At 25.9% G+C, this 105346-nt stretch carries 105 protein-coding genes, 1 tRNA gene, 7 pseudogenes and 1 riboswitch; of the genes and pseudogenes, 22 read left to right on the top strand and 91 right to left on the bottom strand.

The annotated features are described in order from the left end of the window. Positions 1–122 precede the first annotated feature (122 nt). From BN7997_RS15795 to BN7997_RS09560, 6 genes and pseudogenes are all read right to left on the bottom strand, one after another. A pseudogene (locus BN7997_RS15795) lies at positions 123–455 on the bottom strand (transposase); the annotation flags it as partial. Further along, positions 410–607, bottom strand: a pseudogene (locus BN7997_RS09540) (adenylosuccinate synthetase); the annotation flags it as partial. The pseudogenes BN7997_RS09540 and BN7997_RS15795, both read right to left, overlap by 46 nt. Before the next feature lie 383 nt (positions 608–990). Next, the gene (locus BN7997_RS09545; protein WP_071119372.1) at positions 991–2454 is read right to left on the bottom strand and encodes an IS1182 family transposase; all 1464 of its coding nucleotides are present in this window, start codon (positions 2452–2454) and stop codon (positions 991–993) included. Positions 2455–2551: 97 nt separating this feature from the next. Then, a complete protein-coding gene (locus BN7997_RS09550; protein ID WP_071120567.1) occupies positions 2552–3277 on the bottom strand; it encodes a YwaF family protein in 726 nt (241 codons plus the stop codon). Positions 3278–3543: 266 nt separating this feature from the next. Then, positions 3544–4071, bottom strand: coding sequence for a GNAT family N-acetyltransferase (locus tag BN7997_RS09555; protein ID WP_071121404.1), 528 nt, complete (start codon positions 4069–4071; stop codon positions 3544–3546). Between the two features lie 25 nt (positions 4072–4096). Next, on the bottom strand, positions 4097–5434 hold the full coding sequence (locus tag BN7997_RS09560; protein ID WP_071120568.1) for an MATE family efflux transporter: 1338 nt from the start codon (positions 5432–5434) through the stop codon (positions 4097–4099). 82 nt (positions 5435–5516) lie between these two features. Between BN7997_RS09560 and BN7997_RS09565 the strand changes: the two genes are divergently transcribed. Both BN7997_RS09565 and BN7997_RS09570 read left to right on the top strand, forming a co-directional pair. Beyond that, a complete protein-coding gene (locus BN7997_RS09565) occupies positions 5517–6287 on the top strand; it encodes a MerR family DNA-binding transcriptional regulator (protein WP_071120569.1) in 771 nt (256 codons plus the stop codon). A gap of 61 nt (positions 6288–6348) precedes the next feature. Further along, positions 6349–6690, top strand: a complete 342-nt coding sequence (locus tag BN7997_RS09570; protein ID WP_071120570.1) for a hypothetical protein — start codon at positions 6349–6351, stop codon at positions 6688–6690. A gap of 151 nt (positions 6691–6841) precedes the next feature. On the opposite strand, the gene BN7997_RS09575 is transcribed toward BN7997_RS09570, so the two are convergent. The 8 genes from BN7997_RS09575 to BN7997_RS15800 form a co-directional block, all read right to left on the bottom strand. Next, the gene (locus BN7997_RS09575; protein WP_071120571.1) at positions 6842–8782 is read right to left on the bottom strand and encodes a sensor histidine kinase; all 1941 of its coding nucleotides are present in this window, start codon (positions 8780–8782) and stop codon (positions 6842–6844) included. After that, complete coding sequence (locus BN7997_RS09580; RefSeq protein ID WP_071120572.1) at positions 8757–9455, bottom strand: response regulator transcription factor; 699 nt, start codon at positions 9453–9455, stop codon at positions 8757–8759. Before BN7997_RS09580 ends, BN7997_RS09575 begins: the two co-directional genes overlap by 26 nt. 276 nt (positions 9456–9731) lie before the next feature. After that, a complete protein-coding gene (locus BN7997_RS09585; protein ID WP_071120573.1) occupies positions 9732–10208 on the bottom strand; it encodes a glutathione peroxidase in 477 nt (158 codons plus the stop codon). 124 nt (positions 10209–10332) lie between these two features. Beyond that, a complete protein-coding gene (locus tag BN7997_RS09590; RefSeq protein ID WP_071120574.1) occupies positions 10333–10764 on the bottom strand; it encodes a MarR family winged helix-turn-helix transcriptional regulator in 432 nt (143 codons plus the stop codon). Positions 10765–11189: 425 nt separating this feature from the next. Continuing rightward, positions 11190–12059 carry an Rpn family recombination-promoting nuclease/putative transposase gene (locus BN7997_RS09595; RefSeq protein ID WP_071120575.1) on the bottom strand — a complete coding sequence of 290 codons (870 nt, stop codon included), beginning with the start codon at positions 12057–12059 and terminating at the stop codon, positions 11190–11192. Positions 12060–12471: 412 nt separating this feature from the next. Next, on the bottom strand, positions 12472–13668 hold the full coding sequence (locus tag BN7997_RS09600) for a DUF4179 domain-containing protein (RefSeq protein WP_071120576.1): 1197 nt from the start codon (positions 13666–13668) through the stop codon (positions 12472–12474). Positions 13669–13680: 12 nt separating this feature from the next. Then, entirely contained in the window at positions 13681–14202 is a 522-nt protein-coding gene (locus tag BN7997_RS09605; RefSeq protein ID WP_083335077.1) for a sigma-70 family RNA polymerase sigma factor, read from the bottom strand. A gap of 281 nt (positions 14203–14483) precedes the next feature. After that, entirely contained in the window at positions 14484–14951 is a 468-nt protein-coding gene (locus tag BN7997_RS15800; protein ID WP_071120577.1) for a hypothetical protein, read from the bottom strand. A 524-nt stretch (positions 14952–15475) separates the two neighbouring features. Here BN7997_RS15800 and BN7997_RS09615 point away from each other — a divergent pair. Then, complete coding sequence (locus tag BN7997_RS09615) at positions 15476–15787, top strand: hypothetical protein (RefSeq protein ID WP_083335078.1); 312 nt, start codon at positions 15476–15478, stop codon at positions 15785–15787. 240 nt (positions 15788–16027) lie between these two features. Here the strand turns inward: BN7997_RS09615 and BN7997_RS09620 are convergent, their stop codons facing one another. The 3 genes from BN7997_RS09620 to BN7997_RS09630 all read right to left on the bottom strand — a co-directional run bounded on the left by BN7997_RS09620 (position 16028) and on the right by BN7997_RS09630 (position 17879). Then, on the bottom strand, positions 16028–16822 hold the full coding sequence (locus BN7997_RS09620) for a permease prefix domain 1-containing protein (RefSeq protein WP_071120579.1): 795 nt from the start codon (positions 16820–16822) through the stop codon (positions 16028–16030). A 3-nt stretch (positions 16823–16825) separates the two neighbouring features. After that, on the bottom strand, positions 16826–17155 hold the full coding sequence (locus tag BN7997_RS09625) for a PadR family transcriptional regulator (protein ID WP_071120580.1): 330 nt from the start codon (positions 17153–17155) through the stop codon (positions 16826–16828). Between the two features lie 421 nt (positions 17156–17576). Continuing rightward, positions 17577–17879 (bottom strand): hypothetical protein, encoded by a 303-nt coding sequence (locus tag BN7997_RS09630; RefSeq protein ID WP_071120581.1) that lies wholly within the window; start codon positions 17877–17879, stop codon positions 17577–17579. 427 nt (positions 17880–18306) lie between these two features. Here BN7997_RS09630 and BN7997_RS09635 point away from each other — a divergent pair, with 427 nt between their 5' ends. Both BN7997_RS09635 and BN7997_RS09640 read left to right on the top strand, forming a co-directional pair. Continuing rightward, complete coding sequence (locus BN7997_RS09635) at positions 18307–19113, top strand: 3'-5' exonuclease (RefSeq protein ID WP_071120582.1); 807 nt, start codon at positions 18307–18309, stop codon at positions 19111–19113. A gap of 169 nt (positions 19114–19282) precedes the next feature. Beyond that, positions 19283–19561, top strand: a complete 279-nt coding sequence (locus BN7997_RS09640) for a hypothetical protein (protein ID WP_071120583.1) — start codon at positions 19283–19285, stop codon at positions 19559–19561. A 121-nt stretch (positions 19562–19682) separates the two neighbouring features. Here the strand turns inward: BN7997_RS09640 and BN7997_RS09645 are convergent, their stop codons facing one another. From BN7997_RS09645 to BN7997_RS09665, 5 genes and pseudogenes are all read right to left on the bottom strand, one after another. After that, positions 19683–19982 (bottom strand): aspartyl protease family protein, encoded by a 300-nt coding sequence (locus tag BN7997_RS09645; protein WP_071120584.1) that lies wholly within the window; start codon positions 19980–19982, stop codon positions 19683–19685. Then, the gene (locus BN7997_RS09650; protein ID WP_071120585.1) at positions 19913–20233 is read right to left on the bottom strand and encodes an Rpn family recombination-promoting nuclease/putative transposase; all 321 of its coding nucleotides are present in this window, start codon (positions 20231–20233) and stop codon (positions 19913–19915) included. Before BN7997_RS09650 ends, BN7997_RS09645 begins: the two co-directional genes overlap by 70 nt. Before the next feature lie 542 nt (positions 20234–20775). Continuing rightward, positions 20776–20910: pseudogene (locus BN7997_RS16040) on the bottom strand (IS256 family transposase); the annotation flags it as partial. A 339-nt stretch (positions 20911–21249) separates the two neighbouring features. Further along, on the bottom strand, positions 21250–21615 hold the full coding sequence (locus BN7997_RS09660; RefSeq protein WP_071120587.1) for a DUF3796 domain-containing protein: 366 nt from the start codon (positions 21613–21615) through the stop codon (positions 21250–21252). Positions 21616–21965: 350 nt separating this feature from the next. Next, the gene (locus BN7997_RS09665) at positions 21966–22223 is read right to left on the bottom strand and encodes a hypothetical protein (protein ID WP_071120588.1); all 258 of its coding nucleotides are present in this window, start codon (positions 22221–22223) and stop codon (positions 21966–21968) included. Between the two features lie 403 nt (positions 22224–22626). On the opposite strand from BN7997_RS09665, the gene BN7997_RS09670 reads away from it, so the two are divergent. Then, positions 22627–22992, top strand: coding sequence for a zinc ribbon domain-containing protein (locus BN7997_RS09670; protein WP_071120589.1), 366 nt, complete (start codon positions 22627–22629; stop codon positions 22990–22992). A gap of 404 nt (positions 22993–23396) precedes the next feature. Here the strand turns inward: BN7997_RS09670 and BN7997_RS15275 are convergent. Continuing rightward, positions 23397–23912: pseudogene (locus tag BN7997_RS15275) on the bottom strand (transposase); the annotation flags it as partial. A 60-nt stretch (positions 23913–23972) separates the two neighbouring features. Further along, a complete protein-coding gene (locus tag BN7997_RS09680) occupies positions 23973–24794 on the bottom strand; it encodes a nitroreductase family protein (protein WP_071120591.1) in 822 nt (273 codons plus the stop codon). 345 nt (positions 24795–25139) lie between these two features. Here BN7997_RS09680 and BN7997_RS15280 point away from each other — a divergent pair. Continuing rightward, positions 25140–26464, top strand: a protein-coding gene (locus tag BN7997_RS15280) for an IS3 family transposase (protein ID WP_242873446.1) whose coding sequence is annotated in 2 segments (ribosomal slippage) — positions 25140–25527 and positions 25527–26464 — 1326 coding nt in all. Because the reading frame shifts where the segments join, the coding sequence is not laid out codon by codon here. Between the two features lie 297 nt (positions 26465–26761). Here the strand turns inward: BN7997_RS15280 and BN7997_RS09695 are convergent. The 7 genes and pseudogenes from BN7997_RS09695 to BN7997_RS09730 form a co-directional block, all read right to left on the bottom strand. Then, complete coding sequence (locus BN7997_RS09695; protein ID WP_071120593.1) at positions 26762–27139, bottom strand: hypothetical protein; 378 nt, start codon at positions 27137–27139, stop codon at positions 26762–26764. A 150-nt stretch (positions 27140–27289) separates the two neighbouring features. Beyond that, positions 27290–28668: pseudogene (locus tag BN7997_RS09700) on the bottom strand (IS1182 family transposase). A gap of 38 nt (positions 28669–28706) precedes the next feature. After that, a pseudogene (locus BN7997_RS16045) lies at positions 28707–29176 on the bottom strand (transposase). Then, positions 29173–30342 (bottom strand): annotated as a pseudogene (locus BN7997_RS09710) (IS1182 family transposase); the annotation flags it as partial. The pseudogenes BN7997_RS09710 and BN7997_RS16045, both read right to left, overlap by 4 nt. An 863-nt stretch (positions 30343–31205) precedes the next feature. After that, positions 31206–31802, bottom strand: coding sequence for a hypothetical protein (locus BN7997_RS09720; protein WP_071120597.1), 597 nt, complete (start codon positions 31800–31802; stop codon positions 31206–31208). 141 nt (positions 31803–31943) lie between these two features. After that, positions 31944–32990 carry an NHL repeat-containing protein gene (locus BN7997_RS09725; protein WP_071120598.1) on the bottom strand — a complete coding sequence of 349 codons (1047 nt, stop codon included), beginning with the start codon at positions 32988–32990 and terminating at the stop codon, positions 31944–31946. Between the two features lie 24 nt (positions 32991–33014). Beyond that, positions 33015–33770: a hypothetical protein gene (locus tag BN7997_RS09730; protein WP_071120599.1), complete on the bottom strand. Its 756-nt coding sequence runs from the start codon at positions 33768–33770 to the stop codon at positions 33015–33017. Positions 33771–34200: 430 nt separating this feature from the next. Here BN7997_RS09730 and BN7997_RS09735 point away from each other — a divergent pair, with 430 nt between their 5' ends. Continuing rightward, positions 34201–35082 carry a LysR family transcriptional regulator gene (locus BN7997_RS09735; RefSeq protein WP_071120600.1) on the top strand — a complete coding sequence of 294 codons (882 nt, stop codon included), beginning with the start codon at positions 34201–34203 and terminating at the stop codon, positions 35080–35082. 181 nt (positions 35083–35263) lie between these two features. On the opposite strand, the gene BN7997_RS09740 is transcribed toward BN7997_RS09735, so the two are convergent. The 6 genes from BN7997_RS09740 to BN7997_RS09760 all read right to left on the bottom strand — a co-directional run bounded on the left by BN7997_RS09740 (position 35264) and on the right by BN7997_RS09760 (position 41009). Beyond that, on the bottom strand, positions 35264–35530 hold the full coding sequence (locus BN7997_RS09740; RefSeq protein WP_071120601.1) for a Mor transcription activator family protein: 267 nt from the start codon (positions 35528–35530) through the stop codon (positions 35264–35266). A 291-nt stretch (positions 35531–35821) separates the two neighbouring features. Continuing rightward, entirely contained in the window at positions 35822–37420 is a 1599-nt protein-coding gene (locus BN7997_RS09745; protein ID WP_242873407.1) for a virulence-associated E family protein, read from the bottom strand. Positions 37421–37450: 30 nt separating this feature from the next. Beyond that, positions 37451–38239: a hypothetical protein gene (locus tag BN7997_RS16050; protein ID WP_242873408.1), complete on the bottom strand. Its 789-nt coding sequence runs from the start codon at positions 38237–38239 to the stop codon at positions 37451–37453. 19 nt (positions 38240–38258) lie between these two features. Beyond that, positions 38259–40268, bottom strand: a complete 2010-nt coding sequence (locus BN7997_RS09750; RefSeq protein ID WP_071120602.1) for a DNA polymerase — start codon at positions 40266–40268, stop codon at positions 38259–38261. Further along, complete coding sequence (locus BN7997_RS09755; RefSeq protein ID WP_071120603.1) at positions 40268–40798, bottom strand: DUF2815 family protein; 531 nt, start codon at positions 40796–40798, stop codon at positions 40268–40270. Before BN7997_RS09755 ends, BN7997_RS09750 begins: the two co-directional genes overlap by 1 nt. Positions 40799–40817: 19 nt before the next feature. Continuing rightward, positions 40818–41009 carry a helix-turn-helix transcriptional regulator gene (locus tag BN7997_RS09760; RefSeq protein ID WP_071120604.1) on the bottom strand — a complete coding sequence of 64 codons (192 nt, stop codon included), beginning with the start codon at positions 41007–41009 and terminating at the stop codon, positions 40818–40820. Between the two features lie 193 nt (positions 41010–41202). Here BN7997_RS09760 and BN7997_RS09765 point away from each other — a divergent pair, with 193 nt between their 5' ends. Both BN7997_RS09765 and BN7997_RS09770 read left to right on the top strand, forming a co-directional pair. Further along, positions 41203–41526, top strand: a complete 324-nt coding sequence (locus BN7997_RS09765; protein ID WP_071120605.1) for a helix-turn-helix domain-containing protein — start codon at positions 41203–41205, stop codon at positions 41524–41526. A 23-nt stretch (positions 41527–41549) separates the two neighbouring features. Beyond that, complete coding sequence (locus tag BN7997_RS09770; protein ID WP_071120606.1) at positions 41550–42017, top strand: hypothetical protein; 468 nt, start codon at positions 41550–41552, stop codon at positions 42015–42017. A gap of 85 nt (positions 42018–42102) precedes the next feature. On the opposite strand, the gene BN7997_RS09775 is transcribed toward BN7997_RS09770, so the two are convergent. The 11 genes from BN7997_RS09775 to BN7997_RS09825 all read right to left on the bottom strand — a co-directional run bounded on the left by BN7997_RS09775 (position 42103) and on the right by BN7997_RS09825 (position 56343). Beyond that, the gene (locus BN7997_RS09775; RefSeq protein WP_071120607.1) at positions 42103–42660 is read right to left on the bottom strand and encodes an NAD(P)H-dependent oxidoreductase; all 558 of its coding nucleotides are present in this window, start codon (positions 42658–42660) and stop codon (positions 42103–42105) included. A 360-nt stretch (positions 42661–43020) separates the two neighbouring features. After that, positions 43021–43563 (bottom strand): DUF6512 family protein, encoded by a 543-nt coding sequence (locus BN7997_RS09780; protein ID WP_071120608.1) that lies wholly within the window; start codon positions 43561–43563, stop codon positions 43021–43023. 181 nt (positions 43564–43744) lie between these two features. Beyond that, positions 43745–44626: an Rpn family recombination-promoting nuclease/putative transposase gene (locus tag BN7997_RS09785; RefSeq protein ID WP_071120609.1), complete on the bottom strand. Its 882-nt coding sequence runs from the start codon at positions 44624–44626 to the stop codon at positions 43745–43747. 238 nt (positions 44627–44864) lie between these two features. Continuing rightward, the gene (locus BN7997_RS09790) at positions 44865–46187 is read right to left on the bottom strand and encodes a hypothetical protein (RefSeq protein ID WP_071120610.1); all 1323 of its coding nucleotides are present in this window, start codon (positions 46185–46187) and stop codon (positions 44865–44867) included. Between the two features lie 341 nt (positions 46188–46528). Further along, a complete protein-coding gene (locus BN7997_RS09795) occupies positions 46529–48268 on the bottom strand; it encodes a hypothetical protein (protein ID WP_071120611.1) in 1740 nt (579 codons plus the stop codon). Positions 48269–48366: 98 nt separating this feature from the next. Continuing rightward, positions 48367–49599, bottom strand: a complete 1233-nt coding sequence (locus tag BN7997_RS09800; RefSeq protein WP_071120612.1) for a restriction endonuclease subunit S — start codon at positions 49597–49599, stop codon at positions 48367–48369. A 15-nt stretch (positions 49600–49614) separates the two neighbouring features. Next, positions 49615–51156, bottom strand: a complete 1542-nt coding sequence (locus tag BN7997_RS09805) for a type I restriction-modification system subunit M (protein WP_071120613.1) — start codon at positions 51154–51156, stop codon at positions 49615–49617. 48 nt (positions 51157–51204) lie between these two features. Beyond that, positions 51205–51795, bottom strand: a complete 591-nt coding sequence (locus tag BN7997_RS09810; protein ID WP_071120614.1) for a retron system putative HNH endonuclease — start codon at positions 51793–51795, stop codon at positions 51205–51207. Then, a complete protein-coding gene (locus BN7997_RS09815) occupies positions 51779–53002 on the bottom strand; it encodes an AAA family ATPase (protein ID WP_071120615.1) in 1224 nt (407 codons plus the stop codon). The genes BN7997_RS09810 and BN7997_RS09815 overlap by 17 nt, the downstream gene beginning before the upstream one ends. A gap of 89 nt (positions 53003–53091) precedes the next feature. Continuing rightward, positions 53092–55854: a type I restriction endonuclease subunit R gene (locus BN7997_RS09820; RefSeq protein ID WP_071120616.1), complete on the bottom strand. Its 2763-nt coding sequence runs from the start codon at positions 55852–55854 to the stop codon at positions 53092–53094. 234 nt (positions 55855–56088) lie between these two features. Further along, positions 56089–56343 carry a Mor transcription activator family protein gene (locus BN7997_RS09825; protein WP_071120617.1) on the bottom strand — a complete coding sequence of 85 codons (255 nt, stop codon included), beginning with the start codon at positions 56341–56343 and terminating at the stop codon, positions 56089–56091. 145 nt (positions 56344–56488) lie between these two features. Here BN7997_RS09825 and BN7997_RS09830 point away from each other — a divergent pair, with 145 nt between their 5' ends. After that, positions 56489–57145 (top strand): N-acetylmuramoyl-L-alanine amidase, encoded by a 657-nt coding sequence (locus BN7997_RS09830; RefSeq protein WP_071120618.1) that lies wholly within the window; start codon positions 56489–56491, stop codon positions 57143–57145. A 371-nt stretch (positions 57146–57516) separates the two neighbouring features. On the opposite strand, the gene BN7997_RS09835 is transcribed toward BN7997_RS09830, so the two are convergent. Continuing rightward, complete coding sequence (locus BN7997_RS09835) at positions 57517–57711, bottom strand: hypothetical protein (RefSeq protein WP_071120619.1); 195 nt, start codon at positions 57709–57711, stop codon at positions 57517–57519. Between the two features lie 165 nt (positions 57712–57876). Here BN7997_RS09835 and BN7997_RS09840 point away from each other — a divergent pair, with 165 nt between their 5' ends. Then, positions 57877–58173: a hypothetical protein gene (locus tag BN7997_RS09840; protein WP_071120620.1), complete on the top strand. Its 297-nt coding sequence runs from the start codon at positions 57877–57879 to the stop codon at positions 58171–58173. A 335-nt stretch (positions 58174–58508) separates the two neighbouring features. On the opposite strand, the gene BN7997_RS09845 is transcribed toward BN7997_RS09840, so the two are convergent. After that, positions 58509–59783: an urease accessory protein UreH domain-containing protein gene (locus tag BN7997_RS09845; protein WP_071120621.1), complete on the bottom strand. Its 1275-nt coding sequence runs from the start codon at positions 59781–59783 to the stop codon at positions 58509–58511. A gap of 148 nt (positions 59784–59931) precedes the next feature. On the opposite strand from BN7997_RS09845, the gene BN7997_RS09850 reads away from it, so the two are divergent. Together BN7997_RS09850 and BN7997_RS09855 are read left to right on the top strand one after the other, a co-directional pair. Next, complete coding sequence (locus BN7997_RS09850; protein WP_071120622.1) at positions 59932–60606, top strand: response regulator transcription factor; 675 nt, start codon at positions 59932–59934, stop codon at positions 60604–60606. Then, on the top strand, positions 60596–61999 hold the full coding sequence (locus tag BN7997_RS09855) for a sensor histidine kinase (RefSeq protein ID WP_071120623.1): 1404 nt from the start codon (positions 60596–60598) through the stop codon (positions 61997–61999). The genes BN7997_RS09850 and BN7997_RS09855 overlap by 11 nt, the downstream gene beginning before the upstream one ends. Positions 62000–62033: 34 nt before the next feature. Here BN7997_RS09855 and BN7997_RS09860 read toward each other — a convergent pair whose 3' ends face one another. After that, complete coding sequence (locus BN7997_RS09860) at positions 62034–62354, bottom strand: hypothetical protein (RefSeq protein ID WP_071120624.1); 321 nt, start codon at positions 62352–62354, stop codon at positions 62034–62036. Positions 62355–62573: 219 nt separating this feature from the next. Here BN7997_RS09860 and BN7997_RS09865 point away from each other — a divergent pair, with 219 nt between their 5' ends. The 3 genes from BN7997_RS09865 (at position 62574) to BN7997_RS09875 (ending at position 63261) form a co-directional block, all read left to right on the top strand. Then, positions 62574–62786: a DUF1659 domain-containing protein gene (locus BN7997_RS09865; RefSeq protein WP_071120625.1), complete on the top strand. Its 213-nt coding sequence runs from the start codon at positions 62574–62576 to the stop codon at positions 62784–62786. Positions 62787–62810: 24 nt separating this feature from the next. Continuing rightward, positions 62811–63038, top strand: coding sequence for a DUF2922 domain-containing protein (locus BN7997_RS09870; RefSeq protein ID WP_071120626.1), 228 nt, complete (start codon positions 62811–62813; stop codon positions 63036–63038). A gap of 76 nt (positions 63039–63114) precedes the next feature. Continuing rightward, positions 63115–63261, top strand: a complete 147-nt coding sequence (locus BN7997_RS09875) for a YvrJ family protein (protein ID WP_071120627.1) — start codon at positions 63115–63117, stop codon at positions 63259–63261. A gap of 46 nt (positions 63262–63307) precedes the next feature. Here the strand turns inward: BN7997_RS09875 and BN7997_RS09880 are convergent, their stop codons facing one another. The 21 genes from BN7997_RS09880 to BN7997_RS09975 form a co-directional block, all read right to left on the bottom strand. Continuing rightward, positions 63308–63721, bottom strand: a complete 414-nt coding sequence (locus BN7997_RS09880) for a hypothetical protein (RefSeq protein WP_071120628.1) — start codon at positions 63719–63721, stop codon at positions 63308–63310. 74 nt (positions 63722–63795) lie between these two features. Further along, on the bottom strand, positions 63796–65361 hold the full coding sequence (locus BN7997_RS09885) for a YfcC family protein (RefSeq protein WP_071120629.1): 1566 nt from the start codon (positions 65359–65361) through the stop codon (positions 63796–63798). A 92-nt stretch (positions 65362–65453) separates the two neighbouring features. Next, positions 65454–66410: a carbamate kinase gene (gene arcC / locus BN7997_RS09890; RefSeq protein WP_071120630.1), complete on the bottom strand. Its 957-nt coding sequence runs from the start codon at positions 66408–66410 to the stop codon at positions 65454–65456. A gap of 131 nt (positions 66411–66541) precedes the next feature. Next, positions 66542–67537, bottom strand: a complete 996-nt coding sequence (gene argF, locus BN7997_RS09895; protein ID WP_071120631.1) for an ornithine carbamoyltransferase — start codon at positions 67535–67537, stop codon at positions 66542–66544. A 53-nt stretch (positions 67538–67590) separates the two neighbouring features. Next, positions 67591–68814, bottom strand: coding sequence for an arginine deiminase (arcA, locus tag BN7997_RS09900; protein WP_071120632.1), 1224 nt, complete (start codon positions 68812–68814; stop codon positions 67591–67593). A 149-nt stretch (positions 68815–68963) separates the two neighbouring features. Further along, on the bottom strand, positions 68964–70148 hold the full coding sequence (locus BN7997_RS09905) for a MerR family transcriptional regulator (RefSeq protein WP_083335082.1): 1185 nt from the start codon (positions 70146–70148) through the stop codon (positions 68964–68966). A gap of 701 nt (positions 70149–70849) precedes the next feature. Then, entirely contained in the window at positions 70850–71857 is a 1008-nt protein-coding gene (locus tag BN7997_RS09910; RefSeq protein ID WP_071120634.1) for a hypothetical protein, read from the bottom strand. A 279-nt stretch (positions 71858–72136) separates the two neighbouring features. After that, a complete protein-coding gene (locus BN7997_RS09915; protein ID WP_083335083.1) occupies positions 72137–72526 on the bottom strand; it encodes a nucleotidyltransferase substrate binding protein in 390 nt (129 codons plus the stop codon). Beyond that, positions 72519–72812: a nucleotidyltransferase domain-containing protein gene (locus BN7997_RS09920; RefSeq protein ID WP_071120636.1), complete on the bottom strand. Its 294-nt coding sequence runs from the start codon at positions 72810–72812 to the stop codon at positions 72519–72521. The genes BN7997_RS09915 and BN7997_RS09920 overlap by 8 nt, the downstream gene beginning before the upstream one ends. 287 nt (positions 72813–73099) lie before the next feature. Next, positions 73100–73450 (bottom strand): hypothetical protein, encoded by a 351-nt coding sequence (locus tag BN7997_RS09925; protein WP_071120637.1) that lies wholly within the window; start codon positions 73448–73450, stop codon positions 73100–73102. Positions 73451–73862: 412 nt separating this feature from the next. Then, positions 73863–74210, bottom strand: a complete 348-nt coding sequence (locus tag BN7997_RS09930; protein WP_071120638.1) for a hypothetical protein — start codon at positions 74208–74210, stop codon at positions 73863–73865. 177 nt (positions 74211–74387) lie between these two features. Next, positions 74388–75392: an RpnC/YadD family protein gene (locus BN7997_RS09935; protein ID WP_071120639.1), complete on the bottom strand. Its 1005-nt coding sequence runs from the start codon at positions 75390–75392 to the stop codon at positions 74388–74390. A gap of 220 nt (positions 75393–75612) precedes the next feature. Then, positions 75613–76302, bottom strand: a complete 690-nt coding sequence (locus tag BN7997_RS09940) for a radical SAM protein (protein WP_071120640.1) — start codon at positions 76300–76302, stop codon at positions 75613–75615. Between the two features lie 9 nt (positions 76303–76311). Continuing rightward, positions 76312–76875, bottom strand: coding sequence for an ECF transporter S component (locus BN7997_RS09945; RefSeq protein ID WP_071120641.1), 564 nt, complete (start codon positions 76873–76875; stop codon positions 76312–76314). 2 nt (positions 76876–76877) lie between these two features. After that, positions 76878–77843 carry a nucleoside hydrolase gene (locus tag BN7997_RS09950; RefSeq protein ID WP_071120642.1) on the bottom strand — a complete coding sequence of 322 codons (966 nt, stop codon included), beginning with the start codon at positions 77841–77843 and terminating at the stop codon, positions 76878–76880. A 97-nt stretch (positions 77844–77940) separates the two neighbouring features. After that, positions 77941–77985: riboswitch (PreQ1 riboswitch) on the bottom strand. Between the two features lie 475 nt (positions 77986–78460). Continuing rightward, positions 78461–79738, bottom strand: a complete 1278-nt coding sequence (locus BN7997_RS09955) for a sensor histidine kinase (RefSeq protein ID WP_083335084.1) — start codon at positions 79736–79738, stop codon at positions 78461–78463. Positions 79739–79744: 6 nt separating this feature from the next. Further along, positions 79745–79873: a hypothetical protein gene (locus BN7997_RS16235; RefSeq protein ID WP_278335252.1), complete on the bottom strand. Its 129-nt coding sequence runs from the start codon at positions 79871–79873 to the stop codon at positions 79745–79747. 2 nt (positions 79874–79875) lie between these two features. Further along, complete coding sequence (locus tag BN7997_RS09960) at positions 79876–80322, bottom strand: accessory gene regulator B family protein (protein ID WP_330385897.1); 447 nt, start codon at positions 80320–80322, stop codon at positions 79876–79878. Between the two features lie 729 nt (positions 80323–81051). Further along, positions 81052–81624 carry a manganese catalase family protein gene (locus BN7997_RS09965; protein ID WP_071120643.1) on the bottom strand — a complete coding sequence of 191 codons (573 nt, stop codon included), beginning with the start codon at positions 81622–81624 and terminating at the stop codon, positions 81052–81054. A 42-nt stretch (positions 81625–81666) separates the two neighbouring features. Further along, positions 81667–81930, bottom strand: coding sequence for a spore coat protein CotJB (locus BN7997_RS09970; protein WP_071120644.1), 264 nt, complete (start codon positions 81928–81930; stop codon positions 81667–81669). A gap of 20 nt (positions 81931–81950) precedes the next feature. After that, positions 81951–82148 carry a spore coat associated protein CotJA gene (locus tag BN7997_RS09975; RefSeq protein ID WP_071120645.1) on the bottom strand — a complete coding sequence of 66 codons (198 nt, stop codon included), beginning with the start codon at positions 82146–82148 and terminating at the stop codon, positions 81951–81953. A 404-nt stretch (positions 82149–82552) separates the two neighbouring features. On the opposite strand from BN7997_RS09975, the gene BN7997_RS09980 reads away from it, so the two are divergent. Both BN7997_RS09980 and BN7997_RS09985 read left to right on the top strand, forming a co-directional pair. Then, on the top strand, positions 82553–84151 hold the full coding sequence (locus BN7997_RS09980; RefSeq protein WP_071120646.1) for a peptide chain release factor 3: 1599 nt from the start codon (positions 82553–82555) through the stop codon (positions 84149–84151). Positions 84152–84526: 375 nt separating this feature from the next. After that, positions 84527–84775 (top strand): (2Fe-2S)-binding protein, encoded by a 249-nt coding sequence (locus tag BN7997_RS09985; RefSeq protein WP_207645586.1) that lies wholly within the window; start codon positions 84527–84529, stop codon positions 84773–84775. Between the two features lie 337 nt (positions 84776–85112). Here the strand turns inward: BN7997_RS09985 and BN7997_RS09990 are convergent, their stop codons facing one another. The 6 genes from BN7997_RS09990 to BN7997_RS10010 all read right to left on the bottom strand — a co-directional run bounded on the left by BN7997_RS09990 (position 85113) and on the right by BN7997_RS10010 (position 91505). Beyond that, positions 85113–86360: an SH3 domain-containing protein gene (locus tag BN7997_RS09990; protein ID WP_071120648.1), complete on the bottom strand. Its 1248-nt coding sequence runs from the start codon at positions 86358–86360 to the stop codon at positions 85113–85115. 423 nt (positions 86361–86783) lie between these two features. Then, on the bottom strand, positions 86784–87146 hold the full coding sequence (locus BN7997_RS16385; protein WP_334292256.1) for a manganese catalase family protein: 363 nt from the start codon (positions 87144–87146) through the stop codon (positions 86784–86786). A 208-nt stretch (positions 87147–87354) separates the two neighbouring features. Beyond that, the gene (locus BN7997_RS09995) at positions 87355–88248 is read right to left on the bottom strand and encodes an MYG1 family protein (protein ID WP_071120649.1); all 894 of its coding nucleotides are present in this window, start codon (positions 88246–88248) and stop codon (positions 87355–87357) included. Positions 88249–89278: 1030 nt separating this feature from the next. Then, positions 89279–89878, bottom strand: a complete 600-nt coding sequence (locus tag BN7997_RS10000) for a VanZ family protein (RefSeq protein WP_071120650.1) — start codon at positions 89876–89878, stop codon at positions 89279–89281. 18 nt (positions 89879–89896) lie between these two features. Continuing rightward, on the bottom strand, positions 89897–90946 hold the full coding sequence (locus BN7997_RS10005) for a DUF4179 domain-containing protein (RefSeq protein WP_071120651.1): 1050 nt from the start codon (positions 90944–90946) through the stop codon (positions 89897–89899). Then, positions 90939–91505: a sigma-70 family RNA polymerase sigma factor gene (locus BN7997_RS10010; RefSeq protein ID WP_071120652.1), complete on the bottom strand. Its 567-nt coding sequence runs from the start codon at positions 91503–91505 to the stop codon at positions 90939–90941. The genes BN7997_RS10005 and BN7997_RS10010 overlap by 8 nt, the downstream gene beginning before the upstream one ends. 289 nt (positions 91506–91794) lie before the next feature. Here BN7997_RS10010 and BN7997_RS10015 point away from each other — a divergent pair. Further along, positions 91795–91870 (top strand) — tRNA-Asn (locus tag BN7997_RS10015). Positions 91871–92035: 165 nt separating this feature from the next. On the opposite strand, the gene BN7997_RS10020 is transcribed toward BN7997_RS10015, so the two are convergent. The 9 genes from BN7997_RS10020 to BN7997_RS10060 all read right to left on the bottom strand — a co-directional run bounded on the left by BN7997_RS10020 (position 92036) and on the right by BN7997_RS10060 (position 100468). Next, positions 92036–92443 (bottom strand): hypothetical protein, encoded by a 408-nt coding sequence (locus BN7997_RS10020; protein WP_071120653.1) that lies wholly within the window; start codon positions 92441–92443, stop codon positions 92036–92038. 66 nt (positions 92444–92509) lie between these two features. After that, positions 92510–93568, bottom strand: coding sequence for an IS1595 family transposase (locus tag BN7997_RS10025; protein WP_071120654.1), 1059 nt, complete (start codon positions 93566–93568; stop codon positions 92510–92512). A gap of 140 nt (positions 93569–93708) precedes the next feature. Next, the gene (locus BN7997_RS10030) at positions 93709–97356 is read right to left on the bottom strand and encodes an efflux RND transporter permease subunit (protein WP_071120655.1); all 3648 of its coding nucleotides are present in this window, start codon (positions 97354–97356) and stop codon (positions 93709–93711) included. Positions 97357–97707: 351 nt separating this feature from the next. After that, the gene (locus BN7997_RS10035) at positions 97708–98091 is read right to left on the bottom strand and encodes a VOC family protein (RefSeq protein ID WP_071120656.1); all 384 of its coding nucleotides are present in this window, start codon (positions 98089–98091) and stop codon (positions 97708–97710) included. 80 nt (positions 98092–98171) lie between these two features. Continuing rightward, a complete protein-coding gene (locus BN7997_RS10040; RefSeq protein WP_071120657.1) occupies positions 98172–98393 on the bottom strand; it encodes an alpha/beta-type small acid-soluble spore protein in 222 nt (73 codons plus the stop codon). Positions 98394–98681: 288 nt separating this feature from the next. Further along, positions 98682–98894 carry a hypothetical protein gene (locus BN7997_RS10045; RefSeq protein WP_071120658.1) on the bottom strand — a complete coding sequence of 71 codons (213 nt, stop codon included), beginning with the start codon at positions 98892–98894 and terminating at the stop codon, positions 98682–98684. 28 nt (positions 98895–98922) lie between these two features. Then, a complete protein-coding gene (locus tag BN7997_RS10050) occupies positions 98923–99150 on the bottom strand; it encodes a hypothetical protein (RefSeq protein ID WP_071120659.1) in 228 nt (75 codons plus the stop codon). Positions 99151–99335: 185 nt separating this feature from the next. Continuing rightward, entirely contained in the window at positions 99336–99857 is a 522-nt protein-coding gene (locus BN7997_RS10055) for a hypothetical protein (RefSeq protein WP_071120660.1), read from the bottom strand. Then, entirely contained in the window at positions 99830–100468 is a 639-nt protein-coding gene (locus tag BN7997_RS10060) for a TetR family transcriptional regulator (protein ID WP_071120661.1), read from the bottom strand. Before BN7997_RS10060 ends, BN7997_RS10055 begins: the two co-directional genes overlap by 28 nt. A gap of 372 nt (positions 100469–100840) precedes the next feature. Between BN7997_RS10060 and BN7997_RS10065 the strand changes: the two genes are divergently transcribed. Further along, positions 100841–102544, top strand: a complete 1704-nt coding sequence (locus BN7997_RS10065) for an ABC transporter ATP-binding protein (RefSeq protein ID WP_071120662.1) — start codon at positions 100841–100843, stop codon at positions 102542–102544. Positions 102545–102687: 143 nt separating this feature from the next. Here the strand turns inward: BN7997_RS10065 and BN7997_RS10070 are convergent, their stop codons facing one another. The 4 genes from BN7997_RS10070 to BN7997_RS10085 all read right to left on the bottom strand — a co-directional run bounded on the left by BN7997_RS10070 (position 102688) and on the right by BN7997_RS10085 (position 104913). Continuing rightward, entirely contained in the window at positions 102688–103155 is a 468-nt protein-coding gene (locus BN7997_RS10070) for a globin domain-containing protein (protein ID WP_071120663.1), read from the bottom strand. Between the two features lie 402 nt (positions 103156–103557). Continuing rightward, complete coding sequence (locus tag BN7997_RS10075) at positions 103558–103869, bottom strand: DUF3784 domain-containing protein (RefSeq protein WP_071120664.1); 312 nt, start codon at positions 103867–103869, stop codon at positions 103558–103560. Between the two features lie 173 nt (positions 103870–104042). Next, the gene (locus BN7997_RS10080) at positions 104043–104465 is read right to left on the bottom strand and encodes a DUF3021 family protein (protein ID WP_071120665.1); all 423 of its coding nucleotides are present in this window, start codon (positions 104463–104465) and stop codon (positions 104043–104045) included. A gap of 13 nt (positions 104466–104478) precedes the next feature. Beyond that, a complete protein-coding gene (locus tag BN7997_RS10085; protein WP_071120666.1) occupies positions 104479–104913 on the bottom strand; it encodes a LytTR family DNA-binding domain-containing protein in 435 nt (144 codons plus the stop codon). Positions 104914–105116: 203 nt separating this feature from the next. Between BN7997_RS10085 and BN7997_RS10090 the strand changes: the two genes are divergently transcribed. Continuing rightward, positions 105117–105346 (top strand): transposase (locus BN7997_RS10090; RefSeq protein ID WP_195906815.1); only part of this gene is annotated, 230 nt, incomplete at its 3' end.

The raw sequence follows: 105346 nt of genomic DNA on the forward strand, positions 1-105346 counted from the left end.
CTTCAGATTGTAGACAAAATAGCCATTTTTAACTTATATAAAATGGCTATTTTCTTTTTTATAAAGATTTTTAGTGATAATATACTAAAAATAGGCGTGAGCCTTAGATTATTGGATGTATCTTTCCACATCCAATTAGCTAATTTTTTTAGATTCATGCATGAGAAAATAAGACTCACCTCCATCTCAATTTTCGACAAGCCTCTTAATTTTGTATATCTCATACCATGTTTCTCTTTTGCATCTGCAAAAACTCGTTCAATTGTTTCTTTACGTTTACTGTAAACTTTTTTTACATATGGCTTATGTCTAAGATGATCAGCTTCTTCTAAATAATTTTGCCATATATGCCTTGTAACTAACTTTTGTTTATTTTTACTATTAGTGCAAATATTTAAGTGTTCACAAGATTTGCAATCACTTGGATTTGATTTATACTCTCTATAGCCATCTCTATTANTTTCTTTCCATCAACAACTAATGTATGTCCAGCATTATTTCCACCTTGACCTCTAATTACTACATCAGCTTGTGTAGCAAGGTAATCTATAACTTTACCTTTTCCTTCATCTCCCCATTGAGAGCCTACAACTGCAACTGTCTTCATTATAATTCACCTCTATTTTTCGATTTTCGAACACTTTACTTATACATTTTATCAAATATACGTATTATTTTCAAACTTTTTTAATGTTATATAGTTTTTAATATGTGCTTTTCTGTCATATTTAAATTTTTATCTTTAATTTGTATAATTTTTATATTATCTAAACTATTTTTCCCATTATAGTTTATAAGATGTATAACTTATTCTGTAATTATATTTAATACATAAACTTTGTATATATTCTGTTCTTCAATACAGTACTAAACTATTTTTAAATAAATTGACTTTATTGCTTATCTATATAATTTTTGGATATATATATTAAATTTGCATCCTTCTATGAAATTAATTTTTATAAATAAAAAGCAAGCTATAAGCTTGCTTCAGATTGTAGACAAAATAGCCATTTTTAACTTATATAAAATGGCTATTTTCTTTTTTATAAAGATTTTTAGTGATAATATACTAAAAATAGGCGTGAGCCTTAGATTATTGGATGTATCTTTCCACATCCAATTAGCTAATTTTTTTAGATTCATGCATGAGAAAATAAGACTCACCTCCATCTCAATTTTCGACAAGCCTCTTAATTTTGTATATCTCATACCATGTTTCTCTTTTGCATCTGCAAAAACTCGTTCAATTGTTTCTTTACGTTTACTGTAAACTTTTTTTACATATGGCTTATGTCTAAGATGATCAGCTTCTTCTAAATAATTTTGCCATATATGCCTTGTAACTAACTTTTGTTTATTTTTACTATTAGTGCAAATATTTAAGTGTTCACAAGATTTGCAATCACTTGGATTAGATTTATATTCTCTATACCCATCTCTATTGGTAGTTGAATATTTTAAAATTTTATTATTAGGACAAATATAACAGTCATAATACTCATCATATACATATTCATATTTCTTAAAAAATCCTTTTTTAGTCATAGGTCTTTTATATGGAATAGCAGGAATTATACCATCATCTAAAATAGTTTTACAAATATAAGGAGTTATATATCCAGCATCTATAGCTATCGCTGTTGTATGTTGTTTACTATTATTTTTTATCTTTTGATATAAATCGGAAAAAGCTACGCTATCATGTATGTTACCAGATGTAATATGAAAATCTAATATGAAATTATTGTTATCACAAGCTGTATGCGCTAGATATGCGAAGCATTTTTCTTTTTCATTTTTGAAGAACATGCCACTATCCTTATCTGTATTACTCTCTATTTTTTCCTTTTTTTTTACCTCTTCATTTTTCACTTCACATAATGGACTTTTTCCATGTTTTAATCTATCTTCATTTATCTCTTTTTCTAGTTTTTCTTGATAATGCTTAGCTTGAATATCTACCTCTACTTTAGTATATTTTTTCTTATTAGCACTAGCTTTTATATGTGTTGAATCTATATAGATATTAGAAGAATCTACAAATCCACATTTTGTAGCTCTCGCTAAAATTTCTTTAAATATTGATTCAAATAAATCTGTATTTTTAAATCGTCTTTCATAGTTTTTATTAAAAGTTGAGAAATGAGGAATTTTTTCAGTTAATGAGTAACCTAAAAACCATCTATACGCTACATTTACTTCTATTTCTCTAATTGTTTGCCTCATTGAAGGTATGCCAAATAAATATTGAATTAAAACTATTTTTATTAAAACAACAGGATCTATACTTGGAGCTCCTAACGGAGAGTATAAATCTTTTACTTTATCATAAATAAAACTAAAATCTATTGCATTTTCTATTTTTCTTACTAAATGGTTTTCAGGAACCAATCCATCTAATATAACATTTATTTCATCATCTCTAAAATTTTCTTTTCTTATAGTTAACATATTTATCACCTCATAAAGAGTATTGACAAAAATAAAAGAGCGTAGACTTTGTCTACGCTCTGACTAGAAGAATAATATCTTCTAGTTTTTGCCTTATTTATGCGTAAAGTTTCATTAAGTTTGTGTTGTTCTTTTGTTGTCTATTCATTAATGAATTCATAAAAACTATTAATGCATTAAATATAGCTATAATTATAAGCCCATATACTACCGGATGTAAATCATTCCCTATACCAATAGGCGATACTCTCATATATCCATAATTAGAGCCTATAATATGATTAAATATAAACATTGATATATGATATATGTTAGTGAAGTATATAATTATTTTAAGGTCTTTTTTACTAAGTTTAATGCATTCAACAAATATACAGTAAACAGAACTCCAAAGAAGGAATAGATGACCTATAAAGAAAGAAATTTGAGTTATATGAGGAAATACAAATGGGTCTAGCACTGGATATACTAATGCAGATACTGCCCCTATTAACCCCCATATAGAACCTATTTTTTTACAAATGCTTTTATTAAAAAATAAACCAATACCAGTCAATATTATTGCTATTCTACAATGATATAATGGTAGACCTTCTGTTAATAACTTATATCCAGATCGTAAATACCATGTATATAAGATAATTTGTTGTGCTAATAACACTATACCTAAAATTCGCTCAAATTTCCTACTTACATTCATTCTCTTTAGTATAAATACGATACCTAAAATTCCTATAAATAATATGGTTATATGTGCCAATCCGAATATATTAAAATCACTGTATTCGGTTGCGTTTCTAAATAAATATTTCAAAAAATCCACTGTTTTAAACTCCTGTTGCTATTCATTAAAATAGTTTTGCTATGTAGCAAAAACTATTTTTATTTAATTTATGTTGTTATGTTAAACTATTTGGTTGTTATTATAAACTATAAAAATAACTTATGTATATCACTAGTAATTTTTATAATTAGTTTGTAATATTAATAAGTTCATTATTTTATATAATCAGTATAAAGTATACCCCTATGGTATAGTCAAGGATATTTTATGAATTCTATTAAAAATAGGAGCATATGCTCCTATTTTTATCTCATTATTTTTTCAAATCTAAAGAAGTCTTCTCCACCTGGTAATCCTTCTTCATCTGGATTATGATACTTTTCACTTAAATACTCTACTATTTTAAATCCACACTTATTAACATAAAAATGAATATTACGTTTTTCAAAGAATGGTGTATGAGTTTCCCAAACTTTAGTTTCTGGATACTTTTCTTCAATAGCTTTCCAAGTTTTATATCCAATACCTTTACCACCTTTACCTTTAGCTATAAATAAAAAGTCTAAAGAGTTGTGTTGTGTTTCTTCATTTATAGAAACTACTACTCCACCCACTTTACTACCATTTGATAGTATATGATATATAACTGCTCCAGGAGCGTTAAAACTTTTTTCTATCTCTTCATCATATGGAATAGGTCCAGCATCTACAGAGCCAAACTCTTCTATTACTGCTACTGAAAATGATTCTTGTAAGTCTTTTTTAAATTTATATAGTTCATCTTCTTTTACAAGTTCTAATGTGACTATATTTTCTATATTATTATCTTTCATACTTCTCTCCTTAAATAAGTTTAAATTAATTATTTTCAAATTCTTCTTTAACACATTTTCTCCAAAGTATAAATGCTATAGCTACTGAAATTATTCCACCTATACTTGGTGCGATAAATATTCCATAAACTCCTATAGCCTTAGTTAAGACTACAATCAGTATTAAAGGAAGTATAACTGATTCTACCAACATTACTACTATAGATTCAGTTGCTTTTTCAAGTCCAGTTAAAAAGCTACCTACAGTCATAGTAAACCATTTAAATAAATATGATGGCGCACTTAATAGTAATGCTATTTTACCCATATATATAATATCAACATCTGATTTTGAAGAGAATAATCCAACTAAGAAATCAGGGAATATAAATATTATAATCATAGTTAAAATTGAAATAGTAAATCCAACTATACAAGTTATTTTGAAAAACTGAGTTATACGTTTATAATCTTTAGCACCATAATTATAGCTAATAACTGGAAGTATTGAATCTATCATACCAAATAATATTGGTGATATTAATGCATCTATATACATAACAATTGAAAATGCCGCTACACCTACTGGACCACCATAATAAAGAAGAAATCCATTAGTTATAATTGCCATAATAGAGTTTGATATATTGCTTAAAAACTCAGAACTTCCATTATATATAATGTATAAAATCTCTTTTACATCTACTTTAGGTTTTGTAAATCTTAATGTAACCTTTTTCATAATAAAGGGATATAAGAAAATTAAAGTTCCTATAAACATACTTAAAGCACTACAAAGTGCAGCATATTCTATTCCTAATTTAAAGTATCCAATTAAAATTGCATCTAATATAATGTTAAGTATTGATACAGCTATATTTATCCACATACTCATATTTGCCTTACCACATAATCTTAAATAATTATCTAGTGCAAAAAATGGTGCTATAATAGGTAGTGCTAAAATAAATACATATGCAAATCTATATGATAAAGTAGCAAGTTCTTTATCTTTAATTAAAATAAATATAATATCTTTAGCAAAAACTAAGCTTAATATCATAAAAATACTATCTATAATAAACATAAGTAAAAGAGCAATTGAAAAAATATTACTTGCCTCTTCTTCCTTTTTTTCACCTAGTTTAATTCCTATTTTTACAGATGCTCCTGCTGCTATCATATCTGAAACTGCAAATACTATCATTATAATTGGAAAAACAAGGTTTATAGCTGCTAAACCTTTACTTCCTATTACTTTTCCAACAAACATTCCATCAGCCATCATATAAATAGATGAAAATAACATGCTGACTAAACTTGGAATTGCTAGTTTAACAAATAATTTTTTTGGTGGAGTTATTCCAAAAAGTTCTTGATTCATCATTCTCCTCCTTTGACATTAACACAATAAAACTCTATAATAACTATAAAGTATACCCTTATGGTAGAGTCAAGGAGATTTTATGAAAAGTAAATTATTAACTATAGGAGAGCTTTCAAAAAGAACTGGATGTAGTATAAAGTCACTTAGATATTACGACTTAATTGGACTATTAAAACCTGTATATGTTGATCCTAATAGTAATTATAGATACTATAACTTTGAACAAACAAGAATGGTTGAGTTAATACAAATATGTATTAATTTATCTATACCTTTAAAAGAAGTAAAGGATTTGGTATTTAAAGATAATAATAAAATTGATTATATACAATTAATAGAATATGGAAAGAGAATTACAGAAGAAAAAATATCTAGTCTTAATGATGATTTACAATTTTTAAATTTTTTACAAGATGATATAGAAAGAATAAATAGTTATAGTGATTATGAGTCAAAAGAGTTTAATTTTGATGAAAAGTATTACTATACAATTCCTTTGTATGAAGATGAAATGAATGATAATTTTTATAAGCTTCTAGATGTTATGTTTAATGAGTGTTTTAGTAAAAAATTATATATTAAACCTGATTACGGTGTAATTATCAATATAAAAGATGATGTAGTTACTAAGTTTGTTGCATGTGAAGTTTATAAAATAGATTCTAATATTGAAAATATAATTAAAGTTAAAGAAGGCACTTTTTTATGTAAAAAAACTAGTTCATTTAATTTTGATGATATTTGTGATATGTTTTCTGATGTAGGTTGTAGGGATAAGACTATTATTATAAGTCCTGGATATAATTATGATTTTTCAAGTCCATATTTTGAAGTAAAATGTACTGTATAAACATAATTAACTTTGTAATATATAGTTTGCGAGGAGATATTATTTTAGGGGGGAGAATTATATGGAGCAAAATATAGGTATATTGTTTGTAGTTATTGGTTCTTTATCAGCAAGTATAATGATATTAGAAAAAAACTATATGTTTGGAATAGATCGTTCTGTAGATAAATTTAATAAAAAATATAACGTAAATATAGATAACGCTACATATTGTAGGTTTGAAGGTATTCAACGACTTAAGACTACAAAGAGATTATTGATATTAGAAGTAGTATATTTTTTATTTGAAATAAAAGATTTGAAAATGATAATAATAATGATGGTTACATATTTGATTATTGACTTAATTTTATACAATGTAAGGAGAAAGAAGTTTATAAAGGAACTTAAAGCTCATATATAAAACATACCCAAATATTAAAAATAGTCTAAGGAGTTAACCTCAGACTATTTTTTATTATATCTACGTAAATATTAAGCTTAGTGACTAATGTAATCATCTAAAATATCTAATAAGCTTCTTGAACTTTATAGTTAATAATATACAAAATATACTACATATTAAAATCTATATTAACAATAAATAAATCCCCAATAATATCTACTTTTAATTCTCCACCTTGTGCTTGTACAAGCCCTTTTGCTATAGCAAGTCCAAGTCCAGAACCTTCTGTATTTCTTGATAAATCGCCTCTTGTAAACCTTTCAGTTATTTCATCTGGGTCGAAATTAAGTTGATGCTTAGATATATTCTTAAAACTTATATGTACTTTTTTATCACTTTCTACTAAGTCAATATATACTCTAGTTTTCTCTAAAGAGTATTTTAATATATTAGAAATTATATTTTCAAAAACTCTAAAAGTCTTTTTTCCATCAGCTAATATATACACTTCCTTATTAGGTGTATTCACTATAAAATCTAATTTAGATTCATTTATATAGTCTTCCATTTCTACTAATGTTTGAGTAAGTAGCTGATTTATATCATTTTCTTCTAAATTTAATTCTATGTTATTACTTCCAATTTTAGATGCTTCAAATAAGTCTTCTATTAATATCTTAAGCCTTTGAGACCTTTTATCTAAAACTTGTACATAATCTTTTAAATGTTTTGGTTGAATATCTTCTTTTTTCATTAAACTTATATAGTTAATAATAGCTGTAAGAGGTGTTTTTAAATCGTGAGATACATTAGTTATAAGTTCATTTTTCATTCTCTCACTTTTTAATCTTTCTTCTACTGCTATATTTATAGTTTTTCCTATTTCATTTATATCCTTTACTATATCATCAAACAATAAATCTTTCTTTATTTCTATTTTGTGTTCTATATTTCCATTTTTTATTTTGTCTATTCCATTTCTTATTTGTTCAATTTTATTTACTTTATCTTTTATAATAAAAATTGATATTACACTTAAAGCTATACTTAATAATGGAGCAGTATAAACTGAAAGTTCAAATAAATCATAATTAGAATGAAAAGTAAATACTATAATAACTTGTATTATTACTAATGGTATAAATATCCATACATATTTAATTATAGTATAAATTTTTTTATTATTCATTTTTAAACTAGTCAGTTTAACCATTAGATTATGTGCATAATCTTTAGGATGTATATTATTTTTCCTATTTTCCTCTAATATTTTAAAACCAAAATAATATATTAAGTACAGTAAACCTGTATTAATAAAATAATACCATATACTCCATCCATAAATTTTAGATTGTAGTAAAGATATTAAAAAAGCAAGTGATATAAGTAATATATTTTTTAAAATATTATTTAAACTATCTTTTTTACTTAATTTTTTATTATCTAGTATAAGCATAGCTAAATAAGGTATTATAAATGTTATTAATGCTATTATTTTAGAGCCTATGAAAAAGATTGCATCTTCAATATTTTTAACAAATTCCTTATATTTTACATATAGAGGTTCATTATTATTAATATCTTTCATCCTTGCTATGTCTGAAGTAAAAGGAATTGCTATATATGTAGTAACATCTTCTTTTCTTGTTTGAGCTAGATTACCAAAATTGTTTGTTGATACCCTAACTTTATCATTATTATCATTTAGTAAGTACATAGTTTTATCTTTAAAGTTAATTTCATATACATTATGATAAGACTTTGTAACTGTTTTTAAATACTTATCAATATCAGAAATATTATTATAGTATACTTCTTTACTATCATTGTTTATTACAAATACATTTGCTGTTGTATAATTAGAAATCATATTCTTACTTTCAGTTTTATAATTAAGCATTTTTTCACTTGCATTATCTCCTACTACTGTATATACAGATTGTGTTGCTATTTCATATAAAACTTGTTCTAATTCATAACTTTTATAAAAGTCTGCATTAATATAGTTCATATAAAAATCTTTCATATCTATATTAGCACTAATTATAGTTATACAAAAACATATAACTAAAGCCACTAAGTTTTTATTTTTTATCAATTTTATATCCAACTCCCCACACCACCTTTATATATTTTGGATCTTTAGGATTTATCTCTATTTTCTCTCTTATTCTTCTTATATGTACTGCTACTGTTCTGTCACAGTTGTATCCTGGCTCTTGCCAAATACTTTCATATATTTGCCTTGATGAAAATACCCTTCCTTGATTTTTTAGTAGCATTTCTAAAATCTTATATTCTATAGGGGTTAACTTTACTACTTCCCCATCTACGCTAACTTCTTTGCTAGCATTATCTAGAACTAATGCTTCATATTTTAAGACTTCTAAACTTTCTTGTTTAAAGTTTCCAAGTGAAATATAGCGTCTTAAGTTAGACTTTACTCTTGCTACTAGTTCTAATGGGTTGAATGGTTTTGTTATATAATCATCTGCACCCATGTTAAGCCCTATTATTTTATCGCTATCTTCTGTTTTTGCTGATACTAGTATAATTGGTATATTTTTTTCTTCTCTGATTTTTAATGTTGCACTTAGTCCATCCATTCTTGGCATCATAATATCCATTAAAATTAAGTGAATTTCTTTTTCAAGTAAAATTTCTAGAGCTTCTATTCCATCATAAGCCTTATATACTTTTAGTCCTTCATTTTTTAAATGTATTTCCATAGACTCAACTATGTCTTTATCATCATCAACTAATAATACATTCCCTTTTATCATTAATCTCACCTCGCTTTTTATTTTACCATTTTTATACATATATTGTTTATATTTAGTAGTATAGATGTTATTTTTTAATATAAAGTGTATGATTTATTAAGATTTTATTAAGATTTATGATAAATTTTTGTAAACTAGATATTTTGTTATAAATAAATTTACAATAAAAACAACCATACCTTAGTATTTTCAATAATATAAGGTATGGTTATTTATCTAATTTTATATAATTTGTTAGTTTCTTTTATAATATTGTGCTAAATTTACTTACTATGCTTATGGTAATAATTTTTCTATATCTTTTCTTATCTTTTTAGGATTTGTAGTCGGTGCAAATCTATCAACAACATTACCTTCAGAGTCAATAAGGAATTTAGTAAAGTTCCATTTTATTTCATTGTTTAAAATTCCTTTTGCATTATTTTTTAAATATTTATATATTGGATGTGCAGACTCTCCATTAACATCTATTTTTTCAAACATTGTAAATGTAACTCCATAATTTATAAGACAAAAGTCACTTATTTCTTTGTTTGAACCTGGGTCTTGATTGGCAAATTGATTACAAGGGAATCCAAGTATTTCAAAACCTTTATCTTTATAGTCCTTATACATTTGCTCAAGTTCTGCTAATTGTGGTGTAAATCCACATTTACTAGCTGTATTAACAACCAATAACACCTTTCCTTTGTATTCGTCCATTTTAACTTCTATACCATTCATTTTTTTTGCAGTAAAATCATAAAATTTCATAATATATCCTCCAATATTTTAATTTATTAAAATTTAATTTAATTCAATTAATTAGTGTATAAAATAGGTTATCTATATAATCAAAGATGCAATTCACTTTAAAAAGTGAATTTATCATCTTTTATTATACAAAACTTTTTAGTATTTTATCTAAATAATATTTAAACTGAACAGCATCTTCTTCAGATATTTTAAATTGGCAAAATACTCTTTCTGGAACTGTGATGGCTTCATCTTTAAGTTTTCTTCCAGTCTCAGTAAGTTCAACAATTACTACTCTATCATCTTCTTTACTTCTATACTTTATTATAAGTCCCATAGACTCAAGTTTTTTAAGTACAGGAGTAAGAGTTCCTGAATCTAAATGAAGTTTTTTTCCAAGTTCTTTAAATACTATTTTTTCTTCTTCCCACATTACAAGCATTGCAATATACTGAGTATACGTAAGATTAAGCTGATCAAGATAAGGTTTATATAATTTTATTACTTCTCTTGATATTGCATATAATGGAAAACACATCTGATTTTCTAATTTTAAAATATCGTATTTGCTCATAGCAACCTCTTTCTTGTGATTATTTCAATCAATCAAAATTTAATTTAATTCAATTGATTTGTCTTTATTATAATTAATCTTTTTTTAACTGTCAATACATAAAATTAATATATTGCTAGTTAATTATTCTATAAATTATTAATCATTTTTTCTAATTCAGAAATTTTCTTATTCGTTGATTTATTTTTTTATTACAAATATTATAAGAACTAATATTGAAATTACAGTAATTAAGCTTGGTATAAATCTATCTCTTAATTAATAATTAAATAATTTCATACTTTATATGTTCAATAAAACAGATATTTTTAAATACACACAGAATTCAATTTGTAATATATAACAATTGTGAATGTATCTATATTATATTATTTATTTAGTAGTATATTTAAATATTAAAAATAGTCTGAGGAGTTAACCTAAGACTACTTTTTTAATGTTTCTGTTCTTAATTTTTTTATTATATCTACATCGATATTGAGCTTAGTAGCTATTGTATCATCATCTAAAATATCTAAAAAGCTTCTTGCACTTTCTAATTTACCTTCAAATAATCCTTGTTTTAATCCTTCTTTTAGTCCTTTTTCTTTGGCATTTGCTAATGCACTTATTTCATCTCTTAAAGACTTTTCTCTTAGATAGTAAAGTTCTCTTTCTTTTGAGTTTCTGCTAAGTCTATATAATTCATCTTTAGCTTCTCTAATTTCTTTATTACTCATTTCTAATTTTCTAATTACTTCACTTTCTGGATCTCTTAAAAACTCTACCCAACCCTCTAGTAAATCAACTATTTCTTCAGTGCTTTCAAATCTTTTTAGCTTAGGTATTTCTATAAAGTGAATTTCTTGTAAATCTGTTAATTCTTCATTTGTTTCTATTTCCTTTAACCTATATCCATTGTGGAATCTGTCATTTTTTAAATATTTAAAATCTAGTATATTTATACAAACTGTTCTACTCAATTTATCATATCTATCGCCTTCTGATAATTGTTCTTCGTAAAGCTTACTCCAATAATATAAGCTTCTTTGTATCATATTGTATTCATTTTTTAATTGTATTTCTATATTTATGATTTCTTTATTGCTTGTCAATGCTTTTACATCTAATCTAGAAAATTTATCTTCTATATACTCTTTTTCTAAGTCTGAGTTTTTTATTTCAACTGATACAATAGGCTTTTTTGGTTTAAGTACTGCATTTAAAAATGATATTAAAATTTCTGGGTGTTCTTCTGATCCAAAAATTTTTTTAAATACAAAATCTATTTTAGGGTTTAATAAAGTTCTTCTCATTTTTTCACTTCCTATATTTTATATTACAATAATTATACATTATATTTTTATAGTAAACAAACTAAAATCATAAACTATCATATTCAGTATGTAATAATTGTAAATTTATCTATAATCGGTATATTTTCTAATACCTTAGTATACAATAAAAAACCTTCAGATTTGTTGAATATTATTCAAAATTTAATATCTTTTTTATAATATTAATAAATACTGATTTTATATATCAAAAACTATCTACTGTTACCAGAAGCATTACTGTAAATTTTTTGCTAACATCTAATAAAAAAAGCGTTACCGTAGAATTTTCTCTGGTAACGCTAAAATTTTCTTAAAAAAGCCATTTGAGTTCCATAATACTTTTTTTATATAATTTGTTCGTAGTATATTAATATTGTTTATAACTTATTTTTTATTTATTAATTTCTATTTCTATAGATTTGTCCTCAAATACCAGTGTCTTTCCTTTTTGATAATGAATAATAGTAGGAACTAATTTAATATATTTTGTATCTTTATACGAATTTATCAGTTTCATCTCAAAGTTAGCTTTATCAATTTTACCAATATATGAATCTGATTGAATAGATACCCATCTATACTCTTCTCCTTTATCATTAAATACTTTGAACTCTATACTATATCCATCTTCATTTATATATGAATAATCTAATCCTAAATAGATAGGAGATATACTAATATTATCTACTGATACATTTATTTTTCTATCATCTAACTCTAGATCTATATCTTTATTTATTTCATAATTAGTTGATGCATTTATTAAGTCTTCTCCTTTTATACTTACATCTACACTCCAATCTCCTTCTACTACTGCACCATAACTACCTTCACCTGTTTTTGATTCTTCGTCTGTATACTCTGATTCAACTATATGTAACTTATTAATTTTTATTTTAAAGTTATACATCTTATTTATATCAATATTATTTGGAAATTGATTTTCATTTACTTTTTCTAAATAATGCTCGTCTTTATCACTTTCTATAGCCTCTATGGATTGTTCTATTAACACATCTGTAGTTTTATCATCGTTTTTATCATTTGAGTTTGGAGCTGAATTATTAAAATATGTTCGTTTAACTCCATCCACATAAATTTCTGTGCTATCTGCACCTAATGATACTCTAGTTTCTTTATTTCCCCATTTATCAACAGACCAATCTTTTTGTTGTTTTTGTGTAAGATCTTCAAAAGGATTAAATTTAGTGTCATCAATATTTGCATCTATTATAAGTTTTCCATCATCAAGCATAATACTTTTAAATAAAATTTTAATATTTTTATCTTCTACTGTTTTATCTATGTTATAGGTATAGTCTTTAACTTCCTCTTTTTTCAAGCTAAAAACTTCATCTATTGTATACCATATAGATTGAACATGTGCCCATACATTTTCATTTAATATAACACTACTACCTAATATTACAGCTGATGCAACTGCTATTGCATTTCTATAAGAAGGCTTTCTATTTCTTAACTTTTTCTTCATCCTCTGTTTAATATTATCATTATTATCAAACTTTACTTCTTCATATTCATCTATATTTACTTTAACATCATTTAATATTCTATATTTATCCTTCATAATTAAACCTCCCTATTTACACATATTTTCTCTAATTCTTTTTCTACCTCTAGATAGTCGGTTATATAAATTAGATACTTTTGTATTACTCTTTAATGCTATAGTCTCTAAATCTATATCCTCTAAATAATGCTTTACAAATAACTCTCGGTCTTTTTCATTTAAATGACTTAATATTTCTTCTACTTCTTCTTTTGTTTCTTGCTTTACTAAATCTTTGTCTATATAATAGATTTCATCTGTCATGTCTAATGTTTCTACTTTAGCTAGATACTTTCTTTTATAGTCAATGGCCTTGTATTTTGCTATAGCACATATCCAATTTTTAAATTGGTTTTTGTTTTTATCAAAGCTTTTAATGTTGTCCCATATTGATAAAAGTACATCATCTATACATTCTTCTTCATAATTTATTAACACTCCTAGATGCTTTCTAACTACAGATGTAAGTATTCCTCTGTAATTATCTATAAGAAGTTCCATTCCTACTTCTTTTTTCTTTTTTATGTATTTAATTATTAACTCATCTTGCAAGTTTGCTTCCTCCTTCTGTAAAAGCTTTTACAATTACTAATACGATAAATTATATAAATTTCTATCAATTTATTTTAATTTTTTATTTTTTTAACAAAAAATAGGAGCATAAGCTCCTACTTTAATTCATAATTTATAAAAATTTTGAATGTATCTATATTGTAACATTTATTTAGTATGTTTTTGTTACTTTGTAATCAAAAAATAGAGGCATATAATTCTCTCTCTTTATTTAGTAATATATTTAAATATTAAAAATAGTCTGATGAGTTAACCTCAGACTACTTTTTTAATGTTTCTGTTCTTAATTTTTTTATTATATCTACATCGATATTGAGCTTAGTAGCTATTGTATCATCATCTAAAATATCTAAAAAGCTTCTTGCACTTTCTAATTTACCTTCAAATAATCCTTGTTTTAATCCTTCTTTTAGTCCTTTTTCTTTGGCATTTGCTAATGCACTTATTTCATCTCTTAAAGACTTTTCTCTTAGATAGGAAAGTTCTCTTTCTTTTGAGTTTCTGCTAAGTCTATATGGTTCATCTTTAGCTTCTCTTTGTATATAATTATTTATTATTTCTATTTCTTCATTAGTCGGTTCATCTTCTTGTATATTTTTCCATAGAGTATCTTTTTGTCTTTTCTTTTTTTCTTTTAAATATTCATAAAAATCTAGTACTTCTGCTAAAATTATATCATCATCTTCATTTTCTAAAGCTTGTATTATCATTTTTTCTAGTGGAGACATATTTATCAACACCTTTCGTTCTATTATTTATTATTTAATTATATATTTTTGTATTTACTTTATCTACTAATTTTATATTATATTTCTTAACTTTTTAGCAGTTTTCTCTTCATTATCAAAATTAATACCTACCGTTACCAAAGAACCAAAACCATAAACTTATTTAAAATTAGAGGTAAATATATCTTATTTTCCTCTAATCTCACACCTATTAAGACTTTTCCTAAACTACGATAACACCCTTAAAAATCATTGAAATATACACATTTACCCCGTTGCCAGAAGCGTTACTGTAAATTTTCTGGTAACATCTAATAAAAAAAACGTTACCGTAGAATTTTCTCTGGTAACGCTAAAATTTTCTTAAAAAAGCCATTTGAGTTCTATAATACTTTTTGGCTGTGTTAGCTAACTTCGTGATTAATCATGTATAATATAATTAAGTTCGTAATTGTTATATAATTCGAACTAACATATTATATAGAATCTAAGTTATATGAATATTTTTATTTGGAGGGGATAGTGTGAAAAAAAATAAAATTGGAATAGGTTCACTTTCTTTATTATTATTTATCGTTGGCTGTTTATTCAGTTTTACATTTAATGATATCTGTATAGGAGATAACATCTTGACTTATATTGGTCTAAAAGCATGGTCTAATGGAAATAGTGGAAATCATTATACAATATTTTATTCTCTATTATTTTTTATTCCATCACTAATTTTTGGTTATAAATTTAAAGATAACTTTGGCTCAAAAGTTGGGAAAATACTATCTACTATTATGGTAATAATGATAATAGTAAATTCGTTATTTTTCACTACCATTTTATAAATCATAATTTTAATATAATACGAACTACTTATAACAAATTAAACAACTATACCTTAGAACTTGAAATTTCTAAGGTATAGTTGTTTTTTTATCCTAATTATCACGAAGTAAGCTAACAGAGCCTACTTTTTTTATATAATTTGTTCGTAGTATATTAATATTGTTAGTTAAATACATTCATCAAAATTAATTTTATCAATAGGTCAATTTACTTATTATTTTTTGTACTTAATTGCAATATCAAATTAAATTATTTTTTGTTAAAGAAGTTTTAAACTTTAATATAAAATAACTTACAAGAGAAAGTACTCCCGTTATAAGTGAGACTTGAATTAATGCTTTTGATTCAAAGTAAAAGAAGTATTCTGAAAAAATATTTGGATTTATTATATTTCCGCTCTTATCTAAAAAATCTTTTCCATCATATCCCAAATATTGGGTATATGCCTTTGTGCTGTTATAATCTAATTCTTTTTCATACACAGTTTTTGCATTTACTCCTGATGAACTTAAACTAGTGTTTCCATCCTCCATATCTGCTACATGTAATCTAAAAGCTTTAATTTTCCTATACTTATCTTCATTAAGTAAACTTTCAAGTTCTTGCCTATATTCATCAACCTTTGTCATATCATATTTTTGAGCTAATATTCTTATTTCTTCATCAAATGATTTACCTAACTCATTTCTATTTTTTTGTAGGCTATCACTGTAATAGTACATTAATCCAAAAGTTAAAAATGCAAATATACTTATAAAACATACTATCTTTCTAATTCCTTTTATTATAGATTTATGATTATCTAGCGATAAAGAAAGTTCTTTTATTATACTATGTAATTCCTGTTTCATTTCTATACCATCATCAAATTTTTCAATTGCTTTTTTACACGCTTCCTCATCATTCAATCCCTGCAACTTTAAATCATTCACTGATTCTATAAGATGATCTCTCATTTCCTGTTTTAACTCTAAAGTACTTTTATTATTATCTTTTTTATATAGTGTGTCTAAATATTCATCGATTAGTTTCATTGATTATTCTACCTCCCCTAAAAATTGATTCATGACACTTTTAATGAATCTCCACTCTTGTTTCTTTAACTCTAAAAATTCTTTCCCCTCATCGGTTAAATTATAATATTTTCTTTTACCACCTGAACTCTGTTCATTACTCCAGTAAGATTTAATTATATTCTTAGACTCCATTCTTTTAAGTGCAAGATACATAGTTCCTTCTTTTAATTCAAATTCACTTTTTTCTCTTACTTGTTTTGCAATTTCATATCCATAACAATCTTTTTCATTTAATATGGACACAATCAAAGTATCAATATGTCCCTTTAATACTTCTTTACTTAATTCCATCACACCACCACCTTGTATTATAGAGTACTTATGTATATTATCATATACTACTCTATAATGCAAGGTAGTTGTTAAAATTAAGTAATACAAATATCCGTATATTAGTTTTTAATCAATAAATACTAATATACAGATATTTAATTAAATAATATTGAATACATCCTTAGTTCGTATGATATAACAATTGTGAATGTATCTATATTGTAACATTTATTTAGTAGTATATTTAAATATTAAAAATAGTCTGATTAGTTAACCTCAGACTACTTTTTTAATGTTTTATTCTTAATTTTTGGCTATGTTAGCTTTCTTTGTGATAAATATGATATAAAAATAACCACACCTTAGATTTTCAATAGATTGAATTCTAAAATGTGGTTACTTTTATAACTTACTATAAATAATTCGTAATATATTAATATTATGCATTTTCTACTATATCATATTTAAAACATGTGTCTTTTATTGCTAATAAAAAACCTAAAACTAAGCCTTCTTCAAAAGAGTTAATATTTAATACTATCTTTAGCACAACAGTTATCAATATTGCCAAAATAAAACCTAAAAAACTCAAAATACTCCTAGTTTTATTAGTTAATTTATTTAAGTCTTTTCGTATTACATTAAATACACTCCACATATTGTTATTTAATATATTCAATAAAAAGCTACAAATTAAATTTGATAATGCTACTCCTATTATTGTTGATACTACTCCATCCATTCGTCCCTTCACCCCATTTTACATTATATTACAATTACCAACTTGATTATATTATACAAAATATTTAATTATTTTCCAATTATAAAATAGTTTCATTAATTTGAAGTAAAGCTGCTTATTATATAAAAAACTACTATAAGTAATGAAAAATATAATACCTATAAAAATAGATAAGAATAAAAGAATTGCGTAAACTACCCCTACCATAATCTACTATAGATGCTCTAGATAAAAATTAAACCTCAATATAATCTTAAATTAAAATACTAGAGACTATTTAACATACACAGTTTTAAAATACAATTATATAATAATATTATAGTTTTTATTTTAAGGAGGAGAAAATTAACGTGAGTAATTGTAACTTTAATAATTATATAACTTTAATAAATAAAAAGTATCTCCTAATGATGATGAGCTTTTTGATTTGCTTGCTGAAATCACTATTAAAGAAGATTACTTAATCGCTTTATATAAGGTTCAAGTTTGTGTAGATATGCTTAATGACTCAAGAAATTTATCAACTTTTATGTTTAATCATTATCTTACTGAGCTAAAAGACATTTACTTACCTAAGCTAAAAGAAAGTGAACAAAGAAATTTAAATATTTGCAGAACACCTTTATATGAAATTGATCAATATGTAAAAGAAAAATTAGTACAATATGAAAGAAGATTAAAAAGAGAAGAAAAAGAATATAGGGATAAAAGAAACTATGTGGTTTTTGACTTAGAAACTACAGGGCTTTCCCCTATTAATAATGAAATTACAGAAATAGGTGCTGTAAAAGTAATTGATGGTAAAATATCAGATACCTTTGAGATGTTAGTAAAACCTAACCAAAAAATATCTCAAAAGATAACTGATATAACAGGCATTACAAATGAAATGGTAAAAGATAAGCCTCCTATTGAAGAAGTTTTACCTAAATTTATAGAATTTATAGGAGGACTTCCTTTAGTTGCTCATAATATTGAATTTGATTATGGATTTTTATGCGAAAATTATAATCGTGTTTATAAAAAAGAATTTAAGCGTAAAAAATCTTGTACTATGAAAATGTATAGAAAATGGTATAAAGAGCAATATGATGAGAATGCTCCTTGTTCTAAGTTAGGTGATGTAGTACTAGAGTTATTAGGTAATGAAGAATATCTTTCTTATCTTTCTAATTCTCATAGAGGTTTAAATGATGCAGAATTTACTCAAAAAGTTTACGAAAATTTAATATAGGGCTATATTTTAACATAAGGTTAAAATTAGTAAATTTTAAATAATGGCTATGTTTTAAATGAGTGTTGAAAATGATACAATATAATTAACTTAGCAATTGTTATAAATTGTGAACATAGTATAAAGTAGATATACTGTTCAATTGAATTAAATGGGAAGGGGGATTATATTGAAAAGTCTATTGATATATATTGGGTTAATATTGGGAAATATATTAGTTTACATCTACTTAGGAGAAAATGTTTTACTTGTTACAGTTATTATTTCGTTGGTATTAGCTATTTTAAATCATATAAATAATCATGAATATATTTGTAATAATTGTAAATCTAAATTTAGAATAAAGTTTTACCAAATTATATCTTTTCATGCAGGAAACTATCGTAAGTTAAAGTGTCCTGTGTGTGGAGTAGTAGGTTTGGCACAAGAAGTTAAAGATATAAAGTGATTATTGGATTATGCTAACATTACAATATTAATATAATACGAACTAAATTAAGAGTTGTATGAATAAATACAACTCTTGATTTATTTTCCATTATATTAAATTTTAGAATTTAACTTAATATTTATAACTTTAGTTTTAAATTTTTTAAATCTATAGACACACCAAGCTCTAATAATACGTCTAAACCTATTAAACCATTTATATTTCCATTTTCATCTATAACTCCAAAATCTATTTCTATATCTTTTAAATCCATTCCACATATTGAAATAGAATCTATTTTCTTTCTATATGCATAGTGCTCTCCACCAATTCCGTACATAGTTATAAATTTATCTAATGGGGAAGCACTTATTCCAATACTAGAAACAATATCTGGAGAAATAATANATAGTATAAACTTCTTTGTATCATATTGTATTCATTTTTTAATTGAATTTCTATATTTATAATTTCATTTTTACTTGTTACTGCCTTTACATCCAATCTTGAAAACTTATCCTCTATGTACGACTTATCTATATCTGTATTTTTTATTTCAACATCTGTTATATTATTTTTAGGTTTTAGTACTGCATTTAAAAATGATATTAACACCCCTGGATGTTTCTCTGAGCCAAATATCTTCTTAAATACAAAATCTATTTTAGGATTTAATAATCTTCTTTCCATATTAATATCTCCTTTTTATTTTTGATTTTATTATATCATATCTGTATTTTATTAGTATTATTATTTGGCTCTGTTAGACAATTGTGTGATTAATTATATAGAGATGGTTTATAATGCTGTGAATTAATGATAAGATGTAAAAAGTACACAATTGTTATATAATGCGAATAGGGGGGGTAGAAAAAAGAAGTGAAAATTATGGTGGGTGTATTGACGAAGCTACATATGACTTCTTATAGTTTTTCTGTTACAAGATATTTTTGATAAAAATATTTAAAATTTTTATATGTACAAATATGATTTTGGATTCTACATTAGAAATGTATAATCAGGATAATAATCATTATATACTCAGATGTAAATTTGAGAATGTCTATAGATTTGTGTAAATAAGATTTTTTATAATTTATATTACTGGAAATTTCAAATTCCAGTAATATTTTTTTATTTTTGAGAAATACTAATACTGGAATTCTTTACACAATTATTATGTGTTTAATTTAGTTATTTATACACTAAATTTTCCATAATTTCAAAAAAATTTATATTGTGTAAGAGTTAGGTATCCTTTCTCCAAACATAATTGTAAGCTGTCCTAAAGTAGACGCCCAATTTTGGTTTGGAGAGGTCCATTTCTCCATAATTTTCATGGTAGATAAATATAGTGATTTTCTTAGCTGTCTGTACGATTGGATATATTTTATCAAGTTCTCTANCATACATAAATCTTCTTTAGATGTATGATATACAAATCTATCACCTTTACATCTTACTAGCAAATCACTAGCTTCTTTATCATTATCTATTACATCAATTAGTGCTACTTCATCAATATATTTATAATTTCCATCAATATGTTCTTTTAATTTTTCTAATAATACAAATTTATTTGGGTGAAGTGTCCTTACTTCTGACCATTTCATCTTATCACAACCTTTAATTTTTTATAGATACCTTTATTATACACATTAATTTTCTTAATTTAAATATTATTACAGAATATATTTCGCATTATATTAATATTGTTCCTCAAATCTACAAGTTAAAAATGCCCATAAATTAGTTGCTATTGCAAAAGTAACTGATATTAATATTATCTGTATTTTAAAGCTTGATTCTACACTTATAGTTGATAATTTTACTAATATACTTAATACAAATGCTATAACAAAGCATATTCTATATGAAATTACACAAGCTCTGGATTTATTTTTCTTTAAAGATTCATTATCAATTTGTCCTAATTTAGCCCACCAAAAATATGAGAAATATCCTGCAAAACTAAACCAGAGTAAATTATAGGGATTACCATTTAAACCACTAAAACCAAAAAAACTTAGAAAACCCAAAAAACATAAAGTATACTTTCTTTCTTTAATCATAACAAATTCTCCTTTATCAATATAGATAAGTGATATTTTTATCTCTTTATATTACATATATATCACATTAACTTCTAACTTATGACAAATATACATAATAATACTAATCATCTAATCAACAAATTTCTATGAATCTATATGATATCAAATGTATCTTTATTTCGTATTATATAACAATTGTGAATGTATCTATATTGTAACATTTATTTAGTAATATATTTAGGCTATGTTAGCTTTCTTTGTGATAAGTATGAGATAAAAATACCCACACCTTAGATTTTTCAATAGATTAAATTCTAAGATGTGGTTACTTCTATAACTTACTATAAATAATTTATAATATATTAAATTTACGTACAAATACTAAATATATTTTTTATAAATATTAATGTAATCATAAAAAATATAGATAAGTCTATTATAAAATATACTTTGAGTTTTTTTGTATTCCTATATTCTTTAAAATGTACTGATATTCTTTGAGCAATTTGTATATATGCACCTATAAATATATATATAATATTATCTTTAAATAAACCTATTAGTATGATTATTAAACTTAATAAATCTAATATATTAAATTTATCTTTACTAAAAAAATTTCTCATGTTCCCCCCTATTTTTATCGTAATGTATAACAATTGCTAACTTAATTATATTATATAAAATATTTAATTATTTTCCAATTATAGAATAATTTCATTAATTTGAAGTAAAACTTCAATTGCTAAACATTTTATTTTAGCTCCTTTAAGTTGTATTATTAAAACTTATTATTTATTAAGTTAATATCATTAATACCATTTTCTATACTAATAAGTTTATTACTATCCAAACTCTTAATAAATTCAATATATTTACAAAAAAAGTTACATAATACACTAAATACAATGTAAGTATTGATTTAATGTTATAATATAGAAAAGTTATATAAAAGCAAAGGGTCAAATAAAAAAACTCATGATATATAATGATAATTGTGGATGAAATTACAATAAGGAGGTGAATTAATTGTTTTTTATAATGGGAGTAAGTCAAAATCAAAAGAAGCTAGACTTTAAACAATTAAACGTATGTAAATGTTGTGGAAAGTACTCTAATATAGAAGTATATATGACTTATTGGTATTTTATGTTTTTCTTCATACCAATAATAAAATGGAATAAGGAATATTACATAAAAACAAGTTGCTGTGAAAAAGTATCTAAAATAGCTCCTGAAATAGGAAGAAGAATTGAAAAAGGTGAAGAAGTAAATCTTAATATAGATGAAATAGATTTTGGACAAATAGAGGATAATGTAAAGATTTGTACAAACTGTGGATATACAACTGAAGAAGATTTTATATATTGTCCAAAGTGTTCAAATAAATTATAATAAATAGTTTATTAAAACATTAAAGCATTACACATTTGTAATGCTTTAATGTTTTATTTAATAGATAAATCTAGTTAGCACAAGGGAGAATGTCTATAGATTTGTTTAAATAAGATTTTTTATAATTTATATTACTGGAAATTTCAAATTCCAGTAATATTTTTTTATTTTTGAGAAATACTAATACTGGAATTCTTTACACAATTATTATGTGTTTAATTTAGTTATTTATACACTAAATTTTCCATAATTTCAAAAAAATTTATATTGTGTAAGAGTTAGGTATCCTTTCTCCAAACATAATTGTAAGCTGTCCTAAAGTAGACGCCCAATTTTGGTTTGGAGAGGTCCATTTCTCCATAATTTTCATGGTAGATAAATATAGTGATTTTCTTAGCTGTCTGTACGATTGGATATATTTTATCAAGTTCTCTACTTTGCCATTCGGCGGCAGCCTCTACAACCTTATCTGTTATCTTAGATATCATTGCAGGAGACACATCAATGCCATATAGTTCTTCCATTTCAGATTGGATATCTCTTACACTCATACCACAGGCATAAAGACCTATTATTTTTTTATCTAGTTCATTACATACAGTTTCATACTTTTTAACAACCTTCGGTTCAAATTGTGCTTTTCTATCTCTTGGTATATCTAAGCCAACTTCACCAAAACTACTTTCAATAGTTTTAGAACTATATCCATTCCTATAGTTTGGATTAATTTCATTATTTCTTTCATGTCTTTCTCTTCCAAGATGTTCTTACATTTCTACTTCTAATAATTGCTGTATAACATCTTTAAACAGCTTTTGCATTAATCCATTTTTACCAACTACATCTTCCATTGTTTTACATTTTCTTACTTCAGCTCGGTAGTCTAAATCTGGAATAATTATTTCTCTTTGATCTTTCATTTATTTACCTCAAAAAGTTTAATATGAATATTATTCCAAACTTACCAATTTTACATTCTCTTACATCCAGTTTATAACAGCATCTTTTCTTGGAACTGTTCTTTTGTATTTAACATCAGGATATCCTATTACTAAACATGATAATAATTCATCAGAACTATTTACACCAAGGAAATCTAAGATATGTTTATTGTCTTTAGCAGCAACTATTGAAAAACCACTGAAGAAAGTACCAAGACCTAAGGCGTTAGTTATAAGTTCCATATTTGAAGAAGCTAAACCAGCATTTACATTGTTTGGAGAAGCTACAAATATGGCAACTGGAGCATTGAAGAATATTTTATCGTTTTTAATTGGGTCTTGTTTATACATTTCATATGAATGAACCCACATTTTTGCATATCTTTCTAAATAAGAAGTTTCAGGTGTTAAATTAGCTAAAATTGCCTCACCTTTTACTTTTAAACTTTCATAAACTAAATCTCTAAGTTCAGCAAGTTTTTCACTAACTACTATATAAGAAACATCTTGACTGTTTGTTGAAGTTTGAGTAAATCTTCCTGCTTCAATTATTTTTTCTATTTTTTCTTTTTCAACTTCTTTATCTTTGAATCTTCTTACACTTCTTCTGAATTTTATGAAGTTAAGTAAGTTGTCAGCTTCCACTGAGAAGCTCTCTTTATCATAAGGAATAACTTCTTCCATATTATAATCATCAGTTGATACAGCTTCTACTGGACAAATAGCTATACAGTGACCACATTTGAAACATCTTTCGTTGTTTATTTCAGCCTTGTTATCTACTAAAGAAATAGCAGAAACTGGACAATCTTTTACACATTGTGAACAACCAATACATTTTTCTTTATTTACATTAAACATTACATTTCTCCTTTTTAATATATATAAGTAATTTGACATTTATATATATAAAATTTATAATTTTTTTTGTTATTAAAAATATTGAATAATATAACAATGAGATTATAACACTACTGAATGAATAATGTCTAATTGAAAATATTCATAAATATATAACTAAAAGTTATTGATTTTGGCTCTGTTAGACAATTGTGTGATTAGTTATATAGATGGCTTGAAATACTATGAATCAATGATAGAATATAAGAAAGTACACAATTGTTATAGAATACGAACATCATAAAAGCACTTATATTTCGAAGTGCTTTTTTCTAACCGAGAAACCAAAATCCATAAAGTTTACTTATTAAAAAAGCACCTACTAATNAAATAATAATATTAAAACAAAACAAATACATTAAGAAAGTAAGTTCGAAAGGTATTACCTATACCGATGAATTTAAAAAAATATTTATAAATGAAAGTATCAATGGTAAACTTCCTAGAATAATATTTGAAGAGTGTGGCTTCAATATCGATATTATAGGCATGCAAAGGATTAAATCTTCTGCTAGCAGATGGCGTACGGCCTTTAAAAATGGCGGAGCTATAAAACTTACAGATACTCGCAAATACAATACTGGAAGACCTATTGAGAAAGATCTTTCAATAGAAGAAAAATACAAAAAACTAGAAGCTAAAATGAAGTTACTTCAAGCTGAAAATGAATTACTAAAAAAGTTAGATATGATAGAAAGGAGAGTGTTAAAGAAGAAGTAAGTTTATTTTCTTGTGAAAAATATGAGATTATTAAGTCTACAATAAAAAAATATAAACTTAAAAATATGATAAGTTATTTATGTAAAGTTGCAGGTGTATCACGTTCTGGGTATTATAAATACTTCTCATCAGAAAGCAAGGATTTAAGAAAATCAAGAGAAGATAAAGATATTTTATCAAAAGAAAATGTATTAAAAGCTTTTAACTTTAAAGGACGTAAAAAAGGTGCAAGACAAATAAAAATGGTTTTAAAAGATAGATTTAATATAATATATAATTTAAAGCGTATTAGGAGAATAATGAAAAAATATGGAATAGTTTGCCCGTATAGAAAAGCGAATCCTTACAGACGTATGATGAAAGCAAGTAAAGAGCATACTATTGTTTCTAATTTCATAAACAGAGAATTTAAGCAAGATATACCATATAAAGTGCTATTAACAGATATTACATATTTAAGTTATAAAAATGGAAAAAAAGCATACTTGTCTACAATAAAAGACTCCTCTACAAATGAAATATTAGCTCATTATGTCTCAGATAACCTACGGTTAGATATTGTTTTAAATACACTAGAAAAACTTAAGTCAAATGTGAATTTAAAACTCCATAGCGAAGCTATTTTACACTCAGATCAAGGTGTTCATTACACGAGTCCTAAATTTCAAAAGCAAGTACAGCAATTAGGTTTAAAACAATCTATGTCAAGGAGAGGCAATTGCTGGGACAATGCTCCACAAGAATCATTCTTTGGGCATTTTAAAGATGAAGTTATTCTTAGCAAATGTAGTACATTAGAAGAAGTGATAAAAGAAATAGATGATTATATGGATTACTATAATAATTATAGATATCAATGGAATTTAAGCAAGATGACTCCTGTTCAGTACAGAAATCATCTTGTTTCTTAGAAATACCTTTTTTTAAATTGTCCTTGACAAAGGGTACACTTTATACAGTAAGTACTTTTTTATAATTTTTTGCTATTGGAAAATGTTGATTTTAATCTTCTGCTGATTCTTTATTTAAAAAATTATTTACTTTATGTACAATTAAACATCTTACTTCATCTAAATCATCTTCTATAGGTTTATTATAAGTACTTTTACAATTTGGACATTGTAATTTAGGTGTACCATAGTAAATATTATCTATTCTAGATTTAGTTAGTAAATCACATTTGCATTTACAAATCGGCTTTAAATCCTCTATTTCATATCCATCTTTATATAATGCCTTATTATATTTCCAAGTAAAAAACCAATCTTTATATCCATATTTCTAAAATCATAATACCAATCAGGATGTTCTCTTTTAGATGTTTTTCTACTAAATCTTTTATCTATCACAAATAAAATAATAACAAATACTGTTATACACACTAAAATACTTCCAATAGAAACTTTATAATCGAGTATTTTAATAGTTTTTTCCTTTATATAATTGAATATAATTATTATACATTCAAAAAAAGACATATCATTTTTAATTGAGGTAAATAAAAATGATGCTAAACCCAATATTATTGGACTTCCTATTGCTATTATCCATTGATTATAAAAAAAATTTTTTATTTTTTCTTTCATTATTTCCTCCTTATATAATATCCCTATATAATATATACGACAAGAAATAATACCACAATACTCTAAATTCAGTTTATAGTATAATAAAAAAATAAGGCTTAATTTAAGCCTTATTTCAGATTGTAGACAAAATAGCCATTTTTACTTATATTAAATGGCTATTTTCTTTTTTATAAAAATTTTTAATGATAATATACTAAAAATAGGCGTAAGCCTTAGATTACTGGACGTATCCTTCCACATCCAATTGGCTAATTTTTTTAGATTCATACATGAGAAAATAAGGCTTACCTCCATCTCAATTTTCGACAAACCTCTTAATTTTGTATATCTCATACCATGTTTCTCTTTTGCATCTGCAAAAACTCGTTCAATTGTTTCTTTACGTTTACTGTAAACTTTTTTACATATGGTTTATGTCTAAGATGATTTGCTTCTTCTAAATAATTTTGCCATATATGCCTTGTAACTAACTTTTGTTTATTTCTACTATTTGTACAAATATTTAAATGCTCACAAGATTTACAATCATTTGGATTTGATTTATACTCTCTATAGCCATCTCTATTAGTAGTTGAATATTTTAAAATCTTATTATTAGGACAAATATAACAATCATAATACTCATCATATACATATTCATATTTCTTAAAAAATCCTTTTTTAGTCATAGGTCTTTTATATGGAATAGCAGGAATTATACCATCATCTAAAATAGTTTTACAAATATAAGGAGTTATATATCCAGCATCTATAGCTATCGCTGTTGTATGTTGTTTACTATTATTTTTTATCTTTTGATATAAATCGGAAAAAGCTACGCTATCATGTATGTTACCAGATGTAATATGAAAATCTAATATGAAATTATTGTTATCACAAGCTGTATGCGCTAGATATGCGAAGCATTTTTCTTTTTCATTTTTGAAGAACATGCCACTATCCTTATCTGTATTACTCTCTATTTTTTCCTTTTTTTTTACCTCTTCATTTTTCACTTCACATAATGGACTTTTTCCATGTTTTAATCTATCTTCATTTATCTCTTTTTCTAGTTTTTCTTGATAATGCTTAGCTTGAATATCTACCTCTACTTTAGTATATTTTTTCTTATTAGCACTAGCTTTTATATGTGTTGAATCTATATAGATATTAGAAGAATCTACAAATCCACATTTTGTAGCTCTCGCTAAAATTTCTTTAAATATTGATTCAAATAAATCTGTATTTTTAAATCGTCTTTCATAGTTTTTATTAAAAGTTGAGAAATGAGGAATTTTTTCAGTTAATGAGTAACCTAAAAACCATCTATACGCTACATTTACTTCTATTTCTCTAATTGTTTGCCTCATTGAAGGTATGCCAAATAAATATTGAATTAAAACTATTTTTATTAAAACAACAGGATCTATACTTGGAGCTCCTAACGGAGAGTATAAATCTTTTACTTTATCATAAATAAAACTAAAATCTATTGCATTTTCTATTTTTCTTACTAAATGGTTTTCAGGAACCAATCCATCTAATATAANTCAGATTGTAGACAAAATAGCCATTTTTACTTATATTAAATGGCTATTTTCTTTTTTATAAAAATTTTTAATGATAATATACTAAAAATAGGCGTAAGCCTTAGATTACTGGACGTATCCTTCCACATCCAATTGGCTAATTTTTTTAGATTCATACATGAGAAAATAAGGCTTACCTCCATCTCAATTTTCGACAAACCTCTTAATTTTGTATATCTCATACCATGTTTCTCTTTTGCATCTGCAAAAACTCGTTCAATTGTTTCTTTACGTTTACTGTAAACTTTTTTACATATGGTTTATGTCTAAGATGATTTGCTTCTTCTAAATAATTTTGCCATATATGCCTTGTAACTAACTTTTGTTTATTTCTACTATTTGTACAAATATTTAAATGCTCACAAGATTTACAATCATTTGGATTTGATTTATACTCTCTATAGCCATCTCTATTAGTAGTTGAATATTTTAAAATCTTATTATTAGGACAAATATAACAANATATGGCTTATGTCTAAGATGATCAGCTTCTTCTAAATAATTTTGCCATATATGCCTTGTAACTAACTTTTGTTTATTTTTACTATTAGTGCAAATATTTAAGTGTTCACAAGATTTGCAATCACTTGGATTAGATTTATATTCTCTATACCCATCTCTATTGGTAGTTGAATATTTTAAAATTTTATTATTAGGACAAATATAACAGTCATAATACTCATCATATACATATTCATATTTCTTAAAAAATCCTTTTTTAGTCATAGGTCTTTTATATGGAATAGCAGGAATTATACCATCATCTAAAATAGTTTTACAAATATAAGGAGTTATATATCCAGCATCTATAGCTATCGCTGTTGTATGTTGTTTACTATTATTTTTTATCTTTTGATATAAATCGGAAAAAGCTACGCTATCATGTATGTTACCAGATGTAATATGAAAATCTAATATGAAATTATTGTTATCACAAGCTGTATGCGCTAGATATGCGAAGCATTTTTCTTTTTCATTTTTGAAGAACATGCCACTATCCTTATCTGTATTACTCTCTATTTTTTCCTTTTTTTTTACCTCTTCATTTTTCACTTCACATAATGGACTTTTTCCATGTTTTAATCTATCTTCATTTATCTCTTTTTCTAGTTTTTCTTGATAATGCTTAGCTTGAATATCTACCTCTACTTTAGTATATTTTTTCTTATTAGCACTAGCTTTTATATGTGTTGAATCTATATAGATATTAGAAGAATCTACAAATCCACATTTTGTAGCTCTCGCTAAAATTTCTTTAAATATTGATTCAAATAAATCTGTATTTTTAAATCGTCTTTCATAGTTTTTATTAAAAGTTGAGAAATGAGGAATTTTTTCAGTTAATGAGTAACCTAAAAACCATCTATACGCTACATTTACTTCTATTTCTCTAATTGTTTGCCTCATTGAAGGTATGCCAAATAAATATTGAATTAAAACTATTTTTATTAAAACAACAGGATCTATACTTGGAGCTCCTAACGGAGAGTATAAATCTTTTACTTTATCATAAATAAAACTAAAATCTATTGCATTTTCTATTTTTCTTACTAAATGGTTTTCAGGAACCAATCCATCTAATATAACATTTATTTCATCATCTCTAAAATTTTCTTTTCTTATAGTTAACATATTTATCACCTCATAAAGAGTATTGACAAAAATAAAAGAGCGTAGACTTTGTCTACGCTCTGAAATAAGGCTTAATTTAAGCCTTATTTTTAATTATTTTGGATCACGTAATTTATAGTTTTTATATTTTGTAATAAATTAATAACGCTCTATTTTATTTCCTTCTGAATCTAAATATATAAACTCAAACTCAAATGCTGTATTTTGAATTGATTCATCATTGTAATAAATTAAAATAGGTTTGCTTTTTTTAATTTTATTTATATATACAGAAATAATCTTTTTACAAATATTTTTATACTAGTCTTCTGTAATTATTTTATCAGAATTATATTTATGAATAAATATCAATAATATTGGTGTTTATTCATAAATATAATGTGCATAATACTCACTTATTATAATAATTATTATATAGGGAATAAATAAAAAAAGGAGGTTAGTATTTAAATGGAATATACATTACTTGTAATTTCTGCGATTATAATCCCATTGATTTTTTTTACATATAGTCTCGTATCATTTAAAAAGAAATTTATTATTTGCACTATAAAAAATAATAATATAAAGGTTATTAAAGATTCTTATTATAGTTTACAGTTATTATTTTGCATAATTACTTGTGTTTTACTAGTTTTTGAAAGTGTAATTGCTATTAATAACATTCTTTTTTTTACATGTTACTATATAGCTACATTTTTATTCATAAATTATTTATTAAAATTCATTTCAATAAAAATGAATTTTATAAGTATAAATGGTGAATAATTCGTATCTCACCATATTGCTCCTCAGTTTTAAAAACATTTTAATATACAAATTTAAAAGGCTATGGTCTACTATCAACCATAGCCTTTTTCTATTTATTTAGCGCTTTTAACGCAACTATGTACTGTTGTATTTCCTCTTTTAACTGTAACGTATAAAGCATCTCCTGTTTGAATTTTTCCAGCTGTAGGTCCAACCTTCCCACTAGGAGTATATGTTCCATTATTTAGCAATCCTAGCTGAATAGATTCATCATATAAAGTTCCAGTATATTGTTTTCCACTTCTAGTAAACTTATTTTGTATTAAAAATCTTGTAAATCCTAACTTATAGTCATTAAGTCCGCTTATCTTAACTGACCAGCTTGTATTTCTTGGTGTCCAGTTATAACTACAGCTTATAGATCTTGAGCTATTCTCTGTACTTATAGCTTGAACTTCTTCTCCAGCTTTTATCTTATCTATATTTTCATCTGTAACTTCAAGTTTATAAGTTTCTTCACAATCGTCTTTTGCACCTTCCCCAAATGCCTCGTACTCTTCAGCCGTAACAGGTGTTTCTAATACTTCATTTCCTTCAATATTAGTAACAATTTCCTTATCAGTCTCTATTTCTTTAGCATAATTTGTAACAGGTACAGCCATTGATAGAGAAAGTCCTAATAGCCCTAAAGCCATAATTCTTTTATTCATATTAAATCCCCCTATTATCTTTCGTGTTTTCTTTCAGTCTTATTATACATTAAATTATAATCTCTCTTAATTCATCAAATAATGACACATGTAAATTTTCTTTTTTTTGAAAATCAATAACTAACTTTAGAATATCTATATTTATTTTTTAAATATAGATACAAAAACCTTATTATCATAAGATTTTGCATCAAATTCTTTCTCAAGTTTAAAATCATTTAAATTATGTACATATACCTTTTTACCATCAGATAAAATAAATTTATTATCTGCTATTATACTTGAAAGGATGTTTCCCTCAACATTAAAAGATTTTATTTCTCCAGTTTTTATATCTAATTTAGCAACATTATTACAAATTTCTTCTCTGTGTACATCAGACTCTACAATATAAATATCATCATTATTTATATGAATTTTTGATAAATTCTTAAATGGTAAGTTGAACTCTTTTATAGATCCATCTTTCAAACTAATCCTTCTAACCTTATTTGTTTTGTTATCTAAACCATCATTAGTGACTAGAATGTATATGTAATTACTTATTTTTGCCATATCACAAGTAAAACTTATATCTTCAACAACTATTTTATTTAGAACTTTAAAACTAGACTTATCAATTGTATATAAATTTCCACTTGTTGATTTTCCTGAGTCATTGTGATTTATACTTAAAATATAAAGTTGATTTCCATCTTCAATCATATTGATGCCTTGACCCTCTAATTCATTTGTACCTATTACTTTATTTTTTTCTATGTCGGTCTTAATTATTTGAGAATTATTTAATGAAGAAATCCCACTAAAAGTGTATTTCCCATCGGAAGAAAAAAATGTTGGAGTAACTCCTGTACTTTTAATTTTGCTTACAGATAATTTATCTTTATCCATCTCTACAACAAAATCTTGTTGATTACTTCCAGCTAATGGAGCAGCATAATATAGTTTATCTTTTACTTCTATTCCGTTTTTCATAAAACTTCCAAATGTTATCCCTGATACGTTTAAATTTTTTTCCCCTAAATTTTCACCTTGTTTGTCATAAAGAGATACAACTGAACCGCTATTTGAAGTATATAATAAGCCATATTCATAGTCTTCAATATAACTTTTATTCCTTGAACAGCCTATTAAAAAAGCAAAACTTATAATTATGATTAAAAAAATTTTCTGTTTAGATAACTTCATTCTATACCTCTTTCTATTTAACTATTATTTCGACCACACAATATATGTATTACTAGAATTAACTAAATCCATAGGATAAACTATACCACCATTATGATTTATGTTAACACCATTCATTACTTTAAATGCTTTATAAACTAATTGAGAACAGTAAAATTTCGCACCATTTTCTGTATCAGTAAATGTCCAATTATAAGGCTTTCTTTCTTGGAATCTTCTATATGAATAATCTGCTGCATCGTTATCTTGAGCTTGACTAGTTCCCCTTACATTAACCCCATATCCACTGCTATATCTTGTATTCCAATCATTCGGATATGAATAAACTCCATCTTGACCTTTAGGCGAAAAAATTTTCGGGAATGATTCTATTGATGTATTAGAATTATATACAATTCCAGCATGCCCTGTTAATGATGTAACTCCAAAAGCTTTGGTTACAAGTATCGTACCCTTTCTAGTTGGATAACCTCCTTTTGTTGTTATACCTTTTTCTTTAAGATCTTGATCTGTTGGCATCAAATCTTTGTCCCCTGCCTTAACTCTTTCTTCTAATTCTTTCCATTCCTTCTCTTGTTCCTCAATAGACTTTAATTTGTCCTCTACTGGTGCTGAATTTTTTAAATTTACTTTATTATCGTCTATTTCTTGGATTGATAGTTTAGAAACACCTATTGAATCTTGATTATTTGAATTGTTGTTCATTGCAAATGCTGAACTTGTTGAAGTTAAAACGATTCCTGCTACTAGCATGCTAGTAATGTACTTTTTTAGTTTCATATTTTATATATTTCTCCCTATTTAATATATAAATAATTTGATGAAATTCATCAAATTATTTCTTTTTTATTTATTCTGTAACTATAGGCTTAATCCCTTTTTTTATTTAAGTATTCTTACATTTTTTTTAATATCATAATAGCATACACTAAATTTAAAATACACCAGCTTATTATAATTTTTAAAATATTTATTATATATTGTTTCTTATGACAAATCAATCAACCTCTACCAAACTAGTCTTTAAATTGCATTCTAGGTATAATTGAAATTTTAGTTATAAATTTTACAATATTAATATATTGCGAAGTAATTTACATAAAAATAGCTAGACACTTTGGAATTTCCAATATGTCTAGCTATTTTTATTACTTGCTTATCACACAATTGTCTAACAGAGCCTTGATTTTTAATGTAAAAGGAGATAAAAATGAACTTACAACAACTGGAGTATTTTAAAATAATAGCAGAAACAAAGAATTTCACAACAGCATCTGATATATTATCAGTTACTCAACCAGCACTAAGCAAAGCCATATCCAAGTTAGAAGAAGAGCTAGATGTTAAACTTTTTCAAAGGGAAGGAAGAAATATCAAGATTACGGAGTTTGGAGATGTTTTTTTGAAATATGCCAAAGGAGCTTTGAGTGAAGTTGAAAAAGGTAAACTTAAATTAAAAGAGATGAAAAATAATAGTGATATGATTATATCAATATCTTCAACTGCTTGTATTGGGGCAACTTTTATACCTTTTTTAATAAGTAGCTTTTTTAATGATAATTCGAAGGTGAAGTTTAATATTGATAATCAAAGCACAGATGAAATTTTAAAAGGAATAAAAAACAACCATGTTGATTTTGGATTTATAAGTGATATAAAGGATTTAGACAAATATAATAATTTGGAAGCTATTTTAGTTAAAAAGGAAGAATATGTTTTAATTGTTCCTAAAAACCATCCTTTAGCCAATAAGGAAGAAGTATATCTTAGTGATTTGAAAAATGAGTATTTTATAGCATACAATAATAAGTCTTCTGATGTGGAGAAATCTTATTCTGATTTAATAGGATATACACCGAAAATTTATGCAGAACCTAGTGAATCAAGTATACTTTCAGGTCTTGTGGCAGCAGGGGCAGGTATTGCCATAATTTTAAACACACCATTGATTAATACTAATAAGATTTCAGTTATAAAAATAAAGGATAAAATTGATGATAAAAGTATTTATATGGTGTGGAATAAAAATATTATTCACAATAAAAATAAAATGGAATTTAAAAATTATGCTTTAAATATGAGCAAAAGATGAAGGGACTGTAGGTAGTTTTGTGTAAATACAAACTTACCTACAGTCCCAAAAACCATATTACATAAAACACTTTTACTATCATAGCTAAAACATTCCATACAATTGAATAGTAATTACTATTAACTATTCCAATTGACATTATACTATATTTAAATTATTTATATATTTTGTAGATACACCATTACCTACCTACAATCTGTCTAACAGCCACCTCACTAATACCAAACCTATTAGCAATCTCCCTATAATTACCTCCATCAAACTCCTCTCTCATAATCCTATTTCTAGCCTTTTTAACAATAGCACCCTTACTAGGAATATAAACATTACTCCCACCACAATACTCAACCAAACTAATAAAAGTATCCATTCCAAAAATCTCAACTAAATCCTTACATCCCTGTGGAACATCATCCACCCTAATAAACTCTAAAATCTTTTCTTCCATAAAATCACCCCTATAATTTATTACCGTTACCAAAGAACTTAAAGTATAAACTTTTTTCTAATTAGAGGTAATTTTTCTTTAATTTCCTCTATTTAGGCAAACTCTAAGGTTTTTTCGTCTCTTTGGTAACACTAGCAATATTCGTTGAAATTTAAACGTTTTACCCGTTACCAAAGGCGTTACCAGAGGTGTTACCGTAAATTTTTCGGTAACACCTTCTTTAAATAACCGTTACCAAAGTCAATTCTTTGGTAACGCCTTCGGTAACGCTAAAATAGGTCTTTGGTAACGCTAATTTTTTCTTAAAAAAGCCCTTTGAGTTCCATAAAACTTTCCAAACCTAAGTTTACCTTGTCCCTCTTTTAAACTTTCCCAGCCATCTATCCTTCTTAAAATTTCATTAATCTCCATTGCATTGCCTCTATGAAAATTCTTTATATCCCCTCCAAATAGCTCAACCCAAACTTCAACACTACAAACTTTTTCTCTTAATATACAATCATTATCTACTCTTAAAAATTCACTTTCACTTATATATCTTCTTCTTTCATATATGTCCATATTGTACCAGTTTTTAGGAAGTTTAATATCTAAGTACTCCTTTATCATACCTTCCTTGCTATTACCTTCTAAGTGTTTTTCTTGTTGCATGGTTGCTTGTTTTTGAATATCTCCTTCTAATATTAGCTTTTCACCATTTTTATAAAAATGCATAGCTTCTGCCCAAATCATATCTATTTCATGTTTATTTAAATCTTTAAATAAATTCTTTTTAGGTTTATTTACTCCAACCATAAGTGGCCAATATCTTCTATTACCTGTTCTATCTTTTAAAAATTCAATTTCATTGGTAGTTCCAAAAAATACACATTGCCTTTTAAAAGTTTCAACCCTTCTTCCATAGGCTTGCCTATAACTATCTTCTGTTTTTGATATAAAGTGCTTTACTGATTCTGCCTCTGCTTTTTTAGTTGCCGATAGTTCTGCCATTTCTAGTATCCAAGCGTTTTGTAATTGCTCATAGGCTTCTTTTCCTTGCACTGTATTTATAGAATCCGAATACCAATGTTTACCCAACAAGCTTATTATATGGCTTTTACCTAATCCCTGCTTACCAACTAAAACCATCATATAATCAAATTTAGTACCAGGTTTAAATATTCTAGTAACTGCTGCAACTAACATTTTTCTAGTTATAGCTTTTGTATATTCACTATTTTCTGCTCCTAGATAGTCTATCATTAAATTGTCTAATCTACTTACATTATCCCAGTCAAGAGAGTTTAAATAATCCCTTACTGGATGAAATTCATTTCTTTTTTCTATTATAGATATACCGTCATATATTTTGTGTGGAGATACTATTTTATAAACTACATCTAAATACATTCTAAGATTTGAATCATCACTATCTTGCCACACATCACCGTTTTCTTTATCAACTACCTTTTTCCATGGTAAATCACCTTTTATAATTGTTCTATTTGAAAATAAGTTGTAAGCTATTTTATCCTTTAAATTTTCATCATTTTCAAGTATTGTTACTATATTCTTAATACTAGATTTATAAAGTCCATTTTTATCTACCTCTAGCTTTAATGTCCAACTATCATTTATATTATCCTCTTCACATACAGATGAAAAATCATTTATAGCATTTTTTAATTTGTTTTGACCAAATTCAAGCATTACTTTTTCATCTTTACTTATAAACTCTATCATCTTTGTATATGATGGTAGCTTGTTTATAGGAAGTTCTTTAGATACATTTTTATCTAAATGTGAAAACTTATGAAGTCTTACTAAGTCAAAAGAATTACAAAGTTTATCACAACATACATCAGTACTATGATGAGAATATGCAAAATTACCATTTTCATATATAACCACACCATTAGAAGTGCTTCCATTTATATATGTTTATCTATCTTTAGTATCACCTTTTTTATATACATCATATAAAAACTTATCAATTACATCATATACATTGTAAGCTCTACAAAATGCACCTATTATATTATCTTTTAACATTGGGTTTTCTTTATTTATATTATGTAAACTATTAAGTTTAGGATTTGATTTACTTAAGTTATCCAACAAACTTTCATCTTTACAAGCATTATACTTATTTAATATATCTAAAGGATCTAGAAAGTCTTTATCTATTAACTTAAAAACATACTCTCCATCTTTAGATGTAGATGGAAAGTACATAAGCCTTGACGGTGAGTAGGTAGTATCATCAAAATAATCTATACCTATATCAAAAGCTATTTTTCTTGATATAGCTTCATATTGAATTGGATCTACTTCATTTTTTAATGGAATTATTATTCTAAACCTTGGACTTTTTTTAGTATGCTTATGTGTAGTATATATACACATACCAAAATCAATATTTTTCTCAAGGTCTTCAATCATACCTTCATATCCAAAGTCTACATCTAGTGTTATTAAACTTCTATTTATTATAGTATCTTTTCTTCTTTTTCCATCTTTTAAAATTCCACCTACAAATCCACCAACATCTTTTATATTGTCTTGTATATCTTTAGGAAAGTTTATATACTCATTATAGGTTTCATTTGTATATTTTGTGTTTTTGATATATTTATCTATAAACTCTGAATAAGGCAACTTTAAGTTTACATAATTTAATTCTTTTCTACTTTTTCCTATAGCTACATTTATAATTTTGTCATGTTTCATAATATCCCCCATTTATAACCTACTTTTTATAATAATTACTTTCAAAGCCATCAGCTCTTAAATTTAATCCCTTTAAGTATCTGTTTTCCTTACACATTATTTCAACAACTTTTTCAACACTAGATACTCCATTTTCAACTTCTAAAACAATTTCATCATGTACATGCATTACAATATTAAATCCCTTGTTTCTTAGATTCATCATAGCCTCTCCTAATACATCACGAGCTATGGCTTGTACAATATTTTCTACTAACTTTCCACCATATGTAGTAAGTCTAGTATTCTTTTTAGTTGTAGAGTCTACTCCTTCATAGGTTATAACACTTTTGTTAAAAGCATTGTTATAATCTATTTTTGGTCTTATATATGAAAATCTTCTACCAGATGGTAGTTTAATAAATAGTATATTTCCTTCATATATAAAACTAATATTTTTGTCTATATGGACAATACTTTTATTATTAACAGCTTCTATAAAGGCTTTTTCAACAGTATTCCATAGCTTAACTATATTTGTATTAGAACTTCTAAAAGCCCTTACAATTTCTATAAGCTCACTTTCACATAAATTCATATTATAAGCACCCATACTAACAAGTGCACCAACTCCACCTTGATAGCCTAGTGCTAGTTCTGCAATCTTTCCTTTTTGTCTTAACTCACTTTCTTTAGTTATTTCATTAATATCTACTTTAAACATTTTAGATGCACTAGCTTCATAAATTTTCCCATGAGTATTAAATACATCTATTCTCCATTTTTCATCTGATAAATAAGCTATTATTCTTGCTTCTATTGCACTAAAGTCAGCTATTATAAACCTATGATTTTTCTTTGGTATAAAAGTTGTTCTTATTAGTTGTGATAATATATCTGATAGGTTTTCTTGGTTGTATAAGTATGAATTTATATTGAAATTATAGTTAAAATTCTTTTTCCTACTAGGAAAATTTGTATTAATTCCATTCCTTATTTTTTCTCGAACTTCTTCTAAATTATCCATCTTATTTTGTGGAAGGTTTTGAACTTGTACAAGTCTTCCTGCCCATCTACCAGTTCTATTTGCTCCATAAAACTGAAACAACCCTCTTATTCTTTCATCATCACACATACACCTTTTCATAGCTTCATACTTTTTAGTTGAAGTTTTATTTAACATTGCTCTAAGGTCTAGCACTTCTTTTATTTTTTCATAATGAGGATTTTTTTTAACTTCACCACTATTTAATAAATCGCCTACACTTTCTTTACTAAGTGAATTTACCTCTACCCCTAAACTTTTTAAATAATCTTTCATTTGATTGTTGCTTTTAGGATTATTTATATTAGTTATAGTTTTAAGTTTTTCTATTAAATTACTTTTAAAAATATTATCATAATAAATAGCATTTTTTAGCATTGTACTATCTACCAAAACACCTCTATCATTTATTTCTTGATCTAGTTCCCATAGCTTTTGCTCACTTTCTGGTAACTTAACTTTTTCTAAAACCTTTCTTATACTTCGCTCAACCCTTACATCATTTATACAATACTTTTTAAACTCTTCATATTTTTTAATTGCTTCAGTTTTTTTAACACTTTCTTTACTTGAAGTTAATAAATCAAGGTTTTCCTTTTTCATAAAAAACCTTATTAAACTTTTGCCTTCCTCAAGTTTTTGCTCTTTTAACCTTAAACTTTTAGCCACATTATCAAGTCCATGTGGTAGCCCTAAATATAGTGCGTGAACTTGTGTGCATCTAAACATCTTAGGACTTAAGTAGGTGTTAAAGTATTTTGATAAGCATACTCTTTCAAAGTTAGCGTTAAAGGCTGTTTTTATTACATTTTCATCTAGTATATCTTTTTTTAATTGTGGTGGTATTTTTTCATTGTTTTTTAAATCTATAATTTTTATTTCTTCATCATCATAAGCATAGGCAATAAGCAGTATTTCAAAGTCATTTTGGGTATATTTATAGACCCCACTTTTTGTAAGGTCTATACTTGAATAAGTTTCTATATCAATAGATAAAGTTTTCATTATATTAATATCCCATCATCTACTACACTAAAGTCATCTACTGCACTTGCTCTATTTACAATTTTCTCACCATCTTTTAGCTTTTGAAGATTTAATAATTCACAAGATATACCACAGTTACCGCTATCTTTGTGATTGTATGGATAAAAGCTTATACTAACTCTACCTAAACAACCATTATATAATTCATCAGGACTTAATATTTTTAAGTCTTTATCTACGACCTGTGGTCTATATTTTGAAGTTGCATTTATATAAAAGCTATCTTCATATTCTTTTCTTCCTGTTGCGCCCCCGTCTTTTAAGCAACTTATTAAATTATCTGGAACTTTCCCACCCCATATATCAAGTCCATTTTTAGTAGCATTGTATATTCCTTCATAGATTTTATCCATAGTATTACTTTCTTTATGTATTATAATTGTTATGCTGTATTTAGGCTCTGAAGATAATGCGTTACTTCTTGCCTCTTTTATATTTACATAGTTTAATTTTACGCTCCCAGTTACTACTTTAGTGTTAAGTTTCATTTATTTTCCCCCTTAAATTTTATTGTTTTTCAAAGATATCATCATATTGGTAGTTTAAAGCCTTTTTTATGCTTACAGCTACTTTTAGTGATGGATTTCTTCTTCCGTTTTCTATCATTGAATAATAGGTTCTATGTATGTTTACCATATTTGATAGACTTTCTTGAGTAAGATTTTGTTCTTTTCTTAAACTTTTAAGTTTACCCCTCATATCTAACCCCCTTTTTATGTGACTTTTATTTACCTTTTAGTTGCTTTTAGTAACTTTTATATTTTAATTATAATGACTGTTGTTATTATTAGCAACATATTTTTTAATTTTTTTCCAAAATTTATCTATTTTGTAGACTATTTGTCACATTTAGTGCTACTATATAATTGTTAAATAAATTAGGAGGTAAATTATGATATTCGGTGATAGATTAAAACAACTTAGATTAAAACACAATGTTACTCAACAACAACTTGCTGATTATTTGGGCGTAAACAGAACATCAATAGCAGGATATGAAACAAAGGGAAAACATCCTGATTTTGATAAATTAAGATTATTAGCAGATTACTTTAATGTTACTTGTGATTATTTAATCGGACAAGATAATAAAGAATCTAGAGATTTAACAATAGCAACTCATAGAACTATGTATGATGAAAACTTATCAGAGGAAGCTCAAAAGGAATTAGATGAATTTGTTAATTATTTAAAGTTTAAATACAAAAACAAGTAAAAAATTTATATTTAGGGGACATTATGAATAAGTTAGACAAATTATATAAATTGTGTGAGGATGAAAATATTCAAATTGAATGGGTAAGTTTCAATCCTTGTATATTAGGGTTATATATTAATGATAAGGATATTCCTCCTACTATTGCTTTAAACAAAAGTATTTTTAATGATCGGTTAAAAACTATGGAAATTTTAGCTGAAGAGGTTGGTCACCATTTTACAACTAATGGAAACTTTGCTAATAGATTACTTCACTACAGTGATAGAATTAGGCTTAGTAAAGAAGAACAAAAAGCTGCTAGATGGGCTTGTAATTATTTAATTAGTGATGATGAGCTTTTTGATTGTGTTAAAAAGTGTACAAGTGAGGAGGAACTTATAGAAATGTTGGATGTTTCTTTTGGGATTTTGTATGACAAGCTTAGGTTTTGTAGTGTTGAAAATAGGGAGCTTTTATATAATATTTGTAATTATTTAAAGAGTGTGTAGATAGTTTTGTGTATTGTATAAAGAAAAATAATTATTTATTTTAAAATACGGGGTCGTGAAATCCGACCCCGTCTTTTATCTACTTTTATTCTCCAAAATATTTTTCAATAAGATCATATTTATCTTTATTTTCTACGTTCATATTTATATATTCTACATTTTCAATACCACAAATTCCTAATGTACCTTTCACTACAACAGTTTCTATAGGGTTATTTAATCCTTCTATTAAATATTCACTATTAGATTCTGATGTACTAATAACTAATCCTGACTTAATATTGTTTAAAAGACCTTTAGGTTTATTGTTTTCTTCTGTAAAAGCAAACTCTTTTAAAAATACTTTATCAAAGAAACCTTTAAGTATTGCTGGTACATTGTTAAACCATAGTGGGAATACTAATATTATTTCATCACTTTCTTTTAAGTGTTTTTGGTATTTTTTTACTAGTTCATCATCTGTTTCGCCTTTACTATAAAGTTGTTCTTGTTTTGCTGTCATTACTGGATTGAAATTGTCTTTGTATAGGTCAATTACTTCATATTGTACTTTATTTTGAGTAAGTATATCTATTAATTTATTTACTATTTCTTTTGAAAAAGATTTTTCATTGTTACTAGCAAGTATTATTGTAGATTTCATAATTATACCTCTTTTATTATTTGTATTTATTACACTATATTTTATCCATTGAGGTATATATTATTATATATTTTTATCAATTTTTATTTTATGTATAATTTATTATCTTTTCAACTTTACTTTCTGTTATGCAAGTTCCTTTTGCAATTTGTTCTGTATTTATGTCTAGTGATTTTAGTCTTAATACTGTTTCTATTTTTTCACGTTGTATGCCTTCTTGTATTCCTTTTTCTTATGCATTTTAAAGTGCACTTATTTCATCTTTAATGGACTTTTCTCTAAGGAAGTATATTAAAAATACACTGTCGAGTTTTTTGACAGTGTATTTTTTTATTTATTACAAATTTTAAATTGTTACCTTTATCGTCTATGATATATTCCATAAGTACCAGTATCATAATCCTTGAATATAGGAATATGAGGTGGGTTAAAAGTAAATATAACAAATGATAAAACTACAAGTATTAAAACTATTACACATAAGTTAAAATATACTTTCTTCCCACTATAATGATTATAAATATGAAGTGCTAATAACTGTCCCATAGTTACAGTACATAATAGGTTTAGTATATCGACTATAAGTAAATGTACTCCAAGTCCGTATCTATAAGTATAGTATAAAAATGGCATTAAAAAGGTACTAACTAAAAGTGAAACTGTAAATGCTACAAAGTATCTTTTAAAGTCTAGTTTTAGTTTGTCTTTAAATAATAAGTAGGTTAAGCCCCACCATATTATTGTAGGTAGTACTCCCATTTTCATATGTTCCCATATGCTTGAGTTAATTGGAGCTACAAGTCCTAATAGTGTTATGCTACACCAGTCATATGCAAAGTGAGTTATTGATCCAAGTATGAATATAGGAATGATTCCAGATAGGATTAATTTTTTTGAATTCATTTATTTATCTCCTTGATAATTATTTTTATAGTATATAGTATTTACAAAAATAATTAAGATTACTACTTCTTCATAGGCTGATTTAGGCTTGTATAAACGATTTTGATCCCTTCTTTTATAATTTGAAATCTATAATTTTTGATATATTTATACGGGGTCGTAAAACACGACCCCGTATATACTAATTAATATTCTCTTTTATTATCTTTTCAACTTCAGTCTCTGTAATACAAGTTCCTTTTGCAATTTGTTCTATATTTAGACCTAATGAATGTAGCCTTAATACAGTTTCTATTTTTTCACGTTGTATACCTTGCTTTATTCCTTGTTCTATTCCAATTTGAATTCCTTTTTCTTCTGCATTTGCAAGTGCACTTATTTCATCTTTGATAGACTTTTCTCTAAGGAAATATAGTTCTCTTTCTTTTTCATCCATACTTAATTTATATAACTTATCTTTTGCTTCTCTTATTTCTGAGTTACTCATTTCTAGCTTTCTTACAACTTCACTTTCAGGATCTCTTAAAAACTCAACCCACGCTTCTAACATATCAACTACTTCTTCTTCACTGTTTAATTTCTTTAACTTTGGTATTTCTATAAAATGAATTTCTTCTATATCTGTTAATTCTTCATTAGTTTCTATTTCTTTTAATCTATATCCATTGTGGAATCTATCATTTTTTAAATATTTAAAATCTAATATATTTATACATACAGTTCGACATAATTTATCGTATCTATCTCCATCGCCTAATTGTTCTTCGTATAATTTACTCCAATAATATAGGCTTCTTTGTATCATATTGTATTCATTTTTTAGCTGTATCTCTATATTTATTATTTCTTGATTGCTAGTTTTTGCTTTTACATCTAGTCTTGAAAATTTATCTTCTACATGTACTTTTTCTATATCTGTATTTTTTATTTCAACTTCTACTATTGGAATAATTGGCTTTAATACAGCATTTAAAAATCCTATTAGTATTTTTGGATTTTCTTCTGAGCCAAATATTTTTTTAAATACGAAGTCTATTTTAGGATTTAACAGTCTTCTTTGCATATGTATTTTCCTTTCATATTTTATCTATAACTTATTATCTATAATAGTCTATTTATATAAAAAAATAAAGTATAAAGGTCATTAATATTACTTTCAAATATTTTAATATACCCTTAGTATATTAAAAATACACTGCCTATTTTATCTACAGTGTATTTTTATAATAGTTTATGAATTATTTTAAATCTTTTACTGCTTGAATTATTCATATAAAATAAAAGAGGTCGATTGATTTATTTTATGATATTTTTCCTAAATTTTCATTTTCTAATATTGATTCAAAGTTAAAGTCTCCATTATAAAAATTCTTATAAACAGCTATGTTTTTAGAATCTGAACATATATCTAATATTAAATCTTTATCATCATATTTATTTATACATGTTTTAGTTAATACTATAAGATGTTCTCCTAAATCTATTTTTTCTCCAAATAACTCAAATTTGTCGTTAGAAATAAAATGAAATAATAATTTTGAATCTGTCGGTATATTACATTTTGATTTAATTTCTTTACCTTTAATAGACATTGAAGATATATTTATATTACTAATACCAGTATCAAGTATATTTTTTAGAGAATTTATCTCTTCTGCATAGTTTACTATTAATTCAGGTGAAATTTTAAATTTAATATCTAATCTATTCTCAATATAAAGTAGTTTTTGAATAAGTTTCTTTTCAACACTTAAATCTATAGATTCATTAAAATCAAATTTACCTTCAAACAAAAATATATTTCCATCAACTAATCTAGCTGTTAAAGATTTACTGTTATTTATCTTTATCATAGTATTAATCCAATACATTATACTTAATGCACTAGAAGGATTAACTATCTCAAAATTAGCATTATTTGAAATTATATTTTCATCTGTATCTAATGAAACTTTAAAAGTTACATAGACTTGAGCATTTTGTTGCTGTTTGTTAGACATAATTGTAGTGGATATATTATTTACAGTTGAAATATCATCAATTCTTAGGTTTATATTATCTAATATCGTTTCAAAATCTTCATTTTCTAATCTAATCTTCTTATCAAAACAAGCCATAGGAGGAATTATTTTAAGTTCACTTAATTGCCCGTTCTGAAGTGAGTTATTAGCAAAGTATCCTATTGCCAAATCAATTTCTCCTTCACTAACAAATTCTAGTGCAACCAACTCTGATTGATCTTTATTTTCATATTTAAATTCTTGAATTATATTACCATCTATTAGTAATTTAAATTCAACTGGCTCTAACACAATCGTCTTTTGAGTTCTATATGAATACTCTAAAACTTCTGATAAATTATTGAACTTACTAAGAAATTCATTGTATTTAACTAAAAATACACCTTTAACATCATGATTAGTAGAATTAATTTTAATATTAGATTCTTCCCTAAAATTGATATTATTATATTTTAGTTTATTTTTTAATTTATCATCTAACAAGTTAGAGTTTTTCTTATTCATGTCCTCTTTTAAGGCATTAAGCATTTCAATAATCTCTTTGCTTTGATTCATAAGTGCATTATGATTGTTATCACAATTTCTATTTATCGTATTTATCATAAACTTATCTTTAATATCTAGTTGCTTATATATTAAATTATTTATATCTGAAAATAATTCTGTAAAATANGTCTATTTTAGGATTTAACAGTCTTCTTTGCATATGTATTTTCCTTTCATATTTTATCTATAACTTATTATCTATAATAGTCTATTTATATAAAAAAATAAAGTATAAAGGTCATTAATATTACTTTCAAATATTTTAATATACCCTTAGTATATTAAAAATACACTGCCTATTTTATCTACAGTGTATTTTTATAATAGTTTATGAATTATTTTAAATCTTTTACTGCTTGAATTATTCATATAAAATAAAAGAGGTCGATTGATTTATTTTATGATATTTTTCCTAAATTTTCATTTTCTAATATTGATTCAAAGTTAAAGTCTCCATTATAAAAATTCTTATAAACAGCTATGTTTTTAGAATCTGAACATATATCTAATATTAAATCTTTATCATCATATTTATTTATACATGTTTTAGTTAATACTATAAGATGTTCTCCTAAATCTATTTTTTCTCCAAATAACTCAAATTTGTCGTTAGAAATAAAATGAAATAATAATTTTGAATCTGTCGGTATATTACATTTTGATTTAATTTCTTTACCTTTAATAGACATTGAAGATATATTTATATTACTAATACCAGTATCAAGTATATTTTTTAGAGAATTTATCTCTTCTGCATAGTTTACTATTAATTCAGGTGAAATTTTAAATTTAATATCTAATCTATTCTCAATATAAAGTAGTTTTTGAATAAGTTTCTTTTCAACACTTAAATCTATAGATTCATTAAAATCAAATTTACCTTCAAACAAAAATATATTTCCATCAACTAATCTAGCTGTTAAAGATTTACTGTTATTTATCTTTATCATAGTATTAATCCAATACATTATACTTAATGCACTAGAAGGATTAACTATCTCAAAATTAGCATTATTTGAAATTATATTTTCATCTGTATCTAATGAAACTTTAAAAGTTACATAGACTTGAGCATTTTGTTGCTGTTTGTTAGACATAATTGTAGTGGATATATTATTTACAGTTGAAATATCATCAATTCTTAGGTTTATATTATCTAATATCGTTTCAAAATCTTCATTTTCTAATCTAATCTTCTTATCAAAACAAGCCATAGGAGGAATTATTTTAAGTTCACTTAATTGCCCGTTCTGAAGTGAGTTATTAGCAAAGTATCCTATTGCCAAATCAATTTCTCCTTCACTAACAAATTCTAGTGCAACCAACTCTGATTGATCTTTATTTTCATATTTAAATTCTTGAATTATATTACCATCTATTAGTAATTTAAATTCAACTGGCTCTAACACAATCGTCTTTTGAGTTCTATATGAATACTCTAAAACTTCTGATAAATTATTGAACTTACTAAGAAATTCATTGTATTTAACTAAAAATACACCTTTAACATCATGATTAGTAGAATTAATTTTAATATTAGATTCTTCCCTAAAATTGATATTATTATATTTTAGTTTATTTTTTAATTTATCATCTAACAAGTTAGAGTTTTTCTTATTCATGTCCTCTTTTAAGGCATTAAGCATTTCAATAATCTCTTTGCTTTGATTCATAAGTGCATTATGATTGTTATCACAATTTCTATTTATCGTATTTATCATAAACTTATCTTTAATATCTAGTTGCTTATATATTAAATTATTTATATCTGAAAATAATTCTGTAAAATATTTTTTTACGATTGAATCATCTTTTAAAGCTGGATAATTTATCTTATTTCTTTCACTATTAATAAACTCAATTGCTAAATTAGATATTTCATCAATAAATATGTAGTCTACTTTAGAGTTTTGTAAATCTATACTTAATAGATAATTTTTTATTTTTTCTTCATTTTTAGTTAAGAATCTTTCAAAAATACCACAATCAACTTCACTATTTAAATAATTTGAATTTAAATTAGCAATAATTTGATTTAATTCACTTTCTATATTTTTCTCTTTAGCTTTATCTACAACTTCATTTAATATAATACTAGCTATATTTGGAGCTAAAAGCGTACCAATTAAAAATTCCATACTCTCTCCTTTTATATAAACATATTTTAAATATTTAAACTTAATTTAAGTCAAAAAGACAGATTTCTCTGTCTTTAACTTTAATAATTCATATTTAATTAAACAAACATCTTTTGTAATAATCCTTTTTTATATTCATTTAAAGAATCTAGCTTCTCTTGTTCCTTATTTATTTTTTCATCTATTTTTCCTAAAAATTCACCAATCTTAACTTGTTCATCATAACAAGGTATCCAATGATAAGTTTCAAAGAAGTCACTAACACTTATATTTAATAATCCATGATTTCTAGCTCCCTCTACTGCAATCATAGAAATTTCCTTATGCCAACAAGAAGTTTCAAAATATTGTACTAAGAAATCAGAATCTACACCATCTAAAATTGAAAAACATATATATAAACTAGATAAAACACCCCTATCATATCTATCTAACCTTTTAATAGCACCAAATGGATATCCAGTTGAATAACTTTTATTATATGCAAACTCACCTTTTTCTAATAAATAATATCCTTCTAAATTTGCACTTGCAACAGTTTTATTAAAAAATATTACTTGGTCTACTAAACCATATTGTGCTGATATAGTTAATGGTAGTGTACATATAGTTCCTTTATTTTTTCTTGTAACTCTTTCAACAATACTATTTAATTTCTTATGTTCCCATTCTGGATAATCTCTACCCTCATCATCCTTAAATCTTAACTCCCTGCTAAAAATCTTTTGTATCATACCTTTCTTATAACCCTTAAGGGCCTCAACCTTTTCACCTTGAAGAGAAATCTTATTATCGATTAAAGAAAAGAAAGATGCTATTTTTTCTTGTTCTTCTATTAAAGGTATGTTAAATTTAACTTTTTTTAATTCTTCTGTACTTATAAATGGTTGGTCTGACCCTTTAGATTCTCTTAGTACAAAATCAAAAACTACATTATTTAATAAATAATATGAAAATAACTTATTACAAGTTTTATCTACAATAATTTTACCTACCCTCTGATATAGTATAGCTGGTATATCAGTTTCTTTTAACATTGCTATTTTTAGTTTATTATTAGTTATAGGTCTGTTAAGTGCTAACAGTATATCATCTTTTTCTAATACTATATCTGAATAACTGTCTTTATATTCTTCAGGTAAATATGATATATTATCCCACTTTATTCTCCCATATCCTATATTATCTATTTTAATTAATGGAATACCTGTACTTGAATATTCATTAAGTTTAAATCCATATCCTGATTTAACATTATATATATCTTTAAATTTTTTCTGCTCCCAATCTTCACTAAACTCCTTAAATCTAAGCTTCGGTGCCTTACTCATATCTCTCACCTCCCCTTATAATCCAAGCTCTCTTAAATAAACTGCTAACTCTTCATCTAACTTAGCTATCTCTTTATCAATACTAGAAATTCTCTCACTAACAGCTACTAAATCTATCGGCTCTTCTTCCTCAAAAGTATCAACATATCTTGGTATATTTAAGTTATAATCATTTTCTTTTATTTCTTCCATACTAGCAACATAACTGTACTTTTCAATAGCTTCTCTCTTAACAAAAGTATTAACTATCTTTTCAACATGAGCATCTGTTAAATTATTTTGATTTTTACCTTTTTCAAACTCATTAGATGCATCTATAAATAATATATCATTATTTTCTCTATTCTTTTTAAACACTAATATAACTGTTGGTATACTTGTACCAAAGAATATATTAGCAGGAAGTCCTATAACAGCATCTAATACATTTCTTTCCTCTATTAAATACTTTCTTATAACTCCTTCACTTGCACCTCTAAATAATACACCATGAGGAAGTACAACTGACATTGTTCCATTATCATCTAATTGATGTATCATATGTTGTATAAATGCAAAGTCTGCTTTACTCTTTGGAGCAAGTTTTCCATATGCACTAAATCTTTCATCATCTAAAAACTTAGCATCTGCACTCCAGTTAGCAGAGTATGGAGGGTTTGCAACTATTGCTTCAAATTTCATTCCCATATGTTGAGGATTTTCTAATGTATTATCATTTTTTATATCAAAGTTTGTATATTCTATATCATGAAGTAACATATTCATACGAGCTAAGTTATAAGTTGTTGATGTAAGCTCTTGTCCGTAGAACTTTCTAACATTAGCTTCTTTTGCAACACGAAGAAGAAGGGAACCAGAACCACAAGTTGGGTCATATACATTTTTTAAATTTTCTTTCCCTACTGTTACTATTTTTGCAAGTATTTTACTTACTTGTTGTGGGGTATAGAACTCACCTGCTTTTTTACCTGCATTTGCAGCAAATTGAGATATTAAATATTCATAAGCATCTCCAAGTACATCTATTTCACTGTCTTCATGTGAAAAGTCTATTTCAGAAATGTTCCCCATTACTTTAGCTATAAGACTTGAACGGCTTTTTACGTCTTTTCCTAACTTTGTTGATTTTAAATCCATATCATCAAATAAGTGGTCAAAGTCTTCTTGGCTATCGTTTCCTATTGTAGATTCTGTTATAGCATTTATTGCTCCTTGAAGCATTTCTATATCAAAGTTTCCATCTTCTATTGCTTTAAGTAATGAAGAGAATAAGTATTTAGGCTCTATAAAGTATCCTAATTGCTCTATTAACTCTTCTTGTAAGCCTTCTCTATATTCTTCATCTTCATAGGCTTCATTGTAGCTTATTTCATCTTCGCTTAATAAGTCATTTGCTCTATTTTCTACTTTTTCACTAAGGTATCTATAAAATATTAGTCCTAGTATATAGTTTTTAAATTCATTTGCTTCCATATTTCCTCTTAAGTCATTTGCTATTGCCCATAACTTTGTGTGAAGCTCTCTTTGTTGTTCTTGTTGTTTTTCACTTGTTTGCATTTTGCTCTCCTTATATATGTGCATAATTTTTTACTAAATTCAAATGTTTTATCCAAATATATCTTCTTTTATAAAATCTATTAATGTTGGAAATCTTTTTATAGCTTCTTTATAATAATCAAAATCACTCTCTTCAAAAAGATTGTTAAGTTCTATTGCAAATGATTTTCTAGCCTCACTTAATTTACTATAATTAAGATTCAATAAATCTATAGTATATCTAGCTTTTTCATATTTTTCTCCACTACTATAAATAGGGACTATATTTCCACTAGACAAATCATATTCAATATATTCCATTGGATTTTCTATAACAGGATTTATAAATTTTTCATCATATCTATTTCCTTTAATAGATCCACAAGTGTTTTTATTCATACAACATGCTATTAAATTATCATGTGTATCAAATTCATTTGGATAAATATCCTTAGGTTTTATATGTTCTATATGGCTACTAATTTCTTTTATATATATTTCACAATATGGACAATATCCATCTTGTTCATTATCTAACATAAAATCCTTTAATTTAGACTTTATATCACCATCATTATAATCTATCCATGATTTAGGTTTTTTCCTTTTTTTAAAGTCGGTAAGAAAAGATGGTTCATCTTGCTTATCTACTTTTATCATCTTCTCTCGCCTTCTTTCTATTTCTTCTAGCTATTTCCATATCTATACTAATTAAATCTTTATCATATTCTCCTAAATAAGTTTTTAGATAACTATATGCCTCTTTAAATGCATCGGATTCATAAGTATTAGCATCGAGTTCATTTCTTAGAATTTTAAAATATGCTTCTCCTGTATCACTTCGATTACTTTTAATACCCATAGTGTGCTTAAGTATTGACTCATAAGTCTGAAGATATGTTTCTTCAAGATTATCTATAGGGGTGATACTTACTCCTTCTTCATCTCTTTTTATCACTCTTAATTGTTCTGCTTTTATATCTGCAACTATATGAGGTGAGTGTGTAGCTATTATAAGCTGATTATTTTTACCTATATTTTCATATACCTTAATTATCTTTCTTTGCCACTCAGGGTGTAGAGATATTTCTGGCTCATCTATAAGTATTATTGAATTATTAGCATTTAAGAATTTAAGAGATAATGCTCTTATAAATAACTGCTTTTCTCCAGATGATAATCCATTTATATCAAATTCATTACCTGTAGAATCTTTAAATATAGGTCTAGTTTCTTCATCTTTTGATAGTCCGATAAATTTTACACTTAAATCCATACAATCAAATATTGAATTTATATCATTACATATTTTTTCTATACTTTTTTTAGGTGGCAATTCTTCATTTTTAAATACTTCCGTATTTATTGCATTAACAATAGCTGATGGTAAGTCTCTAGCTATATTTTGGTTTACTTCATTTAAAAATTCGTATTCATATTTAAATGTTCTGTCTACTCTATTTAATTCATTAAAATTTATTTCCGTTGGCATATAAATTATTTTTGATTTAATTTCACCTTGAAAACTATATTCGTTACCAGATTTTACTTCATCTATAAATTCATTTATGTATAGCTTAGATTTTATTTCATTCCACATTGCTATATCACTACCATCTTGTGTGTTAGCTATAAGCTTTATTTCATCTTTAGTTGCATCTAGCTCTACTTTTGCATCTATTTCCTCATATACTTTTGTATTCCAATTCATTTGATTATATATACTTTTTAATAAAGTCGTTTTTCCTGATCCATTTTCTCCAATTATAACTACTGTATCTAGTATTTCTTTATTTCTATCTAAAAAATCAACTTCTAAGTTTCCTAAAATTTTATGATTGTTGAATTTAATATTCTTTATTTTCAATAATTTACACATCCTTTATATAAATATTATACGTTGATTATATCATAAAAACCCTCATATATTGAGGGTCTTTCTTCTATTATATAAACCTATGCATATTTTCTAACATGGTCATATATAAAGTTTTTAACTTGGTCTATTAGTTTTCTTCTAAGTGTAAACTTTGGTTTTAACTCTACTTTTATTTCTTCACTTATTTCTTGTCTATTTATTATTCCAGAGTACTCATATTCTGAAATGTAGTCTTTTATTTTATATCTATTAAGTCCAATTTCTTTTGAAAATTCTTCTACATCTTCTTCTCTTTTTACTTCTTCAAATTGTTCATAGGCTACATCTATATCATCATTAGGCTCAAGTTTTGGAACTACTTTATTTAAAAACTCTTTTAATAAATCAACTTTAAGTCTTAAGTCTTCATTATCAGCTCTATCAAGTTCTGTTATTACATTTTTAATATCTCTTGCTTGTTTTTCTTTGTCTGATAAGTCTATATCTCTAATTAAATTCATTATATATCCTACGTTGATTTTATCAGTGTGCATAAGCTCTATTCCAAAGTCTATATCTGCAAGTATTGAAGTTTTTTCATCGTCTTTACGCTTTACATCATCATATATTAAAAGATATTTACTTTTAAAGTCTTGGTAACTTTGTTCACTCATTCCAAGTGTATCTTTATTAAATTCAAATTCTGTGAAGGTATTTAGCTTTGTTAATACATTTGCTAAATCTCTAAAAGCTAGTATAAACTTCTTTTTATCTTCTTCACTTTCAAGACTATCTACATCTTCTGGATTTTCTGTTAAAGCATATAGTTTTTTTAAGTGTGTATGCCATAAACTCAAGTAATACTCATAACTTTCCATTAATACTACATCTGTGTTATCAGTTTGTGAGAATAGACATAGTGCATCATCTGTGTTTTTCTTTAAGTTTCTATAACAAACTACATTTCCATAAGGTTTAGTAGCTTTTTCAACTCTATTAGTTCTTGAATAGGCTTGAACTAAGTCATGGTATTTTAAGTTTTTATCAACGTATAGTGTGTTTAATGTTTTACTGTCAAATCCAGTTAAGAACATATTTACAACTATAAGTATATCTATTTTTGCAGTTTTTACTTTTTTAGATACATCTGAGAAATAGCTTGAGAAGGTGTCTGTTGAATAATTTGTATCAAACATTTTATTATAATCTGTAATCATTCTTTCTAAACTATCTCTTGAGTGTTCATCTTTTCCTTCGCTTTCTTCATTAGCTCCAAAACTAAATATTCCTGCTATTTTTAAGTCGTGGTTTATTTCTTTAAATTTATCGTAGTATTTTACAAGCATTGGTATACTTTGAACTGTAAATATAGCTGTATATTGTTTGTTTTTAGTTTTAGCATTGTGAATATTTATGATGTTATTAGCAACTAAGTCTATTCTTTCATCACACATAAATACTTCTTCTTTGTCTATTGCTTTTACTTTTTCATCATCATTTTCGTCAAAACCACCGTCAAAGGTTTTTATATATTCAACTGAAAATCCAAGTACGTTTCCATCTTTTATTGCATCTTTTATTAAGTATGTGTGTAAGCATTTTTCAAAAAGGTCTGCTGTAACTCTTCCTTCTTGACTTCTATTTTCAAAGAATCTTGGTGTACCTGTAAATCCAAAGTATTGTGCATTTTTAAAGTGTTTGTTTATAGCTTTATGCATTTGTCCAAATTGAGATCTGTGGCACTCATCTATTATAAATATAACTTTTTCTTCTTTGTACTCATTCATTATGTTAGCGTATTTATCATTTTTTATAGCATTAGCCATCTTTTGTATAGTTGTAACTATTAAAGGCTTATTTATATCCTTTATTTGTTTTACTAGTGTATCTGTTTTGTCAGTTGTATCAACACTATCTGGCTCAAATTTATTAAATTCTGCTAGTGTTTGAGAGTCTAAGTCTTTTCTATCTACTAAGAAAAATACTTTTTTTATGTTAGGCTCTTTTGCTAGTATTTGACTAGCTTTAAAAGATGTTAAAGTCTTACCACTACCTGTTGTATGCCATATAAATCCATTGTTATTAGTTTCAAAGGCACGAGTAACAAGTGCTTCAACTGCATAAATTTGATATGGTCTCATAACCATTAATAGTTTATCAGTTTCATTAGTTATCATATATCTTGCTATAACCTTTGATACAAAAGATTTATCTAAGAAGGTTTGAGTAAAATCTCTTAGATTGCTAATTCTTTTATTTTCTTCATCACTCCAAAAGAATGTTTGACTAAATAGTATTTCTTTATCACTATTTGCAAAGTATTTAGTATCTACTCCATTACTTACTACAAATATTTGAAGGTATCTATATAGTCCTTGATAAGAATGTTTTTTGTACCTATTTATTTGGTTAAAGGCTTCTTTTAAGTCAAGTCCTCTACGTTTTAATTCTATTTGAACAAGTGGTAGTCCGTTTATAAGTATTGTTACATCATAACGATTTGTATACTTTCCTACTACTGTTGTTTGGTTAGTTACTTGGAATCTATTTTTACACCAGTTTTTACTGTCAAAGAATTCTATATAAACTTCACTACCATCTTCTCTTTCTAGTATGAATTTATCTCTTAAAATCATTGCACTTTGAAAAACTGATTTTCCTTCTACATGTCTAAGTATTCTTTCAAATTCTTTATCTGTGAAGGGTTGGTTATTTAGTTTTGATTTATTATGTTCAAATAACTCATTTCTAAAGTTATTTTTAAGTTCTTCTTCATTAGCTATTTTAACTTTATTAAATCCTTGGTTTACAAGTTGTTTAATTAAGTTATCCTCTAATTGAGCTTCACTTTGATAGGACATTTTCTTCCCCCATTTCTATGTTTCTTATAACTCTATTTTAACATTTTTTTACTAATACATAAATATAGAAGTATATTTAGCTTATACGGAAAGTTTTTACAAAATATTTAGATAAATTTGGTATAAATAACCTATTTTCATACTCTAGTAAATGATATAGTAAAAATTAATTTGAAATATAAAGTTAAGTATATAAAAAATACTACCCCGTCGGTATTTACGACGGGGTTTTTATCACTTATAATTAACAATATTTCTAACCTGAGCAGTACTAATCCCAAACCTCCTAGAAACCTTTCTATAATCCCCATCAAAGCTATCTCTAATCATTCTATTTCTAACACCCTTAACAAGACTTGCTTCATTAGGAATATACAAATTGCTCCCACCAGCAAACTTAACCAAACTCTTAAAAGCATCCATACCTATAACATCAACAACATCAATAACCCCATCAGGCAAATCATCCTTAGTTAAATAATCTAACATAAAACACCTCCATACCTTATAATCCTACAATATATATTCGATAAACATATATCCACATCCTACTAAATTCTTTAAATTTTTTAATATTTAACTAAAAATAAAATGCCTTAAACTATTGGTAAAACTATATTAGGAGGTAAACATTATGAAATGGTATCTAGACTTTGGACATGGAGGAAAAGACTCTGGAGCAGTTTCTGCTAATCAAACAAAAGAAAGCAATATAGTCTTAAAAATAGGAATGTTAGTAAAAAATAACCTAGAAAAAGCAGGTGAAGAAGTAGTAACTACACGTGAAAAAGACCTATACTATTCACTAGATTACAGAACATCTAAAGCAAATAAAGAAAACTGCAACTACTTTATAAGCCTACATATGAACTCATCAACTAATAAATCTGCCAAAGGAGTTGAGGTATGGGTATATGATGAAAAAAGCAAGGTATATAACTTAGCAAAAAACATCTGTACTAATTTATCAAAAGATATAAACACACCTAATCGTGGTGTTAAAATCTCAAAAAACTTTTATGTTCTTAGAAAAACTAAAATGCCATCACTTTTAATAGAAATAGATTTTATCTCAAATTCTACTGTAGAAACTTCCCTTCAGTCTGAAAAATATATAAAAGATATTGCTAACACTATTTCTTCTACTCTACTAGCTTTTGTAAATAAATCTATTGTAGATGATGATGTATTTTATAGAGTGTGTATAGGTGCTTTTAAAAATAAATCAAATGCTATACTTCTAAAAAATGAAGCTATATCAAAGGGGTTTAGCGATGCTTATATATATTAATTATCTAAAAATATTATAAACATAAAATAGATAGGTCTATTTAACCTGTCTATTTTGTAATTTGGGACTGTAAGCAGGTTTTTGTAAATACAAACTTACCTACAGTCTTTTTTATAATTTGCTTAACCAAATCTGATTAGATAGTCGCTTTTTTAATTTAAAATAAAAATCTCTAGTTTTTCCCTTTGAATATAACATACAAATTTATCTATAAATTGGCTTAACTCTAAAATCTCATCTATTAGGCTATTTATTTCATATTATTTACTTAAAATTTGCTTTAGTTCATCAAAAATTAACAATATCTTCTAAACAGAGTTGATTGCTATCTAATTTTGACTTTTTTTATCCTAAGAACAACAAGATCTATTTCATTTAAATAGGAAGAAGAAAAAGCCTCCCATAATTAAAGGACAGATAAATGGAGCTATAAATGATACAGCTAATGCCCCGGAAGCACTATATGCGCTAATTGCAGGAACTGCTGAAAGTAATAATAATGGAACTATGCAACATAGAAATAGTGGTAAAAATCTTTTTAAGTTTTTCTTAGTTTCTTTATTCATTTTAAAATTACCTCCATATATTTTATGAGATAATATTACTTAAAAAGTATGAAAAAATTATGAATTTAAATTTATTTATATTTCTAGAGTTTATTCATATTTTATTCATACTTTTTCAATATTATATTCTTAAAGAAAATAATATTGAAAAAAGGATGTGTTTATATGAAGAAGTCATTAATAGGAACATTAGCATTAGGTCTAATAATAGGTACAGGTGCATTAACTGTAAAATCATTTGCAAATGAAAGAACAGTAGATACTCAATTATTTGTTAATAAAACAAATCCAGTAGTATCAACAACAGATAACCAAAGTTCATATCAGCAAGATGCAGGGTTTAAAGTATTAAACCAAGAGACAAATCAATTTGAACAAATAGATGATAGTAATTATAGAAATTCTAATCCTAACTATGGACAATGCTGTCCTTATATGAATTATGGGAATTTTGGAAATTAAAATATAAATTAAATGGCTAAAAATAATAAAAATGGAGTTATAATCAGATAGATATAAACTCATTAAAAAATGCTAGGGTATTTCTAGCATTTTTTTATTACAATAAAAAGAGGTACGATAGAATTAGAAAAGAAAAGAGTGAGCATATAATTAATATAGTAAAAAGACCTTTAAATGTGGAAATATAGGTTAAAAATTTTAAAGTGTATTAAATTTTGATTTAAGGATAATCTAAGTATGAATTAAAAATATATTACTAGTTTACACATAATAAATAATTTATTAATATAACAAAATGTCTTATAAGTATATACTTATAAGACATTTTTATTTTATTATTCTACTCTTAGATTGCCTCTAATCATGCCCATCCAACAAGTAAATGATATATCTTGTCCATTAGGGTTTATCTCAGCAATTACATCACCTTTACTTAAATCTATATACTTATCATATTGAGGGAAGTACATAGCATTATTACAAGATGTCAATTCTTCAACTTTTATAGTAAGTCTAACGGGGATATCACCTTTTATAATAGGACTTGATGCTTGATATCCATATCGATTAGCTGTGATAGTAACCTCTTGATATCCATCTACAACAGGTGCAAGTTCTCCAGAAGACTGAGATATACCACCTAAAATAGGTATATTAATTCCTGTTAGCGCTAAACCTCTTTGTCCCATAGAAAGACCTAATATTATTATAAATACACCACTGTATTTAAATATATTATTGCTTAGCGACTTACTTAACCTAGATGAAATATATCCAAATCCTAGCATTAATGGAACAGTACCAATAGAAAAAGCAAACATTGATAAAGCGCCCATTACAAAGCTACCAGTTCCAAGTGCATAAAGTTGCATAGTTTGTAGTGGACCACAAGGCATAAATCCATTTAAAATCCCCACCACAAAAGGATTTTTGTTACTTTTACCACAATTTTTTTTCATAAAAGGAATACTTAAATTAATATTTTTAAACAATTTTATTCCAAACATATTAAGTCCAGCTATTACCATAAATAGTGCAGCAAATAGTTGGATAAATCCTTGCATTTTCATAGATATTGAAAATACAGAACCTAGAGCACCGATTATTCCTCCAAGTAATGTATACGAAATTACTCTACCAAGATTATATTTAAGTGCAGTATTAAAAGATGATTTTTTACTTACAAGTAAATTATCTTTATCTAGAGTCTGTGTAAGCATTATTCCACCACACATACCAACACAATGAAGAGATGATAATAATCCTACCACAAATAACATAAAAAGTGATGCATTTGAAAGTAGTGAATTCGTATCATATCCAACTAATGAATTACTACTTAGATATAGCATTATAATTACCATCAATCCTAAGCATAAAAACTGGCTTATAGAGTTTTTATAGGTTGAATAACCTGCCTTTTTTATAGCTTTTTTAATTTCATTTTCACTTAAAATTTCATTTTCATACACAGTTATAACATTTGATTTATTATGGCTTGCTTTTACATTGAAAATACCGTTTAAAGACTTTATTTCTTCTTCGATTGCAGTTTCACATGATTTACAGTGCATTCCATAAACATCAAATGATTTAGTAATTTTACTCAATAAATTCACCTCATTTAAGATATTTTTCAAGATATTATAACTTTAGATTATGAAAAAAAGATGAAGATAAATAATAAAATTCATAAGTTATTTACAATTATATGATATTTTTTGTTATATTAATAAATAATGAAGAGGAGGAAGGCAAATGTTTAACATTCTTATAGTAGATGATGAGATAAAAATTACTCAAGTTATAAAAGCTTATTTAGATAAAGAAGGATACAACACTATAGTAGCCAATAATGGAGAGCAAGCTTTAGAATGCTTTTCAAAAAATAGTATAGATTTAATGATTTTAGATAGGATGTTGCCGGATATAAGTGGTGAAGAGATTTGTGAAAAAGTAAGAGCAATATCTAAAGTACACATTATTATGTTAACAGCTAAAACAGAAGATAGTGATAAAATAGATGGTTTTAATATAGGTTGTGATGACTATGTTTGTAAACCTTTTAATGTTAAAGAGTTAGTTTTGAGAGTTAAAGCAGTTTTTAGAAAAATGGATGTAGAAAATAAAGATTTATTAAAGTTCTCGGATGAGCTTGAAATAGATATGAACTCTCATGAGGTTAAAGTAAGAGGCAAGAAAGTTGAATTAACCAATACGGAATATAAAATACTTTTACTATTTGCAAAGAATCAAAATAAAGTATTTACTAGAGAACAATTGTTAGAATTGACTATAGAGGAACATTATGAAAAGATAGACAGAGTTATTGATGCACATGTAAAAAATCTTAGACAAAAGATAGAATTAGATACAAAAAAAGCTACAATCATTAAAACCGTATATGGGGTAGGATATAAATTTGGATTATAAATTAAAAAAACTAAAACTTAATAAAAAGTTAATTCTATCTTTAGTATCTTTAATAATCATAGTTATATTATCTATAGCTTTATCTATAAATAGTGTTTTTAATAAAAAATTTGAACAATACATTATTAGAAATAATGAAAATGAAATTTCTAATATAATTGATTCGATAAGGTCTAAATACGTTAATGGAGAATGGGAGTTATCTAGTATCCAGCAAATAGGAGAAGATGCAATAAGTAATGGCATATTTGTGGATTTATATGATAAAGATAGTAATTTAGTGTGGGGGGCAATGACCTATAATAAAAATATGTGTCATATGGTTATGGGAAGTATAGAGAACAATATGAACTATATGATAAATAAGAATAAAAGTAATTATACAGAAAAATTGTTTGAAATAAAGAATTTAGATAATGAAATTATTGGAAATATAAAAATAGGTTCATACGGATTACTTTACTATATGGATAATGATGTAGATTTTTTAAAAGAAATAAATAAGGTAATTACAAGTATAGGTATTGTAATGGTTTTAATAACAATATTTATAGCAATATTAATATCTAATAATATATCTAAGCCTGTAGAAGTTGTGTCCAATATGGCTAATTTAATTGGAGATGGTGATTATGATAATAAGATAGATTATGATAGCAATATAGTTGAAATTGATGTGCTTATAAAATCGATAAATAATTTATCAGCTAAATTAGAAGAACAGGAAAATTTAAGAAAGAGGTTAACAACAGATATATCTCATGAACTTAGAACGCCACTTACAAGTATACAAACACATTTAGAAGCTATGATAGATGGAATATGGGAACCTGATACAGAAAGGCTAAATAGTGTAAACGAGGAGGTAATAAGGCTTACTAATTTAGTAAATCAATTACAAAACTTAGCTAAGTTTGATAGTGAAAAAAGTAAATTAAATTTAGCTAAAGTAAATGTAAAAAACTTAATTATGAATGTGGTTTATAATAATCAAGGGAAGGCACTAGAAAAAAATATAAATATAGAGTGTGATTTAGAAAGTATAGATAGTTACTTAGATAAAGATAAAATATCACAAGTAATAGTTAATTTACTGTCTAATGCTATAAGATATACAAATAATGGTGGGAAGATTTTTATAAGTTCATATAAAGAAAATAATAATCTAAAAATACAATTTAAAGATAATGGTATAGGAATTCCGAAAGAAAATATAAAATATATATTTGAAAGGTTTTATAGAGTGGATGAGTCAAGAAGTAAAAATACAGGTGGAATTGGTGTTGGTTTAACTATTGTTAAGTCTATAATTGATTTACATCAAGGTACAATTGAGGTTAGAAGTGAGCTTAATAAAGGTAGTGAGTTTATAGTTATACTACCGAATCTGTAAAATAAAGTGTGTATTCTTCCCAAAAGTGCGATAATTAAATTAGATTATCCGAAGGAAGGTGCACACTTTTTATGTTAAACAAAAGTGAAATTTTAAAGAAACTTATACAAACTAAATACATAACAATACTTTCTTTATTATTATCTTTATCTAATAAATCAAGTTTAGGAATTTTTTTAGAAATCTTATCTACTCTAAAGGCTTTTTTATCTAGTATTTCACTAAGCTTCTCTTCTAATATAAAACTTAAATCATCTTTTTTATTAATATCTATTTTTATAAAAAAGTTATTTTCATAGTAAAGTATATCATTGTAATCATTTTTAACTACTATTCCTATAGTCTTTTTATCCATAAGCTCCCCTATAAATGTTAGTTAAACTTTATGTAGTAATTATATACAATTATAGACAAAATATGGTAAATTCATGAAATATCTATATAGAAATAAAATAAATTTCACTATTTTCTCTAAATATTTTCTTCAAATACTTTAATATATAAAAAACCCTTATCCACCTATAATTAATATCAAGAAGAACAAATCTTCTAATAAATAAACGGAGGTGGCTATATGGTTAATGAAATGAAAAATCCATCAAGCCTAAGAATAAAACTTGATTTAGGTATGGTAGATGGAAAAACAAAAGTAAAAAGCAAAACATTCTCATCATTAAAACATAATGCTTTAGCACAAAACGTATATGACGTTGGAGAGGCTTTAATGGCTCTTCAAGAATATGAAGTGATTGAAATAGCTAAGATAGATAACACTACTTTAGCTTAATATTAAATTTAAGGAGGTATAAATATGGAACAAACTAAAAGACTTGTAATGACTTTTAAAACTACTGATGATAAAAAGGTATCTTTATCAGTAGATAACCCAAGGGAAGATATTACAGAATCTGAAATAAAAGATGCTATGGATTTAGTAGTATCTAAAAATATATTTGCTCCAAATGGTGCTGATATAGTGTCTGCTGTTGAGGCTAAGGTTGTTGTTACAGACACTACATCTTATGACTTAGAGTTATAAAATTTACATTTAAAAAGCTATGCCAAGGTCCCCCCACCTTTGCATAGCTTTTACTTTATTGAAAGGATGTGTATTTATGAATTCTGAATTACAAACTCTTATAGCTTCTGTAGGATTTCCTATAGCCCTTAGTATGTATTTACTTGTAAGGATTGAAGGAAAACTTCAGACTTTATCTGATAGTATTAATGAATTATCTAAAAATATAATAAGCATGAGATGATTAATATTAAAAAAGGGTGTCATAAATCATGACACCTTCTTTATAATTATAAACTTTGTAATCTTTTCTTTTCTATAAACATACTTACATTATTTTGTATCATATATAAAAGAACTGGTATATACATATATGATAAATATCCTTTTACATTAAATAACATAGCTATTAACAAACTAGATGATAATATAGATGCAATTACTGATAATTTATCACTTCTATTAAATAGTTTTAAACCTATTCCAAACATTAAACCAAACAATAAAATCATTATAGAAAAAACTATAAATATTCCAAATGACTGTATTTGTTGTGGCATAGATGGAATGTATCCATATCCTATTACAAATACAAATGTAGTAACACCAAATAGTATATATATATTTCCCATATCCTTTTTCTTAAATAAAAGTATTATAGTAAATACTAGGTATAAAGAGCTTAAAAAGCTGACTAAACTCACGCCATTCACCTATCCTTAATTAAAATAAAACCACAGAGCTTTTTAAATAAAAGATCTATGGTTTATGTTTTATATTATACTCCTAATATCATAGAACCTATAGCTAGAATTGCTACTGTTGCTATAAATATTAGAACTAGTAATTTCGTTACAAACTTCATCCATGTTGAGTATTCTATTTTAGCTATTGCTAAACCTCCCATAACAACTCCTGATGTTGGAGTTATTAAGTTTACTATACCACTTCCTGCAGAAAATGCTGAAACTACTATTTCTGGTGCTATATTTAACCTCTCTGCTAATGGTGCAAATATCGGCATAGAAACTGAAGCTAATCCTGAAGTTGATGGTATTAAGAATGATAATGCTATGTATATTAAATATGCCATATTAGCAAATAGCATTCCAGATACTCCACTTAGTATTCCTGATGCTTTATCAAGTATAAATAAATCTAATCCTGAATTTGCCATCATAAATGATATACCTCTTGATATACCTACTACTAAAGCAACTCCAACCATATCTGCACATCCAGATATAAATGATTTAACTATATCTTCCTCTGACATTCTACATACTAATCCAATAACAATAGCCATTATAAAGAACCAAACTGTTAATTCTGGGAACCACCAAGTTCCTAGTGAAGCTCCATTAAACCATGATGTATTATCAAATATAGTTACTCCAAAATCATTCCAAGGTATAACACTTATAATCATAACTACAAATGAAAAAGCAAATAAACCTAATGCTACTTTTTGTTTTCCACTTAATTCTAATATTTCTCCTGAATTATTATCAAATGCTTCCTTAGCCTCATTTAATTCATGTTTAGATAATATAGATTTACCTTTATCATTGTAAACTTTTTTAGCATAGTTCATTACATATAATATAGATATTATTAAAGGTACTATCCATAAGGCAACACCTAAAATTATAGTTGTTCCTTGATTTATCTCTACTCCTGCTGCTCCTGCTGCTGATATTGCAGCACCTATTGCAAATGGATTTACTGTTGAACCTAAAACACCTACACCACAGCCAAGTAATAATGTAGCTGCCCCTACTAATGGATCAAATCCAGCTGCCATCATTGTTGCAGTTATTAATGCGTAAAATGCTAAAGACTCTTCAGCCATACCATAAGATGTTCCACCTAATGAAAATATTAGCATTAATACAGGTATTAACATTAATTCCTTACCTTTAAGCTTTTTAACTAGAGCCCCAACTCCAGCATCTAATGCTCCTGTTTTTGTTATAACTCCTAAAAATCCACCTATTATAAGTACAAATAATGCAACATCTATTGCACCTTTAAGAGTCCCATCATTCCATACACTTACATATGGTATATCTGCATTATTTATGGTTTCAAGAGCAGCATCTATACCACCTTCACTCATAGATGTACTTATAGCTTCATCTAAAGCATTATCCTTTATCCCTACCATACCAGTTACTGGTGCCATAACTACATCTGCTAATTGAGCTTTCTTAACGCCTGGCACAACTTGAGTTACTAATGCTATAACTATCATTATAGTTAATAAAACTGTGTAGGCAGACGGAAATTTAAATTTTTTCTTTTTAGTAGCTTTTCTATTATTTGAAGTTGAAGCTTTTGCCATTTTAATTTCCTCCCTTTTTATAGTACATTAATTTTGTAAAATAAAGGAAATATTATTAGTTTAAAAATAATATTTCCTTTACCTTATCTTATCTATGCCTTACATATATTTTTTTCTTTATATATTATCGTTCCAGTTTCTCCATGTAGTGCTAACTTAGCTTTTTCTAAAGAAGTTATTAAAGCCTTACCATTAGTAGTTGACTCTACAAAATCTACACATGCTTCTACTTTAGGTAACATAGATCCTTTAGCGAAATGTCCTTCAGATATGTACTTAGTTGCTTGTTCTAAGTTTATAGAATCTAATTCTTCTTGATTTGGCTTATTAAAATTAACACAAACTCTGTCAACTGCAGTTAGTATAACTAACATTTCAGCATCAAGGTCTTTTGCTAATTTAGCACTTGATTTATCCTTATCTATAACAGCAGCTACACCATGTAATGATCCATCTTCTTTTTCTATTACTGGTATACCTCCACCACCAACAGTTATTACTATTGTTCCATTATCAACTAAATTTTTAACTGTTTCAAGTTCAACTATTTTTTTTGGTTGAGGAGAAGCAACAACTCTTCTATATCCTCTTCCTGCATCTTCTACAAAAGTAAATCCTTTTTCAGATGATATTTTTTCAGCTTCTTCTTTTGTATAAAACATACCTACTGGTTTAGTTAAATTTTTAAAAGCTTCATCATTTTCATCAACTACAACTTGAGTAACTATAGTTGCTACATTTTTATTTATTTTTCTTGAATCTAATTCATTTTTTATAGATTGTTGTAAATGGTATCCTATATATCCTTGACTCATTGAGCCACATTCTGCAAATGGCATACTTGGAGTATTTGCACCATTACTAGAAGCAAAATCCATAGCTAAATTTATCATTCCAACTTGTGGTCCATTACCGTGACCAACTATTACATTGTATCCTTCTTCAGAAAGGTCTACTATTGTTTTTGCTGTTTGTTTAACTAACTCTAATTGTTCTTCTGGGTTATTTCCTAAAGCATTTCCACCTAGTGCTATAACTAATCTTTTCATATTTATACTCCTCTACTTATTTTACTCTAATATATTAATTCCTTAAAATATTTGTACATCTATGTAAAGACAGCCTTCATTATATGTTATTACTTTAATGAAGGCCATCTTTTATATTTAAAGTCTGTATATTATTGTCCTATAGTAGCAGCCATTATAGCTTTTATAGTATGCATTCTATTTTCAGCTTCATCGAAAACTACTGAATGTTTAGATTCAAATACTTCATCAGTAACTTCCATTTCAGTTATACCAAATTTTTCTCCCATTTGGGCACCTATTTTAGTTTTTAAGTCATGGAATGATGGTAAACAATGCATAAATATAGCTTCTGGATGAGCATTATCCATAACAGTTTTATTTACTTGATATGGCTTTAATTGTTTTATTCTAGCTTCCCAAACTTCATCTGGTTCTCCCATAGATACCCAAACATCAGTGTATATAACGTCAGCATTCTTAGTACCTTTAATAACATCTTCAGTTAATGTTATTGTACAGTTATTTTCTTTAGCTATAGCTTCACACTGTTCAACTAATTCTTTAGCTGGGAATAATTCTTTTGGAGCACATGCTGTGAAATTTAATCCCATCTTAGCACAAGCAACCATTAAAGAGTTACCCATATTATTTCTAGCATCTCCCATGTAAACGAAGTTTACGCCTTTTAATCTTCCTAATTTTTCCTCTATAGTTAATAAGTCTGCTAACATTTGAGTTGGATGGAATTCATCAGTTAAGCCATTCCATACTGGAACACCTGCATAAGCTGATAATTCCTCAACTATTTCTTGAGAAAATCCTCTATACTCTATACCGTCATACATTCTTCCTAAAACTCTAGCTGTATCTGCTATAGATTCTTTTTTACCCATTTGAGATCCTGTAGGTCCTAAATATGTAACTCCCATTCCTAAATCCATAGCCCCTACTTCAAATGCACATCTTGTTCTTGTTGAGTCTTTTTCAAATAATATTGCAACATTTTTTCCCTCTAATTTTTTATGCACTACACCAGCTCTTTTTAAATTTTTATAGTCCTTAGATAAATCTAATAAATATCTTATTTCCTCACTTGTGAAATCTAATAATTTTAAAAATGAACGACCTCTTAAATTAACTCCCATTTTAAAAATCCCCCTATTATTTTTATATTTTAATATTTAATATAATTTTTATATTATGCTTCTCTTATTAAAGGCATAGACATACATCTTGGGCCCCCACGTCCTCTAGATAATTCGCTTGATGGTATTACATGTATTTTTATACCATTTTGTTCTAGTAATCTATTAGTTATATAGTTTCTTGAATAAACAATAACTTCACCAGGTTTTATACATAATGTATTTGAACCATCATTCCACTGTTCTCTATCAGCAACAACTTTATCTCCACCACCACATTGTATTAAAGTAACTTTTTCTACTCCAAGGTGCTTAGCCAATATGTTCTCTAATTTATCATTAACTTCTACTATTTTTAATTCTCCTTCAGCCTCACCCTTAGTTACTTCAAATACTTGTAATGTACCTTGTATTCCTGGATGTATAGTGAACTTATCTACATCTATTTGAGTAAATACTGTATCTAAGTGCATCATTGCTCTATTATTTGGTATATTAAATGCTAATATAGTTTCTATATCTTTATTTGTACTATTAAAGAATATTTGTTTAGCTATATGCTCTATTGCATCAGCTTGAGTTCTTTGAGATATACCTATTGCTAAAGTTTTTTCAGTTAAGTTTAATATATCTCCACCTTCTATATGGTGTTTAAAGTCTCTATCATAAAATCTTTCTACTTGATTTTTAAAATCTTTATGATACTTAAAGATATAATCTGCATATATAGTTTCTCTGTTTCTTGTTACAGAGTACATTTTATTTAAACTTATACCACTACCTATACTAGCAAATGGATCCCTTGTAAAATACAAGTTTGGCATTGGGTCAGTAATAAATGGATAATCATCTTCTGCCAAATCTGCTAAACTTTTTTTACTTATTTCTGGTAATTCATTTTTATTTATACCAGCCATAGTCGTTCTTATTAATTCTTCATTAGATTCAAACCCTTTTAAATATGTATAAACAACCTTTTTCATTTCTGAATTTTTTATATGAGCTTCTTCTATAAATTGATTTATAAACTCCTCTTTTACTAATTCATCCTCAATAACCTCTGCTGCTAATTCATGTAAATAAACAACCTCTGCTCCATTTTGTCTTAAAACTTCAGCAAAACAATCATGCTCTTGTTGTGCTACTTCTAAGAATGGAATATCATCAAATAATAATCCTTCAAGATATTCAGGTGTTAAATTTTCTAGTTCTTTACCTGGTCTGTGAAGTAAAACTTTTTTTAGTGGTTTTATTTCACTTGTTACTTTTATTGCCATAGTTATCTCCCCCTTTGAGTATGTTATATCAATAACTAAAACACATTTTTTTAATAATATATATTTATATAAAATCACACAAATAAACGTTTTCCTTATCATTATAATAATAAAACATTTATTTTGTGTTGATTTATAAACTAAGTAAATTAAAGTTTAATACTTTCAAATAGTACTTGATTATTAGTTATATAGATGTTTCCATGTTTATTAATATTTAAATCTATGTACTTTTCAAAATCTTTTTTCTTGGTATCTACTAATTCTATGATATTACCAGGAATAGAATATATATATTCTAATATTCCTTTAGAATCATTTATTACTAACTTATCTTCATATAGATATCTTTTAGTTTGGCTAAAGTGTTTACTTAATATCTCTTGTCCATTTTCCATTCCAAACTTACTAGAAATTTTTTCTTCTGATATTTTAATATTGCTATTAAATCCTTTCATCAAACTTTCTAATTCTTTCATATTATTACTATCAATTGTTGAGCTATAAAAATGTCCACCTACTTTTAATACTCTCTTTATTTCTTTTAAAACTTTATCTAAATCTTTCATATAAAATAATATATGATTGGCTATTACTAAATCAAAGCTTTCATCTTCAAAAGGAATATTATTTGGGTCAACAATTTCAAAGTCAAATACATCTGAATAATCGCTTAGATTTTTCTTTGCATTATTTACCATATCTTCACATACATCAGTTAAAGTTATATTTATATCTTTATCCAGTAAATCTATATTCTTAGACCATAAGGCACCATTTCCACATCCAATTTCTAAAACTTTATACTTTTTATTTAGTTTTATATTACTAAAAGTCCACTTATACCAACCATGTCTATTAGAACTAAATCTATCTTGTAGTTTTACACTAGCATCTAAGTTTGATGAATCTATACATTGTTGCAATAATTCTTTTTCGTCTTCTAAGATTTTTATTATATCTATTGTTTTATTCCAATCTATATTTTGTTCATCCTCAATACTATTTTCTGCTGATTCTATAGCATGTAAGACTACTTTCATATAATTTATTTTATTTTTTATTATATTTTTTTGTAAACTCAAAGAATTTATAATATCTTTTTTTTCAAAACTTTGGGATTCAGTATTTTTAACTTCTTCTAAAGATAATCCTAAGTACTTTAAAGCTAAAATTCTCTTGAGTTTTATAAAATCTGATTCTGTATATAGCCTGTGCCCAGAGCTATTATGAGATGATGGACTTAGTACACCTTTATTATCATAATATCTTATAGTTCTAGTGGTTACACCAGCCATCTTAGCAATCTCACCTGTAGTATATTGTCCCTTCATAATATTTCCTCCAAATCTCTTGCTTTAATTTAATTCTATTAGGTTACGTTACGTTATGTACAACAACTTTTTTTAAAAAATTTTTAATAAATTTAAAAATAAACTTTTCTACATTTTTTTCTTATATTTACTTTACTTTTTAATTTTTTGATATATATAAGCTTTATAATTAATCAATTAATTTATAGTAGTACCTCTTTATAGATTGTCCATCTTTAATATCTAATTTCCATTTATAATTATTTCTTATATCCATTACTAACTTTGTATGTTTTGATGTATCATAAAATATCGTTCTAAATTTTATAATCTCTTATATATATATTATATTCATAATCCTCAACCAAGTAATTATAAATTTAAAAATGTTTTCCTAAATCTTTGTAAGTAATTTTAAATTTCTATAATTTTCACATAAAAAATTCGCTACGCTTGAGCGACGTGTCGGCGAAACACTTCATGTCGCCAACGATATGACACTCGCTACCGCTTCGGTCACATCCGTTGCTCAAAATGTCATTTTTTACGTTTCTGAAACTATTGATATTAGTTATATTTATAAGTTATACACAAAAAATTTTATATCATAGTTTCCTTGTACGTAAAAAATAGCTAGACTTGAATACTGCCCCAGTTCTAGCTATTTTTGCTTTATATCTATTACCCAATTATATAACAGAGCCTAAATATATAATATTAATTTATCTTCTCTTTCTTATCATTTTAAATAATCCTAAACCTATCAGCCCTGTTGTAGCCAGTCCTAATCCTGTTGATACAACATCCTCAACTGGGTCTACATTTTCGTTTGTTTCATTATTTATTTCTTGTTTACTAACTTCTTCTTTATTTACTTGATGCTCATAATTTATTTGCTCATTTTCTAAATCCATCATAATACTGTCTATCTCACTATCAGTATATCCATTTTCTTCTAAGGCATAAACAATATCTCTCTCACTTATTTTATCTTTATTATTATTAGTTAGTAAACTTGCAATCATATAATATTTAAAAAAACTTAAATCTCTAGAATAATATTTATTTGATTTAAACTTAGTATAATAATTTGGATTATAATTATAATTGCTTTTTTTCTCTCTTGGCTTTACTGTATATGAAGTTTTAGAGCTTGAAGATTTACTACTACTTGTATTTTTATTTGTTGTATTTTCATATGTAGATTTATTTGTAAAATTTCCAGAGTCTACTTTTAGGCTAGAAATTTTATTTGTTGTCTTCGTTGAACTTGATTTATTTGAATCTACTGTAGTAGTCTTATTAGTCGTATTACTATTTGTAATACTATTACTTGTATTCTTATTAGCGTTTGTATTGCTATTTGTATTACTATTATTTGTATTCTTATTAGTGCTTGTATTGCTATTTGTAGTTATGTTTTTATTAGAGCTAATGTTATTTTTATTAGTAGTTGTAGTTTTGTTATAGCTAGTATTGTTCTTATTAATAGTTGTAGGTATTTTACTTGAACTAGAGTTATTCTTTTTAGAAGTAGAATATTTACCTGAGCTTTTGCTAGAGTTAGAACTCTTATAAGACTTGTTGCTACTTTTATAGGATTTAGAACTGCTAGACGACTTTGAACTACTTTTATATGACTTTGCCTCAACTATATTATAAGGACAAAGCATAATAATAGTTAAAATAGATGTAAGCAAACATTTAGTCGCTTTTTTGTTAATTTTCATTACTTCAAATCTCCCTTGTTAATAATTATTAACTGTCAAGTTTATATTATATCATATAGCTAAGGGTTGCTACTATTGGTATGTATTGAAAATTATTAAAAAGATATATTAGACAATTGTATAATATATATACATATGAAAAATAGCTAGAACTGTTGGATTATCCAAAGTCTAGCTATTTTTGATGTGATTTAATCCGTAAGATACCAAACCTTTTATTCGCTTTATATTAAGATTGTGAACTAATTTATATTATTGTAGTATTTATAATAAATATTATTAATACTCTAAAAAGTCTTTTAGTTTATTAAATTCTATTATATATTTTTCTTTTACTAAGTTTACTATATTAACTGCTGTTTCTTCATCATACATATGAGATGTCCTATTTCTATCTAACATCATCTCTATCCATACATCACCATTATTTATCAGCTTATGTTTAAATGCACATCTTATTGTACTTCTTGGTGCTAGTGCTTCATCTAGTATACCTTGATCTTCTAGGTATAGCTTCATTACTTTCCAAGCTTGTTCAAATGTAAATTCAAACCTTTGTATAATCCCATCTATTATAATATCATCTGATATATCCTTTTTAAGAGCTTCTTCCAATCTTTTTAATGCCTTATAGAAGTCTTCTTTTCTTTCATCTAACTTTTTAGCCATTATATATTATTATCCCTTCATTTTTTATATTTTCAATTAGTTTTTCTTTTGTTAATTCATTAAAATTTAGTATATCAAAACTTAGAGGTGTGTTTACTTCTTCTATATCCATAGTTACTTTCGCTTGTATTAAATGTGTTATTTTTTCTCCGAATAAACATAAATCTATATCTGAATTATATTTATTATCTTGTCTAGCTCTTGAGCCAAATAATATTACTTGTTCTATTTCTTTATATTTTTTAAATATACTCTCTAACTCTAATCTTAGTTTTTCTTCAATCACTTAATCACCTCTTACTATAGAATACTAAATATCTATTTACATCCTTTAATTAATACTTTTAATGTTACAATAATTATACATTATACTTTTATATTAAACAAACTAAATTTAAAAACTATTCTACTCAAAAAATATTATTTCACAATTTATAACAATTGTGAACTTTCTTATATTTTAATATTAATCACACAATTATCTAACATAGCCTATCAAAATAATCTAGAAATATATGCCTTCTAAATATGCATATATTCAATTAATAATTAGAGCTAATTATTTGACTATTTTTACTTTATAGCATCTTCAATATATGAAGATGCAATTGTCATTGCATCAACTATTTTTTTTAAACGTGTATATGTTCCTGTCCCTTCTTTTGCATTAATCATACCCTTTTCACTTTTACGAATAATAGATGTAACTTGATCTACTGATTTTAATAATTCTTCTTGTGTATAATTATGTTCTTGGTTTGTAACTAAGGCTTTTGAAATATATAAAGCTTTTATACGATTTCTAGTAAGTGAAAATTGTGGTGTTCCTTCTTTTAATTTAGGCTGTATTTTTTCACAATTTAAAATTGTAGAATCTATAAGATTTAAGGTATCTTCTATTTGTTTATCTGTATATTGGTTCATTTTATTCCTCCTTGTTTAGTTTTCAATTTCAAAAACTAATAACTTATATATCATATCAAAACTTATGGATTAAATAAATATTCATCAAAATATATGTTTTAGTTAATAAAAAATTCGCTTCGCTCGAGCGACGTGTCGGCGAAACACTTCATGTCGCCAACGACTTCGTCCGTTGCTTGAGCCACTGCGTGGGCGAATCATTTCAAAATCTTTTTTACGCTCAAAACCAGTTGATTGATATTACTTACATTCAGAAGTTATCCACATTTTTTTAAATATTATAATATCCTTAAGCGTAAAAAAGGATGTAGTGATAATTACTACATCCTTTTAAAATTACGCATTATTTAGATATTTGTGTGATAAATAAAGTAAAAATAACTAAAGTTATTGCAATCAAATATATTCCTATCTATTTTTTACTTTGTTTAATTTTATTTTTTAATACTGAAATTAACTTTTCAAGTAAATAACCTAAAATATATACTACCAAATAGTATTTTAAATATACATTTAACGAATCATTCATAAACAGCATTATTTTGTCTATAATAAAAAATACTGTAAGTGATAAAATCAATGGAATTATCCATCCTATCTTTTTTCTTGAACACATTACTCCCTCTATGAAAAAAGATATTGGTATAATACCTACTATTCCAACTATAAGTAAATCCTTAAATCTGAAAAAATACGATATAATGGCTATCACTAACATAGTTATTGTTGGAATAAAATTCCCAAATATATTCTTCTTCATCCTTATTTCTCCCCTATAAATATTAAATATATAATTTATAATAATTGTAAACTTTCTTCTATTATAAACCCTTTTTAATAGCTAGTATTGATTATTTTATTCATAAGTTCATTTTAGCATATGTGTATCTATATAGAAAAGACATTACCTTTATTAGATAATGTCTTTTCTATTTAACTAATTTAATGACATTTCTTTTCTTATCAATTCAATTTCTTCAATTGATAATTCTGTAAGGTCCATTATAGTTTCATTATCTAAACCTTTTAAAATACCTTTTTTAGCTATCTCTATAGATTTTTTCTTTTCACCTTGTTTTATACCTTGTTTTATTCCTTCCTCTATTCCTTTTTGTATACCTTTTTGTATTCCTTGTTTCTCAACTTCTGGATCATATAACGATTTAGTCATTGTAATCACCTCTTCTTCTAATTTATCATCATTGAAATAATTTCTATTTAAATATTCTATTAAATTTTGTATTGCTAGCAACATTTTATGAAAATCCTCTCCAAGTATTTCATTTTCACAAAATAGCTCTTTAGATTCATTTGCTAGTTTCGTAGCTAAATTTTTAGCTATAACCGATAATTGCTGTATCTTTAGTATGTCATTCTTTTTCTGTGCTACTTCTAATTCTTTTCTAAGACTAAATAGTTGAAGTGGAATAAGAGGATACATCTTTCTTTTTATAAGTTCTTCTTCTGTAAATTCCCAATATTTTATAACATCTACACAATATATAACTTCTTGATTATTTGGAAATATTATTTTTAAGTTTAATAAATCTTCTATGTTTTTATTTTCTTCAAAAAATATTACCTTTTGCTTTGGGAAGTATAAAGTCCTCATACTATTATCTATGTTAGAATTTTCTTTTGCTTTTTTGAACCCATATTCAAACATTCTAATTACCATAGTATTATCATTTTTAGTTTGAAACTCTAAATGATAGCTTACTTTATTATTATCTCTTTTTAATATATCAAAGAACATATCTCCACGAATAACACCTAGAGTATCTTCTATAAATTCATTATTACTAACTGTTAAGTTAACTTCATTCTCTTTAAAATCTTCTTCAAATATGGCATTTAAAAGTTTTAAAAGTACTTTATTTGATGTTGAAAATAGGTATTTTAGTATTTCATCTAATTTTACCTTTTCTTTTGTCTTGTTCAAGGTTTCACCTGCTTTCTTTATATAATTATAACTTAAAATATAATTATTTAAAAGAATGAAGTATTTGATAAAATGAATATAATATTAGTTTATAAATATTTTAATTTTTCTATATTTGAGTATAAAAAATAACTAAATCTTAGTATAAACATCTTAAAAATACTAAAATTTAGTTATCTTTATTTCTAACTTCTCATACAATTGTCTAACAAAACCTATTTTAATCCCCAACACCAAAGTCTGTATTATTAAAAAGTATTTCTATCTTAGGATTATCAACTAAATGCTTATACTTATTAGAAAACCAATTAACAAGTTCTTCATCCCTTTTAACACTTGAAGTATTATTTACAAAAACATTTATAGTAGCATGGTCAAAATTATTTAAAACAATATCCATATCTCTATCAATCATTTCCCTAGTTTGACCCTTAATACCTACCATAATACAAGGAGAATCAAAATATTCCTTTAACTCCTCAACAGTTTTAAACTTGGCATTTTTGTTTAAATATCCATTTCTAAAATCATAATCAAAAGTTTCAACACCTATCTTAAAAGTTATAGGTATTTCAAAATAATCTCTCATTTCTTGAATTCTATTTTTATAAGCCCAATGACTTTCTAAAAATAATTTTTCTATTTTCTTTTCCTTTATTATTTCTTTTATCTTAGCTAAAGTAGCCTTTGGAAGTTCAAAACAACTTCCTGAATTTATAACTTCTAAAACTTTATACTTTCCAGTTATGTTTTCTAAAACTTCAAAATTTACTTTATTTATTTCATCCTCAAAATTTGAGTTATCTAATATATAATCGCAAAAACTACACTTTCCCCATACACATGGAAAAGCTTTTAGTAATACTATTTCACGTTGATTTTTATTAGTTATTTCACTGTATCTATCCATATTATCTCCTTATTTATTCGTTGTCATAGAAGTTTTTAATGCTTTAGGCATAGAATTTACTACTATACCAACTAATACAACTGCTAAAAACTTATCTGCATAATCTGTAAATACTTGTGTTACAAATACACCAACTACAACTGGAATATTAAAATGGCTTAATATTTGAACTATGTATGAAGAACCAGAAGATGTTACTCCACCAAATAAAAATGCTGCAATTGTTGCACTGATTATACTTGTTGGTAAGGTAAATATAAATGTTCCTAAAGGTGTTTTAACTCCTTTTAACATATCCTTTTTATACATAAGCCCTGCTAAGTATCCCGTAGTTATTTGAACTGGTGCAAAGTAAAGTGAGTATATATCAAAAGTCATTCCACTAACTAAACTTCCACCTACTCCTGTTATTACTGCATACTTTGGTCCAAGCATACAAGCTATTAATATTGTTCCTATAGAATCTAAATATATTGGAAGTCTTAAATTAAGAGCAATAAATGCTCCAACTACATTTAAAGCTATCCCCATAGATATTAAAGTAATATTTTTTACATTTACAGTTTTATTCATTGTTATATAACCCCCTCAATAGATTCTATAGAACTTTCGTGTTCTTTAAATATTCTCTTTAAGAACATTTTCATAAAAGCTTTTTCATCAACTTCAGTTAATACATGTGAATTAGGTTCATTTTTGTAGAAATTAAATGAGTCAACTATAGATTGACCTACTGCTACCCCATCGTGAACAACTTCTACATAAGAATCAAATCCTTTGCATAAACTTCTATCAATAAAGTATGCCACAGCTAAAGGATCATTTATTACACATCCTATTATGCCTTCTTGTTCCCAATGGAAATCTATATAAAATCTAGTTATTTCTGTTATATATTTTGCCATATCCTTATCAAGTCTATTGATAAACTCAATAATATTAGGCGTTAAAACTATTTTTCTAGTTACATCAAGTCCAACCATGTGAATTTTTTTAGGTAAGTTCTTGTAAACATAATCAGCCCCATGTGGATCTACCCAGTAATTAAACTCTGCTACTGGCGAACAATTTCCATGAATCCTAAATGCTCCTCCCATAGATATAAATTCATCTAGGCTATCAAAGGCTTTTTTATCTTTCATAAGTGCCTTTGCAATATTTGTTAGTGGTCCTAGAGCTATTATTGATACATCTTTGTTATTTTTTAAAGTATCAATTATAAAGTCTACTCCACCATAAAGTATTTTTGCATCTACATCTTCATAGAAGTTTTCTCCAACACCATCTTCTCCATGAGTATCCTGTGCTGTTACAAGTTCTCTTTCAAGAGGTAATTCCTCTCCTATATATACTGGTATGTCAAGTCTTTGACACATTTGAAGTGCTTTTAGGGCATTTTTTGCTCCTAACTTTGCGGGTACGTTTCCGCTTGTTATTGTAAGTCCTAGTACTTCTAGTTCAGGTGAGTTAATTGCTAGAAGTATTGCCAGAGAGTCATCTATCCCTGGGTCACAATCAATTATTACTTTTCTTTTTTGCATTTTTATCTCCTCCTTATAATTTTAAGGAGAACCTATACGCTTTTTGACATAAAAAAAGCCGTATCTAAGGGTAAATCTTATATACTGCCACTATATAAATACCTTAGTTTTTTATACTTGGAGGTTCTCGAACAAGTCCTTGATTATTATTAATTATCAAGAATTTTCAATTTTTATAAAGTTTAAAATAAATGTATAATTAGTTAGAACAAACTATCCATATTTTATTAACATCTTATTTTAAATTTGATATTTAAATATTACCATAAATTTTAAATTTAAACAAATAAAATATTATAAATATTTACAACTTGCACTTTATCTAGTATCTAAATAAATTCCTAAGCCTTAGTTTGTTTTATTAATATTAAGCAATTTTTTTATACAATTTATTTAATGTACACTTTTAATTTATATAATAAAAAATTCGCTTCGCTTGAGCCACTGCGTTGGCGAAGTATTTCAAAATTTTTTTTACGCTCAAAACCAATTTATTGATATTACTTACATTCAGAAGTTATCCACATTTTTAAAGTATTATAATATCCTTAAACGTAAAAAAGTATGGTATTAAAAAATTACCATACTTTTTATTATATATTATTAATATTTTTATATTAAGCTTCAAAAACTTCTTTTGCTTTTTTATTTGAAAATATAACTTTAAATTCAGTATATTCCTCATTACTTGTTACATATATTTTTCCATTATTATTTTCTACAATTTCTTTAACTATATGTAAACCATATCCATGGCTTTCATCTTTATTAGACTTTGTAGTAAAACCTGTATTAAAAATTTTATCTATTATACTTGGATCTATTTGTGGTCCATTATTTTTAATACTTAGATAAATATTATTAAATATCTTATACGTCTTTATAACAATTAATCCATTACCATCTAATGCTGTAGCTGCATTACTTAAAATATTAGATACTATTTTATGTAATTCATACTCACTAATATCAATTAAATTAGAATCAAATTCCTCATCTACAACTACATGTATATCTTTTAAATCTAAGGATTCAACTACACTACATATAATAGAGTCCCTATTAGTAATATATTCTACAGAAGATGATACTTCAGCATTCCCACTTATTATCTTTTTTAGCATTTCTCCTAATCTATCATATTGTTGCATTATATATAATCCATTAATATAAGATATTTGAGACCCATAGTCATGCTTTATTTTTTTAAGTTCATTATTTTTATCAATTAATAATTTATTTAATCTATCAGTCTCTTCATATTTTTTGCCTATGCTATTCCTATAAATAGAAATCCCGATTATAAATGCAACAAACATTATTATCAATACATTGGTTAAAACTACATTAGCCCAACCATTTAATAACATAGAAATACTAGCTATGAAATCCATCAATATAACAATTATGAAAAAAATTGTAAATGAACGTTCACTTTTAATAAAATACTGATATATTATTTTTATATTATCTTTATTTTTTATAATAAGTAATTCTAAAATAATAGCTGGAATATATATTCCTAATAACATAGATGCTTCTGCATCAGAAACTACATTACTTATAGTAGGCCAAATTATACTAGTAACTAAAATAGCTGTAATTTGTACTAAAAAATATCCTATAAAGTATGCTAATAATGCCTTTTTGTATATATGTCTATATACTAAACCTATAATAACTATATTCATTGTTGCTATTACAGCTGTAGCTATATTTCCATTACTAAATATATTTGTAGCTAACATACTTGTAAAAAATATACCTATAATACTTATAACAAGATGCTTCTTACTAATCCTATCATTTTCATTATTAAAAGATAAATAATAAGGAAAATAACTTACTATAAATGATTGTATTATAGTATTTAATAAATCAACAAATAAAATCATTACTTATTACCTTTTCTCTTTTAAGCTTTTTGGCATATCTTCTACACCAATCCCTACCATAGATGCTGTTCCACCACTTACAACAACTATTGATATCATTTCCATTAAACTTCCAAGTATTTTTTTATAGTTCATATTTATTCCTCCTTAGACTCTCTCAAATTAAACATTAAACAAACATTCATTGTTAATGTCCATGTTATTATATTGCTATAAATTTCATATTTAATTAGAATTACAGAAATTATAGATAAGATTATAGAATTAAGTACAGCTATTGTTTTATTTCTTCTTATTAAACTTTCCTTTGTGATATTCATATATGTATTTATTATAGGTGATTGATGATATATACTAAATATGTTTACAATATTCAGTAATATTGTACTTATATTATTTAAGTTACTATTTTTTGATATTAATATAATAAAATATGCTAGTGTCATAGTTGCAATTAAGCATCTTTTATGTGAATACTCATGATATCCCTCTGTAAATGGTCTTACACATGCAAGAGTAAACATAATTAAAATAACTTCTTTCATATATCCTAAAATAGAAAATACAGTAATTATAATTATAATTTATAAAATTTCATACATTAATACTCTCATAATATATTGTATTTCCTCTGTTTTCTCGTGCGTAAAATTATTATATTTACAGATGTCTTTAACAAAGTCGTATAATCGATTTCTTAACATTCGTAACATTTCTCCATAAAAATTTAGAATTAATTACATAATATTCCATTTTATATATTTTTTCAACATTTTTCTCCTTTTCCAAAAAATTCAGATTATTTCCTTAAAAAAATATATATTTAATATATAATAAAAGATAATATAGCTCGAAGTAATTTTATATTTATACTTCATTATTAAAATATAAAGTAAAAAAATCAAAAGTTTAAGATTTATTGAAAAATCCTTAAGTGTAAATTTAAAGTTTATAATAGCTTTAATTATTATTATTTTTTCAATGTATCTTTTATAGATTTATTATTTTATTAAGTTTTGTTATAAAATAATTTAATTAATTTCTATATACTAAAATGGAGTCTAGATAAATCTAAAACTCCATTTTAATATAAAATAAAAAATTCACTTCACTTGAGCAACGTATCGGCAAAAAACTTTAAGCCACGTGTGGGCGCTAATTTTTATTTCGCCAACGATATATCCTTGCTTACACTATGGATACATCGGTTACTTGAGCCACTATATGGTCGAAGCATTTTAAAATATTATTTATACTATCTATATTATTAAGAAGTAAAACAATACTAAGTTAAAACTCAACTCTTAAATCTATTAAAAATTCTTTTTACTTTCTGTAAATTCATAAACATCCATTAATGCTTCTCCAAATCTTTGGTAATGAACAATTTCTCTTTGACCTAAAAATCTTAAAATATCTTTAAGGTCTGGATCATCTGTTAAGTTAATTAGTTGGTAATAAGTAGCTAATGCTTTTTGTTCTGCTGCCATATCTTCATGTAAGTCTGTAACAGAATCTCCAAATACATTAATATAAGCTGTAGTAAAGTTTACACCATTTGCATCTACTGGTTGAAGTCCATGTCCAAAAGTAGCATAATTAGGTCCAAGTCCAGCTTCTTTAAGTTCTTCAGGAGTACAATCTTTCATTAATTGATATAATATAGCTGAAATAATCTCAACATGAGCCATTTCTTCTGTACCTATGTCAGTCAAAAGTGCTCTAGTTTTACCAGTTGGCATAGTATATCTTTGTTGAAGATATCTAAGAGCTGCTGCTAATTCACCATTAGGTCCACCTAATTGAGTCATTATATATTTAGCCATTTTCGGATCTGAATTTTTCAAATTAACTGGATATTCTAATGTTTTTTGATAAACCCACATCTATTTATTCCTCCTTTAATTTTTATATTTTTAACTTTATTTCTATTTATAAAACTCATTATCCCATGGCCATGGATTATCAACCCATTCCCATTGATAACAATCTGGAACATATCCAAAATTAGTTAATGGTCCATAGAAATTTTCATATTCATACTTAGCATCTTGGAATTTTTCAAAATACATATTGTATTCACATAAAGCATCTTCATCATCAGGATTATTATCTAGATATAAATTTAACTCTATACAAGCAAAGTGATATTCTAAAATTTGATTTAAAAGATCTCTTCTATCTGATTCCATACTTGTCTATACACTCCTTTTTACTTTACTCTGTTCATAGGATTTTCATATAACCAGTCATTATAATTATTTGACTCAACTAAATCTAACTCAGGAAATAGTGTTCCTTTTTTTAATGCAATACTTGGATCAAAAGTTTCTCCATAAATTTGTCTATTAACATATGGTCTTGCTAATTCTAGCCCACAGTTTTGTTCAATATCTCTTTTATTATCCATAGATTTCCTCCTTAATCTTTTAATATAGTTATTAAAGCTTTAAATTAAATAAAGACAAAATTACCTTGGTATTTTTATCAAAATACTTTTTCGATAATTTTCGACACCTTTATCTAATATATACTATGGATACTATTTTATATTTGTTACTATATTTTGATTAAATTAAAGTAGTATTTTACAAGTCTTTTTTACTTGTGGCTACTTTAAAGGGTGGGAAGTTCAAATTTTTTCTTTTATTATATTTCATTTTATATAAATCTTACTTGTTAACATTAAAATTGTGCATTTAAAAGTATCTTTACTTTTAATATTGACAGTTTTTAAATAAAGTTATAATATCAATAAGATTATAGCTTTTTATATTTAAATAATCATAAAATTAAAATAAAGGATGATAAAAAATGACAGAACAAAATTTAAACTTGGTTGACGAGGTTAAAAGAAGAAGAACCTTTGCAATAATCTCCCATCCCGATGCGGGAAAAACTACATTAACTGAAAAATTCCTATTATACGGTGGAGCTATTCGTGAAGCAGGTTCAGTTAAATCTAGAAAATCTCAAAAACATGCAGTATCTGACTGGATGGAAATTGAAAAACAAAGAGGTATATCTGTTGCATCAAGTGTTCTTCAATTTGAATATAATAACTTTTGTATAAATATACTTGATACTCCAGGACATCAAGATTTCAGTGAAGACACATATAGAACTCTTATGGCCGCTGACAGTGCTGTAATGGTTATTGACTCTGCTAAAGGAGTTGAGGACCAAACAAAAAAATTATTCCACGTTTGTAAAATGAGAGGAATTCCAATATTCACATTTATAAACAAAATGGACCGTCAAGGAAAAGACCCATTTGAATTACTTGAAGATATTGAAAATGTTTTAGGAATTCGTTCTTGTCCAGTAAACTGGCCAATAGGTTCTGGTAAAGACTTCAAAGGTGTATTTAACCGTCATAAAAACCAAATAGAGCTATTTGATGATGGTAACCACGGACAATCTATAGCTAACTCTATAACTGGTGAAGTATCTGATGAAAAGTTTAATACTTTATTAGGTAATGCTCTTCACAAAAAATTACTAGAGGATATTGAACTTTTAGATATTGCAGGGGATAACTTTGATTTAGAAAAAATATTAAGTGGTGAATTAACTCCTGTATTTTTCGGAAGTGCCCTTACTAACTTTGGTGTTGAGCCATTTTTAGAATCATTCCTAGAAATAACACCACCACCAACTCCTCGTAGCAGTAACTTAGGTGATATAGATCCTAACTCTAATAACTTCTCAGGATTTATATTTAAGATACAAGCTAATATGGATAAAAACCATAGAGATAGAATAGCTTTCCTTAGAATTTGCTCTGGTAAGTTCGAAAAAGGTATGTCAGTAACTCATGTACAAAGAAACAAAAAGATTAAGCTTTCACAACCTCAACAATTCGTTGCACAAGACCGTGTTATAATAGATTCTGCTTACCCAGGTGATATAATAGGTATACACGACCCTGGAATATTTAATATTGGGGATACATTAAGTGAAAAACAATCAAACTTACAATACACTGGTATACCACAATTTGCTCCTGAACACTTTGCAAGAATATCTACAAAAAATGCTCTTAAGAGAAAGCAATTTGTAAAAGGTCTTACTCAATTATCAGAAGAAGGTGCTATACAAATATTCAAAGAACCTAACTTTGGTATGGAAGAACTTATTGTAGGAGTTGTTGGAGTTTTACAATTTGAAGTTTTAGAATATCGTCTAAAACAAGAATATGGTGTTGATATAATAATGAATCCACTACCTTACCGTTATATACGTTGGATTGAGCATGGTTCTGTTAAATCAGATAGAATTTCAATGCCAATGGATACTATACTTGTTGAAGATAAAAATAGAACTCAAGCAGTATTATTACAAAATGAGTGGTCTATCAGACATTTAGTTGAAAGAAATGAAGGTATAGTTTTAAAAGAAACTTCTTTATAAGATAAATTTATATACAGTGAAATAATTTAATAAATGTAATTATAAAAAATTCGCTTCGCTTGAGCGACGTGTCGGCGAAACATTTCATGTCGCCAACGACTTCGTCCGTTGCTCGAGCCACTGCGTGGGCGAAGCATTTCAAAATCTTTTTTACGCTCAAAACCAGTTGATTGATATTACTTACATTCAGAAGTTATCCACATTTTTTAAATATTATAATATCCTTATATGTAGAAAAGTAAAAAAAAGGAACACTATCTAAACTATATATCTGGGCTTGGTCTTGGTCTTGGTCTCTCTCTTGATTATTTACTTACTCTACTCTTGAAGTTATACTTTAATTATAGTTTTTATAAGATAAGGAGAGTTATTATGATGAATAAAGAAAAGTGTTCTTGTTGTAATAGTAGTAGTAATAATGATGTTATAATCGGTCAATATGTATGTTATTGTAATCAAGTGACTGAAGATGATATTAAAGATGCAATAGAACAAGGAGCTGAAACTGTACAAGAAGTTATAAAAAAAACAGGAGCAATGAAAGATAGTAATTGTGCTGTAAATAATCCAAAAGGTACTTGTTGTTATTCTGATATTGTTTATGTATTTAATAAGTACAAATAGATTAAAAAAATGATATTTAAATTTAAGAATAGCGTAAAAAATAGAACCTTGTAATTTAAGGTTCTATTTTTATTTATCTATAAAACTACAAATAATACTTTTTAAATATACCTTATGTTTAATATTACATTTTAACATAGGATATATTTTATTATATTTATATTTTTTAGTATTTTTTCTACTTGATAATTATTTAATATTCCTTTTAAATTAATCTGTTGTACTAGTTATTTTACTACACCTATTAATATTTATATATAAACTTTTCTAACTATTAAAATATGCTTTGTTATTTTGAGCAAATCAAATTAACTAACATAGTTAGTTTATATAAAATTTATTTAAATTTATTCATTAACATTTGTATATTATTTTGATGTGCTGTATCTAATTTATTAGAACTATGAGTTTTAGAATTTAAAAAGTGTATATCTACATGTCCATCTGCACCATTATTCTTTACAGAATCATAATTTATTCCATCTCCATAATTATCACTTCTATTTTTGCTTGTATATTCTCTTGCTGGTTCACTATCTAATCCTGCATGAGGCATACCAGTCATTGAAGCTCCATATACTTTTCCATTAACATGAACTAATACAGGTCTTCTAGTCCAACTAAATCCACCCCATATACTCTTCATTGTAGCTGTATCTGCTGCAGTAAGAGGCTCTACATCAGCATGATTTGTTCCACCAGTTCTTATTAATTTAAATTTCTTTCCAGTATTATAATCTTCAACAGTAAAAGCATTGTTTAAATTTGATGCATAATCATCTCTTACTAATATGTTTTTTCCTTCTTTAAACCAATCTGGGAATAACACTTCTCCCTGTGTTTCAGGTTTAGTATTTTCTATTGGATTTGTAGTTGATAAATATTGACTACTCATATATCCAGTTTTTCCATTATACATTATTTTAGACCAATTACCACTACTACTTATATACTCTACTTTGTTTCCTTTGTTTAATTTCATAATAGATGTATATGAAGTTGATGGTCCTGTTCTAACATTAACTGAATTACCTGTTACATATTTTGTTATATATGTATTATCATCAGTATTTGCTTTATCTGATACATATTTACTAAATACATATCCTACTGTTCCATTATAATTAACTTTTACCCAATCATTTTCTTTTGATATAAACTCAACTTTTGTTCCTTTGTTAAAGCTTCTTATAACAGAATAATTTGTTCCAGGCCCTTTTCTAAAGTTTACTGAATTTCCTGTTATTTGTCTTATATCAGTAGATGTAGAAGTTGTTGAAACTGACTTTATATAAGTGTTGCTAATATATCCCTCTTTTTCATTGTATCTAACTTTAGACCAATTACCGCTACTACTTATATACTCTACTTTATCTCCTTTATTTAATTTCATTATAGATTTATATGAAGTTGATGGTCCTGTTCTAACGTTAACTGAGTTACCTGTTACTTCCATATAAGTAATTGTTCTAACTATATTATTCGATGTTGTTTTTGTTTCTAATGCATCTACATTATATCCGCTACCCATTATGTGCATCGAGGCTAACGTTATTGCCAATATGTTTCTTTTTAGATGTTTCATTTATACTGTCTCCTTATCCATAGTTGTCCTTTTAAATATATTATTATAAATATATTAGTATTTCTACATTTATCGACAGATTGGCATTAATTTCATTTATTGGTATGGTTTATTATGGTAAATTTTTTATATAATATAAAAATAAGGCACTAAACAATTAAGTCTAGTGCCTTATTTAATAAATTTCCCATTACGTTAGAAGAATTTGGAGGGAAATCTATTAACTGTATTTTATTATATTTTTTATATTTTGTCCATACAACTTCGACATTTTTTTACATTTCATTGTGTATTTTGCATACTTTCCTTTAACTAAAATGATATTTTGTTAAAAACCAGTATTATTTTCCAGTATCATTTTATTAATATTATATTAAAATAAAAAAGAACCCTACAAGAGAGTTCTATTAATTAAATTCATATTTATTTTTTTATAGGAGTTTCAAAAGATGGTGGATTAATATCTATTTTAGTATCATGATCATGAGGTCCTGGACTTGATAAATCAAAGTATAACTTAGAATCTTCTGTAATACCAAAATCTTTATTTGAACCTGTGTTTTTAACTTTATTTAATGCATCTCTAAATAAAGCATTATGAGCTTCTTCTCTATTAAGTAAAAAGTCTATAGTCTCACGAACGTATTTATCTTCAATTTGTCTATATAAGTATTCATAAACAACCTTAGCTCTTTGTTCTGATGCTATATTAGATAGTAAATCAGCAACTAAATCCCCTGTAACAGTTACATAATCTGCTGTCCATGGTGCACCAGATGAGTTTATTAAAACAGGAGATAAACCACAGTTGCTCTTGCATTAAAACTGCATATTGAGGATTTGGTCTTTCTACTTTTACTTCTCTTAGTAAGGCCTTATCGTGTTTAAACATAAATTCTTATACCTCCGCTTATTTTAATTTAGTTTTATGTTTCCCTGAATAAAGCCCAATATTCAAATTAAAATTTCTTAATAATAATATTTAATTACTAATCTATTTATTTTCAACAGCTACCTTTGCCATTGATATAGCTCCTTCTTTAGTCTTATTCCCACAAATAAATAAAGCTGGATGACAGAATGTACAATTCTCTATCCCTGTAAGTTTAGATAAATCATCATTATTTAATCCACCCCATGTTTTTGGTAAATCTTTTCTAGCAGCAAAGCTATTAGCTTCCTTTGGCACAGTTTGTGTATACCATGACCCTGTTACATCTTGATATACTACATATAATACATTTTCATTTCTATCAAGTTCAAGTACAGTATCTTTCCATGGAACTGATTTTTCTAATACTAAAATATGAGATTCTTTTACATTTTGTTTTTTAAGTTCATTCTTAATCATTCTATAGTTTTCATAACTATCTACGAATTTCTTTGTTGTTTTATATAGTATTTTTTTTGCAAACTCTACTGCCTCAAAAAATCCTTTTTCTATTTCATCTTCTCCAGCACCAGTAGGTATAAAAGTATAGATAATATCACAAAGTGTCATAATTGGAACTTGACTAGTCATAACATCTACACCATTATCTTGTGCATCTATTTGTTGAATAAGTATAGTATCTACTTTCTCTGCTACCTCTTGTTGCTCTTTTAAATTAGATAGATCTGGGAATTTTGCATTTATATATGATATACCAAAATCTCTCCATAATAACCCAAATCCACAGTAAGGTATTCCATTTTCTCTTCTTATTTTATCAACGTGATGGTGATCATACTTCCCATTCCCTACATCTGATACGATATCGCAAGTTTTTAGTAATTCTTCATCTCTTGTTCTTATTATTTCTAAATCATTATATATAGACTGCATAAGTGCTACACCGAATACATCATCTGCATGGAAAATTCCATTATGTACTGCCATCCTTTTCATTTTCTTTACCTCTTTTCTCAAGTTTTTGTAATGCTTAATTTATATAATTAAACTTAATTTAGTTTTTCTGTTTTATATATAATATATTTTATATTACCAAAATTTTTAATTTAATATAATCATTAATAATAAAAAATATCCCTATTACTTTTTACCGTTACCATAAAACTTAAATCCTAAACTTTTTTCTAATTAGAGGTAATTTTTCTTTAATTTTGCCTATTTAGACAACCTCTAAGGTTTTTTCGTCTCTTTGGTAACACTAGCTATTTTCGTTGAAATTTACACATTTCACCCGTTACCAAAGGCGTTACCAGAGGTGTTACCATAAATTTTTCGGTAACACCTTTTTTTAATAAGCGTTACCAAAGTACTTTTTTTGGTAACGCCTTTGGTAACGCTAAAATAGGTCTTTGGTAACGCTAAATTTTTATTAAAAAGCTATTTGAGAGCCATCGTATTTTCCAAATTAATTCAAGTTATTTTCTGATATATTATTTATAATTTTGTAACTTTTATGTTTTCTAAATATATTTATATTGCTATTGAAAACAAGTTTTTAACAGTTTTTGAAGTATCATAATCCACTTATAATTAAAAAATGACCTATAAATAGATTACCTTAACTGTCATCTACCGGTTATCAGTTTTTTATATCATCAAATATAACTGATATAGATTATTCTTCATAATCTCGATTTGTAAAAACTGCATTCTTAAAAAGTCATGCTACTATAGATAATTATGAAAATTAATTACACTAATATATATGTTAGTAAGTAAAATTTACTAAAGTATATATGTTTTTGACTATATTAACCAAATTTTTTACAAGATGATTTTTAAATATTTTGTAATAATTAAATAATAAGGCTATGTTTTAATACAATGTTGAAATTATATAAATTTTGAATAATAAAAAAATCAAGAGCTGTATTTACTTATTCATACAACTCTTGATTTAGTTCGCATTATATTAAAATTGTTCATCAAACTTATTAATGAATTTTAGTTGCATACATTGAATGTATTATATTACAAGTTCTTTATCATAATTTAATATATCTTTAAATTTTCCTTTATATGTATACTTAAAAATATACCATGCTATAATACCACCTAGCGTATTTAGTATCAAGTCTTCTGTATGAACTGATCTTCCATATGATAATGATAAAATATTCATAAATAATTGAATTAATTCTATTGATAATGATATAAGAAAAGATGTCAACATACATAATTTTATACTTCTTAATTTTTCAAATTTAATGCATAAGTAGAATATAAAAGGTGATAGAAGAATTAAATTTCCCCCTACATTTCTTATTACACCTTTGACACTGATATTGTTTTTATAATAATCAACAAAAGGGATTAAATTTATATTATACCTCTCTAGTATACTCATATTTGATAAATAAGGTATAGTACTTCCTATACGAAGTGGAAAAATAGTTACTCCTATAAGGATGAATAGATATATAACAAATAAATTAGTTATTATCTCTTTATATAAATTTAATTTATCACCTTTTTTTCTTCTAAATAATAATATTACACCTCTAATTATTATCCATAGTGGTAGTCCTATTATTAATAATATATTCATTTCAAATATAATTTCCATCTTGTTCCCTCTTTATATTTATTTTAAATTTATTTGGAAGACAACATCTTCAACATCATCTTTTTTAATGTTTATAGTTCCTGGTGCCTTCTTATTAGGTATTAATTCCATTTCTTCATATACTATTTTTATATATTTACAATCTCTATTAAGATTTCTATAGACACTAGTTTTACCTATATTTGTACCCTCATCATTATAAAATTCACTAAATCTAAGTACTTCATTACCTTTATCATCATAAATCAAAATATCATACATAGTATCTTCAGAATCTTTAGGTGTAATATGATTAACTATTAAACTTAAAGGTCTTACTTCTATACTAGATACTGTAAATTTAGATTTTGTTTCATTTACTTCAATAACTTTATTGTCTGAAGTATAGCTTTTAACTGAGAAGTTAAACTCCCATACATCTCCTGGAATGTAATATTTATCTCTATGAAAAGATTCAGCATTTATATTATCAAAAATAATATTTATATTAAATTCATCTGGTAAAGAATCTTTATTTTCAAGTTTTAGCAATTCAGTTCCAACAAATGTATAATCATCCGTATAAACACCTTCAATACCAGAACTATTAAATACATAATCTGTCATATTATTTATTTTAACCTTACAGTTACTTAATAATTGATGCATTGTATCATCTCTTTCAAATTTCTCTTCACTTTTTATAATATAAGATATTGCTATGTATTTCCCATCACATAAAACACTTTCTGCTGTAACAGTTTTTCCATTTGCTGTAACTGTCTGATTTACTTCTTGCGCACTATCTTCAAAGTACTCATTAAAGTTAATACTCATTACCTCTGATTTTTTAGAATTTCTAATTTCTTTGTAAACATCCTTAACAAAAGGCATTCTATTAGCTAAACTATCTGAATTAAAACTCAAAAATAAAGCTCCCATAATACTTGCACAAGCTACTACTTTTATAAATTTATTTCTTCTATATTTTTTAGATTTCTTTTCATTTACTGCTTTTTTCAAACCCTTTTTTATATATAAATCAATATTCTCTGGTATTTCAATATTATCAAATTCCTTATTATACATTTAAATAATTCTCCTTTAATATATTATTCAACTGTTGTGTTGCCCGCTTTAATTGGCTTTTTACAGTATTTATTGGTATATCTAACATATAAGATATATCTTCTATTTTCATATCATCAAAATATCTAAAAATAATCACTGTTTTATATTTAGGTTTTAAGAAATCTATAGCTCTATATAAATCCAACTTTTCTTCAATAGATACTCCATTTGATTCATATATACTCTCACACTCTTCATCTTCCAAAAATACTGTCTTACTTTCTTTTTTTATATGATTTATAGCTGTATTAACTAATATTTTTGTAATCCATGCTTTAAATGAATTATCATCTTTTAAAGTATTAATCTTAATCCACGCTTTATATGTAGTTTCTTGTACAATATCTAGGGCAATCTCCTGATTTTTTACATACGTATAGGCTATTTTGTACATATATATCTTATATTTCATTAAAAGACTTTCAAAAGCTCTATCATTTCCAGCCCTTGCTTTCTTTACTAAATGTGATTCACTCCTTTCTCTTTTTATATCTGATATTTTAATTATTTCTTGCATTTGTTCCACCTATTTCATTTTGTATTGGTACTTCTTCTTATAAGACCACTTATATATTAAAAAAGTTGCATTTTTTACAAAAAAATAAAAACAACAACTACTTTAGTATATCAAGTATCTAAAATAGTTGCTCTTTTTATTTCACATTATATAACGATTGCGAAGTTAATTATATTGTATCATTTTCAACACTCATTTAAAACATAGCCAATAATAAAAAAAATATGAATAAAATTAAATAAACTGACTATAATAATAACTGTAAAGGACTGATTAAAATTAAATATATGGGAATATAGCTCAGTAGGTAGAGCAATTGACTGTTAATCAATGGGTCACAGGTTCGAGCCCTGTTATTCCCGCCAATAAAAAAACTCTTAGTCTAAACTAAGAGTTTTTTTATCATCAAATATAAATTCTGTAGGTATTATATTTTTACGCTATGTTCAAGAATAGTGTTGAAAAATAATATATAATTAAAGAGGACTGGTGATAGTCCTCTTTAGCAACTATAAACGAAAGTTTGTATCTTATCTTGTTAATTCTATTAATTCGTTATAAATTTCATTAGTTTTATCTGAATTATCTTCATTAAAAACAATTACCAAATCTTTAGTAGTAAGTCTTATAAAAGGGCTTACTTTATTATAGATACATACTTTAGATTTAAAATTATCTCCATTAACTTTATAATATCCATTATTGGTATTAGGAGTATTACTGCCTGAACCCCCTGAAAGTATTACCTTATTAAGTAACTCGACATCGGTTATATCTTCTATATTGTAAGTAGAATTCATAATTTTAATTGAATCATCATCTATTATTATAGATGTTAACTTTGAATCCATTTGTTTAAATAGAAAATTTATTGATAATCCTATCCCTACAAATATTATAAGCGTAAATATTAAACCATATTTTTTTTCTTTACTCATATAAATTCCCCTCTATTCTATATAATAATAGTTATTACTATTGTAGAGTAATATAACAAATATACTCTATATATACAATGGTTTTCTATTTTTAAAATCCTTTATTTTAGTATTCGAATAAGATACATGAGATTGTATAAATAGTCTCTTACACTTCATAGAATCCTTATCTGTTTTAAACAACTCAATCCACTTAAACCAATACATATAATTAGCTAAATATTTTGTTGCAACACCATTAAAACCATCCATCCACTTTTTTAATCTACTGTGATATGAATTTATATGTTGAATATGATATATACCCTTTTTAAACTTTCCAGTCTCTATCTTCTGTATATCCACATCTATGTTCTTATTTAAACGTATATAACTCTTATGAGAGTCGATACATAATGTTGATTTTTCTTCTATTCTACCATTAAATAATCTCTCTACATCTTTGTATTGCATTCTCCCATTACATATTAATTCTGAAATTATATTCCCAGTTCTATCTATTGCACACATTACAGCAACTTGATTTCTTGATATACCTCTTGGTTTAGGTTCTTCATCTTTTGATTTTTTGCTTTTGGGTCCTCTTAAATTAGGTTTTCGAGGCATAGTAAATCCTGAACTCTTGCTATGATTACCTTTATATGATAATCTAAAGAAAGTTTCGTCTGCTTCAACAAGACCAGAAACATGACCTGTACCTATGTATAGTCTTAATGCATCTAAAATTTTATGTCTCCAAGCAAATGAAGTAGGTACAGTTATTTCTACTATTTCAGCACATTTTCTAATTGAATATCCAGCAACCATACATTTAATATACTCTAACCATTTCGAAAAGTCTTTTTTAGAGTTATAGCAAGGAGAGAATGTAAAATCAGTAAATGTTTTATTACAAGACTTACATATGTATCTTTGTTTACCATTATACTTACCATTTCTTGATACATGATTACCTTTACAATGAGGGCATACTTTACCTGATGCAAACCTATTTTCTTTAATCCCCTCTTTAATTTGAGTTGACAAAGAGCCAAATACAAGTTTTTCTTCTAAAAAGTTAAATACTTGATGTTGTTCATACTCATTTAAATTTTCTAAAGACTTAATTATATAATTTACATTCATTTAAGTACGCCCTCCAAATAATCTAATATACTTATATTATAACCCAATCTCAGTAAACATATATTAAAAATCAACAATTATTTTAAACATAGCGTATTTTTAAAGAAAAAACCTCTCTGTTTACACAGAAAGGCTCTATCCTAATCCTCTATATCAATAACCCTAAACTCATTACGTTGCATTAAATCATAAAGTATTGGTATAACCACAAGCGTCAATATAGTCGAATATGCAAGTCCACCTATAGAAACTATAGCCAACCCTTGTGTCATTTCTGCACCCATTCCATTACTTAATGCCATTGTAGACATAGCAAGTATTGTTGTTAAAGCCGTCATAAGTATCGGTCTTATACGACTTCTTCCAGTTTCTATTATGGCCTCTTTTTTACTCATACCTGTAGCTCTTAGTTGATTAACATAATCTACAAACACTATACCATTGTTTACTACAACCCCAGATAACACTAAGAAACCTAGCATAGAAACTACACTTAAATCATTACCTGTAATTAATAATGCTAATAGTCCTCCAGTAAATGCAAGCGGTATAGTAAACATTACTATAAATGGAGATAATAATGATTGGAACTGAGCAACCATTACTAAGTAAACAAATACCACTGCTAAAGCAATCATTAATACTAAATCACCCATAGCATCTGAAATAGTTTCCATTTCTCCACCTATTTCAATAGAGTATCCATCTTTTACTTTATAATTATCTAACTTTGCTTTTACATCTTTACCTACTAAACCAACATTATAATCACTATCAATAGTTGCAGTAACTGTCATATATCTAGATTGATTTTCACGAGATATAGAAGATAAACTTTCATCATCACTTATACTCACAATACTAGAAATTTTCACATCAACTTTTTCATTATCTTTAGTTCCTGTTATAGTTAAATTCTTTAATTCATTCTTTGTTAATGAATCACCATTTGAAACTATTACAGGATAATCATTTCTACCAATAGTTAATATAGTAGATGATGTATCAGTTTTTATTTCATTTGCTATAGTTTGATATATTTGAGCTGTTGTTAAACCATACTCCATAGCCTTATTTTTATCAACTATTATTCTTGTCTCTGAACTTGGATTTTCAAGTCCTGTTGTAATTTCTTTTATACCCTTAATTGGTTTAATTTCCTTTGATATATCTATGGCAATAGATTTTAATTCATCTAAATCTTCACCTTTAATAATAACTTGTATTCCTGATCCAGCTAAGGCACCCATATCCATATTAGATGCACTAACTTTTAACTCACAATCAAAGTCTTTTGTTCTATCCTCTATTATTTTAGCTATTTCAGTATTTGAGTGTTTTTTATCTTCTTTTAATTTTATGAAAAATGACATTGTAGTATCTGATGCTTTACCAAGCATAGAATTAGTAGAGTCTGTTGCACCAATTGTTTCAATATCATCTATTTTCATTAAATTATTTATTATTTTATCACTCATTTTAATAGTATCTTTTTTACTGCTTCCAATTGGCATTTCTAATGTTGCTGACATTTCTGTTGAGTCCATACTTGGCATAAAACTTGTCCCCATAGACCCTACCCTATATACACTAAATATTAATAAAGCAACTACAGGTAAAATTACAGCTACCTTATGTTTTAATGCCCATCTAAGTGCTTTTTCATAAAGATTAATCAGTCTATCAAATAATATACTTGGCTTTTTTTCTACCTTTTCTAATAATTTAGAAGACATAGCAGGAACAACAGTTAAAGAAACTATTAAACTTGATAGTAAACTATATGCTATCGTTAGTCCCATGTCAGTAAATATCTGCTTAGTCATACCATCTGCAAATACTATAGGAAGGAATACACATATAGTTGTAAGTGTAGATGCAAATATCGCTCCTGATACTTGTCTAGCACCATATACACTTGCCTTAGCTGCACTCATTCCTTTTTCTCTCATTTTAGATATATTCTCAATAACTACTATACTGTTATCTACCAACATACCTACACCTAGAGATAAACCAGATAAACTTATTATATTTAAAGTTATATTACTAAAATACATAAGTACCATAGATACAAATAAACTAATTGGTATACTAAGTGCTATTATTATAGTTGGCTTAAAGCTCTTTAAAAATAATAATAAAACAATAATTGCCAATGCTCCACCAAATATTAAGTTATCTAAAACACTGTCTATTATCATTTCTATATATATACCTTGGTCCATTAATGTTGTTATATTAACTTTATCATTTTCTTTCATAATATCATCAATAGTTTTACCTATGTTCTTAGTTACTTCAGTAGTTGATGATACACTAGATTTTTGTAAAGATATCATAACACCATCATTGCCATTTATATTAGCATATGTTTCTTCTGAATTATCAACTTTGCTTATATCAGCTACATCTTTTAGATAAATCTTTCCTACACCATTAATATCAAATAATAATAGGTTTTCAAGTTCTTCAATAGAACTTAATTTATCTCCGACTTTAACTAAATGTTTACTGTCATCATCTGAAACATATCCAGCAGGCATAGCAAAGTTTTGAGCCATTACTATATTGCTTATCATCTCTGGAGTTATTTTATTTGTCATATCAGATGCTTCATAAGCCTGTTCTTTTGCAGCTTTTAACTCATTACTAGCCTTTTTAAGCTCAGATTCACCTAAAGATAATTCAAGTGACGCTTTACTTAATTCTTCACTAACTCTATTTTGAGCTATCTTTAGTTGCTTTTCTTGTTCTTTTATGTTATCTAGTGAATTTAAAGCTTCTAATCCTTGCTTTGCAGTAGCAATACCTTTCTTTAAATTCTCTATAGTTGTATTTAAGACAGTTATTCGAGCTTGTATTTGCATTATGTACTCTTCATTATTTTGTGAAGGATTGTTTAATTCATTTTGAAGGTCATTTAATTTATTTTCTGCATCTTTAAGAGATTTTGAAGTTTCTTCAATAGTTTTATTTAATGTTTCTTTGTTCATTCCTTGAGAAGTTAACTGAGATGCTAATAATTCTAATTTAATCTTAGCTGATTGAAGCTCAACTTCAGCATTAACTAAATTTTCTTTTTGAATTTTTGATTGCTCCTCTAATTGACTTTTTCCATTTGCTATTTGATTTTGAGAATCTTTTAATTTCTTTTCTTGTTCTGCCATTTCATTATCAATTTTTGATTTTACTTTTTTATTTACAGAACTAATCTTATCGTTATCTAAATTAATTTGAATTTTTTCTTCTAAAAGTCCAGTTACACTAACTGATCCTACTCCATTTGTTCTTTCAAGTTTTGGAACTACATTTTCACTAACGTAATTTGATAACTCTTTTATATCCATATTTTTTACATCAACACTTAATATCATAACTGGCATTGAGTCTGGGTTTAATTTCATAACTGAACTTGAACCAACCCCATCTTCAAAACTTGATTTTATTAAATCTAGTTGGCTATTTACATCAAGTATTGCTGAATCTATGTTTACGTTTTGGTCAAATTCTATCATAACCATACTAGCATTCTCGCTAGATGTTGATGATACATTCTTAACTCCACTTACAGTAGATACAACTTGTTCAATAGGTTTTGTAAGCGACATTTCTACTTTTTCAGGACTTGCTCCTGGATACTGTGTAAGTACCATTGCATATGGAAGATCTATACTAGGTAATAAATCTGTTTTCATATCAAAAAAAGACACTATCCCCAGTATAAATACCATTACAACTGCAACTGCCACAGTAAATGGCCTTTTAACGCTATACTTAGGTATCATTTCCTCCCCCTTATATTATTGAAATTGTCTTTTTTAGACAGTTTATTATACCATTTTTTGTGTAATTTTCTCAAACTTATTTTTAACAAGAATATACTTTTATACATAAAAAATTCGCTTCGCTTGAGCGACGTGTCGGCGAAACACTTTAAGCCACGTGTGGGCGCTAATTTTTATTTCGCCAACGATATATCCTTGCTCACGCTACGGATACATCCGTTGCTTGAGCCACTGCGTGGGCGAAGCATTTCAAAAAAGCCTACTACTCACTATAATATAATTAGTGAATAGTTAGGCTTTTTTAGTATACTTAATAATATTTAAATTTGATAGTTATAGGCAAATTACTTATTAAAATTCATCTTCTCTTAATAAATAATCATTTCCATCTTGGTCTTTAAATGAGAACATCTTTCCATAAGGCATTGTCATTATTTCTGAAACTTCAACACCTTTTTCTTTAAGTTCATTGTAACTTTCTTCGATGTTATCTGTACTTAATATAACATTTGGATGATCTACGTTTGCTGATGGCTTTTGAGCTAACATCATCTTCTTATCATATAATATAAATGTAGTAAACTCACACTCATTTGGACCTACTTCTAACCATGTCATATTAGGTCCCATTGGTCTTTCTAATTTTATTACAAAGTTTAATTTCTCAGTCCAAAACGCTTTAGCTTCTTCTTGATTATTTACATATATAGTTATTTTACCTATTTTCTTTATCATAGTTATCCTCCTAAAAATGTGTTCTATTAATTATATACACATTTTAGAGTTTAACAATACATTTTTCGACATTTTTTATATTATTTTTTACTATTATACTGTTTAAGTAAAGCTTGTTGCCCCATTTCAACTAATCTTTTGCTCATAAGTCCACCAACTCTACCACCTAGTTGACCATTTTCATAAGAAGTGTTATTTGTGCCATATTTATTATTAGTTTCAACACCTATTTCATTTGCTATTTCTAATTTCATTTCTTCTAAAGCTTTTTTAGCATTTGGGTTTACATTTTTATTAGCCATAATAGCCTCCTATTTATCTAAATTATAGTTATTTTTCTGTGTTTATTATTTTTTACTTACTAAGGTTTTATAATACATCAAAAATATTGATAACTTATGAATTATAGTAGTATCAATGTATTTAGAAAAGTAGGCTATGTTAGATAATTATTTTATAAATTAAAATAAAGGCTCTATTAGACAATTGTGTGATAAGTAAGCAATAAAATAGCTAGACATATTGGAATTTCCATTGTCTAGCTATTTTTATATAAATTAGTTCGTAATATATTAAGATTGTATATATTACTAATTTTCATTATTCTCATCAAATTTCTCTAATATTAAGGATGTACAAAATATAACTACAAATATTAATAACAACAATAGTGAATGTGTTTCTAAATGATATGAAGATTCTACTGAACTATAGCCAAAATTGAAAATTATTGGCATAATAAACCACGCATTAAAAAAGAACAGTAGTATAGTTATAACTAAGCTAATTAGTATTTTTTTCATTTTTATCCCCTCTCGTATTATACTAACATTATAATTTTTTTATATTATTAAGTATTAATTTTAAAGATATAATTATAAATATGACAACACCTACAAAAGAAAGTATTCTCATTAACCAATATATTGTCTCTGTTAAATATGGTATTGGTAATATGTTTATAAGTGATATAGCTAGTTGAAAAACATCACTTTGTAAAAGTATAAGCATCAATGAACCTAAAGCTATATAAATTAGTTTTAAATTTCTATCATTCATATTTCTCCCACCCCTATCAATTCGTAATGTATAACAATTATGTACTTTCTTACATTCTATCATTAATTCACAATATTATAAACTATCTCTATATAATTAATCACACAATTGTCTAGCAGAGCCAAAATAAAAATAGATATACATATTATTATTAATATTGTATACCTATTTTTATTAATATTATTTTAATTTTCTTTAAAAATTCTATTATATTTTGGACATACTTTATTTTTAAATAACATCATATTAATAATTAAAATTATTCCAAATATAATTCTAAATGGTATATCTGAAGTTTTAAGACCTGTTATAATTCCATTTAAGTCTCCTCCACCACCAATAAACTTTGATAATATTGACATATATAAGGGGTCAAGTAATAAAAAACATAAAGTTATATAATAAATTGCAATTAAAATATTCTTATTTTTTATTTTATAAATAGATGGATGAAATGCTAAAATATATCCTATTAATATAGTTACTATACTACTTAATCCACTAAATAATGCTAAGTTTATACCATTTAAAGAGCCTTCCGTAGTAACTATTTGTATTCCCCATATACCTACAAAACGTATTCTTTCAAATACACCAAGTATCAATGCTAATAAAAGGTGTGTTCCTTCATGAATAATATAATAACTAACAATAGCTATAAAAACACCTAACCATTGCTTTACTGATTTTTCCAATTCTCTTCCCATAATAGCTCCTCTTTTAAATATAATCTAAAAAATTCTTGTATATGTTTTTTTATTAAGTTTAATGCTTCATCAATTTTATCATCTTCAGAGTCATAACGGAAAAATAACATAAAAATAGGTGAATAAAAATGTATAGCCATTATATCTGGATTAGTTCCATTCACTTTACCCTCATTTATTAATTTTCTAAATACTTCGCTTTGATAACTTAAAGTTTTTTCAATAAACATATCCTTAAATTTTCTATTCAACTCATGATTTTTAAGATGCTCTATAGTCATCATTCTACGAAACTTCGATAATATATCATCTGTAAGATAAAATAAGAATATATTACAATATATCTCTTGGATTATGCTTATTGGAAAAACTTCTTTAGTATTTACATTATGATTAAATTTAGAAATTAATTCTTCTTGTAAACTGTCTATTCTACCCGCTGACACTTCAACGATAGTGTCAAATAATTGTTGCTTATTTTTATAATGTTTATATATAGCACTTTCTCTAATTCCTACTGCTTTTGCAATATCTCTTACTGATACTCCACTAAAACCAGATACAGAAAATAAAGACAATGCCTCTATTAAAATTTTATCTTTCGTTTTCATATTTAATCCTCTCATTTGGTTAACAGTTGTTCACCAAATAATTTTACAATATTTATTTTAACTATTCAATACTAAAAAGTTAAGCAACAATTATATATATAACTTTGTTGCATCTTAAATAATGATTTACTTCTTCTGCACATTGTCTTATAGAAAACCCTAATATCATTAGTTATCAGTATTTAAGCCATTTATCTAATCCTAGTTTTGTACTTGAGAATTAAGATAAAGTAAATTCTCAAAAGTATATCTACACCGCTTACAAATGTATCTTTATCTACCATTAGGTTTTCAATTTTTATTAATTTACTTTTAAATATAGATAATATATACTTTAGTGTAGTTTGATAAATATAAATTGTGGAGGTAGTCATGAAAAAACTATGGAAGTATCTATTTAAATACAAACTTCTATTTTTTACTAGAGTATTAACCATATCTTTAGCAGCTTTATCTGTAATCTGCTTTGACTTTATGATGGGATTTATAGTTGATATATTTTCAAATGGTGAAACAGAAAAGTTTGTTCCAATTATTTTAGCTAGTATTTTTCTTATAATATTATTATTCGTAACTGAATGTGTAGATGGATATGTTATGTCATCTTACATAAAAAATACAGTAAATTATTTAAGATGCGATATATTTACTAAAATATTAAACAAAGATATGAAGGACTTTTCTTTAGATAATAGTGGAAAATATATATCAATACTTTATAATGATATAAAAATAATTGAAGATAGCTTACTAAACAATATATTCTTAGTTATATCTTCTTTTATATCATTTATAATTTCTCTTTTATTTTTATTTTCAATAAGCCCATCAATAGTAATATTTATAGTTATATTTGGTATCCTTGGATTTGTAATACCTAATGCTCTTTCTAAAAAATTAATAATTGAAAAAAATAACTATTCACATAATTTAGAGGAAATAACCTCTGTTACTAAGGACTTATTTTCAGGATTTGAAGTTATAAAAGGATTTAATATTGGTAGTAAAATTAATACTATCTTTAAAAATTCCTCTAATACTGTTGAGTCTACTAAGAAAAAATGTTCAATACTTGAATCTATTATAAAAGGATTTTCACTATCTTTTAGCGTTACAGTTTACTTAGGAGTTTTAATACTTGGCGGATACCTTATGTATAAAGGTGAAATATCTGTTGGTACTGCAATTATTATAATACAACTTAGCACTCATATAGTTGGTCCTGTTAAAACTAGTATTTCTTTAATTAATCAAATAAAATCAGTTTCACTTATAGCTGATAAAATTGATGAAATACTTTATGACTCTTGTGAAGATATTGAAGAAATATCTTTACCTAAATTTGAAAACAGCATAGAAGTTAAAAACTTAGATTTTTCTTATACTAATGATAGAAAGGCTTTAAATAATATTAATTTAACCTTTGAAAAAAATAAAAAGTATGCCATTGTAGGTGAAAGTGGTTGTGGTAAATCTACATTAATAAAATTACTTATGAGATATTACAAAGATTACAACGGTGATATTTTAATTGATAATAAAGATATCCATAAAATATTTAGTAATGATTTATATAAAAATATGTCTATGATTCAACAAAATGTATTTATGTTTGATGATTCTATTAAAGAAAATATAAAGTTATTTGCAAACTATAGTGATGAAGAAGTTTTAAATATATGTAATAGATCTGGTCTTTCTAATTTAATATCAAGACTTCCTAATGGTATTAATTCTTTAGTAGGTGAAAATGGAAACAAATTATCAGGTGGAGAAAAGCAAAGAATAGCTATAGCTCGTTCCCTTATAAATAATACTAAAATATTAATTTTAGATGAATCTACCTCAGCCCTTGATAATGAAACTGCTTATAATTTAGAAAGTTCTCTGCTTTCTATAAATGATTTAACATTAATAGTTGTTACACACAAGCTTATAAAAAATATTTTACTTAATTATGATGAAATTATAGTTATGAAAGATGGTATGGTTATTGAGAAAGGCTCTTTTGATTATTTAATTAGCCTTAAAGGTTATTTCTATAGCTTATATTACCTTCAAAATGAAGATATATAATTAGTATAATACCTTTGTAACTTTATTAAATATAAAATAAATACAAAGGTATTTATTTTAGTATAAACTCTATTAGATAATTTTCTGATAAATAGTAAATACATTAATAAAGGCTCCTTTTTATAAAGGAGCCTTTTAATATATTACATTCTTTGATGTATTTGGTTATCTATGCATATTTGGTCTATATACATGTCTTTTTCTATTTGTATAAATACTTTAGCTATAACTTCGTAAGCTTCTGCCCATGCATTTAATACTTCTTCTGTTGCAGCATCTTTTAATACTTCTTTTATAGCTGCTAATAAATTTTCACCTACTATTGGGTAGTGTTCTGGTTTTACATTTGCATTAACGTGAGCTTTGCACATCTTTTGTACAGCTGGTAATATTGCTTCTAAGTTATCTATATTTTGTGCAGCTGCTAATACAGCCATTGCTAATGCCTTTGGTTGTTCTCCAGATTCTTGCTTGTCCATATTAAACATAGCTTTTATTTCAGGATTATTTTCAAACATTCTCTTATAGAAAGTTGTTGTTATTTCTACTCCATGTTCTCTTAATACTGGAACTGTACTTTTTATTATATCTATTGTCTTTTGATTTAACATATTTATTTCTCCTTTTAAATATCTAACTTATCTCTATCTTTATTATATTAAATATATACCCTTAGATTTTAACTATAAACAAATTTTATAAAATAATTATGATATTTATAAAAATATTATCACTTATTTATTCTAATAGTTAGGCTATATTAGCTTACTTTATAATAATAGTATAAAAATAACCATACCTTAGTACTTTCAATGCCTTGAATTATAAGGTATGGTTATTTTCTAATTTGCTATAAATTATTCGTAATATATTAATATTGTGAAAGTATTGTTCTGTTCAATAAAACATCACGTTTATTTCTTGAACAACATCTTACTGAAATAACTTTATTTAAACTAACTATAATTATCTCTAATACATCGCCTAATATAATATTTGTTTTATTGAACAAATTAATCTTCTAATTTTGCATATTTACAAATTCTATAATATGCACCAAATTCAGTTGCAAGTGCCATCACTATTATTGTAATTGTAATTATATATGGATACCTGTTTTGTAACACATAGTTTATGCCAGCAACTGCTGATAAACATAATCCAAATACCATAACATGAGAGCCCATAATATCTGCAACTTTATCATTATCATATTTTTTTAAATTTACCAAACTTACAAGATTACCCATTTTATACTTTCTAACCATAAATCCTAACACAAATCCCAAAATACCTATAATTAGAGTTATTATACTAAACTCCATATTTGTCCCCCCTTTTTCATAAAAAGATACTATTGGTAAATTATAACATATTAGAAATAATAATAATAATTAAGATACAGATACATTTACATAAAATACAGAATAAAAATAAGTGTCCACTAAAACATACTTTTTATTGAACACAAAAACATATATTATTATTAGTCTTTAATTTACTTAAGATTATTCAATTTTTTATTAATAAAATCAACGTCCTTTTTATTTTCATACACAGTAGCAAATAAGCAACCTAAATATATTATTATATATAGGGCAATACAAATACTTTGAACTAAGTATATATTGTTCATAAAATGTAAATATCTATTTATTATATTAAAAACGGATATAGTTAATATAAAGTGTATAATTAATCCTATATACCTAGGTAACTTTTTAATATCAAGTATTACAGAACTTGCAGATATCGCAAATCCTGAAGTTACAAAAGCAATTAAATACCTATTAATTTCTCTTATATCTAAGACTATTGTTCCATCACCTGTAAATAAAGAAATCCCAAATATCATAGAAAGTATAGATATAAACCCTATACAAGCTCCAATTCCACCTCTTTTTAATATATTATGTATCATATGTACCACATCCTTAACTTATAAATTCTTTGACTTTTTTTAAGTAACGCCTTGAAATATACTCTTTCATTCCATTTTTCAAATGAATGGTCACCATTCCGTTAATAGTAGCCTCAAAATTATCTACCTGGTATATATTAATTATGGCTGAATTTGAAACACGAATAAATTTTGATTTATCTAGTATATCCTCTAACTCATATAATCTATAGTTTAATTTTAAATTCATGTCTTCTGTACTTGCGTACACTTTTTTATTTTCAGAGTAAATAACCTGTATTTCATTTTCATTTATCAAATATGTTTTTTCACCGTTTATACCTGTTAAAATAAGACTATTTTTTGATAATTTACGAATTATAGTATCTATTTCATCACTCATAGAAGGTGTACTTATTTTAACTACAATATCATCTAAACTCGTATCTACATTTACTTTAATTTTCATAGAATACCTCCTTTCTTAAATTTATTATATATGATTAATTCAAAGTGATAAATAGTTTAAAGATAGGTGGTCTTAATTTGAAGATATGTGGAAATTTATTTTAAATTATGTTAAAAAAAGCTAGTAAATATTTACTAGCTACAGAGCGTAGACAAAGTCTACGCTCTTTTATTTTTGTCAATACTCTTTATGAGGTGATAAATATGTTAACTATAAGAAAAGAAAATTTTAGAGATGATGAAATAAATGTTATATTAGATGGATTGGTTCCTGAAAACCATTTAGTAAGAAAAATAGAAAATGCAATAGATTTTAGTTTTATTTATGATAAAGTAAAAGATTTATACTCTCCGTTAGGAGCTCCAAGTATAGATCCTGTTGTTTTAATAAAAATAGTTTTAATTCAATATTTATTTGGCATACCTTCAATGAG

The sequence above is a fragment of the Romboutsia timonensis genome (assembly GCF_900106845.1).
Lineage (GTDB): Bacteria > Bacillota > Clostridia > Peptostreptococcales > Peptostreptococcaceae > Romboutsia > Romboutsia timonensis.

What these genes read in the sequence shown, in the direction of transcription:
- BN7997_RS10005 (WP_071120651.1), bottom strand. Translation starts at nt 90,946, where the DNA reads ATGTATAATAAGGAATTTGATAATATTGAAATACCAGAGAATATTGAT.
- BN7997_RS09660 (WP_071120587.1), bottom strand. Translation starts at nt 21,615, where the DNA reads ATGATTAAAGAAAGAAAGTATACTTTATGTTTTTTGGGTTTTCTAAGT.
- BN7997_RS09665 (WP_071120588.1), bottom strand. Translation starts at nt 22,223, where the DNA reads ATGAGAAATTTTTTTAGTAAAGATAAATTTAATATATTAGATTTATTA.
- BN7997_RS09755 (WP_071120603.1), bottom strand. Translation starts at nt 40,798, where the DNA reads ATGAAACTTAACACTAAAGTAGTAACTGGGAGCGTAAAATTAAACTAT.
- BN7997_RS09915 (WP_083335083.1), bottom strand. Translation starts at nt 72,526, where the DNA reads ATGGCTAAAAAGTTAGATGAAAGAAAAGAAGACTTCTATAAGGCATTA.
- BN7997_RS09695 (WP_071120593.1), bottom strand. Translation starts at nt 27,139, where the DNA reads ATGAAAGAAAAAATAAAAAATTTTTTTTATAATCAATGGATAATAGCA.
- BN7997_RS09725 (WP_071120598.1), bottom strand. Translation starts at nt 32,990, where the DNA reads ATGAAGTTATCTAAACAGAAAATTTTTTTAATCATAATTATAAGTTTT.
- BN7997_RS09825 (WP_071120617.1), bottom strand. Translation starts at nt 56,343, where the DNA reads ATGTTAGATTATTTAACTAAGGATGATTTGCCTGATGGGGTTATTGAT.
- BN7997_RS09775 (WP_071120607.1), bottom strand. Translation starts at nt 42,660, where the DNA reads ATGAAATCTACAATAATACTTGCTAGTAACAATGAAAAATCTTTTTCA.
- BN7997_RS09810 (WP_071120614.1), bottom strand. Translation starts at nt 51,795, where the DNA reads ATGATAAAAGTAGATAAGCAAGATGAACCATCTTTTCTTACCGACTTT.
- BN7997_RS10000 (WP_071120650.1), bottom strand. Translation starts at nt 89,878, where the DNA reads ATGGAAATTATATTTGAAATGAATATATTATTAATAATAGGACTACCA.
- arcC (WP_071120630.1), bottom strand. Translation starts at nt 66,410, where the DNA reads ATGAAAAGATTAGTTATAGCACTAGGTGGAAATGCTTTAGGAAATAAC.
- BN7997_RS10050 (WP_071120659.1), bottom strand. Translation starts at nt 99,150, where the DNA reads ATGAATGATAGAAATTTAAAACTAATTTATATAGCTTTAGGTTCATTG.
- BN7997_RS09620 (WP_071120579.1), bottom strand. Translation starts at nt 16,822, where the DNA reads ATGAAACTAATCGATGAATATTTAGACACACTATATAAAAAAGATAAT.
- BN7997_RS09805 (WP_071120613.1), bottom strand. Translation starts at nt 51,156, where the DNA reads ATGCAAACAAGTGAAAAACAACAAGAACAACAAAGAGAGCTTCACACA.
- BN7997_RS09770 (WP_071120606.1), top strand. Translation starts at nt 41,550, where the DNA reads ATGAATAAGTTAGACAAATTATATAAATTGTGTGAGGATGAAAATATT.
- BN7997_RS10045 (WP_071120658.1), bottom strand. Translation starts at nt 98,894, where the DNA reads ATGAAAAAAATACTAATTAGCTTAGTTATAACTATACTACTGTTCTTT.
- BN7997_RS09565 (WP_071120569.1), top strand. Translation starts at nt 5,517, where the DNA reads ATGAAAAGTAAATTATTAACTATAGGAGAGCTTTCAAAAAGAACTGGA.
- BN7997_RS09950 (WP_071120642.1), bottom strand. Translation starts at nt 77,843, where the DNA reads ATGCAAAAAAGAAAAGTAATAATTGATTGTGACCCAGGGATAGATGAC.
- BN7997_RS09765 (WP_071120605.1), top strand. Translation starts at nt 41,203, where the DNA reads ATGATATTCGGTGATAGATTAAAACAACTTAGATTAAAACACAATGTT.
- BN7997_RS09860 (WP_071120624.1), bottom strand. Translation starts at nt 62,354, where the DNA reads ATGGATAAAAAGACTATAGGAATAGTAGTTAAAAATGATTACAATGAT.
- BN7997_RS10030 (WP_071120655.1), bottom strand. Translation starts at nt 97,356, where the DNA reads ATGATACCTAAGTATAGCGTTAAAAGGCCATTTACTGTGGCAGTTGCA.
- BN7997_RS10010 (WP_071120652.1), bottom strand. Translation starts at nt 91,505, where the DNA reads ATGCAAGAAATAATTAAAATATCAGATATAAAAAGAGAAAGGAGTGAA.
- BN7997_RS09940 (WP_071120640.1), bottom strand. Translation starts at nt 76,302, where the DNA reads ATGGATAGATACAGTGAAATAACTAATAAAAATCAACGTGAAATAGTA.
- BN7997_RS09680 (WP_071120591.1), bottom strand. Translation starts at nt 24,794, where the DNA reads ATGTTTAATGTAAATAAAGAAAAATGTATTGGTTGTTCACAATGTGTA.
- BN7997_RS09750 (WP_071120602.1), bottom strand. Translation starts at nt 40,268, where the DNA reads ATGAAAACTTTATCTATTGATATAGAAACTTATTCAAGTATAGACCTT.
- BN7997_RS09870 (WP_071120626.1), top strand. Translation starts at nt 62,811, where the DNA reads ATGGAACAAACTAAAAGACTTGTAATGACTTTTAAAACTACTGATGAT.
- BN7997_RS09930 (WP_071120638.1), bottom strand. Translation starts at nt 74,210, where the DNA reads ATGAAGAAGAATATATTTGGGAATTTTATTCCAACAATAACTATGTTA.
- BN7997_RS09905 (WP_083335082.1), bottom strand. Translation starts at nt 70,148, where the DNA reads ATGAAGGGACAATATACTACAGGTGAGATTGCTAAGATGGCTGGTGTA.
- BN7997_RS09925 (WP_071120637.1), bottom strand. Translation starts at nt 73,450, where the DNA reads ATGAACCAATATACAGATAAACAAATAGAAGATACCTTAAATCTTATA.
- BN7997_RS09555 (WP_071121404.1), bottom strand. Translation starts at nt 4,071, where the DNA reads ATGAAAGATAATAATATAGAAAATATAGTCACATTAGAACTTGTAAAA.
- BN7997_RS09840 (WP_071120620.1), top strand. Translation starts at nt 57,877, where the DNA reads ATGAAGAAGTCATTAATAGGAACATTAGCATTAGGTCTAATAATAGGT.
- BN7997_RS09545 (WP_071119372.1), bottom strand. Translation starts at nt 2,454, where the DNA reads ATGTTAACTATAAGAAAAGAAAATTTTAGAGATGATGAAATAAATGTT.
- BN7997_RS09955 (WP_083335084.1), bottom strand. Translation starts at nt 79,738, where the DNA reads ATGATTTTATTTGTTGATTTATTAAATACTATAATACAATCATTTATA.
- BN7997_RS09995 (WP_071120649.1), bottom strand. Translation starts at nt 88,248, where the DNA reads ATGAAAAGGATGGCAGTACATAATGGAATTTTCCATGCAGATGATGTA.
- BN7997_RS09740 (WP_071120601.1), bottom strand. Translation starts at nt 35,530, where the DNA reads ATGGAAGAAAAGATTTTAGAGTTTATTAGGGTGGATGATGTTCCACAG.
- BN7997_RS09730 (WP_071120599.1), bottom strand. Translation starts at nt 33,770, where the DNA reads ATGAAACTAAAAAAGTACATTACTAGCATGCTAGTAGCAGGAATCGTT.
- BN7997_RS09790 (WP_071120610.1), bottom strand. Translation starts at nt 46,187, where the DNA reads ATGATAAATACGATAAATAGAAATTGTGATAACAATCATAATGCACTT.
- BN7997_RS09580 (WP_071120572.1), bottom strand. Translation starts at nt 9,455, where the DNA reads ATGATAAAAGGGAATGTATTATTAGTTGATGATGATAAAGACATAGTT.
- BN7997_RS09780 (WP_071120608.1), bottom strand. Translation starts at nt 43,563, where the DNA reads ATGAATTCAAAAAAATTAATCCTATCTGGAATCATTCCTATATTCATA.
- BN7997_RS10075 (WP_071120664.1), bottom strand. Translation starts at nt 103,869, where the DNA reads ATGGAGTTTAGTATAATAACTCTAATTATAGGTATTTTGGGATTTGTG.
- argF (WP_071120631.1), bottom strand. Translation starts at nt 67,537, where the DNA reads ATGGGAGTTAATTTAAGAGGTCGTTCATTTTTAAAATTATTAGATTTC.
- BN7997_RS09835 (WP_071120619.1), bottom strand. Translation starts at nt 57,711, where the DNA reads ATGAATAAAGAAACTAAGAAAAACTTAAAAAGATTTTTACCACTATTT.
- BN7997_RS10070 (WP_071120663.1), bottom strand. Translation starts at nt 103,155, where the DNA reads ATGTTAAATCAAAAGACAATAGATATAATAAAAAGTACAGTTCCAGTA.
- BN7997_RS09980 (WP_071120646.1), top strand. Translation starts at nt 82,553, where the DNA reads ATGACAGAACAAAATTTAAACTTGGTTGACGAGGTTAAAAGAAGAAGA.
- BN7997_RS09865 (WP_071120625.1), top strand. Translation starts at nt 62,574, where the DNA reads ATGGTTAATGAAATGAAAAATCCATCAAGCCTAAGAATAAAACTTGAT.
- BN7997_RS09560 (WP_071120568.1), bottom strand. Translation starts at nt 5,434, where the DNA reads ATGAATCAAGAACTTTTTGGAATAACTCCACCAAAAAAATTATTTGTT.
- BN7997_RS09945 (WP_071120641.1), bottom strand. Translation starts at nt 76,875, where the DNA reads ATGAATAAAACTGTAAATGTAAAAAATATTACTTTAATATCTATGGGG.
- BN7997_RS09910 (WP_071120634.1), bottom strand. Translation starts at nt 71,857, where the DNA reads ATGAAAATTAACAAAAAAGCGACTAAATGTTTGCTTACATCTATTTTA.
- BN7997_RS09985 (WP_207645586.1), top strand. Translation starts at nt 84,527, where the DNA reads ATGAATAAAGAAAAGTGTTCTTGTTGTAATAGTAGTAGTAATAATGAT.
- BN7997_RS09975 (WP_071120645.1), bottom strand. Translation starts at nt 82,148, where the DNA reads ATGGATAATAAAAGAGATATTGAACAAAACTGTGGGCTAGAATTAGCA.
- BN7997_RS16050 (WP_242873408.1), bottom strand. Translation starts at nt 38,239, where the DNA reads ATGAAACATGACAAAATTATAAATGTAGCTATAGGAAAAAGTAGAAAA.
- BN7997_RS10065 (WP_071120662.1), top strand. Translation starts at nt 100,841, where the DNA reads ATGAAAAAACTATGGAAGTATCTATTTAAATACAAACTTCTATTTTTT.
- BN7997_RS10085 (WP_071120666.1), bottom strand. Translation starts at nt 104,913, where the DNA reads ATGAAAATTAAAGTAAATGTAGATACGAGTTTAGATGATATTGTAGTT.
- arcA (WP_071120632.1), bottom strand. Translation starts at nt 68,814, where the DNA reads ATGGCAATAAAAGTAACAAGTGAAATAAAACCACTAAAAAAAGTTTTA.
- BN7997_RS09970 (WP_071120644.1), bottom strand. Translation starts at nt 81,930, where the DNA reads ATGGAATCAGATAGAAGAGATCTTTTAAATCAAATTTTAGAATATCAC.
- BN7997_RS10025 (WP_071120654.1), bottom strand. Translation starts at nt 93,568, where the DNA reads ATGAATGTAAATTATATAATTAAGTCTTTAGAAAATTTAAATGAGTAT.
- BN7997_RS09760 (WP_071120604.1), bottom strand. Translation starts at nt 41,009, where the DNA reads ATGAGGGGTAAACTTAAAAGTTTAAGAAAAGAACAAAATCTTACTCAA.
- BN7997_RS09820 (WP_071120616.1), bottom strand. Translation starts at nt 55,854, where the DNA reads ATGTCCTATCAAAGTGAAGCTCAATTAGAGGATAACTTAATTAAACAA.
- BN7997_RS10080 (WP_071120665.1), bottom strand. Translation starts at nt 104,465, where the DNA reads ATGATACATAATATATTAAAAAGAGGTGGAATTGGAGCTTGTATAGGG.
- BN7997_RS09800 (WP_071120612.1), bottom strand. Translation starts at nt 49,599, where the DNA reads ATGAGTAAGGCACCGAAGCTTAGATTTAAGGAGTTTAGTGAAGATTGG.
- BN7997_RS15800 (WP_071120577.1), bottom strand. Translation starts at nt 14,951, where the DNA reads ATGTCTCCACTAGAAAAAATGATAATACAAGCTTTAGAAAATGAAGAT.
- BN7997_RS09875 (WP_071120627.1), top strand. Translation starts at nt 63,115, where the DNA reads ATGAATTCTGAATTACAAACTCTTATAGCTTCTGTAGGATTTCCTATA.
- BN7997_RS09570 (WP_071120570.1), top strand. Translation starts at nt 6,349, where the DNA reads ATGGAGCAAAATATAGGTATATTGTTTGTAGTTATTGGTTCTTTATCA.
- BN7997_RS10020 (WP_071120653.1), bottom strand. Translation starts at nt 92,443, where the DNA reads ATGAGTAAAGAAAAAAAATATGGTTTAATATTTACGCTTATAATATTT.
- BN7997_RS09720 (WP_071120597.1), bottom strand. Translation starts at nt 31,802, where the DNA reads ATGAATAAAAGAATTATGGCTTTAGGGCTATTAGGACTTTCTCTATCA.
- BN7997_RS09830 (WP_071120618.1), top strand. Translation starts at nt 56,489, where the DNA reads ATGAAATGGTATCTAGACTTTGGACATGGAGGAAAAGACTCTGGAGCA.
- BN7997_RS10055 (WP_071120660.1), bottom strand. Translation starts at nt 99,857, where the DNA reads ATGGGAAGAGAATTGGAAAAATCAGTAAAGCAATGGTTAGGTGTTTTT.
- BN7997_RS09850 (WP_071120622.1), top strand. Translation starts at nt 59,932, where the DNA reads ATGTTTAACATTCTTATAGTAGATGATGAGATAAAAATTACTCAAGTT.
- BN7997_RS10060 (WP_071120661.1), bottom strand. Translation starts at nt 100,468, where the DNA reads ATGAAAACGAAAGATAAAATTTTAATAGAGGCATTGTCTTTATTTTCT.
- BN7997_RS09965 (WP_071120643.1), bottom strand. Translation starts at nt 81,624, where the DNA reads ATGTGGGTTTATCAAAAAACATTAGAATATCCAGTTAATTTGAAAAAT.
- BN7997_RS09625 (WP_071120580.1), bottom strand. Translation starts at nt 17,155, where the DNA reads ATGGAATTAAGTAAAGAAGTATTAAAGGGACATATTGATACTTTGATT.
- BN7997_RS09785 (WP_071120609.1), bottom strand. Translation starts at nt 44,626, where the DNA reads ATGCAAAGAAGACTGTTAAATCCTAAAATAGACTTCGTATTTAAAAAA.
- BN7997_RS09885 (WP_071120629.1), bottom strand. Translation starts at nt 65,361, where the DNA reads ATGGCAAAAGCTTCAACTTCAAATAATAGAAAAGCTACTAAAAAGAAA.
- BN7997_RS09595 (WP_071120575.1), bottom strand. Translation starts at nt 12,059, where the DNA reads ATGAGAAGAACTTTATTAAACCCTAAAATAGATTTTGTATTTAAAAAA.
- BN7997_RS09735 (WP_071120600.1), top strand. Translation starts at nt 34,201, where the DNA reads ATGAACTTACAACAACTGGAGTATTTTAAAATAATAGCAGAAACAAAG.
- BN7997_RS10035 (WP_071120656.1), bottom strand. Translation starts at nt 98,091, where the DNA reads ATGATAAAGAAAATAGGTAAAATAACTATATATGTAAATAATCAAGAA.
- BN7997_RS09600 (WP_071120576.1), bottom strand. Translation starts at nt 13,668, where the DNA reads ATGAAGGATAAATATAGAATATTAAATGATGTTAAAGTAAATATAGAT.
- BN7997_RS16235 (WP_278335252.1), bottom strand. Translation starts at nt 79,873, where the DNA reads ATGAACTATAAAAAAATACTTGGAAGTTTAATGGAAATGATATCAATA.
- BN7997_RS09795 (WP_071120611.1), bottom strand. Translation starts at nt 48,268, where the DNA reads ATGGAATTTTTAATTGGTACGCTTTTAGCTCCAAATATAGCTAGTATT.
- BN7997_RS09630 (WP_071120581.1), bottom strand. Translation starts at nt 17,879, where the DNA reads ATGGATGGAGTAGTATCAACAATAATAGGAGTAGCATTATCAAATTTA.
- BN7997_RS09990 (WP_071120648.1), bottom strand. Translation starts at nt 86,360, where the DNA reads ATGAAACATCTAAAAAGAAACATATTGGCAATAACGTTAGCCTCGATG.
- BN7997_RS10040 (WP_071120657.1), bottom strand. Translation starts at nt 98,393, where the DNA reads ATGGCTAATAAAAATGTAAACCCAAATGCTAAAAAAGCTTTAGAAGAA.
- BN7997_RS09585 (WP_071120573.1), bottom strand. Translation starts at nt 10,208, where the DNA reads ATGAAATTTTATGATTTTACTGCAAAAAAAATGAATGGTATAGAAGTT.
- BN7997_RS09590 (WP_071120574.1), bottom strand. Translation starts at nt 10,764, where the DNA reads ATGAGCAAATACGATATTTTAAAATTAGAAAATCAGATGTGTTTTCCA.